Origin of the sequence: Pseudomonas sp. A-RE-19 (assembly GCF_019956555.1) — a bacterium.
GTDB lineage: Bacteria > Pseudomonadota > Gammaproteobacteria > Pseudomonadales > Pseudomonadaceae > Aquipseudomonas.
On record NZ_JAHBDQ010000066.1, the window covers coordinates 115,128 to 224,517 of the forward strand.

Here is a 109,390-nt window from a genome sequence, read left to right on the forward strand (position 1 = left end):
GTGCAACGTCCATGCTTGCTCTCCCGTTGCGGGGATCTGTCGCAGTGTCTGTTCCACCCGGCGGAGCTCGGCGGGTTCGTCATCCAGTATTGCGACACGCATGCCGAGTAGTTCCTTCATCTCGTAAGTGTAACGTTAAGAAAATTCCTACAAGAGTTTAGGCTGATTGATCGAATCTGAACAATTGTGGTGAATTGCTGTGAATTTCTCCGGTATGGCTACGCTGATATCACTTCGCCGGCAGGCGATGAGTTATTGGAAGAATGCTTAAAAAGAACTGTGAGAAAGATGCGCTTGAAGATTCTCTCTAATGGATTCACCAAGTTGACGGCGTTGATGTTGGCGGCTGGCATTGGGCTGGGATGCTCTGCGGTCCAGTCGATTCCAGTTATTCATCATCAGGCTGCGGCGCATTACTTCGATTCGACAGAAACAAACTTGGTAATGGGTGATTCGCCAGGCTTTGCTCCTGTGCACTCACTACAGACAGAAAACGCCCCGCTCGCTTTACGCTCAACGCAACAACGGTGGGTGTTTTAACCCCCGACCAATTCTGAACAAATGTTGAGAATTGCCTCCCAAGGCTCCCATGTCGGTAAATTCGTTCTCGCCGAGCGGCACAGGGGCATTGGGATGTGTCCCGACGCAGGGAGCGTCAATGCCAACCTGGCAGGACCGTCGATTACCGGTTTTCGACAGTCTGCAGTTCAGGTCAGGGGAAAACACACGGAGTGCCTGCTCGGCTCCGACACAAGGATGTGTCATCTCATTTTGCTCCCATGGCTATCTGCCAGAGCGTCCGGTCAGGTATCGTGCGTCCAGCGCGCGCGTTCCCGGCATGATTTCGAAAAGAGCCTAAAAAGCAATCCATGAACCCCATGACCTTATTGCTTCCACGCTGTTCTGGCGTCTGTCTTTTACTGGTTGCCGGCCTGATGGGATTGCTCATCGAGAGTGCATCAGCAGCGGTCGCTTCGGCAAAACGTTTGCCATATATCGATGAAAACCAGCTATGCCGTGCTCAACCGCTGCCGGCGACTGTCGAGCATCTGACTGGAGAGGCCTGGAAGCTGGATGCCAAAGGCAAGGAGACGCCATTGCAGGAAGGCATGTCGATCAACGAGCAGGAAGGCGTCAAGACCTCACCTTCGGCGTTTGTCAGCCTGTCCCTGGGCGATGGCTCACGGGTGGTGCTGCCGTCCAGTTCCCGAATCACCTTGCACCTCAACGAAGAACATTCGATCCCTCAGGTCATCCTTGAGCAGGGGCAGGTCGAGTCGTATGTGATCAAGCGTGCCAGTGACCATGATCGTTTTCAGATCATCACGCCGGTGGGTGTACTGGGCGTACGGGGCACGCACTTTCGGGTGCGCAACGATGAAGGTGGCGAGGCACTGCTGGAAGTGTTGAACGGGCAAGTGGCGGTCAATCGTGACGAGGAACTGTCGGAATCCCGCCCGGCCCGGCCCGCTGCCAAACGGACTCAGCGCCCGGAAGATGAGGTCCAGGTCATGGCCCGGCAGGGTCTGCGTATTCAACAACAAGGCGCGTTGACGCCAATCGACTTGTTACCCGCCCCACGTTTGTTGGGCCAGACCGGCCAGGTGGGTGATGTGCCTGTCTGGCAACTGATCATGAAACCCATCGAAGGGGCCACGCGTTATCGCGCGCAGGTGGCCACTGACGCGGCTTTTTTGGACATCAAGCAAGAACAGTTTTCCAGCACGCCCGAGGTCAAATTCAGCGGGCTGAAAGCGTTTTTCTACCATGTTCGCCTATCGGCATATGACGCTCAGGGGTTAGAGGGAGAGACCGGGGTATATGACATTTTCTATTACCCCAGGACCACACGTGTCCCATAGCTTCCTGGCCTACGACCGATGAGAAGACGACCAGGGAAGGACGACCGCGAGCCGACCCAGGCTCAGCGGCTGTTTCGGCGGATGGTTCGCGAGTGGCTATGGGTCAGTTTGATCCTGTTGCCGCTGACGGCGATGCTGTCCATGAGCCAAGGCCTGACCTTGAGCAATCTGCTGTACGACAACCTGCGCCGGCTAAGCCCGCTGCCGGTGGACCCACGAATACTCATCGTCACGATCGACGACTACAGCTTGCAGCAGCTTGGCCAATGGCCGTGGTCGCGGGCCGTGCACGCGCAACTGCTGGATAGGCTCAGCGCCGCGAAGGTTAAAGGCGTTCTGTTCGACGTAATCTTCAGCGAGCCCGCTAGTCACCCCGGCAGTGATCAGCTATTGGCCCAGGCAGCTTGTCGGGCCGGGAATGTTTTCGTGCCGCTGCTGCGCGAAGGCGTCGCGCGATATGGGCAGCCTCTGGGGGAAATTGAACCGGTGGCCCCGTTGAGCCATTGCGCCAAAGGCATCGGGCACATCAATGCCGAAGCGGATGCCGACGGGATCGTGCGCAGCGTGTATTTAAGCGAAGGATCGGCGCAGAAACCACGCGCACAACTGGCCTGGCTGCTGTATGAAGAAGCCCTCGCCGACAAGGAAAAAGCCCCGATGCCCGGCGTTCCTGCCCTGCCATCGGCGCAAGGCTGGCAACGAGCCCACGAAATACGGATTCCTTTCATCCGTTCCGACGCGGGTTTTCCCAGTGTCCCTTACGTCAGCGTACTGCGTGGCGAAGTCCCGCCCGAGTTGTTGCGCGATCGTTTGATCCTGATCGGCTCAACCGCTCCAGGCCTGGGGGACCGTTATGTGACACCGCAATCGGCGAGCATCGGCACCACACCGGGCATCGAGATTCAGGCGAATATCCTCAACGGGCTGCTGCAACAGCGCAACATTGTGGTTCTCGATCAGCACTTGGCGGCGTTGCTGTCGGTGGTGATTGTCGGTGAATTGCTGGGCCTGCTGTTGGTGCGTCCGCGTCGCGCCCTGTGGCTGACCCTGGGTGCAATGGCGGCCGCTCTGCTGGGTTCGGGTGTACTGATGCGGCTTGGCTGGTGGTGGTCACCGGCTGCCAGTCTGCTGGGTATTTTGCTGGGTTACCTGATCTGGAATTGGCGAAGGCTGAACGCGGTGCTCGCCTATTTCGGTTGGGAACTGGCGCGTCTGGACAGTGAGCCAAAAGTCTTTCCCGAACGCCGCCGCACCCAGGCCCCGGCCGGCGATGTGCTGCAAGGGCAAATCGTCGCGTTGGAGCAGGCCATGAGCCGGACCCGCGACACCCGGCGTTTCATTGCCGATGGGCTGGAATACCTGCCGGTGGCGACGCTGATCAGCGATCCGGGCGGGCGTATTCTGCTGGCCAACCGCAAAGCGCGAGAGGTGTTTTCCTGTGGTCTGGTGGGCGAGGACGTGCTCGAGCAACTGAGCGACCTGGGCTACCCGGCGCTGTCCGACGGAACGCCATCTGCATTGTCGACCCTGGAGACGGTGGAGTTTCGCGATATTCAGGCTCGCAGCCTGCGTCTGGATCGGGCACCGCTGTTGCCGGCCGAAGGTGACTCTGTGATTGGCTGGCTGCTGAGCCTCACTGACTTGAGTGTCGAGCGGGATGCTGAAGAACAGCGAGCCGTATTGTTGCGCTTTTTGTCCCATGACCTCAGGGCTCCCCACTCGGCGATTCTGGCTTTGCTCGACGTTCAGCGGCATCAAGTGGCCGGCGACACCCAGGTGTTCAGCCAAATCGAGTTACAAGTACGCAAGGCGCTGAACCTGACCGAAGCTTTTGTGCAGTTGGCAAAAGCCGAGTCCGAGGCCTATCAGTTTCAGCCGAGCATATTCGCGATGCTGTTGCTCGATACCTTCGACCAAGCCTCGAGCATCGCACATCTGAAGAACATTCAACTGCGGCATGACCTCGATGAAGACGCTGAGCCGTTGGTCCTGGCCGATCAATCGCTACTGACACGGGCACTTTTCAACCTGCTGGAAAACGCCATCAAGTACAGTCCGGCGGGTTCGCAGATCTCGGTGCGGGTGAGTTGTACCGGGGGCTGGTTGAAGTGCGAGATCGCTGATCAGGGCCGAGGGATTGCCGTCGAAGAACTTCCCGAGTTGTTCAGTCAGTATCGGCGTTTTACCTCGGCTCATGGCAGCGACGGCCTGGGGCTGGGTTTGTCCATGGTCAAGGCCGTGGTGGATCGTCATGGCGGGAGGATTTCCTGTCATAGCGTGGTGGGGCAAGGCACGACGTTCACTGTCCAGCTGCCGCTATTGAGCGACTGAAGCCAGACGCTTTCAACGGGCATAAAAAAACCGGCGATATCAGCCGGTTTTTTTACGTCCGAAAAAACTTATGCACGTTTTTCGACTTTTTATTTGCTTAAGAAATATGCATATAAATCATAAGCTTAAAAACAAATTTCGACGTTTTTCAACAAAACGGTACACAGGTTATCCACAGAATCTCAGACAGTCACTTGATCGGTGGCATTGGGTGCCGCCGGCGCTGCTGGCAGCGAACCCATCTCACGCTGCATCTGTTCGTTCCAGGCCTGCACCCGGTCATTCAGGTCGGCAATGGCTCGTGGCCCGTTACCCTCGGCATACATCGGCGCGCCGATGATGACGGTGATCACGCCCTGTTTCTTCGCCCAACCGGTTTTCGGCCAGAACTTGCCGGCATTGTGCGCAATCGGCAGCACGGGGAGTGACGCATTGACGGCCAACGCCGTGCCACCGCGGGAGAACTTGCCGATGGTGCCGTAGGGAACGCGAGTCCCTTCCGGGAAGATCAGTACCCAGACATTGTCCTTAAGCAGCTCATCGCCCTTTTTCGCCACATGCTTGAGCGCCGCTTTCGGGTTGCCACGGTCGATGGCGATCGGCCGCAACATGGCCATGGCCCAACCGAAGAACGGCACGTAGAGCAGTTCACGCTTGAGCACCTGGCTCAGCGGTTCGAAATAGGCCGAGAGAAAGAACGTCTCCCAAGTGCTCTGGTGGTTCGACTGAATCACGCAGGCCTGGTCGGGCACGTTCTCGGCGCCTTTCACTTCGTAGCTGATGCCCAGAAAGACTTTGCTCAGCCACAAGGCACAGCGACACCAGTACACGTTGATAAAGCGATAACGCGCCTTGAACGGCAGAAACGGCGCGATGAAAAAGCTCAGGGTGCACCAGAGCAAAGAGCTGGTGCCCAGCAGCAGGTAAAAGAGGAAAGTTCTGATGGCCTGCAGTATCGACATGGCGATATTTACCGTTGCGGGCATTGCCCGCCTATTCAAGCGCACTCCCGATCAGTCCTTGGTCAGGATGTCAGAAGAGCCTTAGTTGTGGATAAGTTCCGCGGCAATCGCCGCCAGATCGTCAAAAATCAAGGTGCCCGCCGGTAGGGTTTTGCCCTGAGTCTTTTCGCCTTTCCCGGTCTTTACCAAAACTGGCTGAGAGTCGACGGCTCTGGCGGCTTCCAGGTCACCGAGAGTATCGCCGACGAACCATAGATTCGTCAGCGAAACGTTGTAATGCGCGGCGATGGTTTTCAACATCCCGGGTTTTGGCTTGCGGCAATCGCAGCCATCGTCTGGCCCGTGCGGGCAGTAGACGATCAGCCCGACTTCGCCGCCCTGCTCCGCCACCAGCTCGCGCAAACGAACGTGCATGGCCTCCAGGGTGGCGATGTCGTAATAGCCGCGAGCGATACCGGACTGGTTGGTAGCGACCGCCACCGTCCAGCCGGCCTTACTCAACTGCGCGATCGCTTCGATCGAACCGGGGAGCGGAATCCACTCCTCCACCGACTTGATGTACGCATCGGAGTCGTAATTGATCACTCCGTCCCGATCGAGAATCAGCAGTTTCAACAGCAGCCCCTTAGCCCAGCAGCGAAATGTCAGCGACGCCCAGGAACAACCCACGCAGACGCGCCAGCAGCGCATAGCGGTTGGCTCGCACCTTGGCGTCTTCAGCGTTGACCATCACCGCTTCGAAGAACGCATCCACCGGCTCGCGCAAGGCGGCCAGACGCGCCAGCGATTCGCTGTACTGACGCGCAGCGGCCATTGGCTGCACAGCCTGGTCAGCCTGCTGGATCGCCGAATACAGCGAGAACTCGTTGGCGTTGTCGAAGTACTTGGCTTCAACGACCGACGGAACGCTGCCTTCGATCTTGCTCAGCAAGTTCGAAACGCGCTTGTTCACGGCGGCCAGGGCTGCAGCTTCCGGCAGTTTGCGGAAGGCTTCCACCGCTTGTACGCGCTGATCGAAGTCCAGCGCCGAGCCTGGCTTCAGGGCACGGACCGACAGGTAAGTCCCGACGTCAACGCCTTCGTCTTCATAACGGGCACGCAGACGGTCGAAGATGAATTCCAGCACCGAGTCATTCAGGCCGGCGGCCTTGATCTTGGTACCGAACGCATTCACGGCAAACGCCACGGCGTCGTTCAGATCGAGGTCGAGCTTCTTGTCGATCAGGATCCGCAGTACACCCAACGCAGCACGGCGCAGGGCATACGGGTCTTTGCTACCGGTCGGCAGCATGCCGATACCGAAAATGCCCACCAGCGTGTCGAGCTTGTCGGCAATAGCAACTGCCGCACCGGTCAGGGTGGTCGGCAGTTCAGCGCCGGCACCGCGCGGCATGTACTGCTCGTTCAGCGCCAAGGCGACTTCTTCAGGCTCGCCGTCGTTGAGGGCGTAGTAGTAACCGGCGACACCTTGCATCTCCGGGAACTCACCAACCATCTCGGTCGCCAGGTCGCACTTGGACAGCAGGCCTGCACGGGAAGCCCAGACAGCGTTGCCGCCAATGCGTTGAGCGATGAACGCAGCGAGTTTGGAAACGCGTTCGGCCTTGTCGTAGACGCTGCCGAGTTTTTCCTGGAACACCACGTTTTGCAGACGCAGGTTGAAGTCTTCGAGTTTCTGCTTCTTGTCTTGCTTGAAGAAGAACTCGGCGTCGGTCAGGCGTGGGCGAACCACTTTCTCGTTACCGGCGATGATTTGTTGCGGGTCTTTGCTTTCGATGTTGGCCACGGTAATGAAACGAGGCAGCAACTTGCCGTCGGCATCCAGCAGGCAGAAATACTTCTGGTTGTCCTGCATGGTGGTGATCAGCGCTTCTTGCGGTACGTCGAGGAAACGTTCTTCGAACGAGCACACCAGCGGCACCGGCCATTCAACCAGTGCGGTCACTTCGTCGAGCAGGCTCGGCGGCACGATGGCCGTCCCTTCCTGCAGCGTCGCCAGTTCTTCGGTGCGCTTGCTGATCAGTTCACGACGCTCGTTGGCATCGGCCAGAACGTAAGCAGCACGCAGATCGCTCAGGTAGTTGGCCGGCGAGGTGATGCGCACGCTTTCTGGATGGTGGAAGCGGTGGCCACGGGAATCGCGGCCGGCCTTCTGGGCAAGGATGGTGCAGTCGATGACGTGATCACCGAGCAGCATCACCAGCCACTGGGTCGGGCGAACGAATTCTTCCTTGCGAGCACCCCAGCGCATGCGCTTGGGGATCGGCAGATCGTTCAGGGAGTCTTCGACGATGGTCGGCATCAGGCTCGCGGTCGGCTTGCCGGCGATGCTTTGGCTGTAGCGCAGTTTCGGACCGCTCTGATCGATTTCGCTCAGCTCGACGCCGCATTTCTTGGCGAAGCCCAGGGCTGCTTGAGTCGGGTTGCCTTCGGCATCGAATGCGGCCTGACGCGGCGGGCCGTCGAGGTTGATGCTGCGGTCCGGCTGCTGAGTCGCCAGCGCGGTGATCAGCACGGCCAGACGACGAGGCGCGGCGTAGACGGTTTTGGTTTCGTAGTTCAGGCCGGCAGCTTGCAGGCCTTTGTCGATACCGGCCAGAAACGCGTCGGCCAGGGTGTTCAGGGCTTTGGGTGGCAGTTCTTCGGTGCCCAGTTCAACCAGAAAATCTTGAGCACTCATTGTGCAGCCTCCAGCTTGGCCAGTACTTCATCACGCAGGTCCGGGGTCGCCATCGGGAAGCCCAGCTTGGCGCGAGCCAGCAGGTAGGCTTGCGCAACGGAACGCGCCAGGGTGCGTACACGCAGAATGTATTGCTGACGCGCGGTCACCGAGATCGCCCGGCGCGCATCCAGCAGGTTGAAGGTGTGGGACGCCTTCAACACCATTTCATAGCTCGGCAACGGCAATGGCTGATCGAGTTCGATCAGGCGCTTGGCTTCGCTTTCATAGAAGTCGAACAGTTCGAACAGCTTCTCGACGTTGGCGTGTTCGAAGTTGTAGGTCGACTGCTCCACTTCGTTCTGGTGGAACACGTCGCCGTAGGTCACCTTGCCGAACGGACCGTCAGCCCAGACCAGGTCGTAGACCGAGTCCACGCCTTGCAGGTACATGGCCAGACGCTCCAGACCGTAAGTGATCTCACCGGTCACCGGGTAGCATTCGATACCGCCCGCTTGCTGGAAGTAAGTGAACTGCGTCACTTCCATGCCGTTGAGCCAGACTTCCCAGCCCAGACCCCAGGCGCCCAGCGTTGGCGACTCCCAGTTGTCTTCGACAAAACGGATGTCGTGCACCAGCGGGTCGAGGCCCACGTGCTTGAGGGAGCCCAGGTACAGTTCCTGGAAGTTGTCCGGGTTCGGCTTCAGGACTACCTGGAACTGATAGTAGTGCTGCAGACGGTTCGGGTTTTCGCCGTAGCGGCCGTCAGTCGGGCGACGACTGGGCTGCACATAAGCGGCGTTCCAGGTTTCCGGGCCGATGGCGCGCAGGAACGTGGCAGTGTGGAAAGTGCCGGCGCCTACTTCCATATCGTAGGGCTGAAGTACCACACAACCTTGCTCGGCCCAGTATTGCTGGAGGGCGAGGATCAAGTCTTGGAAGGTACGCACGGCTGGCGTAGGCTGGCTCACGAAATTCACCTGTTTCTTGGGCTGCGATTTAAAGAGCGGGAGTATACCCGATTCGGTCCTGCGCACGCCCCCTGGAGCCTTATGCCACGCTGCTTTTGGTGTACCGAAGATCCGCTGTACATGGCTTATCACGATCAGGAGTGGGGCACGCCGCTACGCGATGCGCAGGGTTTGTTCGAGTTGCTTTTGCTCGAAGGGTTCCAGGCCGGGCTTTCCTGGATCACTGTGTTGCGCAAACGAGAGCGTTATCGCGAGGTGCTGTTTGGCTTCGACGTGCAGCGCGTGGCGCAGATGAGCGATGCGGAAATCGATGAATTGATGCTCGATCCGGGAATCATCCGCAATCGCCTCAAGCTCAACGCGGCTCGACGCAATGCCCAGGCCTGGCTGGCGCTGGAGGACCCGGCGGCGTTTCTCTGGTCGTTCGTCGGTGGAACACCTGTGATCAATCATTTCAAGGATCGCAGTGAAGTTCCGGCCGTCACACCGGTCGCCGTCGAGATGAGCAAAGGCCTGAAAAAAGCCGGCTTCACGTTCGTCGGCCCGACCATTTGTTACGCGTTGATGCAGGCTTCGGGCATGGTCATGGACCACACTCGGGATTGCGATCGCTACGCCACTTTGGCGATCGGCGGTTAGAATAGCCGCCTCGCGCACAGCACAAGATCAGGAGTGACCTGTGGATAAGTTTAAAGGCGCCTTGCTGGTAGGCGCTCTGCGGTTGTTTGCCCTGCTCCCGTGGCGGGCAGTGCAGGCGGTAGGTTCGGCGATTGGCTGGGTGATGTGGAAAACCCCCAACCGTTCTCGAGACGTGGTGCGGATCAACCTCGCCAAGTGTTTCCCGCAAATGGACCCTGCCGAGCGCGAGCGTCTGGTGGGCCAGAGCCTGAAAGACATTGGCAAATCCCTGACCGAAAGCGCGTGCGCATGGATCTGGCCGGCTCAGCGTTCAATTGACCTGGTGCGGGAAGTCGAAGGCCTCGACGTTCTGAAAGAGGCGTTGGCATCCGGCAAAGGTGTTGTCGGCATCACCAGCCATCTGGGCAATTGGGAAGTGTTGAACCACTTTTATTGCAGCCAGTGCAAACCGATCATTTTCTATCGTCCGCCCAAGCTCAAGGCTGTGGATGACTTGCTGCGCAAGCAGCGGGTGCAATTGGGTAACCGGGTTGCCGCCTCTACCAAGGAAGGCATCCTCAGCGTGATCAAAGAAGTGCGCAAAGGTGGTGCAGTAGGTATTCCGGCTGACCCGGAACCGGCCGAATCCGCCGGGATCTTCGTGCCATTCTTCGCCACTCAGGCCCTGACCAGCAAATTCGTACCGAACATGCTGGCCGGCGGTAAAGCGGTCGGCGTGTTCCTGCATGCCCTGCGGTTGCCGGACGGTTCGGGTTACAAAGTAATCCTCGAAGCCGCGCCCGAGGCCATGTACAGCACCGATACCGAGACGTCTTGCGCGGCCATGAGCCAGGTGGTCGAGCGTTATGTGCGGGCCTATCCGAGCCAGTACATGTGGAGCATGAAGCGCTTCAAGAAGCGTCCGCCCGGCGAAGCTCGCTGGTATTGAGGCGATTGGCATGATCTGTGGATAACCTTGGTTATCCACAACCGTTCATTCAAGGACGCAGCAGATGTCCGAACAGCGCAAATCGTTTCGCATCAAGATCAGTCACGAAAGCTTTGGCGAATGCCTGGGCCAGACCCGCAACCTGTCGACCACGGGCGTCTACGTCAAGCATCCGGCCTTGGCAGCATTGCCCAAGGGCACGGTGGTCTATGGCCAGGTGCAGGATTTACCCACAGGCGCGCCGCGAGTGCGCATGGAAGTGGTGCTGGTGGACGCCGAAGGGATTGGCCTGCGTTATCTTTGATCAGTGCGCCTGACGTTCAAGCTTTTTCAGAAACACCGTCATCTCCTTCTCCGCCTGCTTGTCGCCATGGTTGCGGGCGGCTTCCAGGCCCTGTTCCCAGGCCTGACGCGCCGCTGCGTAATCCGCCAACGCCAGATGGGCCTTGCCCAATAGCTTCCAGGCCGCCGAATACTTTGGATCGAACTCGACACAGCGCTGGAAATGCTCTGCGGCTTTGGCATTTTCACCAAGATCCAGATAACCCTTGCCCAGTCCGAAGCGCAGCAGCGAGTTATCCACACCCTTGGCGAGCATTTTTTCCAGGGATTCGATCATTGATGGCACCTTTGGTTTTTGGGTGAAGTTCGAAATCGCCTTCGCGGGCAAGCCTCGCTCCTACAGGGTTCCGTCGTCCACATATTATGCGATCGACGGAACCCCGTAGGAGCGAGGCTTGCCCGCGAAGAGGCCCGCTCAGACGCCGCAAAATGCCGGATCAGAAGAAGCTCAACCCCACATGGAACAGCTTTTCCACATCCCGAATATGCTTCTTATCCACAAGGAACAGAATCACATGGTCGCCGGTTTCGATCACGGTGTTGTCGTGGGCGATGATCACTTCTTCGTCGCGGATGATCGCGCCGATGGTGGTGCCCGGCGGCAGGCCGATGTTTTCGATGGCCTTGCCGATCACCTTGCTCGACTTCGCATCACCGTGAGCGATGGCCTCAATGGCTTCGGCCGCCCCTCGACGCAATGAGTGCACGCTGACGATATCGCCGCGCCGCACGTGGGCCAGCAAGGTGCCGATGGTCGCCAGTTGCGGGCTGATGGCGATGTCGATGTCGCCGCCCTGGATCAGGTCGACGTAGGCCGGGTTGTTGATGATCGTCATCACCTTCTTCGCGCCCAGACGCTTGGCGAGCAGCGACGACATGATGTTGGCTTCGTCGTCGTTGGTCAGCGCCAGGAAGATGTCGGCGTCGGCGATGTTCTCTTCCATCAGCAAGTCGCGGTCGGAGGCACTGCCCTGCAACACCACGGTGCTGTCGAGGGTGTCCGAGAGATGGCGGCAACGGGCCGGGTTCATCTCGATGATCTTCACCTGATAGCGGCTTTCGATGGCCTCGGCCAAACGCTCGCCAATCTGCCCGCCGCCGGCGATGACGATGCGTTTGTAGCTCTCATCGAGGCGGCGCATTTCGCTCATCACCGCGCGAATATTCGCTTTGGCGGCGATGAAAAACACTTCGTCATCGGCCTCGATCACCGTATCGCCCTGGGGCAGGATCGGCCGGTCACGACGGAAAATCGCCGCCACGCGGGTTTCGACATTCGGCATGTGTTCGCGCAACTGACGCAGTTGCTGGCCCACCAGCGGCCCGCCGTAATAGGCCTTCACTGCCACCAGTTGCGCCTTGCCTTCGGCGAAGTCGATCACCTGCAACGCGCCGGGATGCTGGATCAGGCGCTTGATGTAGTTGGTAACGACTTGCTCCGGACTGATCAGCACGTCGACCGGAATCGCTTCGTTATCGAACAGTTCGGGGCGGGTCAGGTAAGCCGCTTCGCGGACCCGGGCAATCTTGGTCGGTGTGTGAAACAGCGTGTGAGCGACCTGACAGGCCACCATGTTGGTTTCGTCACTGTTGGTCACTGCAACCAACATGTCAGCATCGTCCGCGCCGGCCTGACGCAGTACCGTTGGCAGCGAGCCACGGCCTTGCACGGTGCGGATGTCCAGCCGATCGCCGAGGTCGCGCAGGCGTTCGCCGTCGGTGTCGACCACCGTGATGTCGTTGGCCTCGCTGGCCAGATGCTCTGCAAGCGAACCGCCGACCTGCCCTGCGCCGAGGATGATGATTTTCATCCAGTCACTCCCTTGAAACCGGTTAACCGCGCGCGGCGGCGATCTTGATCAGCTTGGCGTAGTAGAAGCCGTCGTGGCCACCTTCCTGGGCCAGCAATTGGCGACCATGGGGTTGCTTGATGCCGGCCTGACTGGCGATGTCGAGTTCGCGAGCACCCGGCGTGCGAGCGAGGAAGGCTTCGATGACTTCGGTGTTCTCGGTCGGCAGGGTGGAGCAGGTGGCGTAAAGCAGGATGCCGCCCACTTCCAGCGTTATCCACATGGCATCGAGCAGCTCGCCCTGAAGCACCGCCAGTGCAGCGATGTCGTCGGGCTGACGGGTCAGTTTGATGTCCGGGTGACGACGGATCACGCCGGTGGCCGAACAGGGGGCGTCCAGCAGGATGCGCTGGAACGGCTTGCCGTCCCACCAGGTGGCGGTATCGCGGCCGTCGGCGGCGATCAATTCGGCGCTCAGGCCCAGGCGTGCGAGGTTCTCGCGCACCCGCACCAGGCGCTTGGCTTCCAGATCCACGGCCACCACGCCGGCCAGTTTGGGCTCGGCTTCAAGGATGTGGCAGGTTTTGCCGCCCGGCGCGCAGCAGGCGTCCAGCACCCGTTGGCCTGGTGCCAGGTCCAGCAGATCGGCGGCCAGTTGCGCAGCTTCGTCCTGGACGCTGATCCAGCCTTCGGCGAAACCCGGGAGGCTGCGCACGTCGGCGGCGGCGTCGAGGACGATGCCGTCCCGACTGTAAACGCACGGCGTGGCAGCGATGCCCGCTTCAGTCAGCAAGCCGAGGTAAGCGTCGCGAGTGTGATGGCGGCGGTTGACCCGCAGAATCATCGGCGGGTGGGCATTGTTCGCCGCGCAAATGGCTTCCCATTGTTCAGGCCAGAAGGCTTTCAGGGATTTTTGCAGCCAGCGCGGGTGGGCGGTGCGCACCACCGGGTCGCGCTCCAGCTCGGCCAGCAGCGCTTCGCTTTCCCGTTGGGCGCGGCGCAACACGGCGTTGAGCAAGGCTTTGGCCCACGGCTTTTTCAGTTTGTCGGCACAACCGACGGTTTCGCCGATGGCGGCGTGGGCCGGAACCCGGGTGTAGAGCAGTTGATAGAGGCCAACCAGCAACAGCGCTTCAACATCGGCATCAGCGGCCTTGAACGGCTTTTGCAGCAACTTGGCCGCCAGCGCCGACAACCGCGGCTGCCAGCGAGCAGTGCCGAACGCCAAGTCCTGGGTGAAGCCGCGGTCGCGGTCTTCGACCTTGTCCATTTGCGTCGGCAGAGAACTGTTGAGTGAGGCTTTTCCGTTAAGAACAGCAGCCAATGCCTTGGCGGCGGCCAGACGTGGGTTCATTGAGCGTCCGCCGTTTGGCCAAGGACGGTGCCGACGGCAAATTTCTCACGACGGCTGTTGAACAAGTCGCTGAAGTTCAGCGCCTTGCCGCCGGGCAATTGCAGACGGGTCAGACACAGCGCCTGTTCACCGCAGGCGACGATCAAGCCGTCCTTGCTGGCACTGAGGATTTCCCCCGGTGCGCCCTGCCCTTCGGCGAGGCTTGCGGCCAGCACTTTCAGCGCTTCGCCGTTCAGTGTGCTGTGGCAGATCGGCCAGGGATTGAAGGCGCGAACCAGACGCTCCAGCTCAACGGCCGGGCGACTCCAGTCGATGCGCGCTTCGTCCTTGTTCAATTTATGTGCGTAGGTGGCGAGGCTGTCGTCCTGCACTTCGCCTTCCAGAGTGCCCGCAGCCAAACCGGCAATTGCCTGCACCACGGCCGGTGGGCCCATCTCTGCGAGGCGATCATGGAGGCTGCCACCGGTGTCTTCGGCGCTGATCGGCGTGGTGACCTTGAGCAGCATCGGCCCGGTATCCAGACCCAGCTCCATACGCATTACGGTCACGCCACTTTCACTGTCGCCCGCTTCAACGGCGCGCTGGATCGGCGCCGCACCGCGCCAGCGAGGCAGCAAGGATGCGTGGCTGTTGATGCAGCCCAGACGCGGAATATCCAGCACCACTTGCGGCAGGATCAGGCCGTAGGCGACCACCACCAGCAAATCGGGTTTCAGCGCGGCCAATTCAGCCTGAGCGTCTTCGTTGCGCAGGGTCGGCGGTTGCAACACCGGAATGTTGTGCTCCAGAGCCAATTGCTTGACCGGGCTCGGCATCAGCTTCTGCCCACGGCCCGCCGGACGATCCGGTTGGGTGTAGACCGCAACGATCTCGTAAGGGCTGTCGAGCAGGGCCTTGAGGTGTTCGGCGGCGAATTCCGGGGTGCCGGCAAAGACAATGCGCAGTGGCTCAGTCATGAAAGCTCTCGATTACAAAGCATCTTGAAAAGAAAAAGGCTTGCCGCAGCAAGCCTTTGAAAGAAGGGCATCAAGCGTTCTGGCGATGGAGCTTTTCCAGTTTCTTCTTGATCCGGTCGCGTTTGAGCGTGGACAGGTAATCGACGAACAATTTGCCGTTGAGGTGGTCGCATTCATGCTGGATGCACACGGCGAGCAGGTCTTCGGCGATCAGTTCGTACGGTTGGCCGTCGCGGTCCAGGGCCTTGATCTTGACCTTTTGCGGGCGATCGACGTTTTCGTAGAAGCCCGGCACCGAAAGGCAACCTTCCTGGTACTGGCCCATCTCGTCGGTCAGGATTTCGAACTCGGGGTTGATGAACACCCGCGGCTCGCTGCGGTCTTCGGAGAGGTCCATCACGACGATACGTTTGTGCACGTTGACCTGGGTCGCGGCGAGGCCGATGCCTGGCGCTTCATACATTGTTTCAAACATGTCATCGACCAACTGACGCACTTCGTCGTCCACTACAGCCACTGGTTTGGCGATAGTACGCAGGCGCGAGTCGGGGAATTCGAGGATGTCTAAAATGGCCATAAGCTCAATTGCTGCACGTGTGAGGTAAAGTCGGGTCGATGGCCTGGCGAGTCCGAGGATGCAGGCTACCGTTGTGAACGTAGCTTCCGGCTTTTCAATAATGAGCTGGAAGCGAGCCACGAGGGCTCTGACGTTTCACGCGAACGTACATAATAAAGGGATTCACCGCATGAGGAAATCACTACTCGCCTTGCTCCTTCTGGCCTCGGCCGGTTTTGCGCATGGGCAAGTGCAACTCAGGGAAGGTTTCCCACAGCAATACACCGTGGTGGCAGGGGACACACTTTGGGACATTTCCGCCAAGTACCTGCGAGAACCCTGGGAGTGGCCGCAGCTTTGGCAGGCCAATCCACAAATCGAAAACCCCAATCTCATCTATCCCGGCGATACGCTGTCGCTGGTCTACGTCAACGGCCAGCCGCGGCTGACCCTCAATCGCGGCGCTTCACGGGGCACCATCAAGCTTTCGCCACGAATTCGCAGCTCGCCGGTGGCCGACGCCATTCCGAGCATTCCGCTGAAATCGATCAACAGCTTTCTGCTGAGCAACCGCATCGTCGATAAGGTCGAGGATTTCAACAAAGCGCCCTACATCGTCGCCGGCGATGCCGAACGGGTGCTCAGCGGCACCGGTGATCGAATATTCGCCCGTGGTCATTTCGACCCGGCACAACCGGTGTACGGCATCTTCCGCCAAGGCAAGGTCTACACCGACCCACAGAGCAAGGAGTTCCTGGGGATCAACGCTGACGACATTGGTGGCGGCGAGATCATTGCCACTGAAGGCGATGTCGCTACCCTGGCCCTGCAACGTACCACTCAGGAAGTGCGACTCGGCGACCGGCTGTTCAGCGGCGAAGAACGCTCGATCAATTCGACCTTCATGCCCAGTGCGCCAACAACCGAAATCGACGGCTTGATCATCGATGTGCCACGCGGGGTTACCCAGATTGGTGCGTTGGACGTCGTCACGCTGAACAAAGGACAACGCGACGGCCTGGCCGAAGGCAATGTGCTGGCGGTAATGAAAACCGGTGAAACCGTGCGTGACCGGATTACCGGTCAGCCATTGAAAATCCCCGATGAACGGGCGGGTCTGCTGATGGTTTTCCGCACCTACGACAAGCTCAGCTACGGACTGGTCCTTAACGCATCGCGTTCTTTGGCGGTGATGGACAAGGTGCGAAATCCTTAAGCTTGCTCCACAAGTTACCAACAGAGTTATCCACAGCTTATTCCCGATTCGATGGGACTTTATAACGATCAAGGATGATCCATGTCGCTGTCTGCCTGTATGCCGGTTTCCCCTGCGGAACTGGAAGCCCGTTTACGCCTGCACCGTTTGCCGGAACTCGGTCCGGCACGTTTCAAGAAGTTGCTTGAGGCCTTTGGTTCTGCCTCCAAAGCCATCAGCGCACCGGCCAGCGCGTGGCGTGCACTGGGCCTGCCCCTCGCCTGCGCAGAGGCTCGGCGCTCCAGTGAAATCCGTGATGGCGCCAGTCACGCATTGGCCTGGTTAGAGCGTCCGGGCCAGCATTTACTGATGTTGGACCAACCTGACTACCCTGCGCTGCTGGCGCAAATCAGTGATGCGCCGCCGCTGTTATTCGTTGCAGGCGATCCGGGCATTCTGGAAAAACCGCAATTGGCGATGGTTGGCAGTCGTCGCGCTTCGCGACCGGGCATGGACACCGCTGCCGCGTTTTCCCGCAGTCTGGCCGGTGCCGGTTTTGTCATTAACAGCGGTCTGGCCCTGGGCATCGATGCCGCCGCGCATCAGGCGGCTCTGGACGTCGGCGGACAAACGGTCGGGGTGCTTGGCACGGGGCTTGAAAATTTTTATCCACAGCGCAATCGACGACTGGCGGACGCCATGATCGCTTCCGGAAGCGCGGTACTTTCAGAATTCCCGCTGGACGCTGGCCCTTCCCCCAGCAATTTTCCCCGGCGCAATCGAATCATCAGCGGTTTGTCCCTTGGGGTGCTGGTGGTCGAGGCGAGCGTTGCCAGCGGTTCGTTGATCACTGCGAGGCTGGCGGCGGAGCAGGGGCGTGAGGTGTATGCGATTCCAGGGTCGATCCATCACCCCGGCGCAAAGGGTTGTCATCAGTTGATCCGCGACGGTGCGGTGCTGGTGGAAACCATCGAGCATATCCTCGAAGCCTTGCGCGGCTGGCAACGGCTGCCGTTATCCACAGAAGCGCCGACGGTGACTCATCCGCTGCTCCTGTTGCTCCATGCGGCGCCCCATACCAGCGAAGCCTTGGCGGTCACCAGCGGCTGGGCGTTGTCGAAAGTGCTGGCAGCGCTGACTGAACTGGAAATGGATGGCCGGGCGGTCTGCGAAAGCGGTCGATGGTTTGCGCGGGTAAACTAGGTTTTACAGGGAAGATCGGTAAACTGCGCAGAGCCTTATTCCGGAGAGTCTTTCATGGTTAACAGTTGGCGTGTGCAACAAGCCGCACGAGAAATTCGCGCCGGGGCGGTCATTGCCTACCCAACCGAAGCTGTCTGGGGCCTGGGTTGCGACCCGTGGGATGAAGAGGCGGTGGATCGTCTGCTGCTGATCAAGGGACGGTCTGTGGATAAAGGCCTGATTCTGGTGGCCGACAACATTCGTCAGTTCGATTTTCTCTTCGAAGACTTCCCGGAATTGTGGATGGACCGTATGGCCAGCACCTGGCCGGGTCCCAACACCTGGCTGGTGCCCCATCAGAATCTGTTGCCCCAGTGGATTACCGGTGTGCATGAAACGGTAGCGTTGCGGGTTAGCGATCACCCATTGGTGCGGGATTTGTGTGCGTTGGTCGGGCCATTGGTGTCGACCTCGGCGAACCCTCAGGGGCGGCCGGCGGCGCGGACGCGGATACGCGTGGAGCAGTATTTCCGTGGGCAGGTCGATTGGGTGTTGGGTGGCAATCTGGGTGGACGGAAGAATCCGAGCGTGATTCGCGATCTGGCGACCGGCCACGTGGTGCGCCCGGATTAGACCGCGGCGCTGCCAATCGCGAGCAGGCTCGCTCCCACATTAGGTCTCCACTGGACATGGATCTTGTGTTCAACAAAGATCCACTGTGGGAGCGGGCTTGCCCGCGATGGCGTCCTCAAGGCAACAAAACGGTCGAGCCCGTGGTGCGCCGCGCCGACAATTCGGTCTGCGCTTTCGCCGCTTCTGCCAATGGATAGCGCTGACTGATGTCCACCTTCAACTTGCCGCTGATGATCATCTCGAACAGCTCATCGGCCATGCGTTGCAGGTTTTGCGCGTTGTTGGCGTAGGTCGCCAGGGTCGGCCGGGTCACGTACAGCGAGCCCTTGGCTGCCAGAATCCCCAGATTTACGCCATCTACTGCGCCCGAAGCATTGCCAAAACTCACCACCAGCCCCCGAGGCGCGACGCTGTCGAGCGACGTCAGCCAGGTATCTTTGCCTACACCGTCGTACACCACTGGGACTTTTTTACCGTCAGTCAATTCCAGCACCCGTTGTGCGACGTTTTCATGGCTGTAATCGATGGTCGCCCAGGCACCATTGGCTTTCGCCAGGGCGGCTTTCTCTGGTGAGCTGACGGTGCCGATCAGTTTAACGCCCAAGGCCTTGGCCCATTGGCAGGCCAGGGAACCGACGCCGCCAGCCGCGGCGTGGAACAGGATGGTTTCGCCACCCTTGAGTTCATACGTCTGACGCAGCAGATACTGCACGGTCAGGCCCTTGAGCATCACGCCGGCGGCCTGTTCGAAGCTGATGGCGTCCGGCAAGTGCACCAGGTTGTCTTGCGGCAATACATGGACATCGCTGTAGGCGCCCAACGGGCCGCTGCCGTAAGCCACGCGATCACCAACCTTGAAACGGGTGACTTCGCTACCGACCGCTTCGACTACGCCCGCACCCTCTGCGCCCAGGCCCGATGGCAGGGCTGGCGGCGCATACAGGCCACTTCGGTAATAGGTGTCGATGAAGTTCAGGCCGATGGCCTTGTTGGTCACGCGTACCTGCTGCGGGCCGGGCTCGGCGGGTTGGTAGTCCACGTATTCGAGTACTTCGGGGCCGCCATGGGCGCGGAACTGGATACGCTTTGCCATTTGCACTCTCCTTAGGTCTTGGCTTCTAGAGTTGTAGCGTCAAGCGCCCTATCGAACTCTCAAGCTTGACCTTCGTCAACTGCGGCGGCACAAGGTGCAGTGTTATCCTACGCAGCAATTTGCCGCCGGCTTGTATGAACGCCGCGTAGCTTTGCCCGATTCAAGGTGATGCCATGACTACCCGCACCGAGGCCGTAAAAGCCTACCTGCTCGACCTGCAAGACCGCATTTGCGCTGCCCTGGAAGCCGAAGACGGCGGTGCGCGTTTCGTCGAAGACGCCTGGACCCGGCCCGCCGGCGGTGGCGGCCGTACCCGGGTGATCGAAAACGGCGCGGTCATCGAAAAGGGAGGCGTCAACTTTTCCCACGTCTTCGGCAGCGGTCTCCCACCCTCCGCCAGCGCTCATCGGCCAGAACTGGCCGGCCGAGGCTTTGAAGCCCTGGGCGTGTCTCTGGTGATTCATCCGCACAATCCGCATGTGCCGACTTCCCACGCCAACGTGCGCTTTTTCATCGCTGAAAAAGAAGGTGAAGAGCCGGTCTGGTGGTTCGGTGGCGGCTTCGACCTGACCCCTTATTACGGCAATGAAGAAGACTGCGTGCACTGGCACCGCGTCGCCGAACAGGCCTGCGCGCCGTTCGGCCCGGACGTCTACCCGCGCTACAAGGCCTGGTGCGACAGTTATTTCCACATCAAGCATCGTCATGAACCACGTGGCATCGGCGGTCTGTTTTTCGATGACTTGAACGAGTGGGACTTCGATACCAGCTTCGCCTTCATGCGTGCCATCGGTGACGCGTTCATCGATGCATACCTGCCGATCGTGCAACGTCGCAAGAACGATGCGTTCACTGCCAAACAACGTGAGTTCCAGGAATTCCGTCGTGGCCGTTACGTCGAATTCAATCTGGTCTACGACCGTGGCACGCTGTTTGGCCTGCAATCGGGCGGGCGTACCGAGTCGATTCTGATGTCGCTGCCGCCGCAAGTGCGCTGGGCTTACGACTGGAAAGCCGAGCCAGGCAGTGAAGAAGCACGCCTGACCGAGTACTTCCTGCAAGACCGCGACTGGTTGGCGAAGGGCTGATTCCAGGGTTTGAGTTTTTGCATCGTCAGGGCTGCAGTCAAGATCGCAGCCTTCGGCAGCTCCTACGGTTGAGGAATGTAGATGGACCGTTACGTCGTATTCGGTAACCCGATTGGCCACAGCAAGTCGCCACTGATTCACCGTTTGTTCGCCGAGCAGACGGGGCAAAAACTGGACTACAGCACCTTGCTGGCGCCCCTCGATGATTTTTCCGGCTGTGCCCTGGCATTTTTCCGCGAGGGGCGTGGGGCGAATGTGACGGTGCCGTTCAAGGAAGACGCCTATCGTTTGGCGAGCAGCTTGACCAAGCGAGCGCAACGGGCCGGTGCGGTGAATACCCTGAGCAAACTGGCCGATGGCAGTCTGCTGGGTGACAACACCGATGGTGCCGGGCTGGTGCGGGATTTGACGGTCAATGCCGGTTTCAGCCTTGCGGGCAAACGCATCCTGCTCTTGGGTGCCGGCGGCGCGGTGCGCGGTGCGCTGGAGCCATTGCTGGCGGAGCAACCGGCATCGGTGATCGTCGCCAACCGCACGGTTGAAAAAGCCGAATTGCTGGCGGAGTTGTTCGCTGACCTGGGGCCGGTGTCGGCCAGTGGTTTCGATTGGCTGCAGGAACCGGTGGACCTGATTATCAACGCCACGTCCGCCAGTCTGTCAGGCGATGTACCGCCGATTGCCAGCAGTTTGATCGAACCGGGCAAGACGGTTTGCTACGACATGATGTACGGCAAAGACCCGACTTCGTTCTGTCGCTGGGCCAGCGAGCACGGCGCGGCGGTGGCGATGGATGGCCTGGGAATGTTGGCCGAGCAGGCGGCGGAAGCTTTCTACCTGTGGCGCGGTGTACGCCCGGATACGGCGCCGGTGCTGGCCGAGCTCCGTCGCCAGCTCGCAGCGTAACCCCCTGTAGGAGCGAGGCTTGCCCGCGAAGGGAGCGCCGCGATGATTCAGGCATACCGCGTCATCGTTCTTCGCGGGCAAGCCTCGCTCCTACAGGGGGAGAGTTTCAATCTTCGAAGCGAATCGGGCATTTCTCCGCGCCTTCGAGCTTCCTCAGTTCCTCCACCACCTGCGGCCGTGCCCGCCGCAGGGTCAGGCTGCGATTCTGGCGCAACAATCGTCGCGCCTCCTGGTGCAGCATTTCCACGCCCGAATAGTCGATGAAGTTGATCTGTTGCGCCTCGATCACTACCCGCGCGCCGTGCATCCGTTGCAAACGCACTTGCAGGTAATGGCTGGCGCCGAAAAAGATTGAACCGCCGACCCTTAGAATGTCTTCATCACCCTCACGCCAATGCTGCACCCGTGGCTGCGATGTGCGTTTGAGGTAGAAAAACAGTGACGCCAGCACCCCGGCGTAGATCGCCGTTTGCAACTCCAGCAACAGCGTGGCGACACAGGTCAGCGCCATGACCAGAAATTCGGCATGGCTGACCCGCAACAACGCGCGAATGCCGCGATGGTCCACCAATCCCCAAGCGATCAACAGAATGCTGCCAGCCATGGCCGGGATCGGGATGTGCGCGATCAAGGCCGCCCCGAAGATAGCGAACAGTGCCACCCACAACGCCGAAAAAACCCCCGCCAACGGTGAGCAGGCACCGGCGTCGTAGCTCAGGCCCGAGCGGGTGAAGGAGCCGGCTGACAGCGACCCGGAAAAAAACGCCCCGACCATGTTCGATAAACCCTGGGCGCGGACTTCTTGATTGGCGTCGAGCAACTGCTGCGAGCGAGCCGACAAGGAACGGGCAATCGACAGGCTGGTCACCAGCCCGAGCATGCCGACGGCCACCGCGCTGGGCAGCAGGCGCAACACCAGGTCCAGATCCAGCGGCAGCGGGCTGAAGGGCGGCAGCCGCCCGACAAAGGCGCTGACTAACTGCACATGACCGAACATCGCTGGCCACAGCCATACCAGTAATCCGCTCAGGGCCAGAGCGATCAACAATGTCGGCCAACGGGGCAGCAGCAGTTTCAGCACGATGCCCACCACGACCGTGGCCAGGCCCAACATCAGCGAGGGTTTGTCCACCTCGCCGAGATGATTGAGCAACATCATCAAACTGTTCAGCGCCGTGGCCTGGTTGGGCACATCCAGCCCCAGCAGGTTCGGCAGTTGCCCGATGACAATCACCACCGCGGCGCCGAGGGTGAAGCCCAGTACCACCGAGTGAGAGACGAAATTCACCAAGGCGCCGAAACGCAGCAAACCCAGCAACCACTGGAAAATGCCCGCAAGGAGTGTCAGCAGCAGGATCAGCGTGACGTAGTCCTGCGACGCGGGAACGGCCAGAGGACTGACGCTGGCGTACAGGACGATGGAAATGGCCGCCGTGGGACCACAGATCAAATGCCACGACGAACCCCAGAGGCAAGCGATCAGCACCGGAATGATTGCCGCATAAAGACCGTATTCCGGTGGGAGACCGGCGATCAGGGCGTAAGCAATGGATTGTGGCAACGCGAGAATCGCGCCGCTCAAGCCCACGATCAGGTCACGTCCGACGCTGGCGCGGGTTTGCCGGGGCAACCAGGTCAGGAAGGGAAAGAGTGAATGGCGGCTGGGGAAGGCCATGGGTCCTCTCGGGCAGGGTTTTACGAAAGAGTATCAGGACAGCAACGAGCGTTCCTTCTGTAGGAGCGAGGCTTGCCCGCGAAGAACGATAACGCGGTTCTTCAGAAAAACCGCGTCGAGACCTTCGCGGGCAAGCCTCGCTCCTACAGGGGCGGGTTTAGAGCTTGGCTTTCACGGCCGGCAACGCATCCTTCCCGTCCACCGTCTTCACACCGTCCAACCACTTATCCAGCACCGCCGGATTGGCCTTGAGCCACGCCTTGGCCGCCTCGGCATTACTGACCTTCTTGTTCACCACCTCGGCCATGATGCTGTTCTCCATTTCCTGGGTAAAACTCAGGTTGGTGAGCAACTTGCCGACGTTCGGGCAGGCCTGTGCATAACCTTTGCGGGTCAGTGTATAAACGCTGCCAGTGTCACCAAAGTATTTCTCGCCGCCCTTCAGATAATGCATTTTCAGCTGCACGTTCATCGGGTGCGGTGTCCAGCCGAGGAAGGTCACGAACTTCTGTTTCTTCACCGCGCGGGACACTTCGGCCAGCATCGCCTGCTCGCTGGATTCGACCAGCTTCCACTGACCCATATCGAAGTCGTTCTTCTTGATGATCTCTTGCAGCGAAATGTTCGCCGGGGCGCCGGAGCCGATGCCATAGATCTTCTTGTCAAACTTGTCGGCAAACTTGTTCAAGTCGTTAAAGTTATGCACACCCGCGTCCCAAACGTAATCCGGGACCGCCAGTGTGAACTCGGTGCCGTCGAGATTCTTCGCCAGTTGAGTCACATCGCCGTTGGCCACGAACTTGTCGTAGAAACCTTGCTGCGCCGGCATCCAGTTACCCAGGAACACATCCACCTGGCCATCCTTCAGACCACCAAAGGTGATCGGCACCGCCAGCGTGTCGACCTTGGCCTTGTAGCCCATGCCGTCCAGCACAAACCCGGTGAGGGCGTTGGTAGCGGCGATGTCGCTCCAGCCAGGGTCGGCCATCTTCACCGTCTCGCAGCTTTGCTCGGCATAGGCCGACGCACTGCTCAGAGCCAGAAGCCCGATCGTCACTGCTGTGGATAACTTTTGCATGGACTTCCCCTTAACATTATTGGTTTTGGCAGGGTTGTGGATAACGTGCTTTACGCTCCAGATCGTCGAGGTCGATGTGGTTGCGCATGTACTGCTGACTGGCGTCTACCAGCGGCTGGTGATCCCAACTCTTCAGCTTGCCAATGGTCAGGGCGTCGGCGACGAAGCGTCGGCGCCGCTGGCTCGCGAGCACCTGTTGGTGGATCGCCGGGATATTCCATTTGGCCCGCGCTTCGGCAAGAAAATCCTCGAAAAGCTGCCGATGCTGCAGCGATGGGCTGAGTTCTTCCTGTTCCATCGGGTCGTTGTGTACATCGAAGAGCAGGCAAGGGTCGTCTTCGCTGTAGATGAATTTGTAGGCTCCGCGGCGAATCATCATCAGCGGGCTGATGGTGCCTTCGGCCATGTATTCGCCGAACACCTCATCGTGACCGCCCTGCCCTTGCAGGTGCGAAACCAGCGAGCGGCCGTCCAGCGGCAGACCTGGTTGCAGTGAACCACCGGCCAGTTCGACAAAGGTCGGCAGCAGGTCAGCAGTGGACACCGCCGCACTGACGCGGCCAGCCCCGAATTGCCCCGGAGCACTGATCAGCAGCGGCACACGGGCAGCCATTTCATACCAATGCATTTTGTACCAGAGGCCGCGCTCGCCGAGCATGTCGCCGTGGTCACCGGAGAACACGATGATGGTGTCGTCTATCAGCCCGGTTTCCTCGAGTGTTTGCAGGAGTTTGCCGACGTTGCTGTCGATATAGCTGCATGCACCGAAGTAGGCACGGCGCGCGTCGCGAATTTTATCCACAGGCAGCGGCTTGTCCCACAGGTCATAAACTTTGAGCAGGCGCTGGGAGTGCGGATCGAGTTCATCCTGTGCGGGTGTTTCGGGCAAAGGGATGTCGGCGTCGTCGTACAAATCCCAGAAGGCTTTGGGAATCGTGTACGGGTCGTGTGGGTGAGTCATCGACACGGTCAGGCAGAACGGCTGATCGCCCTCCTCGCGGATATGATCGAACAGGTACTGCTGGGCCTTGAACACCACCTCTTCATCGAAATCCAGTTGATTGGTGCGCACGCAGGGTCCGGCTTGCAGCACCGACGACATGTTGTGGTACCAGGTCGGGCGCACGTCCGGTTCGTCCCAGTTCACTGCCCAACCATAGTCGGCCGGGTAGATGTCGCTGGTCAGGCGTTCTTCATAGCCGTGCAATTGGTCCGGGCCGCAGAAGTGCATTTTGCCCGACAGCGCGGTGCGGTAGCCGAGGCGACGCAGGTAGTGGGCGTAGGTCGGAACGTCGGCGGGGAAATCGGCTGCGTTGTCGTAGGCGCCGATCTTGCTCGGCAACTGACCACTGACCAGAGTAAAACGCGATGGTGCGCAAAGCGGGCTGTTGCAATAAGCGGCGTCGAACACCACGCCTTCGGCGGCGAGGCGGCTGAGATTCGGCAGTTTGATGGGCGAAGGGCCGTAGAACGGCAACATTGGCGCGGCCATCTGATCGGCCATGATGAAAAGAATATTCTTGCGCTTCATGTGATCGCGGCATTCCATAGTAGATATTTATGCGAGAGTGCTGCGATCGAGCATGGAGTCCACGCACTTTGCGGTAAAGCCCATGCCAGGCAATGACTAGGATAAGCACAGCTTATGTATGACGCCCTTGGTGATTTGTCTCTGGACCTGCTGCGTGCCTTTGAAGCCGCGGCCCGGCAACGCAGTTTCACCGCCGCCGCGGTGGAGCTGGGCACCACGCAACCGGCCATCAGCCAGCAGATAAAGCGATTGGAAGAACAACTCGCTACACGGCTGTTCGACCGTATTTATCGCGGCATCGAACTGACCGAGGCCGGGACGATTCTTTTCGAGCAGGTTCAGCTCGGTTTGCAGAATATCGATGCAGGATTGAACGCGATCAGTGCACAGCAACAACACGAAGTGTTGCAGGTGGCCACCGACTTCGCCTTCGCCGCCTACTGGCTGATGCCGCGCCTGCACCGCTTCCATGCAGCCAATCCTCAAGTGGACGTCAGCCTGGTCACCAGCGAACGCAGTCACAACATGCTGCGCACCGATATCGATGTAGCCGTGCTATTCGGCGATGGCCGGTTCAAGCAAGGTGAAAGCCACTGGTTGTTCAGCGAAGAAGTGTTTCCGGTGTGCAGCCCGCTGCTATTGAAGGACCGTCCCCTGCCCTTGCCGGCTCAGTCATTGCTGGAGTTTCCGCTGCTGCACCTGCGAGGCGAACATAGCAGCAACTGGTTCGACTGGAGCGGCGTGTTTCGCGAATTGGGGATCACGTCGGCGCCGGCGCCGGGGCAACTGCGCTTCGACAATTACACCTTGCTGATTCAAGCGGCGATTGGCGGCCAGGGCGTTGCGATCGGTTGGCGCCACCTTGTGGATAACTTATTGGCGCAAGGTCTGTTGTGTCGTCCGATCGCCGAAACGGTGATCTCCAGGCTGGGTTATTACGTGGTCCTGCCCCAGCGCAAACGACGCGGGGCATTGATTCAAAAGTTTGTGGATTGGTTGATGGCGGAACAGGCCAGCAGTGCGCAATCGCTCAATGGTCTTCCTTTGCCTTCGATTGCGGTGTAAAGCGAAAAGATCGCAGCTCCTACGCGCCTGTGGGGGCTGGCGAAGGCTGCGATCTTTTTACGGTTCCGAAGTCCCGACAAAATTCACATGCTCACCGACATGCAGGTTCAGGTGCAGCTCATCGGCAATTCCCACGGCCACCCTGTTCAGCTGTTCCAGCGCTGTGGCCAGGCCAGGTTCCAGGCTGCTGCTGACATGACTGAAATGCTCGAGGGTCAGCCCGGGCACGCGGCGTGGTGCGTTCACCAGGGTCCAATGCAAAGAGCTGCTTTGCAGAGCCTCGCGGATTTCTTCGGCGGCGTGGCGTTGCAACGGGTCTTCTATTTCCGGATCGTCCAGCACCTCGAAATCGCCCACCACAAACAGCCGTGCTATGCCCGCCGCCTGCATGCCGTCGATTAGCGCATCCACCGCCAGCACCTCCTCGACCGGACCGGGCACAAAGGATTTTTCGATGTGCTCACTGTTCATCGGCAACCCTGGCGCATCGAGCAGGCAGATCACCGCTGAACAGCCGGCCACGCTCTGCTTGACCCGCTTGGCATCGAACAGGTCGCCAGCCTTGGTGCGTAAACCCGGGCGCGGCGCGAGCGCGGTCAGGTCGTCGAGAATCGCGATCACTTCATGCTGGCGCCGTAGCATTTCAGCCATCAGCGCACTGCCCAGGCTGCTCATGGCACCATAAAGCACTATCTTCACCACCGGGGTTTCGGCATTTTTCATGGCCGTGCTCCGTACTTGCTGCCTATATAGAGTATGGCCTGTGGGGAGCTATGTGAGTTCGAACAGGTTTCAGAGGGCTTTTAGATGCAACAGATCAAGGGCTACCACGCCCATGTCTATTTCGACGCCAGCACCCTGCCACAGGCACGGGCCTTGTGTGAGCAGGCGGCGCAGTTGTTTCCCATAAAAATGGGTCGCATGCACGAGCGCCCGGTCGGCCCGCACCCGGACTGGAGCTGCCAATTGGCGTTCGAGCCGCAATACATTGGCGAGGTCTTGCCGTGGCTGGCGCTCAACCGCAAAGGTTTGGTGGTGTTCCTGCACCCGGACACCGGCGACGATTTGCTCGACCACACCGAACACGCGATCTGGATGGGGGCGATCCGGCCGCTGAACCTGTCTGTTTTTTGATCAGAGTTGTTCTTGGGTCTCGCCGGGCGGCAAATCGAGCGATGGCAATGTCCATGCAACGGCCCGTTGAATGGATAGCGTATTTGTCCACAAAACCTATGTCTTTTACTCCTGACCCCGTGTTTACGGACTCTCAACCTGGCCGACGACCGGTCGTACATTCGGTCAATGCTTTCACTGGCGAAAGCTGGCTGAAAGCTTCCCCCATTAGGATCGCCCTCACTGCCGGCAACAGACCGGTTGGCCAATGCGAGTGTTTTATCGCTCGCCCGGTCCATTTAACAACAACAATGGTGATTCTGATGTCCTCTGCTACCCGCCTCTTCGCTGCAACTCCGCCCGTACGTTTCGTGCTTCCCGTTCTGCGCTGACCTCATCCGGTTCGCCCATTCCCTAGCCGCGCTACGCCTGGAGTATTCCTATGCTGACTTTCCTTGGCTTTGCCATGGTCATCACGTTCATGTTCCTGATCATGACCAAGCGCCTGTCCGCGCTGATCGCCCTGATCATCATCCCGATCATCTTCGCCCTGTTCGGCGGTTTCTCACCGAAGATCGGCCCGATGATGCTCGAAGGCATCACCAAGCTCGCGCCGACCGGCGTGATGCTGATGTTCGCCATTCTCTACTTCGCCCTGATGATCGATTCCGGCTTGTTCGACCCGGCCGTGCGCAAGATCCTCAAACTGGTCAAGGGCGACCCGCTGAAAGTTTCGGTCGGTACCGCCGTACTGGCGCTGATCGTGTCCATGGACGGTGATGGCGCCACTACTTACATGATCTGCGTGGCCGCCATGCTGCCGCTCTACAGCCGTATTGGCATGAGCCCGCGGATCATGGCCGGCCTGATCATCCTCGCCGGTGGCGTGATGAACATGACCCCTTGGGGCGGTCCGACTGCGCGTGCAGCCAGTGCGCTGCATGTGGACCCGTCCGCGATTTTCGTGCCGATGATTCCTGCGATGCTGGCCGGCGTGGTGGCGATTCTGGCGATTGCCTACTTCTACGGTAAACGCGAGCGTGCGCGTCTGGGTGAACTGCATCTGGTCGGTGATGAAGTCGACCACAGCGAAATCAGCGTTTCGCAGTTCCCGGACGCCCGTCGTCCAAAGCTGATCTGGTTTAACGGCGCGCTGACCCTGACGCTCATGGGCACCCTGATCGCCGGTCTGTTGCCGTTGCCGGTGCTGTTCATGGTGGCCTTCAGTATCGCGATGATCGTCAACTACCCATGCCTGCAACAGCAGAAGGACCGCGTCGCGGCCCACGCCGGTAGCGTGCTGGCGGTGGTCGGCTTGATCTTTGCTGCAGGTATCTTCACCGGTATCCTGTCGGGCACCGGCATGGTTGATGCCATGTCGAAAAGCCTGCTGTCGGTCATCCCGGATTTCCTCGGCCCGTACCTGGCCGTGATCACCGCACTGGTGAGCATGCCGTTCACGTTCTTCATGTCGAACGATGCTTTTTATTACGGCGTGTTACCGGTACTTGCCGAAGCCGCTAGTCATTACGGTATAACCGCGGTGGAAATGGCACGTGCCTCGATCGTTGGTCAGCCCGTCCACTTGCTGAGCCCGCTGGTACCATCGACTTACCTGTTGGTGGCCCTGGCCGGTATCGAATTCGGTGATCACCAGCGGTTCACCCTGAAATGGGCAGTACTGGTTTGCCTGTGCATACTGGTTGCCGCATTGCTGATGGGGATTTTTCCGCTGTTCAGCACTCTATAAGCTCAAGACTCACCATGACGGGTCCAGGCTTTGCTGTTTGAAGTCCGGGCCCTTCGTGGTTTAACACATCCTCAAAGGAATACACATGGAATGGCTGACCAACCCTGAAATCTGGGTTGCCTTCTTCACCCTGACCGCCCTGGAGATCGTCCTGGGCATCGACAACATCATCATGATTTCGATCCTGGTCAGCCGCATGCCCAAGCACATGCAGGCGCGCACCCGGATCTTCGGTCTCGCGCTGGCCATGGTCACGCGGATTCTGTTGCTGCTGTCGATCACCTGGGTCATGCGCCTCACCGCAGACCTGTTCGAAGTGTTCGGCCAAGGTATTTCCGGGCGTGACCTGATCCTGTTCTTCGGTGGTCTGTTCCTGCTGTGGAAAAGCTCGCAAGAGATGTACCACGCGCTGGAAGGTGAAGACGAAACCAGCGACGAGCCGAGTGGCAAGGGCGGCAACTTCCTCTACACCATTATTCAGATCGCGATCATCGACATCGTGTTCTCGCTGGACTCGGTCATCACTGCCGTTGGCATGGTGTCCCACGTGCCGGTCATGGTCGCGGCGATCATCGTCGCTGTGCTCGTGATGATGTGGGCTTCGGGCACCATCAGCGAGTTCATCGACAAGCACCCGTCGCTGAAGATGCTGGCGCTGTCGTTCCTGTTGATCGTCGGTACCGTGCTGATTGCCGAGTCCTTTGATGTGCACGTGCCAAAAGGCTACGTCTACTTCGCCATGGCGTTCTCGCTGGCCGTGGAAGCGATCAACATCAAAATGCGCACCGCGATGGCGAGAAAGCGCAAACAGCAGGAACCGGTGAAACTGCGCAAGGATGTTCCGGGTCAATAACCCGAGTGCACAAAACCTGTGGGAGCTAGCCTGCCTGTAGGAGCGAGGCTTGCCCGCGAAAGCGGTGTGTCAGTTAACAACAATGTCGACTGACACGCCGTCTTCGCGGGCAAGCCTTGCTCCTACAGGCAGGCTTGCTCCCACATTTTTTTGCTCAACGAACAGGCATTTGTGGCTATCTGCACGCCTCCTTTCTTTCCTCCGCATCAAGCTGTTTTCATGACAGTTTTGTTTCAATCGCCTCTTTAGCTATGCGATGCTGGCGCCCAGACCGTTAGCCAACTACAGCTTAAGTACAGAACGTAGAAAAACGCGCGGCACCGTCGACTTGCCCCTTTGGGGCGCTACCACCACAGGGGGCCTGCATGCTCACCCTGCTCAATTTGTTATCGGCCGTGGCCTTGTTGATCTGGGGCACGCACATCGTCCGAACCGGCATCCTGCGGGTTTATGGCTCCAACTTGCGCCACGTGATTGCCCATAACATGTCCAGGCGCTGGCTGGCGTTTGTCGCCGGGATCATGGTGACTGCCATGGTCCAGAGCAGTAATGCCACCGCCATGCTCGTCACCTCGTTTGTCGGTCAGGGCCTGATGGCGCTGACGCCGGCCCTGGCGACCATGCTCGGCGCCGATGTTGGTACCGCGCTGATGGCGCGGGTACTGACCCTCGACCTGTCGTGGCTGTCGCCGCTGCTGATTTTCCTCGGGGTGATTTTCTTTCTGTCGCGCAAGCAGACCCGGGTTGGGCAGATGGGTCGGGTCGGTATCGGTCTGGGCCTGATCATTCTGGCGCTGCAACTGATCGTCGAGGCCGCCGCGCCGATCACTCATGCTCAGGGCGTGAAGGTCATCTTCGCCTCCCTGACCGGCGATATCTTGCTCGATGCTTTGGTCGGCGCGCTGTTCGCGATGATTTCCTACTCCAGCCTGGCCGCCGTTCTGCTGACCGCGACCCTCGCCGGTGCCAGCGTGATCAGCCTGCCAGTGGCCATCGGCCTGGTGATCGGCGCCAACATCGGCAGCGGCATTCTCGCTTTCCTCAGCACCAGCATGCAGAACGCGGCGGGCCGTCAGGTGGCGCTCGGCAGCCTGCTGTACAAACTGATTGGCCTGCTGCTGATCATCCCGGTGCTTGATCCGCTGGTGCACTGGATCGACAGCTTCAACTTCAGCGCTCAGGAAATGGTCATCGGCTTCCACCTGCTCTACAACACCGCGCGCTGCCTGATCCTGTTGCCCAGTGTCGAGTTGATGGCCAGGCTTTGTGCGTGGTTGCTGCCCGAGCGGCCAGATATCAACGGCACGGCCAAACCGCGGCATCTTGACCCGACAGCCTTGGTCACGCCCAGCCTGGCGCTGGCCAATGCCGCCCGGGAAACCCTGCGCATCGGCGATCTGGTCGACAGCATGCTCGAAGCCATGCTCGATGTACTGCGTGGCAAACAGACCGCCGTCACCCAGGAAATGCGTCGTCTGACCGATGATGTCGAAGCGCTCTACAGCGCCATCAAACTCTATCTGGCGCAAATGCCCCGTGAAGACCTCAGCGAACAGGACAGCCGGCGCTGGGCGGAAACCATCGAACTGGCGATCAACCTTAAACTTGCCAGCGACGTGATCGAGCGCATGCTGCGCAAGGTTCAGCAGCAAAAAACCGCGCAACGCCGGTCTTTTTCCGAGGTCGGGCTGGAGGAGTTGGCGGGGCTGCACCATCAGCTGATTGCCAACCTGCGTCTGGGGTTGTCGGTATTCCTTAGTGCAGACCCGGAAAGTGCCCGGCAGTTACTGCGCGAGAAACGTCGCTTTCGCGCACAGGAGCGCCGTCTGGCCCACGCTCACGTCAGCCGTTTACACCGTAAGATTGTGCAAAGTATCGAGACCAGTTCGCTGCACCTGGAGCTGATTGCCGACATGAGACGCTTGAATTCATTGTTTTGCAGCAGTGCCTATGCAGTATTAGGCTCTTCAGATACGGGGGCACTGTTGGTCGACGATATGACTGACATTACTCATTCACCCTGAACGTCCACCGTTACCTGAAGTCTGTTGAACTTACGCTGGTCGTACGGAAACTCGTTATGCGCTGTCTGCTGTTCGCTTGTCTGTTGCTTGGTTCGCTTCCTTCATTTGCCCTGGATCGCTTTCAGGTTGAGGGCTATACGCTGCCCAATGGCCTGCAGTTGGTCCTCAAACCGGGCACCGAGCGCGGGCATGTGGCGATCCGGCTGGTGGTTGGCGTCGGCCTGGATGATTTCAGTTGCGCCGACAAAGAGTTGCCGCATCTGCTCGAGCATTTGCTGTTCAGCGGTATCGACGCCACCGGCGAAGGCGGTCTGGAAGAACGCATGCAGGCTTTGGGCGGTGAGTGGAATGCCTACACCAGCAACGCCGACACAACCTTCGTCATCGAAGCCCCGGCGAAAAACCAGCGCCAGGTCCTCGACCTGCTGTTGGCGCTGTTGACCCAGACCCGTATCGACGACAACGCGATCAACGTCGCCAAGCAAGTGGTCGAGCGTGAAGACGGTGGTCATTATTCACACCTGCAGCGCTGGCTGGATCGCCAGGACCTGGGCCACACCGCCAGTAATCAGTTGGCGGTGGAGCTGGGCCTCAAGTGCCCCGAACGCGCGCAAGTCGATCACCTGACCCGCGAGCAACTGGAAAAGGTGCGCAAGGGCTGGTACGCACCCAACAACATGACCCTGATCGTGGTCGGCGACCTCGACCGCCTGCTGCCGGCCTATCTGGAACGGGCCTATGGCGCACTCGAAGCGGTTGAGCCGAGCGCCCACCTGCCGCTGCCGGAAATTCAGGCCAGCGCGGCCCACGAGCGCATATTGAGTCACGGTTTGGTCGGTGGTGGCGCCAAATTGCACTGGCTGATGCCGGAACCGGTGCTGGAGGACCAGCACGACGTAACCTTCGACTTGCTCAAGGATTATCTGGATTGGGCACTCTATCGCCAATTGCGCCTGGTCCATGGGTTGTCTTATGGGCCTTCGGCCGAGCGCGAGGTGTTTGGCGGGGTGGGTTTCATGAGCCTGAACGCCGACCTTGAACGCGACGACGTGTCCGCAGCCGAGCAGGTACTGGATGAATTGAAAGCCGATCTGCTCAAGAACGGTCTCGACACCACCACCTTCGCCCGCCTCAAGCAAGCCGCCATTGATCGCCAGACCTGGGCCGTGCAAGGCAACAGCGCGCTGGCGGATTACTACTGGAGCGCTCTGGGGGACTACGAGGACGGGCATTTCGCCAATCCGGCCAAGGAACTGCAGGGCGTGACGCTGGACGAGGCAAACAAGGCGATGCGCGAGTTGCTGCTGCAGCCGGGGTATCTGCGGATCGAGAAGCCGCTGATGAGTTATGACCAGGTGATGTGGGCGATCGTCGGGGGAGTTGGACTGATGGTGTTTGGCATATTGGGTTGGCGCGCTCACCGCAGAAAGTAAGCATTCCCTGTGGCAAGCCACAGGATCTTCGTCGCGGCATTGAGGCCGCCCCCTCGCCACACCGCCGCTCGGACGGTACCCTGTCGGGGATTTTTCCCACGACTATTGCGAACCGCCGAATGCCGAATCTGACCCTGTACGTACAGCGCATCCTGGAATTGATGAAGCGCTATCCCGGAGTCATCGCGCTCGGCGGTTTCATTTCAGGGGTCGGCAGTTTCATGCTGGTGGATCGCCAACAAAGTCTGGCGACCTGGATCACCACCATCATGCTGGTCAGCTGGGTCTGGCTGATGCTGGAAAACAGCCTCACCAAACTGTTCGCCAGGGTCTTCAAGCGCGAAATACCCCAGCCCTTGCTGCGTTATGCGACGCAGATGATCCATCAGGAAAGCCTGTTCTTCGTCCTGCCGTTCTTTTTAATCACCACCACCTGGAACAGCGGCCAGTTGTTCTTCACGGGATTACTGAGCATGGCGGCGCTGATTTCGATCATCGACCCGCTCTACTACAAATGGCTGGCACCGCGCCGCTGGGCGTTCCTGGCGCTGCACACCCTGACCCTGTTCGCGGCCCTGCTGACCGCCCTGCCCGTCATCCTGCACCTGACCACCGCCCAGAGCTTCAAGCTGGCGCTGGGCATTGCCATGGTGTTGTCGTTCCCGAGCCTGGCCTCGATCTTCCCGATTCGCACCGTGCGCAATGCGTTGGCGATCCTCAGCATCACCCTCGGCATCGGCGCCGCCGGTTGGGTGCTGCGCTCCTGGGTTCCGCCGGCGACCCTGTGGATGACCGATGTGGCGATCAGCACTCAAATGCAGGACCGAACCCCAGGCAAGAGTCTGGAAGAAGTCAGCGCCGAGCAGATTCGCGGAGGTGGGCTGTACGCGTACACCGCGATCAATGCCCCGCGGGGGCTGGCCGAGCGGATTTATCACGTCTGGATATTCAACGGTAAAGAAGTCGACCGTATCCCGCTGGATATCAACGGGGGGCGCAAGGAAGGCTACCGCGCGTGGACTCACAAGCAGAACTTCCCCGGCAACCCCGCCGGCGATTGGCAGGTTCGGGTGCTGACTGAGGACGGTCAGGTGATTGGCGTGCTGCGCTTCAAGGTCCCGGACAGCACACCCACCAAAGAAAAGTAATGCGGTTCGTGCTATTAGTCAGTTCTGCGTAATAGCCGAACAAGCACGGAGTTTATGAGCAGCACAACGCCCGGCAGTGCCCGACTGGACACCTCGCACACCCCTGCCCTGTTGCGGGTCACGGGTGACTGGACGCTCGCCCATTACACCGATCTCAGCCGCCTGAGCGAAAAGCTCCGTGGCCAATACGACAACAACACCCACATCGATCTCAATGGCCTTGGCGCGCTCGATACGGCGGGCGCGTCATTGCTGGTGGAGTTGCTGGGGGCCGAGCGTCTGGGCAAATCTGCCGAACACCCCGATTGCACCCTTTCCTCCGCTGATCGCGCCTTGTTGCAGACGGTGTACTGCTCGCTGACCGATTTCTGTGTGCCAATCAAAGAGCCGGAAACCGGCGTTGGCATTCAACTGCTGACCCGCATCGGCCGTGCGGTCGACGCGGTCTGGCAGGACACGTTGCAACTGTTGGGTTTCGTCGGCCTGATTCTGCAAACCATCGCTCGCGGGCTGTTTCGGCCCAAGCGCTGGCGCATCACGCCGATGGTCGCCCACATCGAGCAGACCGGCCTCGACGCCGCGCCCATCGTCGCCCTGCTGACGTTTCTGGTGGGGGCTGTGGTGGCGTTTCTCGGGGCGACGGTGCTGGCCAGTTTTGGCGCGAGTATTTTCACCGTGGACCTGGTGGCGTTCTCTTTTCTGCGGGAGTTCGGTGTGTTGCTCACGGCCATCCTGATGGCCGGCCGCACCGCCAGCGCGTTCACCGCGCAGATCGGTTCGATGAAGGCCAACGAAGAAATCGACGCTATCCGCACCCTCGGCCTTGACCCGATAGAGTTGCTGGTAGTACCCCGCGTCCTGGCGTTGCTGGTGGCGTTGCCGATGTTGACCTTTCTGGCGATGTTGTCAGGGATTGTCGGCGGTGGCGTAGTCTGCGCGCTGTCGCTGGACATCTCGCCGGCGATGTTCCTGTCACTGCTTCAATCGGACATCGGCGTTCAGCACTTTGTGGTGGGGATCGTCAAAGCGCCGATTTTTGCGTTCCTGATTGCCGCCATCGGCTGCCTTGAGGGCTTCAAGGTCAGCGGCAGCGCCGAGTCCGTCGGCGCGCACACCACGTCCAGTGTGGTGCAGTCGATTTTCGTGGTGATCGTGCTCGACGCCGTGGCTGCGTTGTTTTTCATGGAGATGAGCTGGTGAGTCGTTTACCCCGAGCGCCTTCAGAGGCGGTGATTGAAGTCCGTGGGCTGTGCAATCGCTTCGGCCGCCAGAGCGTGCACGAGAACCTCGACCTGGACTTGTACAAGGGCGAAATCCTTGCCGTGGTCGGTGGCTCCGGCGCCGGCAAATCGGTGCTGCTGCGCAGCATTGTCGGCCTGCGTCAGCCCAGCGAAGGGCGGGTGAAGGTCTTCGGTAAAAACTTGCCGAGCCTGTCGGAGCACGAGCGCTCGTTGGTCGAACGGCGGTTCGGTGTACTGTTCCAGAAAGGCGCCCTGTTCTCTTCGCTCACCGTGACCGAGAACGTCGCCCTGCCCCTGATCGAACACGCCGGCCTGAGCCGTGCCGATGCCGAGCACCTGGCGGCAGTGAAAATGGCGTTGGCCGGGCTGCCGTTGTCGGCGGCTGACAAGTACCCCGCGTCGCTGTCCGGTGGCATGATCAAGCGCGCGGCGCTGGCCCGGGCGCTGGCGCTGGACCCGGACATCCTGTTTCTGGACGAACCTACCGCCGGCCTCGATCCGATTGGCGCCGCAGGCTTCGATCAACTGATCCTGACCCTGCGCGATGCCTTGGGCCTGAGCGTGTTTCTGGTGACCCACGACCTCGACACGCTCTACACCATCACCGACCGGGTGGCGGTGCTGGCGCAGAAGAAAGTGCTGGTGGCGGACGCCATCGACAAAGTGTCGGAAACCGATGATGCGTGGATTCACGAATACTTCCATGGCCCTCGCGGCCGCGCGGCGCTGACGGCCGCTAACCAGCTCAACGAGGTCTGACATGGAAACCCGAGCCCATCATGTATTGATCGGCCTGTTCACCGTGATGGTGGTGGCAGGTGCCCTGCTCTTCGGTCTGTGGCTGGCCAAGTCCAGCGTCGACACCGAGTTCAAGGATTACGAAATCGTCTTCAACGAGGCGGTCAGCGGCCTGTCCAAGGGCAGCGCCGTGCAGTACAGCGGGATCAAGGTCGGCGACGTGGTGACGCTGCGTCTGGACCCGAACGATCCGCGCCGGGTGTTGGCACGGATTCGTCTGGGCGGTGACACTCCGATCAAGGTCGACACTCAGGCCAAACTGGCGCTGACCGGGATCACCGGGACTTCGATCATCCAGCTCAGCAGCGGTACACCACAAAGTCCGACCCTCAAGGGCAAGGACGGCAATTTGCCGACAATCGTTGCATCGCCCTCGCCCATTGCCCGATTGATGAACGACAGTAACGATCTGATGGCGGGCGTGAACGTGTTGATGCACAACGCCAATCAGTTGTTTTCCTCGGAGAACGTCGCGCTTATCAGCAGCACCCTGGAGCACCTGGAGCAAACCACCGGCACCATCGCCGATCAGCGCGGCGACATCCGTCAGGCGATGCAGCAACTGGCTTCGGTAGGCAAGCAGGCCAGCGCCACCCTGGAACAGACCACCGCGTTGATGCGCAACGCCAACGGCCTGCTCAATGACCAGGGCAAGCAGATGTTCGGCAGTGCCGAGCAAGCCATGAAGTCCCTGGAACAAAGCAGCGCGACCCTCAACACGTTGCTCTCCGCCAATCAGGATTCCCTCAACAACGGCATGCAGGGCCTCAATGGCCTGGCACCGGCGGTGCGTGAGCTGCGCGATACCTTGAGTTCGCTGCGAACCATTTCCCAGCGGCTTGAGGCCAACCCCAGCGGTTACCTGCTGGGCAGTGACAAAAACAAGGAGTTCACCCCATGAAGCTGGCTTATCTCGCCCTTTTCGCCGGTTTTGCGTTGATCACTTCCTGTTCGATTCTCCCCAAGAGCGAGCCGTCGGATGTCTATCGACTGCCATCGGCACAGAGCGACGCATCGACCCAACACGGCACGCCGCAGCGCTGGTCGTTGCGCCTGGCCAAGCCTCAGACCAGCGAGGCCTTGAACAACCCGAAAATCGCCGTAATCCCTCAGGGTGACCTGATCAGCAGCTACAAGGCTTCACGCTGGAGCGATCCGGCACCGGTGCTGTTGCGCAATCGTCTGCTCGATGGTTTCCAGCGTGACGGTCGCGTGCCGTTGCTCAGCACCGATGACAGCAATCTTCAGGCGGACCTCGAACTGGGCGGCAACCTGCAAGCGTTCCAGACCGAGTACCAGGGCACGGCGGCGAGCGTGGTCGTGCGCCTGGATGCGTTGTTGGTGCGTGGGTATGACCAGCGAATCCTCGCCAGCCGGCGCTTTGAAGTGCGTCAACCATTGAGCGATGTGAAAGTGCCTGCGGTTGTCGCCGGGTTTGGCCAGGCGAGCGACCAGTTAACGGCGCAGGTGGTGGCCTGGACGGTGGAGCAAGGTCAGAAGGTTGCGCCACCGCTGAGGCCTTGAAGACCTACACACATCAATGTGGGAGCGAGCCTGCTCGCGATGGCGGTTTAACAGCCAACAGAATTGTTGAATGTGCCGACCTCATCGCGAGCAGGCTCGCTCCCACAGAGTTCTTGATTTAACCGAAGAACCAGTAACAAACCCCGATCGCGCCAAGAACACCCGCCAGTTCCGCCAGCAACGCACAGCCCACCGCATGCCGTGCACGCTGAATGCCCACCGAGCCGAAGTACACCGCCAACACATAGAAGGTCGTTTCGGTACTGCCCTGGACCGTTGCCGCCACCAGCGCTGGAAAGCTGTCTACCCCGGAGGTCTTCATGGTCTCGATCAGCATTGCCCTGGCGGCGCTGCCGGAGAAAGGTTTGACCATGGCCGTCGGCAGCGCGTCGACGAAACGCGTGTCCCAACCGGCCCACGCCACCAGATGACGAATCCCGTCCAGGCCGAAGTCCAGCGCCCCGGATGCCCGCAGCACACCCACGGCGCAGAGCATCGCCACCAGATACGGCAGCAGGTTCTTGGCCACGTCGAAGCCTTCTTTGGCGCCTTCGACGAACGCTTCGTAGACTTTCACTTTGCGTAACGCGCCGATCACCAGAAACAACATGATCAGCCCGAACAGTGTCACGTTGCCGAGAATCGATGACAGGCTCGCCAGAGCGGTCGCCGAGAGCGTCGCCAGTAGGGCCATGAAGCCGCCGAGGGCCAAGGCACCGGGAATCAGATACGCCAGCACTACCGGGTCCCAGACGCGCAGTCGTTGCATGAACGCTACGGACAGAAAGCCGACGATGGTCGAGCAACTGGTGGCGAGCAGAATCGGCAGGAACACCAGCGTCGGATCGGGCGCACCTTGCTGGGCGCGGTACATGAAGATCGTCACTGGCAGCAGGGTCAGGGAGGAGGCGTTGAGCACCAGGAAGAGGATCTGCGCGTTGCTGGCGATCGTCGCACTGGGGTTGAGCTCTTGCAGCGCCTTCATGGCTTTGAGGCCGATCGGCGTGGCGGCGTTGTCCAGGCCCAGGCCATTGGCGGCGAAGTTGAGCGTGATCAGGCCGATGGCCGGGTGCCCGGGCGGCACTTCCGGCATCAGGCGCAGGAACAGCGGGCCCAGCGCCTTGGCCAGCCACTCGACGATCCCGGCCTTTTCGGCGATCCGCAAAAACCCCAGCCAGAGGGTGAGGGTGCCGAACAACAGGACCATGACCTCGACCGACAATTTGGCCATGGCGAAAATGCTTTCCACCATCGCCGCAAAGATCCCGGCGTTACCGCCGATCAGCCACTGCGCCAGCGCCGATACGGCTGCCACGATGAAGAAGCCAAGCCACAGGCCATTAAGCATCAGTCAAATCCCCCGGAAGATGCGGCGAATGATAGCGGGGTAGGCAGAAACGACAAACCCCGGATTTCTCCGGGGTTTGTCTGGAATCGCGATTGCCTCTGTAGGAGCGAGGCTTGCCCGCGAATGGGACGCCGCGGTGTTTCAGTTACACCGCGTTATCGTTCTTCGCTGGCAAGCCATGCTCCTACAGGGTTTTTGCATTAGTTGCTGGAAATTTCGCCAGCCGGCAGCTTTTCCTTGCTGCGCCAGTGCGGCAGGGAGTTCCAGTAGCGCTGGCCCTTGGCGTCGTCGTACATGCCTTCCCAACGGGAGATGACCAGCACGGCCAAGGCGTTGCCGATCACGTTCAGCGCGGTACGGGCCATGTCCATGATGCGGTCGACACCGGCGATGAACGCCAGGCCTTCCAGCGGAATGCCGACGCTGCCCAAAGTCGCCAGCAACACTACGAAGGACACGCCCGGTACGCCGGCGATGCCTTTGGAGGTGACCATCAGCGTCAGTACCAGCAGCAATTGCTGGCTGATGGACAGGTCGATGCCGTAGAGCTGGGCAATGAAGATCGCCGCGATGCTCTGGTACAGGGTCGAACCGTCGAGGTTGAACGAGTAACCGGTCGGCACCACGAAACTGCAAATGGCTTTCGGCGCGCCGTAGGCTTCCATCTTCTCGATCACGCGCGGCAGCACGGTTTCGGAACTGGCGGTGGAGTAGGCCAGGACCAGCTCATCCTTGAAGATGCGCATCAGCTTGATCACCGAGAAGCCGAACAGGCGAGCGATCAGGCCCAGCACCACGAAGGCGAAGAACGCGACGGCGAAGTAAACCAGAACGACCAGTTTGGCCAGCGGCAGCAGGGAGGCGAAGCCAAAGTTGGCCACGGTCACCGCGATCAATGCGAACACGCCGATCGGGGCGTAATTCATGATCATGTGGGTGACTTTGAACATGCTTTCCGACACGCCCTGGAACATCTTCACCAGCGGCTCGCGCAGGTCCGATTGCAGGCTCGACAGACCGAGGCCGAACAATACGGAGAAGAAGATGATCGGCAGCATCTCGCCGCGCGCCATGGCCGCAAAGATGTTCGACGGAATCAGGTTGAGGATGGTTTCGATGAACGCGTGTTCATGCTGAACCTCGGCGGCGGTGGCCTGGTACTTGGAAATATCCACGGTACCCAGGGTGCTCATGTCGATGCCGCTGCCCGGATGGACCACGTTGGCCAGCACCAGACCGACCAGAATGGCGATGGTGGTGACGATCTCGAAGTAAAGAATGGTCTTCAGACCGATACGCCCGAGTTTTTTCGCATCCCCTACGCCAGCGATGCCGACGACCAGCGAGGAAATCACGATCGGGATCACGATCATCTTGATCAGACGGATAAAGATATCGCCTGCCGGTTGCAGAACGTTGCTGATCCACCAGGCTTTTTCGGCACTGAAATGGTTGAGTACTGCACCGATTGCTATCCCCAGAACCAGACCGATGAGGATCTGCCAGGCGAGGCTAAGCTTTGCCTTCTTCATATCGTTACCCTTACTTGCGTTTGACTCAGGCCGATGCATGAACTGAAACACCTAATGGCGAAGAAGTCTGTGCATCGGCCCCCGTATAAGGTCCCCGCGAGCGAGCATTTACAGCTCTCAGGCAGTGAAAAAAGGCGCAACTATTCCGATGCCGCGAAGCGCCGTCTAATGCCGTAAACGCCTACCCTATGCCGAATCGGCATGAGATTTTCCAACTGAAAGCTGCGTCCCAACCGGTTCGACGGCGACATTTCGGCGGGCATAAGTGCCGTGAGCCGGCCATTTCAGCGCAGGTCGATGTTTTTAAAATGGGCGGAAATTTAGGAAAAAGCCTACGTTGGGCTGCGAATTATCTTCCAGGGGAAGTCGGAGCTTTCTCGATATACGGTCACGGAGAAACACCGCGAAACGGTTTTGCGGGGAATATGCAGCAAGAACAGATGAGTTGAATGCTCTAGATCAACGTTTTGCACGTTGAAGCTCTCCGCAAGTTCGTCGAACCCTTGCAGGTCGGGCGAACTTGCGTCGCGCTTTACCTGACCCGGCCCGTGAGCAGGTACTCCCTGTACCCGTAGGTCACTCCGACCCTGAAGCAGTCAGAACGTCCCGACCCCTTGGTCATGCGTCTACCGTCCTCGGGTAGCGCAGTGGAAAGAAGCTATGGCCTCTTTCGTGTTTCGAAACTCAATACCCGTTCGGGTCTTTCTTCAGTTCCAGGCTGGCGCCGCCGCCCAGAAGCAGGGCGGCTGCCACTGTCTTTAACGAAATGCTCATCTTCAGCCTCGACCGCGACGGCCAAAGAAGAAGGAAGCAATGAACATCACCAGGAATACGACAAAGAGAATCTTGGCGATACCCGTGGCGGTGCCCGCGATACCACCGAAGCCCAGTACTGCAGCGATGATGGCAATGATCAAGAATGTGATTGCCCAGCTCAACATGGTGATTCTCCTTACGCTTTCTGTTTAAAGGTGTTGCTTGTGGTGCTTTTCCCGGCGCGTCGGGCGCGCCAAGTTCATTTGCTTAAAACACCCAACGTTCCTGACGAGACGTCTCATCCACAGGCCGGGCCTGGTCGACATCCATCATTCGCATCGAGGCACTGTCAGCCGGATTGCTGCTGGCGGCGCTGAAATGGGTCTGGGTTGCATGTGAAATCGACACGTGGGGTGCCTCTGGCTGCTGGCTCTGTTCCCAACGCAAGTACTGCTGGCCGCCAATCAAGGTGATCAATAGCGCTAGCAAGGCAAACAAGCCTTGCTGGACATGCAATCGCGAGAGACGCAACTGGACGGCACCTTGGCGATTCATCCTGAAGTTCCTCCCACGCTGGGTAGTAATCTTGGCGGGCGCTGGTTCATTAAATGCCCTGGTTACCCAGACTCCTGCAGCCTGCATGCCACCTTTTTGTCAGGATTAATACGATTAAAATCAATTGGTTAGATGGTTTGCGAAAATCGTTTTGGACGCATCCTGCACGATGGCATGTCTGAGGTCGTGCGTAATGCACGATGAACTCACCGAAACTTTGAATATTTTTGGAATTGAGGGAAGGGCGCAGATGTCAGAAAGGGACGCAGGCAATCACCGAAGAGCGGCTAATTAATAAAAAATCAAATAAATCAGTTGGTTATCTTGTTGATAAGTAGATGGCTCCGCTGATTTGACTGAAATCGGCCACAATCAATCATGCAACTTGCCCGATTTTTCTGGGCCTAACCAAAATCAACAATTAAAGGAGCGTAGGAACATGGAATCAGCCACTGAGCATCAAGGCCGAATTCTGCTGGTGGACGACGAGTCCGCCATCCTTCGAACCTTTCGCTATTGCCTCGAAGACGAAGGCTACAGCGTGGCCACCGCGACCAGCGCTGCTCAGGCCGAAGCCTTGTTGCAGCGCCAGGTTTTCGATCTATGCTTCCTCGATCTGCGCCTGGGTGAAGACAATGGCCTTGATGTGCTGGCCCAGATGCGCATTCAGGCGCCCTGGATGCGGGTCGTCATCGTCACTGCACATTCGGCCGTGGACACTGCCGTGGATGCGATTCAGGCTGGCGCCGCCGACTATCTGGTCAAACCTTGCAGCCCCGACCAGTTGCGTCTGGCCACCGCCAAGCAACTGGAAGTGCGCCAGCTCTCGGCGCGCCTGGAAGCCCTTGAAGGTGAGCGCAAACCCAAGGAGGGCCTGGATTCCCACAGTCCGGCCATGAAAGTGGTGCTCGAAACTGCGCGCCAGGTCGCCAGTACTGATGCCAACATTCTGATTCTCGGCGAATCCGGCACGGGTAAAGGTGAGCTGTCACAGGCCATTCACGGCTGGAGCAAACGCCAGAAGAAATCCTGCGTCACCATCAACTGCCCATCCCTGACAGCAGAATTGATGGACAGCGAGCTCTTCGGTCACAGCCGTGGCGCGTTCACCGGTGCCAGCGAAAGCACCTTGGGCCGTGTCAATCAGGCCGACGGTGGAACCTTGTTTCTCGACGAGATCGGCGATTTTCCGCTGACTTTGCAACCCAAGTTGCTACGCTTCATTCAGGACAAGGAATACGAACGAGTAGGTGATCCGGTGACCCGTCGTGCCGATGTGCGAATCCTCGCGGCCACTAACCTCAACCTTGAAGACATGGTTCGCGATGGCCGTTTTCGTGAAGACTTGCTCTATCGCCTGAACGTCATCACCTTGCACCTGCCACCGCTTCGCGAGCGCAGGGAAGACATTCTGAATCTGGCTGACCGTTTCCTGGCGCGTTTCGTCAAGGAGTACTCGCGTCCGGCCCGGTGCTTCAGCGACGAGGCCCGCGAAGCGCTGCTCAGCTACCGTTGGCCGGGCAACATCCGCGAGCTGCGCAACGTGGTGGAGCGCGCGAGCATTATTTGTCCGCAGGAACGGGTCGAGCTCAGCCACCTGGGCATGGCCGAGACCCCGGTCAACAACGCACCGCGCATTGGCGCGGCGTTGAGCCTGGATGAGTTGGAGAAAGCCCACATCGGTGCAGTCCTGGCCACGGCCGACACGCTGGATCAGGCGGCCAAAACCCTGGGTATCGACGCTTCGACCCTGTACCGCAAACGCAAGCAGTACAACCTGTGAGTCGTGCCCGATGAAACTGGCGATGACGTTGCGCACCCGGCTGTTTCTGAGTATCTCCGCGCTGATCACGGTAGCGCTGCTCGGGCTCCTGCTCGGGCTGGTCAGCGTGATGCAGATGGCCGGGACTCAGGAAGCCCTGATCCGTGACAACTTCGTCAGGCTGGATCTGGGATTGAAGCTGCGTCAGACCCTGGGTGATCAACTGATCATCATGCTTGGCGAGAAACCTGATCCTGCGGCGTTTGAGGCATCCAGGCAGCAGTACCTTCAGTTGCTCGATGAAGGCATTGCTCATGAGCCGTCCGACGACGGTGCCCGGTACGGGTTCCAAAAGGCCAAGGATGATTATCAGAGCTTTCTACAGGCCCTCGATCTTTCCCCCGATCCTGCGCAGGTACTCACTGGCAGCGGGGATCTCACCGAAAAATTCAATGCGCTACGCAACGGTTTGATCTCTGAACAGAAGCGTGCGCTCGATAGCATCAACGAAACCGAACGCCTGGCCCGGGAGCGGGCGTTGCTGATTGCTGGCCTGCTTGGATTGGTCGGGGTGGCGGTACTGTTCATCGGGTTCATTACTGCCCATGCGATCGCCCGGCGGTTCGGGGCGCCGATCGAGGCCCTGGCGGCGGCGGCTGACAACATCGGCCAAGGCAATTTCGAAGTCACCCTGCCGATTTCCTCCGCGGTGGAAATGAACCAGCTGACCCGGCGTTTCGGAATCATGGCCGAGGCCCTGCGTGAGCACCAGGCTACCAATATCGACGAGCTGCTCGCCGGCCAGCAACGTTTGCAAGCGGTGCTCGACAGCATTGACGACGGTTTGCTGATCATCGATCGTCAGGGTCATCTCGAACACCTCAATCCGGTGGCTCAGCGTCAGTTAGGCTGGGACACCGAGCGTCTCGGCAAAGGGTTGGGCACGGCGCTTGAACGACCCGAACTCGATCAACAACTGCAACTGGTATTGCGTGGCGGCACCCTGGAACGAGCGCCGGACGACCTGAGCATCGAGGTTGATGGAGAGTCGCGATTGCTAACGTATAGCCTGACGCCGGTCAGCCATACCCAGGGTCATATTCTCGGCGCCGTGATGGTGTTGCATGACGTCACCGAACAGCGTGCATTCGAGCGGGTACGCAGCGAGTTCGTCTTGCGTGCTTCTCATGAGTTGCGCACGCCGGTCACCGGGATGCACATGGCATTCGGGCTGTTCCGCGAGCGGACGCATTTTGCCGAAGACTCCCGCGAAGCCGACCTGCTGGACACCGTCAATGAAGAAATGCAGCGCTTGATGCAGTTGATCAACGACCTGTTGAATTTCTCTCGCTATCAGAACGGCCTGCAAAAACTCACGCTGGCACCGTGCTCCATCGAAGATCTGCTGGATCAGGCCCAGATACGTTTTGCCGGCCCGGCGCAGGAGAAGGGCATTGAGCTGCTAGTGGAAGTGCAGGGGCCATTGCCGCAGCTGCAAGCCGATCAGGCGCAACTGGAGCGGGTGCTCGACAACCTCATCGACAACGCCTTGCGCCATACCGCCCACGACGGATTGATCCGTTTGCAGGCCCGGCGCCATGGGGAGCGGATGATTATCAGCGTCGAGGACAACGGCGAAGGTATTGCCTACGGCCAGCAGGGACGGATCTTCGAGCCCTTTGTCCAGGTCGGCCGCAAGAAGGGCGGTGCCGGGCTTGGTCTGGCGCTGTGCAAGGAAATCGTGCAGCTGCATGGCGGGCGAATGGGGGTTTACTCGCGGCCAGGGCAGGGTACGCAGTTCTATATGGCGCTGGCGATATGAGCCTGAGTCATCTCAGGCTTCGTCATCCACGCGTCGTGTGGCCATCCGGCGGCCGCGGGTAATCAGCTCAATGAACTGAACGGCGCTCAAGGCATGGGCGAACAGCCAGCCCTGACCGAACTTCACGCCCTCGCTGCTCAGAAATGCTGCCTGGGATTCATACTCGATGCCTTCTGCAATGACCTTGAGTTCCAAAGCCTGGGCCATGCGAATGATGTGCGGCGCCACACCACTGCTGGCCGCGTCATGGCCCAGCGCATCGATAAACGCCTTGTCTATTTTCAGGCAGTCCACCGGTAGGGTTTGCAGATAGGCAAGGCTGCAATAACCGGTGCCAAAATCATCGATCAGCACCTGATGCCCGACATCACGCAAGGCTTGCAGGTTTTCTCTGGCCACCATCACATCCACCAATCCGCGCTCGGTCACTTCAAAAGCAATTTGCCTGGCTGCCACCCGGTGCACACTCAGCAGGCGCGCAATCACCTCGCCGATACGCGGCACCATGACGTCGCAGGCCGCCAGGTTCACCGAGATGTACAGCTGCGGGTTGGATCGCAACAGTTGCCCGAGCTGTTCCAGCAGGCGCTGCAATACAAAGTCGGTCATTTGGCGGATCTGGCCGGTGTTCTCCGCCATTGGAATGAACAGGTCGGGGCTGGTCAAACTGCCGTCCGGCCTTCGCCAGCGCAACAAGGCTTCGGCACCGACGCAGTTGCGGCTGTCGAGGTCGAAGATCGGTTGATACAACACCTGCAACTCGCCTCGTCGTATGGCGCCTTGCAGTTCGGCATCCATCGACTGCCGCTGGCGCACCAGCAGAAACACCAGAATGCCGACACAAGCACTCAGCGCCAGGCTGGCCGGCAATAACCACCACCACACGGCGGGCACCCGTACCCCGGAGCGAGGGGTAATCAGTACCAATTGGTATTCGGGGGTATGGGTGGGCATTCGGTAAATCAGGCGGGTATGGGTGATTTGCAGGGCTTCTCGGCTTTTCGGGGGCCAGGGTTCCTCCGGGGGCCAGGTCTGCGCGACACCGAGTACCGGAATCGCCCGGGTGCCGTTGTCGAGTACCACCAGCAGGCTGCTTCCCGGAGAGAGATCAACCATATCGGTCAAATGCCCACGGGATGTCGCGACCCGAAAATTCCCGCGTCCGAGCATCAGCGCCGCGCGGTTTTCATCAGGTTCGGTGGTGGTGTTCAGCCAATAGCTGTAGGTGGGCCCCTTGATGTCTGGCGGCCGGATCAGCGACAGCCCTTCCTGGCGGGGGCGATTGGAGCAGATTCGCGAAGCGTCCATGTAAGCGGCTTCATAAACGAAGCGGTAATTGAAGCTGACCTGCTGCAGGGTGGCGATCATTTCATCATCGCAACCTCGCAGCGGCTGGGCTTCCAGATCATCGAGACTTTCGCGCAGCTGCCCGAACAGTTGCTCCAGACGGGCCAGAAATCGCTCACCCTGGGCATTCATTTCCTGACTTTCGTTATGCTCGACCTGGCGCATCGCCATGAACAGACTGCCGGCCGTCAGTAGCGTCGCGCTCAAGGCAGTAGCCAGCATCGCCAAAAACCAAGGGCGATAGAACCAGCAATGCAGTCTCTCCCGAGCAGCAGCCATCATGGAATATCCGAAGGATTACCAATGAGTTATAGCTGCTGATTTGGAAAAAGCGCTGACCGTCGGGCGGGCGTCATTATTTTGTCTGGTTCAACACCTGGAGGAGCGCTGCGGTTTGTGCGTCTGGCGTGCCGTCGAAACGGGACGGACGAAAATGCATCTGAAAAGCCGCCAGCACATTACGTGTCTCTACATCCAGCTCGCCGGTCTGTGGCGTAGCGTAGCCCAGGCGGGCCAGCTGTCCCTGAAACCAAGTGATGCTCGGCAGTTGCACGGCGAACTGCGCTTGTTGCCGCGCCACGGCCTGCTCGTTCGGCCAGATTCCCAGGCCTTCGGCAGCCAGGCGCTTCCAGGGGAACAGCGGGCCGGGGTCGAGCTTGCGCATCGGTGCGATGTCGCTGTGGCCGATGATGTGGCGGGGGGTGATGCCTTGGCGCTTGCTGATGTCCTTGAGCAGGAAGATCAACGATTGAACCTGGGCTTCGCTGTAGGGGTACCAGAGGCGTCCGGTTGGGGTGTCCTTGAAGCCCGGATTGACGATCTCGATGCCGATGGAGCTGGAGTTCAGCCAGGTCCGGCCTTGCCATTCGCTTTCCCCTGCATGCCACGCCCGGACATTCTCATCCATCAGCTTGTAGATGGTGGCGCGCTTGTCATCGCCAATCAGGTAGTGGCTGCTGACCTCGCCATGGGTCAGCAATTGCAGCGAGGTCTCCAGGGATGCGGAGGTGTAATGCATCACCACGAACTGAATACGACTGTCGTAATTGGCTGATGGATGGCTGGTATCGATTCGTGGGCCGCTGGCACAACCGGCTAATAGAAGCAGCGACGCTATAAGAGCAAGACATTTCATGGCAGGAGGCAATACACGCAAGACGATAATGCAACAGTGTAACGGTATTGCTTTGCGCGCAGACGGCAAAAGTGCTGTTTTAAACAAAATGGAACAATTGACCGTCAGCCTGTTTCTACTCGATTGCGGCCGCCATTTTTCGCACGATATAGCGCCTGATCGGCTCTTTTAAGCACCAGATCACCATGTTCACCTGGCCTGAATGCCGTCAGTCCCATGGAAATGGTGATGGTGACTCGCTCACCTTTGAAGTGGAACGGGCAGGCTTCGATCGATGCGCGCAAGGTTTCCAGCAATTTCATGCCGACGGCCGGCACCGTGGCAGGCATCAACAGCACAAACTCTTCACCGCCGAATCTGGCGATGAAATCCGTCCCGCGCAAGCGCTTACGCAACACGCTGGCGATGATTTTCAGCACCTTGTCACCCGCCAGATGGCCGTAGTTATCGTTGATGCGTTTGAAATGATCGAGATCGAGCATCGCCAGCAACAGGGTGTTGCCGTGCTGTTGCCATTGACCGATTTCCTGGTCCAGCCGTTCGCTCCAGGCCGCTCGATTCGGCAGACCGGTCAACGGATCGATCAAGGCCTTTTGGCGCTGTTCTTCGAGATGCTCGCGATAGCCCAGGGCTTCCTGCTCCATGTGGGCAACCCTTTCGGCCAGGCTTTGCAGGCGGGCCGCTACCTCTTGCTCGCGCTCATCGCGCTGCTTCTGGTGCTGGTCCATGGTGCCGAGCAGGCCTTCGAGGTGGTTTTCCAGTACGTGCTTGAGATCATCAAGATCCGCCGCTTCCTGCATGCTGCTTTGCAAACCGTCGACTTGCTCGCGAATTTGCGTGTCCATCTCCCGCGCGGCTGAGCGGTTGTCGGCGTGGCCTTCGCTCGCGGCTTGCAGGTTGCTCTGGAATGACTCGAGACGTTCGTTGAGTTGCTGCAGGTACGCTTCGAATTCGTGCTGGCCACTGTCGGTGATCGCCAACATCAACGTTGCCAGATCGTCGAGAATGGGCAGTAACTCGTACCAGTTCAAACCGTTTTGAAGACGATCACGCATCGCTTCGGCTTGTGGTCGATGGCGCTCGGGCAGCGCCAGGTCGTCGAGAAGGCCCAGCAACGTGTCTTCGATGTGCTTGGCGACAGAGCTGTAGGACGGTTCCGGTGAATCCGGCAGGGCATACAGAATGTCGTGCTCGGGCTGTTCCGCGACGACAGCCACCGGGGTCAGTTCATCCGGATTGACTGCCGATGGGGCCTGAATGGCTTCCAGGTCGATGGATGGAGCCGGCCCTTGCGGCGCTTGCGGTTGTTCGATGATCGGCGGGGTTTGCGCCTCTGGAGCTTGGCTCTTCACAGCTTTAATGACGGGCGGGACAAATGTCACGACGTCCGGCGCAAGTGCCATTGCGGGTGATGCCTGAATTTCCAGTGGTTCGCAGTGCTCAGCGGGGGGCAGGGCGGCCTCTACGATTGGCACCGCCTTTTGCGGCTGATCGGCGACGGGCGCGACATTGAGTGTCGCTTGTGGAGGCGCAGTTACAGCCGGTTCGGCGGGTGGCTGGGCAGGCATTTGTGATAGGGGAGTGGTGATCGGTGTCGCGACCTCATCCGCTTCCCGGCTACCAAACAGCCGCTGCAGAAAACCCGGACGATCAGGTTCAGCAGGGTTGTCCAGCAGGCTCAAGGCTTTGCCTTGCAGACCACTCAGTTCGCTGAGCAGCAATGGAATTTCGCGAGCCTGGCCGACACGTCCGTCCAGTTGCTTGGCGAAATTCTTCAGTGGCCGGCTCACCTCCCGAGGCAGCGGCAACGCTTGCAGCTGAGAGACCAGCGACGTCAGGGCGGCGCTGACTTGATCGACCCGGGTTTCCCGACGCTGCTCGGAATCGAGCACGGCTTTTTCCAGGCGCGGCAACAAGGCGGCCAGACCGGCATCCATGTCATCGGTGCGCACGACTTCGCGCATTTCCTTCATGCATTGGTCAACGGCGCGGTCGGTACCTTCTGCGGCCAGGGTGCTGCGCACCAGCCCACGACGCAGCAGGTCGAGCCGGGCGTCCCATCGACGTTCGAGTTTTTCCTGTTGTTCGATGCTTTTGAGGTATTTCTCTTTCCAGCGCTGTGCTTCGTCGCTCATTCAGGCAGGACTCAACGCGGGCAACGCATCGGCCGTGAGCGAACCCGGCAGACGAATCTCTACCGCGACCGGCAGGTGATCGGAAATGGGTTGTGCCAGCACTTCTACCTTTTCAAGGGTCAGAGTGGGGCTGAGCAGAATATGGTCCAGGCAACGCTGAGGGCGCCAGCTGGGGAAAGTCGCTTCCAGTTGCGGCGCGAGCAGGCCTAAATCACGCAATGGAGAGTTTTGCAGCAAGTCACTGGCATGGGTGTTCATGTCGCCCATCAGCACCTGGTGTTTATAACCGCCGATCAACTCGCGGATATAGGCCAGTTGCAGGCTACGGGCGCGAGCGCCCAGCGCCAGGTGCATCATCACCACCACGAGCGCCTCCGGGCCTTCGCCGAAGCGCACCAGAATGGCGCCGCGACCCTTGGGCCCCGGTAGCGGATGATCTTCAATCGCCCACGGGCGCAAGCGGCTGAGCACGCCATTGCTGTGTTGGCCGAGACGACCCAGGTTGCGATTGAGTTGTTGATACCAGTAGGGGAAGGCACCGAGCTGTGCCAGGTGTTCGACCTGGTTGACGTAGCCTGATCGCAGGCTGCCGCCATCGGCTTCCTGCAAGGCGACCAGATCGAAGTCGCCCAGCAAGTTGCCAATTTTTTGCAGATTGTCGGCGCGCCCGGTGTGCGGCAACAGATGCTGCCAGCCACGGGTCAGATAGTGCCGATAACGCTCGGTACTGATGCCGACCTGGATATTGAAACTGAGCAAACGCAGACGACTGTCCACGGGCAACCCCGTTGATTCCAGGTGATGCTCGTTGACCTGCGGAGCATGCAGGCCAACGATGCGTTCAGTTCCCCAGCGGCGCATGGCAGGGGCCGCGCTTAGTTGGCGGCGGCCTTGGTTGCCGCTCGCTCTTTGGCGACCAGTTGGTCGGCCAGTTTCAGCGCTTGTTCGGCACCGCCGGCAGAGCCGATGTCAAAGCGATACTTGCCGTTGACGATCATGGTAGGCACGCCGGAGATTTCATATTTCTTGGCCAGTTCTTTGGCCTGGACGATTTTGCCTTTGATGGCGAAGGAGTCGAAGGTGGCCAGGAACTTGTCCTTGTCTACGCCTTGGGTCGCCAGGAAGTCCGCCATGTCTTCTTTGTCGGTCAGTTTTTTGTGTTCTTTCTGAATCGCTTCGAACACGGCCGAGTGCACCTTGCTCTCGACACCCATGGCTTCAAGCGTCAGGAACATCTGGCCGTGTGCATCCCAAGGGCCGCCAAACATGGCTGGAATGCGCACGAAGTTCACGTCGGAAGGCAGTTTCTCGATCCAAGGGTTAATCACTGGTTCGAAGGCATAGCAATGCGGGCAGCCGTACCAGAACAGCTCCACCACTTCGATCTTGCCAGGTACGGCCACTGGAACGGGATTGCTCAGTTCAACATATGGCGCGGCGGGTGCTTCGGCAGCTTGGGCAGTCATGCCGAACAGGCTGGCAGCGACGAGTGCGGCGCTGATGATCAGATTACGCATGCTTTACTCCTGGACAATTGGGTCGCCTCGCGCGACCTGTTTTCAGACAGATTCCGGCGGGCTTGAGTTTGTAGTGTAACGGCAGCGGCCACAAAAAAGGGCAGCCAAAGCCACCCTTTTTATGTTTGCATCGATAGATTAATCGAGTGTTAACGTTGCAAGGGATGTGCACCCCTCGCAACCCTCGATCGCAGGCCTTAGTGCAAGCCTTGGATATAGCTGGAGACGGCGGCGATATCTTCGTCGCTCAGCTTTTTAGCGATGCTTTGCATCGGTTTGGTATCGCCGTCGTTGGTGCGGCCACCTTCTTCTTTTCTGAACTCGGTCAGTTGCTTGCCGACGTACTGAGCATGCTGGCCGCCCAGGTGCGGGAAGCCGGCAGCTGCGTTGCCTGCGCCATTCGGCGAGTGGCAGCCAGTGCAGGCTGGCAGGCCTTTGGCCAGGTCGCCACCACGGAACAGTGCTTCACCGCGAGCCACGACTTTCGGGTCGGCGGCGCCAACGCTGCCTTTCTGGCTGGCGAAGTAGGCGGCGATATCAGCCAGGTCCTGATCGCTCAGGTTGGTCAGCAGGCCGGTCATTTCCAGTACCGTGCGTTTGCCGGACTTGATGTCGTGCAGCTGTTTGTTCAGATAACGCTCGCCCTGGCCTGCCAGTTTCGGAAAGTTAGGCGCCATGCTATTGCCATCCGGGCCATGACAGGCGCCACATACTGCGGCTTTCGCCTGACCAGCAGTCGCATCACCTGCAGCATGGGCAATGCCGGAGATCCCCACGGTCAACAGCAGACTCACGATCAATTTGTTCATCAGCTAATCCAACTACGGCTAAGGGTTAAAGAGTTATGGGCCGGGTTTACTCGCTCATCCACTGGATGATGGCTCGGTAATCCTCGGCACTGCAGTCCATGCACAAACCACGCGGCGGCATCGCCTTGAAACCCTGGGTCACGTGTTGCACCAGCGTCTCCATACCTTTCGCCAACCTCGGCGTCCAAGCTTCCTGATCGCCCTTGCGGGGCGCCATGGGTAGTTGGCCGGAATGACAGGCACCACAAACACGGTTGTACACAGCTTCCGGATCCTGTGTAGCCTGAGCGCTGTAAAGCGGCATCAAGACACCGGCAGCTAGCAGCCATTTCGTCATAAAACGACCTTTTCAGGGTTGAGAGCGTGCTGCGTTCTAGTGCGCAATCAAGGTCAATCGCTCTCGTGAACTTCATCCTACGCTGGGACAAAGCGCACACAAAATCTGCGGCATTATATACTGGCGTCACTGAAACGGAAACGACACAGCTTGCCGCGTCCATTCCCGGCGCCGCCCACATCGGAAATCCCATGCAACTCAAGAATCCCATCCTCGGCCTGTGCCAACAGTCCACCTTCATGCTCAGCGCCGCCAAAGTCGACCAATGCCCCGACGACGAAGGCTTTGAAGTGGCCTTCGCCGGGCGTTCCAACGCCGGCAAGTCCAGTGCGTTGAACACTTTGACGCACGCCAGCCTGGCGCGAACCTCGAAAACACCGGGTCGCACGCAGCTGTTGAACTTCTTCAAGCTAGACGATGAACGCCGTCTGGTCGACCTGCCGGGTTACGGTTACGCGAAAGTGCCGATCCCGTTGAAGATGCACTGGCAGCGTCACCTCGAAGCCTACCTGGGCGGTCGCGAGAGTTTGAAAGGTTTGATTTTGATGATGGACATCCGTCATCCAATGACCGATTTCGACTTGCTGATGCTCGATTGGGCCGTCGCCAGCGGCATGCCGATGCATATTCTGCTGACCAAGGCAGACAAGCTGACCTACGGCGCGGCGAAAAACACGCTGCTCAAGGTTCAGTCGGAAATCCGCAAGGGCTGGGGCGATACGATCACTATCCAGCTGTTTTCGGCACCCAAACGCATGGGCCTGGAAGATGCCTACACCGTGTTGGCGGGCTGGATGGAGCTGGCGGACAAGGGCAGCGAGACTGCCGAATAAGGCTTTACAGGTAAAAGCCAGGCAAAAAAAACCCCGGACTTCGTATGGGGAGGGAGAAGACCGGGGTTCAAGTTCCGGACCGCTAGGGCGGGGTCCAGATATCTGCCAACACTTAACACAACATAGGAGCATCGAAGGGCTTCACCAGCCATTCAGTTACTCTGAGTGGCCGTTCACGGATTTAGTTCAGAACATTTTCAAAAACCATTTGAAATAATCTTCATCGTTTTCTGCGCTAAGCCTTGGTCCTTTCTGGCGCGGCATTCGCCGCGCAGAAAATGCCTTTCAAATGGCTCAGTGAGCCTCATCCCAGTTATTGCCGACCCCCACTTCCACCAGCAGCGGCACATCCAGCTTCGCCGCGTTGCTCATGTGCATACGAATGTCTTCACTGACCTGATCAACCAGATCCTCACGCACTTCGAGCACCAATTCATCGTGTACCTGCAGAATGACTTTGGCGTCCAGGCCTGACGTGGTCAGCCAGTTATCCACCGCCACCATGGCTTTCTTGATGATATCCGCCGCAGTGCCTTGCATCGGGGCGTTGATCGCCGTGCGTTCGGCCGCTTTGCGCAGGGCCTGGTTTTTGGCGTTGATTTCCGGCAGGTACAGGCGACGACCAAAGATGGTTTCGACGAAACCTTGCTCGGCAGCCTGGGCGCGCGTGCGCTCCATGTATTCCAGCACCCCGGGATAACGGGCGAAGTAGCGATCGATGTAGGCCTGGGACTGTTTGCGGTCAACGCCGATCTGCTTGGCCAGGCCGAACGCGCTCATGCCGTAGATCAGGCCGAAGTTGATGGCTTTGGCGCTACGACGCTGATCGTTGGTGACTGCGCCCAGCTCGACGCCAAAGACTTCCGCGGCCGTGGCTTTGTGTACATCGAGGTTGTTGCGAAAGGCGTGCAACAAGCCTGCGTCCTTGGCCAGATGCGCCATGATCCGCAACTCGATTTGCGAATAGTCCGCGGCCAGTAGCTTGTAGCCGTTGGGCGCGACGAACGCCTGACGAATCCGCCGGCCTTCGGCGGTGCGAATCGGAATGTTCTGCAGGTTCGGGTCGATCGACGACAAACGTCCGGTGGCCGCGACCGCTTGCTGATAAGACGTATGGATGCGCCCGGTGCGAGCGTTGATCTGCTCGGGCAAACGGTCGGTGTAGGTGCTTTTGAGTTTGCTCAGTGAGCGGTACTGCATCAGCACCTTGGGCAGCGGGTAGTCCTGTTCGGCCAACTCGGCCAATACCGCCTCGGCAGTCGAGGCCTGGCCCTTGGCGGTTTTGCTGAGTACGGGCAAACCGAGCTTTTCGTAGAGGATCACGCCCAGCTGCTTCGGCGAACCCAGGTTGAATTCTTCACCGGCAATGGCGAACGCCTCACGCTCAAGGGCGACCAGTTTCTCGCCCAGCTCCACGCTCTGGATGCCCAGCAGGTTGGCGTCAACGAGCGCGCCCTGGCGCTCGATCCGGGCCAGCACCGGCATCAGCGGCATTTCAATGTCGTTGAGCACTTTGCCCAGGCTTGGCGTTGCTGCCAGTTTTTCCTGCAATGCCAGATGCAGGCGAAAGGTGACATCGGCGTCTTCGGCGGCATAGGGGCCGGCCAGTTCAAGAGAGATCTGATCGAAGGTCAGCTGTTTGACGCCTTTGCCCGCGATCCCTTGAATGTCGGTCTTGCTTTGGCCCAGGTATTTGAGCGCCAGGCTGTCCATGTCGTGACGGGTGGCTGTCGAGTCGAGTACGTAGGACTCGAGCATGGTGTCGTAGGCAATGCCCTGAACATTAATCCCGTTGCGCTGATCACCGCCGATGGCGCAGTTGGCGAGGATATTGGTTTCGAACTTGGCGTGCTGGCCGACTTTCAGCTTATTCGGGTTTTCCAGCAGCGGTTTCAGCGCCAGCAGCACGGTGTCGCGATCCAGTTGCTCGGGCACGCCCATGTAGGAATGGGTCAGCGGAATGTAGGCTGCTTCGTTGGCCGCGACGGAAAACGCCAGGCCCACCAGTTGTGCGTGTTGCGCATCGCTGCCATTGGTTTCGGTGACGAAGGCGATCAACGGCGCCTTGTCGAGCTTGTCCAGCCAGGCCTCGAAACGCGGCTGGTCGAGGATGGTTTCGTACTTCGCTTCAGTGGCGCCCGGCTGCTCCTGGGCGACTTCAACAATGTCCTGACCCGAGCGCTTGGCATCGCGCTGGTTTTCTTCGAACCAGCTCTTGAATTCCAGCAGGGAATACAGCTCGGCGAGTTTTTCGTGATCCGGTGGGCCCATGTGCAGGTCGTCGAGGCCGAAGTCCAGCGGTACGTCGATCTTGATGGTTGCCAACCGATAAGAAAGAAAAGCCATTTCCTTGTGTTCTTCGAGCTTGGCTGGCAGGGTCTTGGCGCCGCGAATAGGCAGGGTCGGGACAATGTCGAGCTGCGCATAGAGCTCGGTCAGGCCGCCGTTCACGCCGACCAGCAGGCCGGAAGCGGTCTTGGGGCCGATACCCGGAACGCCCGGGATGTTGTCGGACGAATCGCCCATCAGCGCCAGGTAATCGATGATCTGCTCGGGAGCGACGCCGAATTTCTCCTTCACGCCCTCCACGTCCAGCGCGCTACCGGTCATCGTGTTGACCAAGGTAATGTGCCCGTCGACCAGTTGCGCCATGTCCTTATCGCCGGTGGAGATAACCACCGGGCGGTTGGCGGCCGCGCTGCTGCGGGCCAGGGTGCCGATCACATCGTCCGCTTCAACGTTGTCCACGCACAGCAATGGAAAGCCCAGGGCCTTGACGCTGGCGTGCAGCGGCTCGATCTGGACCCGCATGTCGTCGGGCATGCTTGGGCGATTGGCCTTGTATTCGGCGAACATCGCGTCGCGGAACGTCCCGCCCTTGGCGTCGAACACCACGGCGAACGGGCTGTCCGGGTACTGCTTGCGCAGACTCTTGAGCATATTCAAGACGCCCTTGACCGCACCGGTAGGCAGGCCTTTGGACGTGGTCAGCGGTGGCAGCGCATGAAAGGCGCGGTACAGATAAGAAGAACCGTCCACCAGGACGAGGGGGGCTTGGCTCATGAGCAGGATCAACCTTTTCGGCGGGTCCGGCGCTAGAATAGCGGGACCGTTGACGACAAAGGGACAAGGTTATCATGCGCACACTAAATCGCTTGTTGCTGGCTGGCTTGTTTGCAATCACACCATTGGCTGTCATGGCGGCGGATGACAAGCCCTCGGCAGACCCGGAAGTCACGATCCGCACGGAAGGCGATAAAACCATTCAGGAGTACCGCCAGAACGGCTTTGTGTACGCGATCAAGGTCACCCCGAAGGTCGGAAAACCGTACTTTCTGATACGCGCTGATGGCTCGGACGGAAACTACATTCGCTCGGATCAGCCGGATATGCTGATTCCTGCGTGGGAAATCTTTAAGTGGTAAGCCGTTCTTAACTTTAATCGGCGCTGGCTCAACCGCGGCGCCCGTACTGGCAGTTTTAACCATGTCTGTGTTCACTCCCCTGGCTCGGCCCGAGCTGGAAACCTTTCTCGCCCCTTACGGGCTTGGCCGCCTGCTTGATTTCCAGGGGATTGCCGCCGGTAGCGAAAACACCAATTTCTTTATCAGCCTGGAACAGGGCGAGTTTGTCCTGACGCTTGTTGAGCGCGGTCCGGTGCAGGAGATGCCGTTCTTCATCGAGCTGCTCGACGTGCTGCACGACGCCGACCTGCCGGTGCCTTATGCCCTGCGCACCACCGACGGCGTCGCCTTGCGTGAACTGGCCGGTAAACCTGCGCTGTTGCAGCCACGTCTGGCCGGCAAGCACGTCAAGGAAGCCAATGCGCAGCATTGCGTCCAGGTTGGCGAGCTGCTGGCTCATCTGCACCTGGCGACCCAGGCCAACATGATCAAACGCAAAACCGATCGCGGCCTGGACTGGATGCTGGAGGAGGGCACGCAGCTGCTGTCGCATCTGAATGCCGAGCAAAGTGATTTGCTGCAGCGGGCGCTGGATGAAATCACGCAGCAGAAGACGAAAATTCTGGCGCTGCCGCGAGCGAACATCCACGCAGACCTGTTCCGCGATAACGCGATGTTCGAAGGCACGCACCTGACCGGGTTGATCGACTTCTACAACGCCTGTTCGGGGCCGATGCTCTATGACGTTGCGATTGCCTTGAACGACTGGTGTTCGGACGAGCAAGGGCAGATCGATGGCGTTCGGGCGCGGGCATTGCTGGGCGCTTATGCCGCGCTGCGACCGTTTACCGCTGCCGAAGCCGAGCTATGGCCGACCATGCTGCGTGTGGCGTGCGTACGGTTCTGGTTGTCGCGCTTGATCGCTGCGGAGTCTTTCGCTGGGCAGGATGTGTTGATTCACGATCCGGTGGAGTTTCAGCAGCGCCTGGCGCAGCGGCAGAAGGTCAGCACGCCGTTGCCGTTCGCCCTTTAAAAGCTTCGCGGGCAAGCCTCGCTCCTACGGGATTTGTGTCGTTCACCCAAACGGCACAAATCCTGTAGGAGCGAGGCTTGCCCGCGAATGGGGGCGCCGAAAATCAGCGGTTACAACGACTCAAGGCACCCCGCCAAATCATTCCCCAACTTTTCCAGCACCTGCTCATATCCCTGAGCGGTCGCTGGCGTGTACCCGCCCAGAGCATCCAGTTCCGCCAGTTTCACCGGGAGCCCGGCCACCAGGGTTTCTGCCAGGCGCGGGCGCAGTGGTGGCTCGCTGAACACGCAGGTCTTGCCGACTTCCTGCAACCGCGTGCGCATCGCCGCGACGTGCTGGGCACCGGGTTGCACTTCGGCTGCGACACTGAACACGCCGGTGTGCTTGAGGCCGTAGGCGTCTTCGAAGTAGTCGAAGGCTTCGTGGAACACGAAGTAAGGCTTGCCAGCGATGCCTGCCAGGCGAGCCTTCAGGCGCAGGTCCAGGGCATCCAGACGCTCATCGAATGCCTTGAGGTTACTTTGGTAGCGCGCCGCGTTGGCCGGATCGACAGCACTCAGATCGGCGGCCATTTTGGCGGCGATCACGCGGGCGTTGATCGGTGACAACCACAAGTGCGCGTCCAGGCTGCCGGGCCGGTGATCGTGATCATGCTCGTCGGCTTCTTCGGCATGGGAGTGGCTATCTTCGGCGAAACGTCGAAGTTTCAGGTCAGGTAAATCTTGTACCGCGACACTGGGCAGCGTACGACCTTTCAGAACGCGAGGCAGGAAACCTTCCATGTCCGGGCCGATCCAGTACACCAGGTCCACCGATTGCACTTTCCGTACGTCGGATGGGCGCAAGGCATAGTTATGGGGCGAGGTGCCGGGCGGCAGCAAGACTTCCGGAACCGCTACACCGTCCTGTACCGCAGCGGCGATCAGCTGCAGGGGCTTGATGCTGGTGAGGACTTTGACTTCGGCCTGGGCCGGGCTGATCAGCAGAAAACTGACGAAAAATGCGACAAAGATAGAAAAAAGTCGGGACACGATGACCACTCGAGGAGGCGAGAACGGGTAACATAATAACGTCTCTCACAATACTCGTCGCCGCTCATGCCTAAAACACCGATTGCCAGCCGTCCCCACGACCACTCTCATTGCGTTCATAGCGCATTGTCTGAGGCCGATGCCCTGTGCGCACGTCAGGGGCTGCGTCTGACCGCTTTGCGTCGGCGGGTGCTGGAACTGGTATGGCAAAGCCATAAACCGCTGGGTGCTTACGACATTCTGGCGGTGCTCAGCGAGCAGGACGGCCGCCGCGCCGCGCCTCCGACCGTGTACCGCGCGCTGGATTTCCTGCTGGAAAACGGCTTGGTACACCGTATTTCCTCGTTGAACGCTTTCGTCGGCTGCAATTACCCGGAACACGCCCACCAGGGCCAGTTCCTGATTTGCCGCGAATGCCACGCCGCTATCGAACTCGAACAGAAATCCATCAGCAACGCGATCATCGATAGCGCCAAAGATGTCGGATTTGTCGTCGAGGCCCAGACCGTTGAAGTCATCGGTCTCTGCTCGGGTTGCCAGGGGGCTTGATGAGCAACGCGCTGATTCGCCTCGAGCAGGTGGCCGTCACCTTTGCCGGGCAAAACGTGCTGGACAACATCGAGCTTAGCGTCGAGCCGGGGCAGATCGTCACCCTGATCGGCCCCAACGGTGCCGGCAAAACCACGCTGGTGCGCGCGGTGCTCGGTCTGTTGAAACCGGACAGCGGCAGCGTCTGGCGCAAGCCGAAGTTGCGCGTCGGTTACATGCCGCAAAAACTTCATGTCGATCCGACCCTGCCGCTTTCGGTATTGCGCTTCTTGCGTCTGGTCCCGGGCGTAGACCGCGTTCGGGCCTTGGCGGCCCTCAAGGAAGTCGGTGCCGAGCAGGTGATCGACAGCCCGGTGCAAAGTATTTCCGGTGGTGAAATGCAGCGGGTGCTGCTGGCGCGGGCGTTGTTGCGCGAGCCGGAGTTGCTGGTACTCGACGAGCCGGTGCAAGGCGTCGATGTGGCCGGTCAAGCCGAGCTCTACAGCCTGATTACCCGCCTGCGTGACCGTCATGGTTGCGGCGTATTAATGGTCTCTCACGATCTGCATCTGGTGATGAGTACCACCGACCAGGTGGTGTGCCTGAATCGCCACGTCTGCTGTTCCGGACATCCCGAGCAGGTCAGCGGCGATCCGGCGTTTGTCGAGTTGTTCGGAAAGAACGCACAAAGCCTGGCGATTTATCACCACCATCATGACCACGCCCACGACCTGCACGGTTCGGTGGTCAGTGCGGCGCCTTCGGCCCATACCCACGTCCATGGAGATAGCTGCAAGCATGGCTGATTTTCTGCTCTTCGCCCTGCTTGCAGGTCTGGCCCTGGCGCTGGTCGCGGGCCCGTTGGGTTCGTTTGTGGTCTGGCGGCGCATGGCCTATTTCGGCGACACCCTGTCCCACGCGGCACTGTTGGGTGTGGCATTGGGTTTTCTGCTGGATATCAGCCCGACCGTGGCCGTCACCGTAGGCTGCCTGCTGCTGGCGGTGTTGCTGGTGACGTTGCAACAGCGCCAGCCACTGGCCTCCGACACGCTGTTGGGGATTCTCGCACCGAGCACGCTCTCGCTTGGCCTGGTGGTACTAAGCTTCATGCATGAAGTGCGGATCGACCTGATGGCCTATCTGTTCGGTGACCTGTTGGCGATCAGCCCGACCGATCTGGCCTGGATCCTCGGCGGTAGCGCGGCGGTGCTGGCCTTGCTGGTCACGCTTTGGCGACCTTTGCTGGCGATCACGGTGCACGAAGAACTGGCCAAGGTGGAAGGTTTGCCAGTGGCCGCCTTGCGCCTGATCCTGATGTTGCTGATCGCGGTAGTGATCGCGGTGGCGATGAAAATTGTCGGTGTTTTGCTGATTACTTCGTTACTGATTATTCCAGCGGCTGCGGCACAACGTCACGCCCGCTCACCGGAGCAGATGGCACTGGGCGCGAGCCTGCTGGGCATGCTCGCCGTGTGTGGCGGGCTGGCGTTGTCCTGGTTCAAGGACACCCCGGCCGGCCCGTCAATTGTGGTAGCGGCCGCCGCGCTGTTTCTGCTGAGTTTTGTCCTGCCCCGTCGAGGGGTGTAGACTTGCTCGTTTTTTGCGCAAATAGAGAGTCGCAGGAATGAAGCCGTTCGCCTCCCGTTATCTGCTCCTTGCCGCATTTTCGCTGTTACTGGGTGCTTGTCAAAGCACCCAGCCGGTGGCCACCGAGGCCCCTGATGCGCGGGCTGCAGCCATTGCACAATTGGAACAAAGCCTGGCCAGTAGTGAGCTGGCCACCGCCGAGGACCAATTGGCTGCCTTGCAGGCCGAGTCGCCCAACGATCAATCCCTCGAGCAATATCAGCGGCAATTGGCCGAAGCTTATTTGCTGCGTAGCCAGATCGTTTTGCAAAAAGGGGATGTGAATGCTGCAGCCACTGCCCTCAGCCGTGCCCGGGTATTGATGCCCAAGGCCCCGGCGCTGACCGGTGGCGTTAATAACGCCATCGTTCATGCGCGCAAGGCTGAGCTGGATAAAGCCGAAGCGGCTCTGAAGGCCGCCGAAGCCAAGCCGCCAGCGAAAGTGATCGATCCGACGGCTGAAAGCACCACGGTTGCGTTGAACCTCACCGATATGAGCAAGCTTCGGCGTCAACTGGATGCCATCGCCGCCGATGTGGTGAATTATCAGTGCGACGTGAGCATTCAGGCGCCACGCACCCAGGATTATCCGTGGCTGGCCACGTTACTGGCCAAACGGGTGAAGAAACTGGATTCAGAGTTTGATCTGAAGCTGGAGAAACAGATTCTGCGCAACGTGCCGGCGCAGATGGTTTTGAGTCCGCGCAAGCCTTAAAAAGCTTCGCGGGCAAGCCTCGCTCCTACAGGTTTGGGTGTCGTTCACGTAATCAACGAACGACGCTGAACCTGTAGGAGCGAGGCTTGCCCGCGAAGGCGACCTTCCTGACGATAAATATCTTAAGCCGGAACCGCCTTGGCCTTAGGCTCCCTCTCCCACACTCGATGCTGACCGATCGCGGCAAAAAACGCGTTGAACAGCTTGGCATCGTTACCCACGATCAACCCCTCATCCACTTCCAGTTTCAATACATCCAACAGCTGCCTGGCCTCGCTATGCAGCGCAATCGCTTTCAAGTGCTTATAGGCTTCCAGCAGGTAATGCAGCGCCACGCCGTCAGTGCTCAGCGCCTTGATCGACGCCGCGCCACCCGGCACGAACACGGCGTCGAACGCCACGGACGGTAAACCCTCCATCGACGCATCCACCGCCAGCATCTTGCCCTCTGTGGTTGTCACGGGGGCTGAGGTCGGGCCGAGCAGTTTGGCGTGCGCGCCTTCGGCCATCAGTGCTCTCTGCATGGCATCAATCGTGGCGCCATCCACCCCGTTGGCCGCCAAAATGGCCACTTTTCGGGTTTTGATGTCCCCCGACAGCAGGTTGGCCTGGCTCAGGGCGAGGGAGTGGTCCAGTGACGTTTTACGCACCTCGACCGTTCCGGATGTCGGCACCGGCAAGCCCAGGTTCTGCGCCACGCGTTTGGCCAGTTCCAGATCGATATTGGCCAGAATCTCATTGACCTGACGTGCACGAATAAACTCGCGCTCGACCTTGCCCAGCTCGAAGCTGTAGGCCGCGATGATGTGTTCCTGCTCGTGCTTGCTCATGCTGTGGAAGAACAGCCGCGCCTGAGAGAAGTGGTCGCTGAACGACTCGCTGCGTTGGCGAATCTTCGCGGCGTCGATGCGCTCCGGATAAGTCTCGAAACCACCGTCCTGTGCTGTTGGTGGGGTTTCTTTCGGCCAGCCGCTGTCAATGGAGTTCGGCTCGTAGGAGGCGCGTCCCTTATCGAGGGTGGTGCGGTGCTGCGCATCCCGTTGACCGTTGTGGAACGGTGCCACCGGGCGGTTGATCGGAATCTCGTGAAAGTTCGGCCCACCCAGTCGGCTGATCTGCGTATCGGTGTAGGAAAACAGTCGACCTTGCAGCAAAGGGTCATTGGAGAAGTCGATCCCCGGCACGATATGTCCAGGGCAGAAGGCAACCTGCTCGGTTTCAGCGAAGAAGTTGTCCGGGTTGCGGTTGAGTACCATTTTGCCCAGCGGGGTGACCGGTACGATTTCCTCGGGAATCATCTTGGTCGGATCGAGGAGATCGAAATCGAAGGCATGTTCGTTTTCTTCTTCGATGATCTGTACGCCCAATTCCCATTCCGGGTAGTCCCCCGTCTCGATGGACTCCCAGAGATCACGACGGTGGAAGTCGGAGTCTTTACCGGCGAGTTTCTGCGCCTCATCCCACACCAGCGAACACGTGCCGGCGGCGGGGCTCCAGTGGAATTTGACGAAGCGCGATTTACCTTCGGCATTGATCATGCGAAACGTGTGCACGCCAAAGCCCTGCATGGTGCGCAGGCTTTTGGGAATCGCTCGGTCGGACATGGTCCACATCACCATGTGCGCGGATTCCGGCACCAAAGAGACGAAATCCCAGAAGGTATCGTGGGCCGAACCGCCGGTAGGAATCTCGTTGTGGGGCTCGGGTTTGACCGCGTGCACGAAGTCAGGAAACTTGATCGCATCCTGAATGAAGAACACCGGCATATTGTTGCCCACCAGGTCGAAGTTGCCTTCGTCGGTAAAAAACTTCACCGCGAAACCTCGTACGTCCCGCACGGTATCGCCTGATCCGCGCGGGCCTTGCACCGTGGAGAAGCGCACAAAAACAGGAGTCTTTTGACTGGGGTCTTGCAGGAATCCGGCCTTGGTCAGCACGGCATGGTTTTCGTAGGCCTGGAAGTAACCGTGGGCGCCAGTGCCTCGAGCATGGACGATGCGCTCGGGAATGCGTTCATGGTCAAAATGCGTGATTTTTTCACGCATGATGAAGTCTTCCAGCAACGACGGCCCGCGGGCGCCGGCCTTCAACGTGTTCTGATTGTCCGCGACTTTCACGCCCTGGTTAGTGCGCAGGGCCTGTTCGGTGGCATCGGAGCGAAATTTCTCCAGGCTGTCGAGCTTGGCGTTGGTGTTACCACGATCCAGGGTATCGGTCCCCGCCAGTTGGCTCTTGGATGCGGCAGGCTTTTTAGTACTCATCAGACGTACTCCTCGTTGCGATTCCCGTCGTAGCCAGGACTCATGAGCAATCACCCAGGCACGGCCCCGGGCATTTGCGAGTTGCCTAATGAGTGACTGACGGAGTTTTGCGCCGTTCCTTTTTTTTGACCTTTGATCGCGTTATTGCCAAATGACAGGTTGAATACGAAATAAATGCTAAGAACCTCTATACGGACAGGCTAAAATGCGCGCCCGGCTAACCGCTGATCCTTTTCTAACGCGCCCCACAAGGTTCGCTACGTGATCGAGTTTCAAAACGTCCACAAAACTTACCGCGTCGCCGGTAAGGATATTCCCGCCCTGCATCCGACCAGTCTGACGATTGAGAACGGTCAGGTCTTTGGCCTGATCGGCCATTCCGGTGCGGGAAAAAGTACTCTGCTGCGTCTGATCAATCGCCTGGAAAACGCCAGTGGCGGCAAGATCATCGTCGATGGCGAAGAAGTCACGGCGCTGGATACCAATAGCCTGCGGCGTTTCCGTCAGCAGGTCGGGATGATTTTCCAGCACTTCAACCTGCTGGCGTCCAAGACCGTGGCCGACAATGTCGCGCTGCCGCTGACCCTCGCCGGTGAATTGTCGCGCAGCGAGATCGACCGGCGTGTGGCGGAGTTGCTGGCGCGGGTCGGCTTGTCTGACCATGCGAAAAAGTACCCGGCGCAACTGTCCGGCGGTCAGAAGCAGCGCGTCGGCATCGCCCGCGCCCTGGCGACCAAGCCGAAAATCCTGCTGTGCGATGAAGCGACCAGCGCCCTGGACCCGCAAACCACGGCGTCGGTCCTGCAATTGCTGGCCGAGATTAACCGAGAGCTGAAGCTGACCATCGTCCTGATTACCCACGAGATGGACGTGATCCGTCGGGTCTGCGATCAGGTGGCGGTGATGGATGCCGGCAAAATCGTCGAGCAAGGTTCGGTGGCCGAGGTGTTCCTGCATCCCAAGCACCCGACCACCAAGCGCTTCGTGCAGGAAGACGAGCAAATCGACGAAAGCGAACAGCGCGACGACTTCGCTCATGTACCGGGGCGCATCGTGCGTCTGACCTTCCAGGGCGAAGCGACCTACGCGCCGTTGCTGGGGACCGTCGCTCGGGAAACGGGGGTGGACTACAGCATTCTGGCCGGTCGTATCGATCGCATCAAAGACGTCCCTTACGGGCAATTGACCCTGGCCGTCACCGGTGGCGACATGGAAGCGGCGTTTGCTCACTTCACCGCAGCTGACGTCCACATGGAGGTGCTGCGCTGATGGAAGTCCTGATGAGTTTCTTTTCCAATATCGACTGGTACGAAATCTGGCTGGCCACCGGCGATACCCTGCTGATGCTCGGCGGTTCGCTGTTGTTCACCGTGCTGCTGGGCCTGCCGCTGGGTGTGTTGTTGTTCCTGTGCAGCCCGCGTCAGTTGCTGGAAGCCAAAGGCGTCTACGCAATGCTGTCGCTGGTGGTGAACATTCTGCGTTCGCTGCCATTCATCATTTTGCTGATCGTGATGATTCCGTTCACCGTGTTGATCACTGGCACCTCCCTGGGTGTCGCCGGTGCAATTCCCCCGTTGGTAGTGGGCGCGACGCCGTTCTTCGCACGACTGGTGGAAACCGCCCTGCGTGAAGTGGATCGCGGCATCATCGAGGCGACTCAGGCCATGGGCGCGACGACACGTCAGATCATCATCAACGCCTTGCTGCCGGAAGCCCGCCCGGGCATCTTCGCGGCGATTACGGTGACAGCGATTACACTGGTGTCCTACACGGCGATGGCCGGTGTGGTCGGCGCCGGCGGCTTGGGTGACCTGGCGATCCGTTTTGGTTACCAGCGTTTCCAGACCGACGTGATGGTGGTCACCGTGGTGTTGCTGCTGGTGCTGGTTCAAGTGTTGCAAACCGTTGGCGACAAGCTGGTCGTACACTTCTCACGCAAATAAACAGTTCACGTAACCAAGACATGAGCCGGCCATTCGCTGGCAGGCGCCAAACGGGCGCCTCACAAGGAGTTAGCTGAATGAAAAAACTACTCGTCGCGTTCGCTGCCGTTGCAGCGTTTTCCGCACACGCTGCCGACACCCTGACGGTTGCGGCCACCCCGGTGCCGCACGCGGAAATCCTCGAGTTCGTTAAACCGGCCCTGGCCAAAGAAGGCGTGGATCTGAAGGTCAAGGTCTTCACCGACTACATCCAGCCGAACGTGCAGGTAGCGGAGAAGCGTCTGGACGCCAACTTCTTCCAGCACCAGCCGTACCTGGATGAGTTCAACAAGGCCAAGGGCACTAACCTTGTCAGCGTTGCCGGTGTGCACCTTGAGCCGCTGGGCGCTTACTCCAGCAAGTACAAAGCGCTGACCGAGCTGCCGGGCGGCGCCAACGTGGTGATCCCGAATGACGCCACCAACGGCGGTCGTGCGCTGTTGCTGCTGGCGAAGGCTGGCCTGATCAAGTTGAAGGATTCGAACAACATCCTGTCGACCGTGAAGGACATCACCGAGAACCCCAAGGACCTGAAATTCCGTGAACTGGAAGCCGCGACCATCCCGCGCGTGCTGACTCAGGTCGACCTGGCGCTGATCAACACCAACTACGCGCTGGAAGCCAAGCTTGATCCGTCCAAGGACGCGCTGGTCATTGAAGGCAACGACTCGCCGTACGTGAACATCCTCGTGGCCCGTCCGGACGACAAGGACAGCGCGGCGATGCAGAAACTGGTTGCTGCCCTGCACAGCCCGGAAGTGAAAGCCTTCATCCTCGAGAAGTACAAAGGCGCGGTATTGCCGGCGTTCTGATCTGACGCAAAAAAAAACGGGGACGCATTGATTGCGTCCCCGTTTTTTTATGCCTGAAATACCTACCCTGTAGGAGCCAGGCTTGCCGGCGAAGGCGCCCGCAAGATCGCCTTCGCCGGCAAGCCTGGCTCCTACAGTTCTGTGTCGGTTATTCGCGCTTGAGCATCACCGGCAACTGCGCCACCAGTTTCTGGTTGTTCAACGGTGCGCGAATAAACCCACGCTGCGCCCCGTCCGGCCCGATCACCGCCAGATTACCGCTGTGATCGACGGTGTAATTTGGCTTGCTGGTGTCCGCCGGAATGAACGGAATACTCACCGCATTCGCCAGTTTCTGAATGTCTTCCACCGATGACGCGGTCAGCCCGATGAACTGCGGATCGAAGTAGCCCAGGTACTGCTTGAGTTGCTTGGGCGTGTCGCGATTCGGGTCGACGCTGACCAGCACGATCTGCAACTTGTCCACCGCGTCTGCCGGCAGTTCGCTCTTGATCTGCCGCAGCTGGGCGAGGGTGGTCGGGCAAATATCCGGGCAGAAGGTGTAGCCGAAGAACAGCAGACTCCACTTGCCTTTCAGCTCGTTGATCACTACCGGCTTGCCGTCCTGATCGGTCATCGTCACGTCCGGCAGGTTACGGCTTTGGGGCAACAGAATGATCCCCGCATCGATCAGCGCCGTCGGGTCGCCCTGGTTTTTTCCGCTCAGTACTTTATTGATGGTCAGGCCCAGAATCAGCGCGATCAGGGCGACGAGAATGAAGACGGTTTTCTGAGTTCGAGTCATAGGTTCAACAGTAAGTAGTGGTCTACGAGCAGCGCGATAAACAGCAGGAACAAGTAGTAAATAGAGTACTTGAACGTGTTGATCGCCGCGTGCGGCCGAGTGCCACGGTACAGCACCACGGCCCATTGCAGAAACCTCGCGCCCAGAGCGAGGGCGCAAATAAGGTAGAGCACGCCGCTCATGTGGATCACATAAGGCATCAGGCTGACGGCCAGCAGCGCAAAGGTATAAAGCAGGATGTGGACTTTGGTGTAGTGCTCGCCATGGGTCACCGGCAGCATCGGAATGTCAGCCTTGGCGTATTCCTCCTTGCGATGAATTGCCAGCGCCCAGAAGTGCGGCGGGGTCCAGGCGAAGATGATCAGCACCAGCAGCAACGGTTCGGCGCTGACATGACCGGTGGCGGCGGTCCAGCCGAGCAGCGGTGGGGCCGCACCGGCGAGGCCGCCGATGACGATGTTCTGCGGCGTCGCGCGTTTCAGAAAACCGGTGTAGACCACGGCATAACCGAGCAAGGAGGCGAGGGTCAGCCACGCTGTCAGCGGATTGGTGAAGATCAGCAGCAAGACCTGGCCGAGCATCGCCAGTACCAGGGCGAAGGTCAGTGCAGCGGTCGGTGACACCCGACCTTCGGCCAGAGGTCGTTTGTGAGTTCGGGCCATGACCGCGTCGATGCGCCGGTCCACCACATGGTTGACCGCCGCCGCACCGCCAGCGCACAAGGCGATCCCCAGATTGCCGAACACCAGCACCGTCCACGGCACCCCGGCGCGGGTCGCGAGGAACATGCCGACCAGCGAGGTGATGAGCATCAGCACCACCACTTTCGGCTTGGTCAGCTCCAGGTAATCGCGCCAGATTGCCTGACTGTGACGTTCGCCGATCAGGGTCGCCATGGCATTTCTCCTTTTATTGTTATGGGGCCGGCCGAGTGTTTACGCAGGCTGAGACGCCAGCGCACCGGGGGCTGATGCTTGACCCGAACCAGGCTGGTTCGCGCGTGATAATTGACCAGCACCATCGTCAGCAACAGCGCTGCACCGCCGGCGGTGTGGGCGACCGCCACTGGCAGCGGCAAGTGAAACACCACGTTGCTGATGCCCAGGGTGATTTGTGCGGCCAGGGCGATCAGCACCATGGCGGCCAGGCGCGTCATGCCGACGACTTTCAGTTGCCAGGCCAGACCGAGCAGCACGAGGGTGACCAGCAACGCGCCGATGCGGTGAGTCAGGTGAATCGCGGTGCGGGCATCGCTGTCCAGCTGCCCGCCCAGGTAGTTGGGGCCGATGTGCTGGGTCAGGTGAAAACCGTTGGCGAAATCAGCCGGTGGCAGCCATTGCCCGTGGCAGGTCGGAAAGTCGATGCAGGCCACCGCCGCGTAATTGGAGCTGACCCAGCCACCCAGGGCAATTTGCAGGATCACCAGCAGCAACCCGGCGGTTGCCCAGTGCTGCAAACGCCGTGGCACGGTCAGCGCCGGCAACACGCCGGACAGGCGCAAGGTCAGCAGAAACAACAGACTCAACGTCGCAAAGCCGCCGAGCAAATGCCCGGTGACCACCTGCGGCCAAAGCTTGAGTGTCACCGTCCACATGCCGAACGCCGCTTGGGCGAACACCACCGCCAGCAAAAACAACGGTAATTTCACGGGCTGCCCCGGGTGATGACGGTGGGTCCAGGCACGGCCCGCCAGCACCGCGATCAACAGCCCCAGGGTGCCGGCGAAGTAGCGGTGGACCATCTCGTTCCAGCCCTTGTGGGCTTGCACCGGAGTGTCGGGAAAATGCAACTCGGCATGGGCCAGCTGGGCTTCGCTTTTCGGCACGCTGATAAAACCGTAGCAGCCGGGCCAGTCCGGACAGCCGAGGCCAGCGTGGGTCAAGCGCGTGTAGGCGCCGAGCAACACCACAATCAGTGCCAGCAAGGTGGCAAACAGCGCGAGGCGAAATCCTGGTTTGGCCATGACGATGCCCTTATCCGATGTTCGACAGTTTCAGCAGGTGGCGCAGGTCGTTGAGCAGGTCCTTGCCCTTCACGGTCGGGTCATAGCGCAGCACCAGATTGCCGTGCGGGTCGATGATCCACAGGTGCGGCGTGTCGTTGCTCTGGGCGCCTTTGATATAGCTCGGCAAGTCCAGTGAATAACGTTGCAGCTGCGGGTACTCACGCTGAAGTTTAGTCTCGTAATCGCTGTTCAGCGGCTGCGCGATGGCCAGCGCATGGCTGGCGCGGGAAGCATCGCGACCGAGGCCGATCTGGATCTGCCGCGCCAGATACACCAGCTGCTGGCAGTCCACCGAACAGTCCTTGGGCGCTGTCACCAGTATTTGCCAGCGGTCTTCCTGCGCCTGTACGCCTATGTCGTCGCGGGTCTGGCCGTTGCCGATCAGTTCGCCGTGATAACTGCGGCCCTCCGGCACCCAGAACTGCAATTTGTACATGCCCGTGGCGAGGATCATCGGACCGATCACCCCCAATAGGATCAGCAACAACTGCAAGCGCCCGCGCCGCCGATTGACCGGCGCTTTCGCCTCAGACATGCCGGGTGGATTCATGGCCGCTCCCATTATTTTTCTCCTTTGCGTTGTGCCAGCCGAGATAGAAGTAAAGGCCGAGCAGGGCAATCGACAGGGCGAACCACTGCACGGCATAAGCCAAATGTTTTTCCGGCCCCATGGCCACCACCGGCCAATCGGCCCGGTAAGTCGCGGGACCGCTTTGTGCGCGTAATTCGTAGGCGAAACCGTCACGCTCAAGCGCCGTCCACAGCCTGGCCGGCTCAACGGCGGTGATCAGTTGTGGCCAGGTCGTGGCGTTTGGGTCGGCATGCAATTGGAACGTTGCGCCGGGGGATACGTAGACCCAGGCGTCGAGGCTCAATGTCTGGGTGGGCGTCGTAAATTGCGGCGGTGCGCGCCGATCCGGCCACGGCAGCCAGCCACGATTGACCAGCAGCCACAGCCCGGTTGCCTGATCCTGAAACGGTTGCAGCAACTCGACCCCGACCTTGCCGTCGCGCTGACGGTTATCCAACAGCAGGCTGTGCTCGGCGTCGAACTGGCCGTGCAGGCGAACCCGGCGAAAGGCCGGATCTTCGGTGTGTTGCAGTTCGGTGCTGGCCATCGGTTCGGCCGCCCGGCGCTCGGCGTAGTTTTGCAGCAGCGCGCTTTTCTCCGCGCCCCGGCTCAACTGCCAGAACCCGAGCGACACCAGCAAGGGCAGCAGCACCGCCACCACGAGGGTCGGCACGAGGCCCGGCCGGAAGCGTTTCATGGCGTCGCCAGAAAGTCGGTAGTCGCGATAGCTATACTCAAGTGCATCGCCTGTCCCCCGGAGTGTCACCATGCTCAAAGCAGCCATCGTCCTGATGCTGATTGCCACGGTTGTCAGCCTGTTCAGCGGCCTGTTTTTTCTGGTCAAGGACGACAGCCACTCCAATCGCCTGGTCATCGCCTTGAGTATTCGTGTTGCGCTGGCCGCCACCACTGTTGGCTTGATCGCCTGGGGCTTTTTCAGCGGCCAGTTGGTGTCTCACGTGCCTTGGTAGTCATGAGCGCCAAGGCTCAAAGCACGTAGACGAAAACGAACAGACCGATCCACACCACGTCCACGAAGTGCCAGTACCAGCTCGCCGCCTCGAAGCCGAATTGATGGTCGGCATCGAAGTGCCCGCGCATGATCCGCATCAGCATCACGAACAGAATGATGGTGCCGATGGTCACGTGGGCGCCGTGGAAACCGGTGAGCATGAAGAAGGTCGCGCCGTAGATGCCGGAACCCAGGGTCAGGCCCAGCTCGTGGTAGGCGTGCATGTATTCTTCGGCCTGAAAGCTAAGGAACCCGCAACCGAGCAACACGGTCAGCGCCAGCCAGATTTTCAGCGCGCCGCGATGGCCTTTTTTCAAGGCGTGGTGAGCGATGGTCACGGTGACACTGGAACTCACCAGCAGCACGGTATTGAGCAGCGGCAGGCCCCAGGGGCTGATGACTTCCTTGGGTGGAGGGAAGAGTTTCGAGTCCGGGTTGTTCAGCAGCGGCCAGCTGAACTCGAAGGTTGGCCACAGCATGTGGGCGATGCCTTTGGTGCCTTCACCTCCCAGTGCCGGGCCCGCGATGTTGCGCACATAAAACAGCGCACCGAAAAAGGCGATGAAGAACATCACCTCCGAGAAAATGAACCAGCTCATGCCCCAGCGGAACGAGCGATCGAGTTGTGCGCTGTACAACCCCGCGCGACTTTCCTTGATCACCGTTCCGAACCAGCCGAACAGCATGTAGGCCAGCAGCAGTCCGCCGACGAAAAAGATCAGCGGGCCGTGGGATTCCGGCCGCGCTGCCTTCAGGTCATTGAACCAGGTGCCCAGGCCGAACACCGTGACCAGCATGCCGACCGTGGCGATGATCGGCCATTTGCTCTGGGCTGGAACGTAATAATGTTCATGAGTTGCCATTTATTGTTCTCCTTATCGGGCACGCTTTAACGCCTAGCCGCCGGTGCTGGCTGCAACGGCCACGGGCGGATGACGTGCGGTGATATCGAACAGCGTGTAAGACAGCGTCAGGTGCTTCACATCCTTGGGCATGTCGCGGTCAACGATGAACCGTACTGGCATTTCGATTCGCTGACCGGGCTGCAGCACTTGCTGGGTAAAGCAGAAACATTCGGTCTTGTGGAAGTACGCCGCGGCGGCGCTGGGCGCGATGCTCGGCACCGCCTGAGCGCTCATCGGGCGATCGGTGGGGTTGTGGGCGATAAAAATCATCTCGTTCACCGCCCCCGGGTGCGCGACCAGTTCATCACCCTTGGGATAGAAATCCCAGGCCATGTCGGCGGCATTGGTCGACAGAAACTGCACGCGAACCTGCCGCGAGACGTCGACCGTTTGCTCGCCTTCATACTGCCCGGCGGTTTTGCCGTTGATGCCGAACGCCTTGCACATCACATCGTAGATCGGCACCAGGGCAAAGCCGAAGACAAACATCGCCACCACCACCAGCAACAGGCGGGTGACCAGTTTCTTCATCGAAATGGAATCAGCCACGATGCAAGCCCTCCACATCGAACCCTGTGGGAGCGAGCCTGCTCGCGAAGCAGGCGCCGCGATTTGGCAGACGGACCGCGTCATCGTTCTTCGCGAGCAAGCCCGCTCCCACAGAGGCTAGAGCGTTCATTTCACTTCCGGCGGTGTGGTGAAGGTGTGATACGGCGCGGGCGATGGAACGCTCCACTCAAGTCCTTCGGCGCCATCCCACGGCTTGGCCGGTGCCGGCTCGCCGCCGCGAATGGTCTTGATCACGATGAACAGGAAGAAGATCTGCGTGGCCCCGAACATGAACGCGCCGATCGACGACACCATGTTGAAGTCGGCGAATTGCAGGTTGTAGTCCGGAATCCGCCGTGGCATGCCCGCCAGACCCACGAAGTGCATCGGGAAGAACGCCATGTTCATGCCGATGAACGAGAGCCAGAAGTGCAATTTGCCGAGGGTTTCGTCGTACATGTGGCCGGTCCATTTCGGCAGCCAGAAGTAGGCCGAGGCGAAGATCCCGAAGATCGCCCCCGGCACCAGCACGTAGTGGAAGTGCGCGACCACGAAGTAGGTGTCCTGGTACTGGAAGTCCGCCGGGGCGATGGCCAGCATCAACCCGGAGAACCCGCCAATGGAGAACAGGATGACGAACGCCACGGCGAACAGCATCGGTGTCTCGAAGGTCAGCGAGCCTTGCCACATGGTGCTGGCCCAGTTGAACACCTTGACCCCGGTGGGCACCGCGATCAGCAGCGTGGCGTACATGAAGAACAACTCGCCCACCAGCGGAATGCCAACCACGAACATGTGGTGAGCCCAGACGATGAATGACAGGAAGGCAATACTGGCCGTGGCATAGACCATCGAGGTGTAGCCAAACAGCGGCTTGCGCGAAAAGGCCGGGATGATCGAGCTGACGGCACCGAAGGCCGGCAGGATCATGATGTACACCTCAGGGTGACCGAAGAACCAGAACACATGCTGGAACAGCACCGGATCACCACCACCGGCGGCACTGAAGAAGCTGGTGCCGAAGTGGATGTCCATCAGCATCATGGTCACGCAACCGGCCAGCACCGGCATCACCGCGATCAACAGGAACGCGGTGATCAGCCAGGTCCAGACGAACAGCGGCATTTTCATCAGCGTCATGCCGGGGGCGCGCAGGTTGAGGATGGTCGCGATCACGTTGATCGCCCCCATGATCGAACTGATGCCCATCAAGTGGATGGCGAAGATGAAGAACGTCACGCTTTCCGGCGCGTAGGTCGTCGACAGCGGTGCATAAAAGGTCCAGCCGAAGTTCGGCCCGCCGCCGGGGGTGAACAGGGTCGATACCAGCAGTAGAAACGCTGCCGGCAACAGCCAGAAACTGAAGTTGTTCATTCGCGGCAGAGCCATGTCCGGCGCGCCGATCATCAATGGGATCATCCAGTTGGCGAGGCCGACGAAGGCCGGCATCACCGCACCGAAGACCATCACCAGACCGTGCATGGTGGTCATCTGGTTGAAGAACGCCGGCTCGACGATTTGCAGCCCTGGCTGGAACAGCTCGGCACGAATCACCATCGCGAACGAGCCACCCAGCAGGAACATGGAAAACGCAAACCACAGGTACAGCGTGCCGATATCCTTGTGGTTGGTGGTCAGCACCCAGCGCATCAGGCCTTTGGCGGGGCCGTGGGCGTGGGCGGTGCCGGTATGAACATGGTCATCGACTACAACTGTCATGTCCTGTCTCCTGCAAACGGATGGGCTGGGCGGGCCGGGGCGTCATGCCCCGAGCGGTTCCTTACGTACGCAATAGACCGGGTCATTTGCTTTGCGCCTGTTTCAGCTCCAGCACTTCTTTAGGGGTGACCATGTCGCCTTTGTTGTTGCCCCAGGCGTTACGTTCGTAGGTCACGACCGCTGCGATATCGACTTCCGAGAGCTGCTTGCCGAACGCCGCCATGGCGGTGCCGGGTTTGCCGAAGTAAACGCGGTGCAGGTGGTCGGCTTTGGGCCCGGTAGCAATCGGCGAGCCTTTGAGCGCCGGGAACATTGGCGGCAGGCCCTGGCCTTCGGCCTGGTGACAGGCCACGCAGGTGGTGTGATAGATCTTGTCGCCGCGCTCTTTGAGCTCGTCCAGGGTCCATTCCTTGCTGGTCAGCTCTTTAAGTTGCGCGGCTTCTGCCTTGCGTTCGGCCAGCCAGGTTTCGTAGTCGGCCTTTTCCTTGACCTCGACCACAATCGGCATGAAGCCGTGGTCCTTGCCGCACAATTCGGCGCACTGACCACGGTAGATGCCGGGCTTGTCGATACGGGTCCAGGATTCATTGACGAAGCCCGGAATCGCATCGCGCTTGACCGCGAAGGCCGGCACCCACCAGGAGTGGATGACGTCGGCGGAGGTCACCAGAAAGCGCACCTTGGCGCCGATCGGCAATACCAGCGGCTTGTCGACCTCCAACAGGTAATGCTCGCCCTTGGCTTCCTTGTTGTGGATCTGATCGGCGGGTGTGGTCAGGTTGCTGAAGAATTCGACGTCCTGACCCAGGTATTTGTAGTGCCATTTCCACTGATAACCGGTGACCTGGATATCGATATCCGGCTCCGTGTTGTCGTACATCTTGATCAGGGTCGCGGTAGCGGGAACCGCCATGGCCACCAGAATCAGCAGGGGCACGATGGTCCAGAGGATTTCGACGGTGGTGCTTTCATGAAATTTTGCGGCCACCTGCCCGGTAGAGCGGCGGTGAAGGATCATCGACCAGAACATGGCGCCGAAGACGATGATGCCGATCACTACACAGATCCAGAAAATGGTCATGTGCAGATCGAATACTGCGTGACTGATCTCAGTCGCTCCAGGCGCCATATTCACAGTCCAGGCCGCTTGCGCCTGACTGAAAATCGACCACAACAGGAGGCCCATCCAGACATGTGGATGTCGCATCATTGCGGGTTCCCCTTATAGTTCTTTTTATCCCGCCGGCTTTCACCTGCGGCAAGGGAGCGGCATTTTCAGACTACGAACTTGAATCGCCGAGCCTTGCTGCATATGCAGTCGGGCGTCATCAGCTAACTCCATTCAGAACCGAGTATAGACAGCGACTGCCACCTCGCAACGCGATGGGGTAAATCAGCTGAAACAGGTTGAACTTGCGTTCCAGGTCACGAATGGAGAAGGATGCAGACGAGTGGTGGCAAATCGATATAACTTTGATGTCTCAAGGATGAAATAATTATGACAAATGCGTCTTAGCATTTTTCACAAGCCAGCTAAGTTATGTCTTCCCTATTTCATTGCCTTTGTTTCCTGGAGCTTTCATGAACACCGCCGCATTGCGCGAGCAGATCCAAAAAGCCAAACAACATGAGGCCGAGACCAGCCAGCTGACCCGTCAGCTGGAAACCCAACTGCCGCACCTTCACTCCGCCATCCAATTGCCGGATGTCGACGCGAACGGCGTGATGACGCGTTTTGTGGCCGCGTATATAGAACAAGTACCGGACCTGCTGGATGCAGCCAATGAAGTCGCCAAGGAAGCGGGCATTGAATCGCAGATCAGACCGGTGCTGACAATCGCCGAGCAGTTCTTCCTCCAGCCGCCGGTCATCATGGCGGGTCACATCGGCCTGGACAGCCTGCTGGATGAAGCTTATCTGGCGCATCGCCTGGTTGAAGAGGTCAATGACCTTTACATCAAGCATTTTGGCCAGCCATTGATCCCGTTGGACATGACGGTTGCCAATCTGATCGCCCACCAACTGATCGGCGAAGCATTTGCCAATCAACTGGATGAGGCGGTGCATCACGCCGTGGACGAGATGCTGAACGATGAAAGTTTCGCGCTGGAATCGGTAGAGGCCTACCGCGACAAACTCAGCAGCCCGGACACCGGCGCTGCGTGGAAGCGCTGGCCGTGCCTGTCGCGCCAATTGGGCGTGGGCCTTGAGCTGGATCAGCCAGCGGCGTAAGTCTATGCAATACCTGTAGGAGCGAGGCTTGCCCGCGAAGGCGGCATGACATTCAACATTGATGTCGACTGACACGCCGCCTTCGCGGGCAAGCCTCGCTCCTACAGGTGGTTTAACCGGCTGAACCTACTCCGGTCGTAGTACGCAACCGTCCTTCAAGCCTGCGCTTCAACCCCCGCGCTTCAATCAACAGCTTCGAACCCTTGGCCGCATTGGCCCGGCCCCACTCCTCCAGCAACTCCAGACACGAGTGATCGATGTAGCTCAGGTTATTGAGCGGCACATGCACTGTCGCGCCTGCCGGAATGCTCCCCAGTACTTGGGTCAACGCCGGCACTTTGAGAAAGGTCGCGGCTCCCACCAGTCGTAGCTCCATCTCGCCGTCCGCCGGCAGATCGATCAGGCTGATTTTCAGGCGCGAAGCCTTCCAGGCCAGTTTGGCCAGTGTCAGGCCAAAGCCGATCAGCACACCGGTCAGCAGATCGGTGAAGATGATTGCCAGTGCGGTCGCCGCATACGTAAACATCGGCATTCGGCCATAACGGCCCAGGCCGCGAAAGGCCTTGAGGTCTACCAGTTTGAAACCGGTGTAAACCAGGACCCCCGCCAGACTCGCCACCGGAATGCTTTGCAGCACGCTCGAAAGCAGTAGCACGAAAGCCAGCAACCACAGGCCATGAAACACCGTCGACAATCGGGTAGTGGCGCCGGCCTGAACGTTGGCCGAGCTGCGCACGATCACCCCGGTCATCGGCAGCGCGCCGAGCAGACCGCACAGCATGTTGCCCACACCTTGCGCCGACAGTTCACGATCGAAGTCCGAGCGCTGGCCGTTGTGCATACGGTCCACCGCGGCGGCGGACAGCAAGGTTTCGGCGCTGGCGATAAAGGCCACGGCGAAGGCGGCGATCAGCAGGGTCGGGTCGGCGAGGTTGAGCAAGTCTGCCGGGCGCAGCCAATCGATGGCTTCTGCCAGGTTGGCCGGGACTTCCACGCGTTTGACCTGCAATGCGAGCATCAGACTGGCGACCGTTGCCAGACCGACCCCAAGCAATGCACCGGGAACGAAACGCAGGGAATGCGGGCGGAATTTTTCCCACAGCCACATCACGGCAATGGTCGACAAGCCGAGCAAACCCGCTTGCCAGCCAAAGGAAGGCAAAGCCTGAATCACTGCTGCGGGGAAGGCCGCCAGATTATCCAGCCCCGACGGCTTGGGCACGGCGTCGAGCATCACATGCACCTGCGACAGCACGATCAACACCCCAATCCCGGCAAGCATGCCGTACACCACAGCCGGCGCCGTGACCCGAAACCAGCAACCCAGTTTCAGGCGCCCGGCCACCAATTGCAGAAAACCCGCCAGCAGCAGAATCGGCCCAAGCATGGCAATACCATGCTGGCGCACCAGTTCGAACACCAATACCGCCAGACCCGCCGCCGGGCCGCTGACTTGCAGCGGCGAGCCGGCAAGCCAACCGACCACCAGGCCACCGATGATACCGGTGATCAGTCCTTTGGACGGTGGCAGTCCCGAGGCGATGGCGATGCCCATGCACAAGGGCAGGGCGACCAGAAACACAACCACCGAAGCCAGTAGCTCCCGTGGCAGAACAGCTTTTAGTTGAGCAGCACGCATGGTGACTCTCCCGAAGTTTTCTTCAGGCATGGCAAAGCAGGCTGCCAGATCAGCAGCCTCGGCTAAACCACACGGAGGATTTAGAAGCGCGCTTTAGGCGTCGCCACCGGAATCGGATGACTGCCATCGAGCGGCAGGAACCCCCCCTGATCCGCGTCGTAAGCTTTGATTTCGCTGGTTTCGATGTTGTAGACCCAACCATGGATAAACAGCTGACCATTGGCCATGCGCGAGGCCACCGACGGGTGCGTGCGCAAATGCTGCAACTGAGCGATCACATTCTCCTCGGTGAGGATGTGCATGCTCTCGTTTTCGTCAGTGCAATGGCAGTTGTCCTGAACCATGGTTTTCGCCACTTCGGCGTGACGCAGCCAGGCTTTGACCGTTGGCATTTTTTCCAGGCTCTGCGGATTGAGTACCGCGCGCATGGCGCCGCAGTCGGAGTGCCCGCAGATAATGATGTGCTGCACGCCGAGGGCCAGCACCGCGTATTCGATGGCCGTGGAAACACCGCCGTTCATTTGCCCATAAGGCGGCACGACGTTGCCGACGTTACGGGTCACGAACAGGTCGCCGGGGGCGCTTTGGGTGATCAGTTCGGGAACGATGCGCGAATCAGCGCATGCGATGAACATCGCCCGGGGCCGCTGGGCCGTGGCGAGTTTTTTGAAGAGTTCTTCCTGCTGCGGAAAGATCTCGTGATGAAAGTGCAAAAAACCGTCAACGATATGCTGCAGCGCTGCATCGGCGGTTTCCGCCTCGGGTTGGGCTGAAGCCGACGCAGCCAACGGCTGTTTATCCTTGTCACTCATGATTCATCCTCTTTGGCGGAGTCAGGGAATTTTCCCGTTTTGTCCGATGTGAAGCCAGTGGCTGTTTAAAAAACATCCAGGTCAAAAAGCCAGACCCATCAGTCACTCGATGAACAAGGTAGCCGTCGAAACTTAATTCAAACTGAATAAAACGCTCTAGAACGAGTGTTCCAGGTCACAAGAAGCGTGACCAGCCTAAACGCGGTGCATCTTTTTCTCTACTCAACCATAGGGCCAATTGTCCTTAAATCAACGACATCTGGCGACCCGGCGGACAGAAGGCTGCGCAATCCAGATTGAAACCTTCCCGATGATTGAGTCCCAACCGTTTGATGGTTTTGGCAAATCGTTGCGCCAGCAGGTCGGCAAATGGCCCCTCACCGCGCATTCGGGCCCCGAACCGGCTGTCGTAGAGCTCGCCACCACGGCTTTGACGGATCAGGCTCAACACGTGAGCTGCACGCTGAGGATAATGCGCGGCCAGCCACTCTTCGAACAGCGGCGCCACTTCCAGCGGCAGGCGCAACATCATGTAGGCCGCGCTTTGCGCACCAGCCGCATGGGCTTCGGTGAGCAGGCTTTCGAGTTCGCTGTCGTTGATCATTGGAATCATCGGCGAGCACAAAACCCCCACGGGAATCCCGGCTTCGCGCATCACCCGGATCGCCCGCAGTCGTGCCTTGGGCGCCGCGGCGCGAGGTTCGAGGATGCGTTTGAGTTCGTCATCCAGCGTGGTCAGGCTGATCATCACCGCCACCAGCCTTTGCTCGGCGAGCTCGGCCAGCAGGTCCAGGTCGCGAAGAATCAGCGAGCCCTTGGTGATGATGGTCACCGGGTGGCGGTAACGCAGCAGCACTTCCAGGGTTTTACGGGTGATTCTGTGTTCGCGCTCGATCGGCTGGTAAGGGTCGGTGTTGGAACCCAGGTTGATCGGCGCGCATTGATAGCCGCGCTTGGACAGTTGTTCTTCCAGTACGTCGGCGGCGTTGGTCTTGGCGATCAGTTTGGTTTCGAAATCCAGTCCCGGCGACAGGTCCCAATAGGCGTGACTGGGCCGCGCATAACAGTAGATGCACCCATGCTCGCAGCCGCGATAGGGATTGATCGAACGATCGAAGGGCAAATCCGGCGAGTTATTGCGGGTAATGATGGTTTTCGCCGTCTCGATGCGCACCTCCGTGCCCTGGGTAATCGGCACTTCCTGATACCAGCCATCGTCCTCGGCCACCGAGCGATTGGGCGCGAAGCGGTTGTGCGGATTGGTGGCGGTGCCGCGACCGCGGGGTGGCAGAGGCGTATTCATCGATAAAAGCCCTATAGCTGTATGTGCATACAGTATCCGAACATCAAACGACAGACCAGTGCCGTTCGGCAGCTTCCTGCTCGATATAAATTAAACAAACTAAAAAATGAACTAATGATCAAAAAAGTCCCCCGACAGTCATCGCGAGAAACATATACCACGTGGCGCACTTACAAAAACTGCCGGTACTATCCGCTCCACACGAAGTTGTCGTGGATCAATAATTAGAAGGATCTAATCATGTCGTTTTTTAATCAGCGCGGTATTTTTTTACAATTGCTGGCGCCAAGCATTACCAACCCTAATGAAGCTCAGGTATCGATGCAACTTGCCCGTAAAGAGTTGGAGTGGGACCCGGTAAATGAGGTGCAGACCGCAGCACTGGTCGACTCCGTCCATGTGACAGCGGTTTCCAGCGATGCTGGCCGGTCCTTCACTATCAAGACTGTCAACAGCGATGTGGACGGGGACGGCGATATCGATAATGACGACAAGGCAAAACTGCTGGCTCTGGCCAAGGCTTATTGCAGCATTGTAAATCCCTGAAGTTGATTGTTGTTGCCAGGCCTGCATGAGTGTATCTGCAGGCCTGGTCTTATCGCCCGTTGCTGATGTCGAAACTAATGCATCACTGAACGTTAGAGTTTCCGCTTTTATATCATGTCAATCAGCGAGGTCGGACATGTCGACTGCAACACCCGGGATGTCCCTCTGCGTCGGACATCCGCCATTTGATTCACGATTCTTTGACAGTGGCCTCACAGGCTTTTGACTGTCCCGGGTTCAGGCTGTCGGTTACTTTTCCACACTCACGGTCAACCTGAGCATGCCCCTACTGCGCCTTCTACCCGCGATGCTCCTTTTGTCGCTGGCCGCACTTTTCAACCTGACGCTGGCCCACGCTGACGACGCGGCATTACCCCGGCCTGCGGACTGGGCTCAATCGGTGGAGGTTCAGTACAACCTCTATCAGATGTCCCCGACCCTCTATCGCAGCGCATTACCGGACCGCGGGGCGCTGCCTTTGCTGGAAAAACTAAAGGTCGCAACCGTGATCAACTTTCTGCCTGAGTCGGACTCGGCCTGGTTATCCACGCCCGGAATCACCCAGATACAGCTGCCTTACCGCACCAATCACGTGGACGACAGTGATGTGCTAAAAGCCATTCGCGCTATTCAGACCGCCGAGACCAAGGGCCCGGTGTTGATGCATTGCAAGCACGGCTCGGACCGCACTGGCCTGATGGCGGCAATGTACCGGGTGGTGGTGCAGGGCTGGAGCAAGGAAGATGCGCTGAGTGAAATGACTCAGGGCGGTTTTGGCGATAGCACCCACTTCAAGGACGGTATTCGCTACATGATGCAGGCTGATGTCGACAAACTTCGTACGGCGTTGGCCAATGGTGATTGCAGCACCAGTCCGTTTGCCAGTTGCTCGATGAAGAACTGGTTCAAATCGGCCCATGTCGAGTAAGTAACGCCTTCCACTGCATTGCACAGTGGAAGGTGGTTTTGGCCTTCGGTGCTGTCAGTCAGACTTTTTCTTCAGCTTCGGATTCGGGAAAAACTGCACGGCCTGAACCTTGGCACCTGGCGCTTTCAGTGCCGAAGTATTGACCCGGGTGCCCAATTCCTTGGGCACTGACAAACCCTGTTCATTCAGCGTGTCGGAATAACCGCAGGCCACGCACTCGCGATGCGGGACCAGGTCTTCGTTCCACATCATCAACTTGTCCGGCTCGCTGCAGGCCGGGCAGACCGCCCCGGCGATAAAGCGTTTTTTGGTAATCACAGGTCCCTCACTCATGCTGCCGCGTCCTCACTCAGGCCGCTGTGGCGCAAGAGTGCGTCAATCGATGGCGCACGGCCACGGAAGTCGACGAACAGCACCATTGGCTCCTGAGAACCACCGCGAGCAAGGATCGCTTCACGGAATGCACGACCGGTCTCGGCATTGAGCACGCCGTCCTCTTCGAATTTCGAGAAGGCATCGGCCGACAATACTTCAGCCCACTTATAGCTGTAGTAACCCGCCGCGTAACCACCGGCAAAGATGTGGGCGAAGCTGTTGGGGAAGCGGTTGTAGGCCGGTGGACGCATGACCGAAACCTCGTCGCGCACGCCTTCGAGCACTTGCAGCACGCTGCGACCGTCGCCATGGGTGGCGTGCAGTTCGAAGTCGAACAGCGAGAATTCCAACTGGCGGACCATCATCAGGCCGGACTGGAAGTTCTTCGCCGCGAGCATCTTCTCCAGCAAATCTTGAGGCAACGGCTCGCCGGTTTCGTAGTGACCGGAAATCAGCGCCAGGCCTTCCGGCTCCCAGCACCAGTTTTCCATGAACTGGCTTGGCAGCTCGACCGCATCCCAAGCCACGCCATTGATGCCGGACACGCCAGCGTGTTCGACGCGGGTCAGCAGGTGATGCAGGCCATGGCCGAATTCGTGGAACAGGGTAGTCACTTCATCGTGAGTCAGCAGGGCCGGTTTACCGCTATCGGCCGGGGTGAAGTTGCACACCAGATTCGCCACCGGGCTTTGCAGCACGCCATTGATCGTGCGGCGATGATCGCGGGCGCCGTCCATCCAGGCACCGCCACGCTTGTTGGCGCGGGCATACAGGTCGAAGAAGAAACGACCGACGTGCTGGCCGTTCTCCTTGATTTCGAACAGGCGGACGTCCGGATGCCAGGTGTCGAAGCCTTTCAGCTCGGCAATCTCGATGCCGTACAGGCGTTGGACGATGGCGAACAGCCCACCCAAAACCTTGTCGATCGGGAAGTACGCGCGAAGGGTTTCCTGGGCGACGCTATAACGCTGTTCGCGAAGTTTTTCACCGTAGAAACCGCTGTCCCAGCTTTGCAGGTCCGGGCAACCCTGTTCGGCGGCGTAGGCCTTGAGCTGTTCCAGATCCTGGGCGGCGAACGGCTTGCTGCGTTTGGCCAGGTCGCGCAGAAAACTCAGTACCTGATCGCTGGACTCGGCCATTTTGGTGGCCAGGCTCAGCTCCGAGAAGCTGGTGAAGCCCAACAGTTTTGCCAGCTCCTGACGCAGGTCGAGGATTTCTTCCATGACCGGGCCGTTGTCGTTCTGACCGGCATTCGGGCCTTGGTCCGACGCACGGGTGCAGTAGGCGGCGTAGACTTCTTCGCGCAGGGCGCGGTCGTGGGCGTAGGTCATCACCGCGTAGTAACTCGGGAATTCCAGGGTGATCAGCCAGCCGTCGAGCTCTTTGGCTTGTGCGGCGGCGGCCATTTGCGCCTTGGCCGACTCGGTCAGGCCGGCGAGGGCGGCTTCGTCGGTGACGTGCTTGGTCCAGGCCTGAGTGGCGTCGAGTAACTGATTGGAGAAGCGACTGCCCAGCTCCGACAGTTTGCTCTGCACGTCGGCGTAACGCTTTTGTTCTGCTTCCGGCAGGTCGATACCCGACAGACGGAAGTCACGCAGGGCGTGTTCCAGGATCGTTTTTTGCGCCACGTCGAAACCGCTAGCCTCAGGGCTGTTGGCCAGCGCTTCATAGGCCTGAAACAGTTCACGGTTCTGACCCAGCTCGGTGGCGTAGGCGCTCAGGGCCGGCAGGCAGGACTCGTAGGCTTCGCGCAACTCGGCGCTGTTGCACACGGCGTTAAGATGGCTGACCGGGCTCCACGCGGCGCCCAGACGATCATTGAGTTCATCCATCGCCAGCACCAGGCCGGCCCAGGTCGGTTGTTTACCCTGGGTTTTGAGGATGTCGGCGATGGCGGCGCGGTTGTCAGCCAGGATCTGTTCAATGGCCGGATGCACGTGTTCGGCACGGATCGCCGAGAACGGCGGCAGGTCGTAGGACTGCAGAAGAGGGTTGTTCACGCTCACGGTTGGCACCTTGGCTGGAAGAAACATTGCGCCATCTTAATTACAATCGACGCTCACCGCAGCTATCAGCAAAAGAGAGAGAGCCTATCGTGACCCTTCGCAAGTATCAGAACCACACGCCGCTGCTGGGCAAAGGCGCCTTTGTCGACGGCTCGGCAGTGGTGATCGGCGACGTTGAAATCGGCGAAGACAGCTCCGTGTGGCCCCTGACGGTGATCCGCGGCGACATGCACCGCATCCGAATCGGCGCACGCACCAGCGTGCAGGACGGCTGTGTCTTGCACATTACCCACGCCGGGCCGTTCAATCCCGATGGCTTCCCGTTGCTGATCGGTGACGATGTGACCATCGCGCATAAAGTCATGCTCCATGGTTGTGCCGTGGGCAACCGGATTCTGATCGGCATGGGCAGCATCGTCATGGACGGTGCGGTGGTCGAGGACGATGTGATCATCGGCGCCGGCAGTCTGGTGCCGCCGGGCAAGCGCCTGGAAAGCGGCTTCCTCTATGTCGGTAGTCCGGTGAAACAGATCCGGCCGCTGACGGACAAGGAGAAAGCCTTTTTCACCTACAGCGCGGCGAACTACGTGAAGCTCAAGGACCTGCATCTGGCCGAAGGCTTCGATTAGCTCTAAGCCTTTTAATAGCTCAGGAATTTTCATGCATTACCAAACCGTACTGTTCGACCTCGATGGCACGCTGACCGACCCGCGCGAAGGCATCACCCGCTCCATCCAGTTCGCCCTGAGCAAACTGGGCATCGATGAGCCGGACCTGACCAGGCTTGAGCACTTCATCGGCCCGCCGTTGTTGCAGGCGTTCATGCAGTTTTACGACTTCGATGAGCCCAAGGCCTGGGAAGCGGTGAACTTCTATCGTGAACGCTTCAAGGTCACCGGCCTGTATGAAAACCGCGTATTCGACGGGGTTATGCCACTGCTGGAAACCCTCGGTGGGCAAGGACGACAGCTGTACATCGCGACCTCCAAGCCATGGGTTTTCGCCCGAGAAATCGCCCGGCACTTCGACTTCGCCAAGCATTTCAAGGTGATTTACGGTAGTGAGCTGGATGGCACGCGAACCAACAAAGTCGAGCTGATTGCGCACTTGATGAGCGAAGAAGGCCTGGACCCGGCCAGTACCCTGATGATCGGTGACCGTAAACATGACCTGATCGGTGCTCGCAGCAATGGGCTGGACGCGGCGGCGGTGGGTTATGGTTTTGGTAGTCGAGAGGAGTTGAGCGCCGAAGCACCGGCGTATCACTTTGAAACGCTGGAGGAGATGCATCAGGCGTTTTTGCAGCGTTAATTGAACTGCCTTCGCGGGCAAGCCTCGCGCCTACAGATGATCGAAGACCCCTGTAGGCACGAGGCTTGCCCGCGAAGGCGTCCCCCCAGACACATCCAGAGCAACTGTTCTCACTCCGATCCCTTCTTATCGTCCTAGCCTTAGCATTCAGGCCACGATCAAGGAGGATCATCATTGGCAGAGCTCAAACATGCTCATCGATTGCGCACCGGGCGATATTCAGAGTGTGGGCAGATTTACCTGTTGACGGCGGTGGTTCTGAATCGAGAGCCGTTGTTCCGCGACTTCAGATACGGGCGTTTGGTGGTAGACGCCTTTAGAACGGCTGAGCGAGAAGAGTTTGCAACATCGTTAGCCTGGGTCGTTATGCCCGATCATTTTCATTGGTTGATTGAGCTACAGAACACTCAACTATCCACACTGATGGCTCGTACCAAATCCCGGATTGCGGTGACGGTCAATCGCTCGACTCGGCGTCAAGGTCCAGTTTGGCAACATGGTTATCATGATCGCGCCATTCGCAAGGAAGAAGACTTGCAGGCAGTTGCTCGATACATCGTCGCCAATCCGTTGCGAGCGGGATTGGTGAAGAAGATCGGGGACTACCCGCTGTGGGATGCAATTTGGTTGTAGCCGACTTGGGAACATTGGCCGGCCTCTTCGCGGGCAAGCCTCGCTCCTACAAGAGCCTTCGATCATCCGTAGGAGCGAGGCTTGCCCGCGAAGAGGCCCGTTCAGTCATCAAGGTTTTATGATCCGGCCAACGCCTTCAATGCCGCCTTACGCTCCGCTACCGGCAATGTGCCCAGCCTCTCCACCGCCGCATAAAACCTCGTCCAATCCCCATCGACCTGCCTGAACAACGCGGCAAACGCCGGCACCCACTGGTCGTACAAACCAAACGGGAGCAATCGAGCGTTGTTCATCGGGGCGTTGATCCAGGCGTCGTAGCGTTTGTTCCCGGCCCATTGGCTGTCGCGTAGCGTGCGGTATTCACGGCGCAATTGTTCGAACTCTGCTGCTTTTCGCTCGCGCATTTGCTCGGTAGCCAGCGGCAGGGCGTAAAGCCGTTCCAGCCGGGTGCGGGTGTCCAGAATCAACTGAGTGAACTGGTCGCGTTGCCGCACCAAAGCTCCGTCGTCCGGTGGCATGCCGCGGAATGCTCGCCATTGGCGAGTGCCTTCCTGCTCGACGAAGGTGGCGAAGGACTCGTTGAATTCAGTGTCGTCTTTCACATAAAAACGTTGATGGGCGAGCTCATGGAAAATTAGCGTGGCCAACCGTTCGTCGCCCCAACCCATCATTGAGCTGATGATCGGGTCGTTGAACCAACCGAGCGTCGAATAGGCCTCGACGCCGCCAATCGACACGTCCATACCTTGCAGTCGTTGCAATGCCGCCTCCCCGCGTGCAGCGCTTTGACTGTAATACCCGCGATAGGCGACGCAGCCGGCGATGGGGAAGCAATGGTTCTGCGGCTTCAGCGAAAACTCCGGCGTGGCAAACACGTTCCAGACTACAAACGGTCGGCCGATGTCGGCGTACAAGCGGTAACTCTGGTTGTCCGGCAGGTGCAGGTATTGGCTGGCGAATGTCCGGGCCTTTTGTGATTGGGCCAGATGCGCGCGCAATTGCTGATCGCGGCCGGTGTCGGCAATCACACTGGAAACCGGCTCCCGTGCCCGCAGCAAATGCAGCTGACCACTGGCCAACTGGCCGTAATAGCTGACGCTTGCGCAACCGTTGAGCAACAAAAAAATCACACCCGGAAACAAAATGCGTAAAACGCGATCAAGTAACCCAAGGCTTGGACGCGGCCTGATCAAAATAAAAAAATCCCTGGAAAGTCTGCCCGCAAGACTATCCCGCCTATTGGAGCTCCGCTATGCGCAAGTTGATGCTGACGGGAGGCCTGCTGATGCTGGCCGGTTGTGCTGGATTGCCTGACCCTGATCCGGCGCAAGCGTGGATCGATCTGGGTTCGCGGCAAGAAGACACCGCGCTGCAAGCGATGGAAGTCGATAACAAGGCTTCCATCGACAAGCGTTACTTCGAGGTACAGCCCGGCAGCCATGAGCTGAAGGTTCGCTACTTGTTCGCAGTCCAGCCGACCAATATTGGCCCCGGCGCCGAGCCACTGTGGCGCGACTGCCAGTTGAATGTGAAATTCAAGGATTTCAATGCCGGGCAGCGATATCAGCTGCAAGCGGGGAATATCGGTTTTCGGCCGTGGGCGAAGCTCTATGATCAGCAGCGAAAAGTGATTGGGCAGGGCTCCCCGGCCGGCTGCCAACGTACCTGATCGGCGCTATGCTGAATGAACGGTCCTTGGGATATTCATCATGCGCAGGCTGTTGCTGTTACTCGCTGCAGGCACCTTCGTGGGTTGCACAAGCCCGTTACCGGCGGTCGATCCGCAGATGGCCTGGATCGACTTCGCTGTGTCGAGCCCCGGCGGGAAACTGCTGATGGCCGATCGGCTGGACAACCAGCGGCTGAGCGACGGGCGTTACTTTCAGGTCACCCCGGGTAGCCATGAACTGAGAGTGCGTTACGATTTTGAAGTGTATGGCGGTGGCTCGGGCTTGATGAATGCTCCGTTGGAGCGGTTGTGCTACCTGACCATCAACTACGACCATTTCGAGGCCGGCCAGCGTTACCTGCTGGAGGCGCGTTCCATGGCGTTCACCCCCAGCGCCCGGCTGTACAACGCCAAGCGGGAGATCGTCGCTGAAGATCGAGATACCTACTGCCTCATGTGAGACGAATCAGCGATCATTTTTTTGGTAGATGATTTTTTTGGTGCCGTATTCGCATGAGCCAACGACCATGTTCTGATCGTGAACTTCGTCGTTGGTGACGATTTCCAGGGTGTAGGACGAGACGTTGTTGGCCTGGATCTTGGCTTCGATCTCGGCCTTGAGTTCCTCACAGGATTTCGGTGCCGCGAGGGCCGAAGTGGCCAGCGAGCAACAGATAACCGCCAAGGCAAAACGTTTCATGGTTGAAGCTCCCTTGAGGCAGCGCGCACGGTGATGCGCTAAAGCTGCTGTCATTTATTCGACCACAGTTTTGCCAGTCAGGTTTTGTTTCAGGGCAAAAAAGACCGCAACCTGCGATAGGGCGCCCGCGAAGGCTGCGATCTTTTACCCGCTAGCGTATCAACCCACTATCAGCTGACCAACGTCGCCTCCAGGCTGATTTTCGCATTCAGCACTTTGGATACCGGGCAGCCTTCTTTGGCCTTGTTGCTCAGCTCCTCGAATTGCGCCTGGGTCGCCCCGGGGATTTTCGCCTTGAGAATCAGTTTGACCGCTGTGATTGCAAAGCCACCGTCTACCTGGTCCAGAGTGACTTCGGCAGTGGTGTCGATGCTGTCGGCCTTAAGGTTGGCCTCGCCGAGAATCATTGAAAATGCCATGGAGAAACAGCCCGCGTGGGCCGCGCCGATCAGCTCTTCCGGATTGGTGCCTTTGCCGCCTTCGAAACGGGCCTTGAAGCCGTAGGGCGCTTCTTTGAGGACACCGGTTTGCGTGGAAATCGAGCCGATACCGGTTTTCAGATCACCTTCCCAATGAGCCGATGCCTTCTTTGTGATAGCCATGTCTGCCTCCTCAAGATCCGGCGCGAAGCGTCGCGCCTTCGTGGTTTCGGTTACCAGGGTTCTGAGGATAGACCGTCAGGCAAAGTTCACCTCATCTGATCAGTCCTCTAATCGCGTAGGAATTTTGTCTCTTCTATTGAAACTCGGGTATATGCCCTCATTGCATAGAGCACGCTTATAGACTCGGCAGGTTTTCGTTCGTGAAAAACCTGCTTACCCATTGGAGAAGCAGGTTTATGAAACGACTGTCCGATATCAAATTCTCGACCCTCGATCTGGTGCCCGTGCGGGAGAACGGCAGTGCGGCCCAGTCCCTGCACAATTCCCTGGACCTGGCGCAGCACGTCGAAAAATTTGGCTACAACCGCTTTTGGGTCGCCGAGCACCACAACATGGACGGGATCGCCAGTTCGGCGACCTCGGTCCTGCTGGGCTACCTGGCCGGCGGTACCTCGACCATTCGTGTCGGTTCGGGTGGCGTGATGTTGCCCAATCATGCGCCGCTGGTGATCGCCGAACAGTTCGGCACCCTTGAAAGTCTGTATCCGGGACGGATCGACCTGGGCCTGGGTCGCGCCCCTGGCTCCGATCAGATGACCGCCCGCGCTTTGCGTCGCGAGCGCTCCGGCAGTGCCGACGACTTTCCGCAAGATGTGGCCGAACTGATGCGCTACCTCGGCCCACGCACGCCGGATCAGCGGATCATTGCCATGCCGGGAACAGGCACCAATGTCCCGGTCTGGTTGCTGGGTTCGAGCCTGTTCAGTGCGCAGCTGGCCGGTGAGCTCGGTCTGCCCTACGCCTTCGCGTCACATTTCGCACCTCGCTTCATGCATGAGGCGATTCGTGTTTATCGCAACCACTTCAAGCCTTCAGCGGTTTTGGATAAGCCTTACGTGATGCTCGGCGTACCGCTGGTGGCTGCGGACACTGACGAGCAGGCGGATTACCTGGCCACTTCGGTCTACCAGCGGATTCTCGCGTTGATGCGTGGCCAGAGCCTGGTGCAGCGTCCACCCGTGAAGACCATGGACGGCCTGTGGCTGCCCCATGAGAAAGAAGCGGTCGGTGATTTCCTTGGCCTGGCGATGGTCGGCAGCCCGCAGAAAATTCGCGCCAAGCTGGACGTACTGATCGAACAGACTCAGGCAGATGAGCTGATTTTTACCTGTGATCTATACGAACATGCTGATCGCGTGCACTCCTATGAGCTGCTGGCGCAGGTCATGAAGGGCTGACGCTCAAGTTGCACCCACAAAAAAGCCGACGCCATTGCGTCGGCTTTTTCATTTTTGAAGGCAGTCAGCCCTGCTTGTAGACGATTTTCATGGAGCCTTTTTCACAGGAGCCAACGACTTTTCCGTCGACGGCAGCGCCTTTCTCGGCGATCTCCAGTGTGTAATTGGAAATGCCCTTGGCATCCAGTTTCGCTGCGATTTCGGCTTTCAGCTCTTCGCACGACTTGCCCTGGGCAAAGGCTGTTCCCGCAAGGCTCAACAAACCTACCGCCAAAATAAACTTCTTCATGCGTTGCACTCCCTGGTCGGATCAATAGGCGGAGGACATCCTGCCATCGGCCGGATGCACTTACCATGTAGCGCTTTGCCATTCCACATGGCATTCGGCCAGCGCGCAAGTTCAGAAGACTAGCTCAAGCTCAGCTACTGGCAATCCGGAACCCGACTTTCAGCGTCACCTGGAAGTGTGCCGCTTTGCCGTCCTTGATGTGCCCGCGTGTTTCGGTCACTTCAAACCATTCCATGTACTTGAGGCTTTTGCTGGCTTCGGCCAAGGCATTGTTGATGGCGTCTTCAATGCTGCTGGTGGACGAGCCGACCAGCTCGACTTTTTTGTAGGTGTGATGGTCAGTCATGGCGTTCTCCTAAGGGTGTGAAATACAGCCTAGCAGTGATTTTTCTTATTTCTTCTGTCGACCAATCCGGGAGGAAGTTCATATTTACTGCACTTTCTCGAACCCCTGAAGTCCCAACCAACACACACGCAACTCAAATAATGCAGGAGAGCCACCATGGCCAATACCTCGTTACGCAAAGCCTCATTGCAAAGCATGGAAGCCGAGATCGAGAGTCTGCTGAAATCGTTGGAAAGCCTGAAGGACGACGCCTCGGACGAGTCGCGTAAAACCCTTAAAACGCTGAAAATCAACGCCGAGAACGCGCTGAAACATTCGCGCCATCTGCTCGCCGATGCCTATGAAGAGGTCAAGGTCAAAACCCGTGAAACCGGGATCGCGACGCGTGACTACGCCCAGGAACACCCTTGGACTACAGCCGGTGTCGCTGTTGGTGCGTTGGGCCTGCTCGCGGCCTACCTGCTGTGCAAGCGCGGTCATTAAGAGGCCTGGCGCAGCTCGTTTTTAAGCCACTGCGCCAATTGCCGAGCGCGGCCGTCCGCGGCGCGCTTGGGTAGCCACAACGCCAGTTGCGCCGGGGTTTCACAGAAACCCCATGGCGCAACCAGGCGACCGGCCTTCAAGTCCTCGGCCACCAGCGGCTCAGGAGCGATGGCCACACCCAGCCCGGCCACTGCCGCCTCCAGCAAATAATACAAATGCTCGAAACCCTGACCGTACTTCAGCGCCTTGGCGTCGAGGCCGCTTTGCTGTGCCCAACTTGGCCAGGCTTGCGGGCGTGAGGTGGTGTGCAGCAATGGCTCGGTCAGCAGTGCGTTTGCCGGTGCGTTCTGCAGCCTTTCGTAGCCGACGAATCGTGGGCTCATGACCGGGCCGATGCGCTCGCTGGCCAATTCGTAGACCTGCATGTCTGCCGGCCATGGCGGTTCGGCAAATACCAGCAAGGCATCCAGGCCAGGCCGCCGAGGGTCGAGATCGCCTTCGCCAGCCGACAGGTGCAGGCGCAAATCCGGCAGATCCGCATTGAGCCGCCCCAAACGCGGGATGAACCAGCGCGCCAGCAGGCTGCCCGAGCAGCCGAGCACGAACGGCGCATCGGCGGTGCTTTGGGTCAATTCGGCGCAAACGCTGCGCAAGCGATCAAAGGCTTCGCCGCTGGCATCGCGCAAACGGATGCCGGCATCTGTGAGTTTCAGGCCGCGTCCATCTTTGATGAACAGACTCACCCCGAGGTGATCTTCCAGCACCTTGAGTTGCCGGCTGACCGCCCCATGAGTGACATGCAGCTGTTCGGCGGCCTGACTGACGCTGTTCAGGCGGGCAGTGGCTTCGAAGGCGCGAAGAGCGTTCAGCGGAGGAAGGTCATGGCTCATGTGATGTGTGAGTTTTCCTGACAGGTTGTGGCGATCTTATCGGTTTTCAGTGCGGGATGTCAGGGGTAGAGTGAACCCCATCGTCACCTCTCGAATACAACTGGAGCGACCCATGACCCAGACTAATCTGCGCAACGGCCCCGACGCCAACGGCCTGTTTGGCGCGTTCGGCGGCCGTTACGTCGCCGAAACCCTGATGCCGTTGATCCTCGATCTGGCCCGCGAATACGAAGCGGCCAAGGAAGATCCGGCGTTCAAAGAAGAATTGGCCTACTTCCAGCGTGATTACGTCGGACGTCCAAGCCCACTGTATTTCGCCGAGCGTCTGACAGAGTTTTGTGGCGGCGCGAAGATTTACCTCAAGCGCGAAGAGCTGAACCACACCGGCGCGCACAAGATCAACAACTGCATCGGCCAGATCCTGCTGGCGCGGCGCATGGGCAAGAAGCGCATCATCGCTGAGACCGGCGCCGGCATGCATGGCGTAGCGACGGCTACCGTGGCCGCGCGTTTCGGCCTCGATTGCGTGATCTACATGGGCACCACCGACATCGAACGTCAGCAGGCCAACGTGTTTCGCATGAAGCTGCTGGGCGCCGAAGTGATCCCGGTGGTTGCTGGCACCGGCACTCTCAAGGACGCAATGAACGAAGCCCTGCGTGACTGGGTGACCAACGTCGACAGCACCTTCTACCTGATCGGTACGGTGGCCGGCCCGCACCCATACCCTGCCATGGTTCGCGACTTCCAGGCGGTCATCGGCAAGGAAACCCGCCAGCAGTTGCAAGCCCAGGAAGGTCGACTGCCCGACAGCCTGGTGGCTTGCATCGGCGGTGGTTCCAACGCCATGGGCCTGTTCCACCCGTTCCTCGATGACAAGAGCGTCGAGATCATTGGCGTCGAAGCCGCCGGTTACGGCATCGAAACCGGCAAGCACGCAGCCAGCCTGAACGGTGGCGTACCGGGTGTGCTGCACGGTAACCGTACTTTCCTGTTGCAGGATGACGACGGCCAGATCATCGACGCTCATTCGATTTCCGCCGGCCTCGACTATCCAGGCATCGGCCCGGAGCACGCCTGGTTGCATGACATCGGCCGCGTCCAGTACACCTCGGTGACTGACGATGAAGCCCTCGATGCGTTCCACAAATGCTGTCGTCTGGAAGGGATTATTCCTGCACTGGAAAGCGCCCATGCCTTGGCCGAAGTGTTCAAGCGCGCACCCACATTGCCGAAAGATCACCTGATGGTGGTCAACCTGTCCGGCCGTGGCGACAAAGACATGCAAACCGTGATGCACCACATGGAACAGTCTCAACAAGAGCAATCCAAGCAGGAGAAACACTGATGAGCCGCCTGCAAAAGCGTTTTGCCGAACTCAAGGAACAAAACCGCGCCGCCCTGGTGACCTTCGTAACCGCCGGTGACCCGAGCTACGACACATCCCTGGCGATCCTCAAAGGCTTGCCGGGAGCCGGTGCCGACGTGATCGAGCTGGGCATGCCCTTCACCGATCCGATGGCCGATGGCCCGGCGATTCAACTGGCCAACATTCGCGCCTTGGGCGCCAAACAGAACCTGGCGAAAACCCTGCAAATGGTTCGCGAGTTCCGCGAAGGCAATAGCGAGACTCCGCTGGTACTGATGGGGTACTTCAACCCGATTCACATGTATGGCGTGCCGCGTTTCATCGCGGAGGCCAAAGAAGCCGGTGTCGATGGCCTGATCGTGGTCGACATGCCGCCGGAGCACAACGAAGAGCTGTGCGACCCGGCCCAGGCTGCCGGTCTGGACTTCATCCGTCTGACCACGCCGACCACCGACGATGTGCGTCTGCCGAAGGTGCTCAACGGCAGTTCCGGTTTTGTTTACTACGTGTCGGTTGCCGGTGTGACCGGTGCCGGTGCGGCAACGCTGGAGCATGTCGAGGAAGCGGTTACTCGTCTGCGCCGTCACACCGATCTGCCGATCAGCATCGGTTTCGGTATCCGAACTCCGGAGCAAGCGGCGTCCATCGCGCGTCTGGCTGACGGTGTGGTGGTGGGGTCGGCGCTGATCGATCACATCGCCAATGCCTCGACGCCGGATCAGGCTGTGGAGGGCGTACTCAGCCTGTGCGCAGCCTTGTCTGACGGCGTACGTAAAGCGCGGGTCAGCTGAAGGTAAAGTTCCTGATACAGAGGAATTAGAGCCTCGCGGCACAGACTAAACAGCAAGACCGAGGGCTTCAGGACTACGTTCTGAAGCCCTTTTTGCTGTATGGCTGTGAGGAAAGATCTGATGAAAATGCCGAAACGTCTGATTGCCAGCCTGGGTGTGCTGATGCTCAGCGCGACCCCGTTGCTGCACGTGAGCGCCGATCAGCGCGACGATCACGACCGCGGCGGCCCGCAGCAGGGCCATTACGAAAATCGCGGTGACAATCGTGGCGACGATCAGCGTGGCCCACAGGACGATCGTCGCGGCGGTCCACCACGGGATTTCGGCCCGGTGCGCCAGACCATCCACGATAACCATGGTTATTTCGTACGCGGTGCGCCACCACCTCCAGGCATTCATCTGGTCCGTGGTCGACCGTTACCTCATGGTTATTACGGCGAGCGTCTGGATAACCGTGCTCTGGGCCGGCTGCCGCATTACCCGGGTTACGAGTGGCGTCGCGCGGGCGGCGACATTGTGCTGATCGCCGTAGGAACGGGGATCGTTTATGAAATTCTGGATGGGGTGCTCTACTGACCGATCTTTTGCTTTCAGGGCAACTCCAATCCACCCGCAGCCTTGTGCAGCTTGCGCAGATGTTCACCAACCTGCTTCATATTGGCTTCGTTGGCGGCCATTTCGGCGGCGCGGCTCGGTTCGAGCAGGGCTCTGACTTCCGTGTCGAGGTCCCCGGTCAGCGCTTTAAGATGCTTCTGGCGCAGGCTGCTTTCCGATTCAAGGCGCGTCCACTCGCTCGGTTGTGGCAAGCCATAACCGCCGGTGCCGAGCAGTTCGGCCGGACGGCTGAGGAAGCCGCTGTTGGCGAGAATCTGTTGCAAGGTCGCGTTGGCCTTGTCCATGCCGCCGTTGTTCAATTCCCGAGCGCCCAGATAGCGTTGCTTCACTTCGTCCTGGGCCAACACCAACTGCTGCCGGAAACTGGCCTGCTCCAGCAGCAGCAAGGCCGCACTGGTACGCAAGTCAGCCTGGTCGATCCATTTACGGCGCTCATCAGCTTTCAATGACAGCCAGTCCTCGACCTTGTCCTGCTTGATCGGTAAATGCTTTTTCAGCACTTCGAACATCGCTTGATAACGCTCGCGGAAGGAATCGAAGCGATAGCCCAGACGCAATGCTTCGCGGGGATCATCCAGTACGCTGGTGTCTGCCAGCCCGCGGCCCTTGAGCACTTCCAGCAAACCGTTGGGCATGATGCTGTCGAGGCCAACCAGTTGCGCATTGTTGGTGCTGCTGCGCAGTAATTTCAGGCCTTCTACCGCGCAGTTGTTGGACAGGAAAAAATAGTTGCCGTCGTAGCTCCAGTGCATCTCCGCGGCGTGTTCCACCACGTCTTCGATCTCGCTGCGCGACAGGTTCAGTGGCACCGAGGCCAGGCTGCGCAGTTCGGTCTTGGTGTATTCGTCGATCACTTGGGCCAACGGCAAGACAAACAGGCGCGACGGGTATTTACCCACCAGCCCATCCCAGCTCGATAGCTGCAGGTCATCGACGAAGGCGCGGTAGGACAACACCAGATGCTGATCCAGATCCAGTCGACAATCCGGCCCACGAGGCCGACCCGGTGCGCAGATCACCAGTCGCAGCATGCTGTGGCCCCAGCGGCTGACCCAGTTCTGGTTGGCTTCAGCCAGCAGATAATCAACGGCGTAAACCCGTTCTGGATCAACCCGACCCAAGGGCTGCTTGGCGAAGTCGCTACCCGCGTTAAGGAAGGCGAATGATTGGTCGCATTTGTCTTTGGCGGCGGGCGCCCAGCCGAAGTGTTCCTTGTAGTAGCGATACAGTGCAGGGCGGCGGCAGGCATAGCTTGGGTCGAGGAGGAAGTACTCCATGTTGACCGCGACGAATTCCTTCGGGCTGCTCGTTTCGTAGATGTCCGGGCTGCGGGCGATCTGTCGGTTGTGCTGTTCGCGCTCGCCGCGCCGACCGACGTATTGCGGCCAGCCGGCCAAATCCAGCAGGCGAGGGTCGTCGCTGAGGGTCCAGCGTCGTGCGGTCTGACCGCGGCATTGATCCGGGATGCCGATTAGCCCGGAGCTGTTATTGCGTTGCGTGCAGCGCTGGATCAGCGTGCGCTCGGCATCTGGCCACAGGCGCGCGCGGTCATAAATATGGGTGAGTTCGTGCAACACCGTGGCGAGCATTTCCCGGCGCACGGTGCCATGGGGGCGATAAGTTTTCTGGGTGGCAGCGCTGCCATCGGTGAGGCTGGCGAGCAGCTTGCGATTCAGGTCCAGCTCGGACACCAGTGACGCCTGGCCATAGGCATCGCTTGGCATGTCGTCGGTCCAGCCGACGTCGATGCGTCGGTCCAGTTGCTCGATGAAGCGCGGCGGTAACGCCTGCATGGCTTCATCGAGCAGTGCCTGACTGGCCTGCTGTTGCGCGGGGCTCAGACCGTCGGTCTTGAGCCGTAATTGCAGGCCGGCCTGAGCCGTGTTGCCAAACAGCAACACGACCCCGGCCAGCAGACAGGCGCCTAGAGACTTCACAGGGCGAGGATGGCTTCGGCGAGAACCTGATCACTGGCGTCGCGGGCTTCCGGTACGCGAGTGCGCAAGGTGTCGAAAGCTGCTTCCAGGTGTGCACCACGGATTTCACCGTCGCTGGCGACGAAGCTGGCCGCATCGTCATGGGCTTCACGGACGATCTTCGAATCGCGGATGGACGTCGTGGTATCAGATGTGAAATCAAGCGTGCGCTGAGAGGCACGAATGATGATGTTACTGGTGGCTACCAGGGTGCGCGCCTGGGCCACGTCGGCCAACAACAGCAGGCAAAGGGTGGTAGCAATCAGCGGGCTACGCATGGAACGACTCCGGAGGAACAAGGGATAACTATTGGACGAGAATTGCCTGTGCCAGTTCAAGGTCGCTGGCATGAAGTTTTGGCTGGGTCCGGCGCAGGTAGATCAAGGCGGACTCCAGTTGTGCTCCTCGTAGTTGGCCGTCACTGGCAATGAACGCGGCAGCGTCATCCCGGGCGGCGATCAGCAGTTTATGGTCGAAGGGCGCGGAGGTCACCATGCTGGTGGCATAACCACTGGCCACAGTGCCTTGTGTGGACAGGTTAAAGGCGTCGAAGGCATGGGCTGAGCCCGACCAGCAGATCGCAAGACAAACCGGAGTAATCAACAGACTTGAAGGAAAACGCATGAGACTCGATAGCTGAAAGCGAGCCCCAAGGCTAGCGCAATGCCTGGACTAGAGCCAGCGCCGAAACATTGGGACACGACGGGCGTGTCCCGTTTCAGAGCTATCGCTTAGATCGTCAGGATAGCTTGAGCCAGCTGAGCGTCGGTCGCATTCAATTGCGGAGCCTGTTGGCGAATATGGTCGAGTGCGCTTTCCAGCTTCACGCCACGGATAGTGCCTTCACTGGCGACGAAGCTGGCGGCGTCGTCATGGGCAGCACGGACAATTTTGTCGTCGCGAAAGGAAGACGAGACGACATCCGACGTCGCATTGGAGGAAGCCTTAAGCCCATCCACAACGGTATCGGTGGTCACGATAAAGCTGGAGGCGTGGGAATTGGCAGCCACGGCAAGCAGGGCTGCGGCACTGAGCAGACGAAGACGGGACATGGAAGAAACTCCTTTGGGTAGATCGATTGAGAGGTGGCGCAGGATCAGACGCCTGTTGTAAAGCGTTCGCCACGTTCTGTCTGGATATTAGGCCTGTGCACATCAGTTAGAACAGGCCCGCCTCTTAATGGACAAGCTAGCGCCAGAATGGTTTGCCCACGTCGTTGAGTTGGTCTGCATGGCTGATGCCCAGGTCCGAGAGCTGTCGATCGTTGAGCTGGCCCAGCAAGCGCCGGGTGCGAGCCCTTTCCAGGCTATTGATGAGCGCAGCAATCGCCGAAGCGTGCCGAATCGAGGCTTCGTTTGAAGCGTGACGATGGAAACATTTAGTAAGTTATTCATGAGGCGTCGTCCTTTTGCCAATGAGGTGGGGACTCAATAGTGATCGTCACTCATGCAGGCACAGACACACTCCGATAGAAGTGTACTGGTTAAGTTTTAAGTAACTATAAACTGTACCTGTCGGCGGCTATCTCTTCTGCATGACCCAATATGACGCTCCAGAACGACAAAACCCGTCGCGGTTTCCCGCGACGGGTTTTGTTTGTTCAATTCGGGTTGCTGGCGGTGGACCCGGTGGGTCAGAGCCAGCGACGCTAACTTAGCGCCAGAACGGCTTGCTCAGCTCTTCGTAGCGTTGTGCTTCGCTAATCCCGGCGTCAGCCAGCAGACGCGAATCCAGACGAGCCAGTTGATGGCGGCTGGAGATGCGGCGCTGCCACAGCATCAGGTTGGCGAGAACGCGCAAAGGCAGGGAAGCCTGGGTGTTTACAGCTTTGTCTTCGAAGAACAGTTCGGAACTGAGTGTACGTTCCATGGTTGACATCCTTCCGCTTGTGGCGGGATTAGGTAGTGGTTTAACTGATGCCAATGATCCTCTCGTTTGGCCAGTCTCTGTAGATACAGTTCACCTGTATTGTGAGAGACCAGTTAACTGTTAAACGACGGTGTACTGGTCGAAATTGAGGCAACTGTACCTATCGGCACTAATATGGTGCGTTTTTGAGTGAATCATCGGAAAAGGTAGGCAATTACGGTAGGAAAAGACCGGTACAGCAGTACAGTTTTTGACTGATAAGGGGCTGCAATAGCGAGCTGACGAAACTGTGTTTGCGTCAGCTGCTATTTGTATCAATTACACCGCCAGCATGCGCCCGGTTTCTTCCAGGTTTATGTGCCAACTCAGGGCATCACGCAGGATATGCGGGGTGTGACCACCGACAGTGCAAGCGGCACTGAAGTAATCATTCAAGGCTTGGCGATAGTCGGGGTGAACACAGTTGTCGATGATGACCCGGGCACGCTCACGCGGCGCCAGGCCACGCAGATCGGCCAGGCCTATCTCGGTCACGAGAATGTCGACATCATGTTCTGTATGGTCGACATGGCTGACCATGGGGACCACGCTGGAAATTGCACCGCCCTTGGCGATCGACTTGGTGACAAAGATCGCCAGGTGCGCATTGCGCGCGAAGTCACCCGAGCCGCCAATGCCGTTCATCATCCGTGTGCCGCAGACGTGGGTGGAGTTGACGTTGCCGTACAGATCGAATTCCAGTGCAGTGTTGATGCCGATGATGCCCAGGCGCCGTACCACTTCGGGGTGGTTCGAGATTTCCTGGGGGCGTAGCACCAGCTTGTCCTTATAGTGCTCCAGATTCCCGAATACATCGGCATTGCGCCGGCTCGACAGGGTGATCGAACTGCCCGAAGCAAAGCTCAGTTTACCGGCGTCGATCAGGTCAAACGTCGAATCCTGCAGCACTTCGGAGTACATGGTCAGGTCTTCAAACGGCGAGTCGATCAAGCCACACATCACCGAATTGGCGATAGTGCCGATCCCGGCTTGCAGCGGGCCGAGCTTGTTGGTCATGCGCCCGGCAGCCACTTCTTGCTTGAAGAAGTCGATCAGGTGGTCAGCGATGGCCTGGGTGTCGCTGTCCGGCGGCAAGACAGTGGACGGCGAGTCGGACTGATTAGTGATCACGATCGCGACGATCTTTTCCGGCGGTATCGGGATGGCGGTGCTGCCGATGCGATCGTCGACCTTCACCAGCGGAATAGGTGTGCGAGTCGGCCGGTAGGTCGGGATATAGATGTCGTGCAAGCCTTCGAGATTCGGGTTGTGCGCCAGGTTGATCTCGACGATCACGTGCTTGGCAAAAATCGCGAAGCTGGCGGAATTGCCCACCGAGGTGGTCGGTACGATATGGCCCTGCTCGGTGATTGCCACCGCTTCGATGACCGCGATATCCGGCAGCTTGAGTTGCTGGTTGCGCAGTTGCTCTACGGTTTCCGAGAGGTGCTGGTCGATGAACATGACTTCGCCAGCGTTGATCGCCTTGCGCAGTGTGCTGTCCACCTGGAACGGCATGCGCCGCGACAGTACGCCGGCTTCGGTGAGTTGTTTATCGAGGTCGTTGCCCAGGCTGGCGCCGGTCATCAAGCTTATTTTCAGCGGCGTGACCTTGGCGCGCTCGGCCAGTGCATGCGGCACGGCCTTGGCTTCGCCGGCGCGAGTAAAGCCACTCATACCGACGGTCATGCCGTCCTGAATCAGAGCGGCAGCGTCGGCGGCGCTCATCACCTTGTCCAACAACGAAGGCAAGCGAATACGGTCACGGTACATAATTGTTTTCTCGGGGCAACGGAAGCAAGGTACGCAGTCTAGTGAATTTGATGAGCCTGCGTCCCGCTACCAAGGTCGCATTCCAGGTGTCTATTCTGGGTCTTTCAGACAAAACACCGTTACAGGATCTGTAACAGATACAAACAAAAACGCCCCGACGAGTCGGGGCGTTCAGGTGACCGAAAAGTTTTACTCGACCGCTTTAACCATATCTTCGATGACTTTCTTGGCGTCGCCGAAGACCATCATGGTTTTGTCGAGGTAGAACAGTTCGTTGTCCAGGCCGGCGTAACCGCTGGCCATCGAGCGCTTGTTGACGATGATGGTCTTGGCTTTGAACGCTTCGAGAATCGGCATGCCGGCAATCGGCGATTTCGGATCGTTCTTGGCCGCCGGGTTGACCACGTCGTTGGCACCGAGCACCAGCACCACGTCGGCCTGGCCGAACTCGGAGTTGATGTCTTCCATCTCGAACACCTGGTCGTAAGGCACTTCGGCCTCGGCCAGCAGCACGTTCATGTGGCCAGGCATCCGACCGGCAACCGGGTGGATCGCATACTTCACGGTCACACCGCGGTGGGTCAGTTTCTCGGTCAGCTCTTTCAGCGCATGTTGCGCCCGTGCTACCGCCAGGCCGTAGCCCGGAACGATGATCACGGTGTCGGCGTTGGTCAGCAGGAACGTGGCGTCGTCAGCCGAGCCGGATTTCACCGGACGAGCCTCTTTCGAACCCGCCGGGCCGGCCGCGTCTGCCGAGTTGCCGAACCCGCCGAGCAGTACATTAAAGAAGGAGCGGTTCATCGCCTTGCACATGATGTACGAGAGGATCGCACCGCTTGAGCCCACCAGCGAACCGGCAATGATCAGCATCGAGTTGTTCAGCGAGAAACCGATGCCCGCTGCTGCCCAGCCGGAGTAGCTGTTGAGCATCGACACCACGACGGGCATGTCGGCACCGCCGATCGGGATGATGATCAGCACGCCCATCACGAAGGCCAGGGCCAGCATCAGAGCAAACGCGCTGAGATTGCCGGTCAGCATGAAGGTGATGCCCAGTGCCAGCGTCGCCATACCCAGCAGCAGGTTCAGCTTGTGCTGGCCAGCGAACTGTACCGGTGCGCCCTGGAACAGGCGGAACTTGTACTTGCCCGACAGCTTGCCGAACGCGATCACCGAACCGGAGAAGGTGATTGCACCGATGGCAGCGCCGAGGAACAGCTCCAGACGGTTGCCCGCCGGAATCGAATCCCCCAGGTGTTTAACGATGCCCAGTGACTGTGGCTCGACCACTGCCGCGATGGCGATGAACACTGCGGCCATACCGATCATGCTGTGCATGAAGGCGACCAGCTCCGGCATCTTGGTCATTTCAACGCGCTTGGCCATGATCGAGCCGGCGGTGCCGCCGACCAGCAGACCGACGATGACGTAGCCAATGCCGGCAGTAGCAAGCTCGGCACCCAGCTTATAAATGAGGCCCACGGTAGTGAGGATCGCCAGGGCCATGCCGAGCATGCCGTAGACATTGCCGCGCCGCGACGTGGTGGGGTGCGACAGGCCTTTGAGGGCCTGGATGAAGCAGATCGACGCGATCAAGTAGAGCGTCGTGACAAGGTTCATGCTCATTACTTGGGCGCCTCTTCTTTTACGGCTTTCGGGGCTTTTTTCTTGAACATCTCAAGCATGCGACGCGTTACGAGGAAACCACCGAACACGTTCACCGCCGCCAGAGCCACCGCCAGGGTGCCCATGGTCTTGCCCAGTGGTGTCACGGTCAAAGCGGCCGCCAGCATGGCGCCGACGATCACAATCGCCGAAATGGCGTTGGTCACCGCCATCAACGGCGTGTGCAGTGCAGGTGTAACGTTCCAGACCACGTGATAACCGACATAAATCGCCAGCACGAAGATGATCAGGTTGTAGATACCGGGGGAGATAAGCTCTTCCATCGTCTGAATCCCTGCTTAGGCGTTTTTGCGGATGACTTGGCCGTCGCGGCACATCAGGCACGCGGCGACGATGTCGTCTTCGAGGTTCACTTCAAACTGGCCTTCTTTGTTGAAGACCAGCTTCAGGAAGTCCAGCAGGTTGCGCGCGTACAGTGCCGACGCGTCTGCCGCGACCGCGCCGGCCAGGTTGGTCGGGCCGCAAATGGTCACGCCATTCTCGACGACCACCTGATCGGCCACGGTCAGCGGGCAGTTGCCGCCTTGGGCTGCCGCGAGGTCGATGACCACCGAGCCAGGTTTCATTTGTGCCACGGTTTCGGCGCTCAATAGCGTCGGCGCCTTGCGGCCCGGGATCAGTGCAGTGGTGATGACGATGTCAGCCTGCTTGGCGCGTTCGTGCACGGCCAGGGCCTGACGCTGCATCCAGCTGGCCGGCATGGGGCGTGCGTAACCGCCGACACCGACGGCGCATTCGCGCTCTTCATCGGTTTCGTACGGCACATCGACGAATTTCGCACCCAGGGATTCGATTTGTTCCTTCACCGCCGGACGTACGTCGGACGCTTCGATCACCGCACCCAGACGTTTCGCCGTGGCGATCGCCTGCAAACCGGCTACGCCAGCGCCAAGAATCAGCACGCGCGCCGCTTTCACGGTGCCCGCCGCCGTCATCAGCATCGGCATGAAGCGTGGATAGTAGTGAGCGGCCAGCAACACGGCCTTATAGCCGGCGATGTTCGCCTGGGAGGACAACACATCCAGGCTCTGGGCGCGGGAGGTGCGCGGCGCGGCCTCCAGTGCGAACGCGGTAATGCCGCACTCAGCAAGCTTGGCAATGGTTTCATTGCTGAACGGGTTGAGCATGCCCACCACTACGGTGCCGCTCTTGATCAGCGTCAGCTCGCTGTCGCTGGGGGCGACCACCTTGAGAATCAGCTCGGCACCAAACGCATCGTTGGCACTGCCAATGGTTGCGCCTGCCGCTTCATAAGCACTGTCGACCACACTGGCATTAATGCCGGCGCCGCTTTGCACAGTGACCTTATGACCCTGGCCGATCAGCTTCTTGATGGTTTCCGGGGTTGCAGCAACCCGTGTTTCACCCGTCTGGGTTTCGAGAGGAACACCAATGTGCACGTCAAATCTCCTGCGTGATCTTATTGAGTAAACCCAGGCACTTCGGATGGTGCGTCTGGGGCGGCCGATCAGCACGATCCCGCCTAATCAGGGCGGGGCGCGGCATTTTGCAGGCGAACTTTGTGCCCTTCAAGGGATTATGACGGGTGACGGAAAATTAACTACAAGTCACCCCGTGACCGAATGTCGCAACCAACCGGTTCAATCCCTTGCAGGCCGTGCCTTGTAAGGATTTCATTAAAATTTTAAGAATTTGCACATCGGCACCGTGAATGAGGGGTCATTGCTTGCCAATAGAGGCTCAAGGCCACGTATTCAGGCCGTTGTGGGACGTTTGTACTGCTCCTCGGTACAGTTTGCCGATATGCGACAAATACTTATGTCTGTAGTGCTTTTGTTTTGCTGACTACGTGGTCAGCTAATTGGTGTAGGCCTTTATCCTTCTAGGTTGTAGCTTTGTGCCTGATTCACCAGCCAATCGCGAAATGCCTTTAAAGAGGCTGACTCGACCTTTCGTTCGGGAATCATCAGGTAATAAGCCTTGATGCTCGATAAAGCTTGGGTATTAGCAATCACCAGGCGCTTCTCCGCCAATTCGTGCTGAATCAGGAACGGCGGAATCAGCGCAATCCCCATGTCGTGCATCGCGGCTTGAGCAAGCATGGAGAATAGCTCGTAACGCGGTCCTGTCATGTCTCGTGGGATATTCAGGTTTTGGGAGTTGAACCACTGGCGCCAGGCATAAGGACGTGTGGTCTGTTGAAGCAGGGGCAGTTCGGCGATTTCACCGGGGCTCAGGCTCGCTTTTTTGCCCAGTAATGTGGGGCTGCACACTGGCATCGGATTTTCGCCCATCAGCCTGTGGGATTCGGTACCCGACCAGTCGGCGTCGCCGAAATAGATCGCGGCGTCGAAGTCGGTGTCGGCAAACAGGAAGGGACGTGTACGGTTGGTGAGATTGACCGTCACTTCTGGGTGCTTATGCTGGAAATCCTTGAGGCGCGGCAGTAGCCATTGAGTACCGAAGGTTGGCACCACTGCCAGTTCGATCACGTTGGCGCCTTGCTGGCCCATCACTGACAAGGTGTCCCGTTCCACCGCGTCGAGTTGGGTGGCCACTCGGCGGCTGTAGGAAAGCCCGGCTTCGGTGAGCTTCACTCCGCGCCGCGAGCGTCGGAACAGTTCGACGCCAAGGAACTCCTCAAGGCTGGCGATCTGTCGGCAAATCGCTCCCTGCGTGAGGGAAAGTTCCTGGGCGGCCTTGGTAAAGCTCTCGTGTCGCGCTGCCGCTTCAAAGCTGATCAGGGCAGTTGTGCTGGGAATCTTCCTGCGCATGTACGTCAATCTCACTAATACATCGCATTTTGGCTATTTTGCGACGCTACGGAGTGAGAAATTAGCACAACAGTATGCAAAATCCTCGTTTGTCGTGACGCCGAAGCCGGCCTAGGATCGGTCCACGTTATTTGACCCGATTCGAGAGGACTCACTCATGGGCGGTAAAGCTAGCTTCAACTGGATCGATCCCCTGCTGCTGGATCAACAGCTCACTGAAGAAGAACGCATGATTCGCGACACGGCCCAGCAATTCGCTCAGCAAAAGCTCGCGCCGCGTGTTCTCGAAGCTTTCCGTCATGAGAAGACAGACCCTGCGATCTTCCGCGAGATGGGCGAAGTCGGTCTGTTGGGTGCGACCATTCCTGAGCAATACGGTGGCAGCGGTCTGAACTACGTCAGCTACGGCCTGATTGCTCGTGAGGTTGAGCGTGTCGACTCCGGCTATCGCTCGATGATGAGCGTGCAGTCCTCGCTGGTCATGGTGCCTATCAACGAATTCGGTACCGAAGCACAGAAGCAGAAGTACCTGCCGAAACTGGCCTCGGGTGAGTGGATCGGTTGCTTCGGTCTGACCGAGCCTGACCACGGTTCCGACCCGGGCGCGATGATTACTCGTGCACGCAAAGTGGAAGGTGGCTACAGCCTCACCGGCAGCAAGATGTGGATTACCAACAGCCCGATCGCCGATGTATTTGTGGTTTGGGGTAAGGACGATGCGGGCGATATCCGTGGCTTTGTTCTGGAGAAGGGCTGGAAAGGCCTGAGCGCTCCGGCGATTCACGGAAAGGTTGGCCTGCGCGCATCCATCACCGGCGAGATCGTCATGGACAACGTGTTTGTCCCTGAAGAGAACATCTTCCCGGATGTCCGTGGCTTGAAAGGCCCTTTTACCTGCCTTAACTCGGCACGTTACGGCATTTCCTGGGGGGCTCTGGGTGCTGCCGAGTTCTGCTGGCACACCGCCCGTCAGTACACCCTGGATCGTAAGCAGTTTGGTCGTCCATTGGCGGCTACACAGTTGATCCAGAAGAAGCTGGCCGACATGCAGACTGAAATCACTTTGGCGCTGCAAGGCTGCCTGCGTCTGGGTCGCATGAAAGATGAAGGTACGGCTGCGGTCGAGATCACTTCGATGATGAAGCGCAACTCCTGTGGCAAGTCCCTCGACATCGCCCGCATGGCGCGCGACATGCTGGGTGGCAACGGTATCTCCGATGAGTTCGGTGTCGCCCGCCACCTGGTCAACCTGGAAGTGGTGAATACCTACGAAGGTACGCATGACGTCCATGCACTGATCCTCGGTCGCGCGCAGACCGGCATCCAGGCGTTCTATTAATAGGAGAACGGCCATGGGCGCGCTTTCGCATCTACGAGTACTGGATTTATCGCGGGTGCTTGCCGGGCCCTGGTCTGGGCAGATCCTGGCGGACCTTGGCGCTGAAGTCATCAAGGTCGAGCGCCCGGGCAATGGCGATGACACGCGCGCCTGGGGGCCTCCGTTCCTTAAGGACGCCTATGGCGAGAACACTAGCGAAGCGGCGTATTACTTGTCCGCCAACCGCAACAAGCAATCGGTGACCATCGATTTCACGCGGCCCGAGGGGCAGCAGCTGGTACGTGAGTTGGCGGCGAAGTCGGACATCCTCATCGAGAACTTCAAGGTCGGTGGCCTGGCGGCTTATGGGCTGGACTATGAGTCGATCAAGGCGATTAATCCGAAGCTGATCTATTGCTCGATCACCGGATTCGGTCAGACCGGCCCATACGCCAAGCGGGCAGGTTATGACTTCATGATCCAGGGGCTGGGCGGCCTGATGAGTTTGACTGGTCGCCCCGAAGGAGATGAAGGTGCGGGCCCGGTGAAAGTCGGTGTGGCGCTGACAGATATTTTGACTGGCCTCTATTCAACGGTAGCGATTTTGGCGGCTCTGGCTCATCGGGATCAGGGCGACGGCGGTCAGCATATAGATATGGCTTTGCTGGATGTTCAGGTGGCCTGTCTGGCCAACCAGGCGATGAACTATCTGACTACAGGTATTGCGCCTAAGCGCCTCGGCAACGCCCACCCGAACATCGTGCCTTATCAGGACTTTCCTACGGCAGATGGTGACTTCATCCTCACGGTGGGTAACGACGGGCAGTTCCGCAAGTTTGCGGAAGTGGCCGGACAGCCGCAGTGGGCGGATGATCCGCGTTTTGCGACCAACAAGCTGCGGGTGGCTAACCGAGCGGTATTGATTCCACTTATCCGCCAGGCGACCGTGTTCAAGACCACCAATGAATGGGTGACCCAGCTGGAGCAGGCAGGTGTGCCGTGCGGGCCGATCAATGATCTTGCTCAGGTATTTGCCGATCCTCAGGTTCAGGCGCGTGGGTTGGCCATTGAACTGCCCCATGCCTTGGCCGGAATGGTGCCGCAGGTTGCGAGCCCAATACGCATGTCCGAGACGCCGGTGGAGTACCGGAGTGCGCCTCCTCTATTGGGTGAGCACACGCTGGAGATACTGCAGCGGGTGTTGGGGCTGGATGCTGACGTCGTTGCTGGGTTCAAGGCATCTGGAGTGCTCTGAGGATTCCTTCTATATAGCAGGGCTGGTTTTGCTCTCCTATATAGAAGGGAATGCGCAGTTTTCCGGCTTTCTGCAAGTTATTGATAGAAAAGCGTAATCAGGGGTTGACGGCAGATTCTGGACGTCTATAATTCGCCCCACTTCCGGCGCAGTCGAAACGGAAAACTCCTTGGTAAACAAAGAGTTACGCAGTTTTCGACAGCGGTTACGCTTCAGTTCATCGAAGCCAGAAGGAGTTGAAAGAGCGGTGTTGTTTGGCTCTTTTAACGGTTCGATCTTCTCGGTCGAAAGCGGAGAAAAAGAGGTGTTGACAGCAGCGAGTAACGCTGTAGAATTCGCCTCCCGCTAACGAGAGATCGGAAGCGCAAGTGGTTGAAGTTGTTAAAGATTTCCAAGCGAAACTTTGAAAACTTCTGAAAATAACCGCTTGACAGCAACAGAGGCTGCTGTAGAATGCGCG

At 59.2% G+C, this 109,390-nt stretch carries 109 protein-coding genes (1 of these 109 running past the window's edge); 49 read left to right on the top strand and 60 right to left on the bottom strand.

The window, feature by feature from the left end; all coding sequences use genetic code 11:
- Positions 1 to 102 carry the beginning of a response regulator transcription factor gene (locus KGB14_RS24885; protein WP_223489440.1) on the bottom strand. 618 nt of this gene lie to the left of the window's left edge, so the window shows 102 of its 720 coding nt (coding positions 1-102); its start codon is at positions 100 to 102; its stop codon lies beyond the left edge, outside the window.
- A 767-nt stretch (positions 103 to 869) separates the two neighbouring features.
- Between KGB14_RS24885 and KGB14_RS24890 the strand changes: the two genes are divergently transcribed.
- A complete protein-coding gene (locus tag KGB14_RS24890; RefSeq protein WP_223489442.1) occupies positions 870 to 1,862 on the top strand; it encodes a FecR domain-containing protein in 993 nt (330 codons plus the stop codon).
- 18 nt (positions 1,863 to 1,880) lie between these two features.
- Entirely contained in the window at positions 1,881 to 4,193 is a 2,313-nt protein-coding gene (locus tag KGB14_RS24895; protein ID WP_223489444.1) for a CHASE2 domain-containing protein, read from the top strand.
- A gap of 182 nt (positions 4,194 to 4,375) precedes the next feature.
- Here the strand turns inward: KGB14_RS24895 and KGB14_RS24900 are convergent, their stop codons facing one another.
- The 4 genes from KGB14_RS24900 to glyQ form a co-directional block, all read right to left on the bottom strand.
- Positions 4,376 to 5,155: a lysophospholipid acyltransferase family protein gene (locus KGB14_RS24900; RefSeq protein WP_223489446.1), complete on the bottom strand. Its 780-nt coding sequence runs from the start codon at positions 5,153 to 5,155 to the stop codon at positions 4,376 to 4,378.
- An 81-nt stretch (positions 5,156 to 5,236) separates the two neighbouring features.
- Positions 5,237 to 5,776 carry a D-glycero-beta-D-manno-heptose 1,7-bisphosphate 7-phosphatase gene (gene gmhB / locus KGB14_RS24905; protein WP_223489744.1) on the bottom strand — a complete coding sequence of 180 codons (540 nt, stop codon included), beginning with the start codon at positions 5,774 to 5,776 and terminating at the stop codon, positions 5,237 to 5,239.
- A 4-nt stretch (positions 5,777 to 5,780) separates the two neighbouring features.
- Positions 5,781 to 7,835, bottom strand: coding sequence for a glycine--tRNA ligase subunit beta (gene glyS, locus KGB14_RS24910; protein WP_223489448.1), 2,055 nt, complete (start codon positions 7,833 to 7,835; stop codon positions 5,781 to 5,783).
- Complete coding sequence (gene glyQ, locus KGB14_RS24915; RefSeq protein ID WP_003213601.1) at positions 7,832 to 8,785, bottom strand: glycine--tRNA ligase subunit alpha; 954 nt, start codon at positions 8,783 to 8,785, stop codon at positions 7,832 to 7,834. The genes glyS and glyQ overlap by 4 nt, the downstream gene beginning before the upstream one ends.
- An 81-nt stretch (positions 8,786 to 8,866) precedes the next feature.
- Here glyQ and KGB14_RS24920 point away from each other — a divergent pair, with 81 nt between their 5' ends.
- The 3 genes from KGB14_RS24920 (at position 8,867) to KGB14_RS24930 (ending at position 10,656) form a co-directional block, all read left to right on the top strand.
- Positions 8,867 to 9,424 (top strand): DNA-3-methyladenine glycosylase I, encoded by a 558-nt coding sequence (locus KGB14_RS24920; RefSeq protein WP_223489450.1) that lies wholly within the window; start codon positions 8,867 to 8,869, stop codon positions 9,422 to 9,424.
- Between the two features lie 40 nt (positions 9,425 to 9,464).
- On the top strand, positions 9,465 to 10,352 hold the full coding sequence (locus KGB14_RS24925; protein ID WP_223489452.1) for a lysophospholipid acyltransferase: 888 nt from the start codon (positions 9,465 to 9,467) through the stop codon (positions 10,350 to 10,352).
- A 64-nt stretch (positions 10,353 to 10,416) separates the two neighbouring features.
- The gene (locus KGB14_RS24930) at positions 10,417 to 10,656 is read left to right on the top strand and encodes a PilZ domain-containing protein (RefSeq protein WP_223489454.1); all 240 of its coding nucleotides are present in this window, start codon (positions 10,417 to 10,419) and stop codon (positions 10,654 to 10,656) included.
- On the opposite strand, the gene KGB14_RS24935 is transcribed toward KGB14_RS24930, so the two are convergent.
- The 5 genes from KGB14_RS24935 to def all read right to left on the bottom strand — a co-directional run bounded on the left by KGB14_RS24935 (position 10,657) and on the right by def (position 15,371).
- Entirely contained in the window at positions 10,657 to 10,971 is a 315-nt protein-coding gene (locus tag KGB14_RS24935) for a tetratricopeptide repeat protein (protein ID WP_008007911.1), read from the bottom strand.
- A gap of 160 nt (positions 10,972 to 11,131) precedes the next feature.
- A complete protein-coding gene (trkA, locus tag KGB14_RS24940; protein ID WP_223489456.1) occupies positions 11,132 to 12,505 on the bottom strand; it encodes a Trk system potassium transporter TrkA in 1,374 nt (457 codons plus the stop codon).
- Between the two features lie 22 nt (positions 12,506 to 12,527).
- Complete coding sequence (gene rsmB, locus KGB14_RS24945) at positions 12,528 to 13,838, bottom strand: 16S rRNA (cytosine(967)-C(5))-methyltransferase RsmB (RefSeq protein ID WP_223489458.1); 1,311 nt, start codon at positions 13,836 to 13,838, stop codon at positions 12,528 to 12,530.
- Positions 13,835 to 14,794, bottom strand: coding sequence for a methionyl-tRNA formyltransferase (fmt, locus tag KGB14_RS24950; protein ID WP_223489460.1), 960 nt, complete (start codon positions 14,792 to 14,794; stop codon positions 13,835 to 13,837). The genes rsmB and fmt overlap by 4 nt, the downstream gene beginning before the upstream one ends.
- A 70-nt stretch (positions 14,795 to 14,864) precedes the next feature.
- Positions 14,865 to 15,371: a peptide deformylase gene (gene def / locus KGB14_RS24955; RefSeq protein ID WP_223489462.1), complete on the bottom strand. Its 507-nt coding sequence runs from the start codon at positions 15,369 to 15,371 to the stop codon at positions 14,865 to 14,867.
- Between the two features lie 169 nt (positions 15,372 to 15,540).
- Here def and KGB14_RS24960 point away from each other — a divergent pair, with 169 nt between their 5' ends.
- From KGB14_RS24960 to KGB14_RS24970, 3 genes are all read left to right on the top strand, one after another.
- On the top strand, positions 15,541 to 16,566 hold the full coding sequence (locus tag KGB14_RS24960; RefSeq protein WP_223489465.1) for a LysM peptidoglycan-binding domain-containing protein: 1,026 nt from the start codon (positions 15,541 to 15,543) through the stop codon (positions 16,564 to 16,566).
- A gap of 81 nt (positions 16,567 to 16,647) precedes the next feature.
- Positions 16,648 to 17,748: a DNA-processing protein DprA gene (gene dprA / locus KGB14_RS24965; protein ID WP_223489473.1), complete on the top strand. Its 1,101-nt coding sequence runs from the start codon at positions 16,648 to 16,650 to the stop codon at positions 17,746 to 17,748.
- Positions 17,749 to 17,802: 54 nt separating this feature from the next.
- Positions 17,803 to 18,360: an L-threonylcarbamoyladenylate synthase gene (locus KGB14_RS24970; protein WP_223489481.1), complete on the top strand. Its 558-nt coding sequence runs from the start codon at positions 17,803 to 17,805 to the stop codon at positions 18,358 to 18,360.
- 115 nt (positions 18,361 to 18,475) lie between these two features.
- Here KGB14_RS24970 and KGB14_RS24975 read toward each other — a convergent pair whose 3' ends face one another.
- Positions 18,476 to 19,453 (bottom strand): NADPH:quinone reductase, encoded by a 978-nt coding sequence (locus KGB14_RS24975; protein ID WP_223489483.1) that lies wholly within the window; start codon positions 19,451 to 19,453, stop codon positions 18,476 to 18,478.
- 173 nt (positions 19,454 to 19,626) lie between these two features.
- On the opposite strand from KGB14_RS24975, the gene hemF reads away from it, so the two are divergent.
- Together hemF and aroE are read left to right on the top strand one after the other, a co-directional pair.
- Positions 19,627 to 20,541: an oxygen-dependent coproporphyrinogen oxidase gene (hemF, locus tag KGB14_RS24980; RefSeq protein ID WP_223489485.1), complete on the top strand. Its 915-nt coding sequence runs from the start codon at positions 19,627 to 19,629 to the stop codon at positions 20,539 to 20,541.
- A gap of 81 nt (positions 20,542 to 20,622) precedes the next feature.
- Positions 20,623 to 21,444, top strand: coding sequence for a shikimate dehydrogenase (aroE, locus tag KGB14_RS24985; RefSeq protein WP_223489487.1), 822 nt, complete (start codon positions 20,623 to 20,625; stop codon positions 21,442 to 21,444).
- Between the two features lie 106 nt (positions 21,445 to 21,550).
- On the opposite strand, the gene KGB14_RS24990 is transcribed toward aroE, so the two are convergent.
- The 3 genes from KGB14_RS24990 to betC form a co-directional block, all read right to left on the bottom strand.
- Complete coding sequence (locus KGB14_RS24990; protein WP_223489489.1) at positions 21,551 to 23,119, bottom strand: SulP family inorganic anion transporter; 1,569 nt, start codon at positions 23,117 to 23,119, stop codon at positions 21,551 to 21,553.
- Positions 23,120 to 23,276: 157 nt separating this feature from the next.
- A complete protein-coding gene (gene choX, locus KGB14_RS24995) occupies positions 23,277 to 24,197 on the bottom strand; it encodes a choline ABC transporter substrate-binding protein (RefSeq protein WP_223489497.1) in 921 nt (306 codons plus the stop codon).
- A gap of 16 nt (positions 24,198 to 24,213) precedes the next feature.
- Positions 24,214 to 25,728 (bottom strand): choline-sulfatase, encoded by a 1,515-nt coding sequence (gene betC / locus KGB14_RS25000; protein WP_223489499.1) that lies wholly within the window; start codon positions 25,726 to 25,728, stop codon positions 24,214 to 24,216.
- A gap of 114 nt (positions 25,729 to 25,842) precedes the next feature.
- On the opposite strand from betC, the gene KGB14_RS25005 reads away from it, so the two are divergent.
- Positions 25,843 to 26,793, top strand: a complete 951-nt coding sequence (locus KGB14_RS25005) for a choline sulfate utilization transcriptional regulator (RefSeq protein ID WP_223489501.1) — start codon at positions 25,843 to 25,845, stop codon at positions 26,791 to 26,793.
- 57 nt (positions 26,794 to 26,850) lie between these two features.
- On the opposite strand, the gene KGB14_RS25010 is transcribed toward KGB14_RS25005, so the two are convergent.
- Positions 26,851 to 27,516, bottom strand: a complete 666-nt coding sequence (locus tag KGB14_RS25010; protein WP_223489503.1) for an NAD(P)-dependent oxidoreductase — start codon at positions 27,514 to 27,516, stop codon at positions 26,851 to 26,853.
- An 84-nt stretch (positions 27,517 to 27,600) separates the two neighbouring features.
- Between KGB14_RS25010 and KGB14_RS25015 the strand changes: the two genes are divergently transcribed.
- The 10 genes from KGB14_RS25015 to KGB14_RS25060 all read left to right on the top strand — a co-directional run bounded on the left by KGB14_RS25015 (position 27,601) and on the right by KGB14_RS25060 (position 38,677).
- Positions 27,601 to 27,927: a DOPA 4,5-dioxygenase family protein gene (locus KGB14_RS25015; RefSeq protein WP_223489505.1), complete on the top strand. Its 327-nt coding sequence runs from the start codon at positions 27,601 to 27,603 to the stop codon at positions 27,925 to 27,927.
- A 421-nt stretch (positions 27,928 to 28,348) separates the two neighbouring features.
- Positions 28,349 to 29,656, top strand: coding sequence for a CitMHS family transporter (locus KGB14_RS25020; RefSeq protein ID WP_223489507.1), 1,308 nt, complete (start codon positions 28,349 to 28,351; stop codon positions 29,654 to 29,656).
- Between the two features lie 85 nt (positions 29,657 to 29,741).
- On the top strand, positions 29,742 to 30,509 hold the full coding sequence (locus KGB14_RS25025; protein WP_223489509.1) for a TerC family protein: 768 nt from the start codon (positions 29,742 to 29,744) through the stop codon (positions 30,507 to 30,509).
- Positions 30,510 to 30,874: 365 nt separating this feature from the next.
- Positions 30,875 to 32,533: a Na/Pi cotransporter family protein gene (locus tag KGB14_RS25030; RefSeq protein ID WP_223489511.1), complete on the top strand. Its 1,659-nt coding sequence runs from the start codon at positions 30,875 to 30,877 to the stop codon at positions 32,531 to 32,533.
- Between the two features lie 56 nt (positions 32,534 to 32,589).
- On the top strand, positions 32,590 to 33,966 hold the full coding sequence (locus tag KGB14_RS25035) for a M16 family metallopeptidase (RefSeq protein WP_223489519.1): 1,377 nt from the start codon (positions 32,590 to 32,592) through the stop codon (positions 33,964 to 33,966).
- 119 nt (positions 33,967 to 34,085) lie between these two features.
- Complete coding sequence (locus KGB14_RS25040) at positions 34,086 to 35,114, top strand: DUF5924 family protein (RefSeq protein WP_223489521.1); 1,029 nt, start codon at positions 34,086 to 34,088, stop codon at positions 35,112 to 35,114.
- Between the two features lie 54 nt (positions 35,115 to 35,168).
- On the top strand, positions 35,169 to 36,314 hold the full coding sequence (locus KGB14_RS25045; protein ID WP_223489523.1) for an ABC transporter permease: 1,146 nt from the start codon (positions 35,169 to 35,171) through the stop codon (positions 36,312 to 36,314).
- Positions 36,311 to 37,114, top strand: a complete 804-nt coding sequence (locus tag KGB14_RS25050; protein ID WP_223489531.1) for an ABC transporter ATP-binding protein — start codon at positions 36,311 to 36,313, stop codon at positions 37,112 to 37,114. The genes KGB14_RS25045 and KGB14_RS25050 overlap by 4 nt, the downstream gene beginning before the upstream one ends.
- A gap of 1 nt (position 37,115) precedes the next feature.
- The gene (locus tag KGB14_RS25055) at positions 37,116 to 38,054 is read left to right on the top strand and encodes an MlaD family protein (RefSeq protein ID WP_223489534.1); all 939 of its coding nucleotides are present in this window, start codon (positions 37,116 to 37,118) and stop codon (positions 38,052 to 38,054) included.
- Positions 38,051 to 38,677, top strand: a complete 627-nt coding sequence (locus KGB14_RS25060) for an ABC-type transport auxiliary lipoprotein family protein (protein ID WP_223489536.1) — start codon at positions 38,051 to 38,053, stop codon at positions 38,675 to 38,677. Before KGB14_RS25055 ends, KGB14_RS25060 begins: the two co-directional genes overlap by 4 nt.
- Positions 38,678 to 38,795: 118 nt before the next feature.
- Here KGB14_RS25060 and KGB14_RS25065 read toward each other — a convergent pair whose 3' ends face one another.
- The 4 genes from KGB14_RS25065 to KGB14_RS25080 all read right to left on the bottom strand — a co-directional run bounded on the left by KGB14_RS25065 (position 38,796) and on the right by KGB14_RS25080 (position 42,868).
- Positions 38,796 to 40,025, bottom strand: coding sequence for a nucleoside recognition domain-containing protein (locus KGB14_RS25065; RefSeq protein ID WP_223489538.1), 1,230 nt, complete (start codon positions 40,023 to 40,025; stop codon positions 38,796 to 38,798).
- A gap of 200 nt (positions 40,026 to 40,225) precedes the next feature.
- Entirely contained in the window at positions 40,226 to 41,557 is a 1,332-nt protein-coding gene (gene gltP, locus KGB14_RS25070; RefSeq protein WP_223489540.1) for a glutamate/aspartate:proton symporter GltP, read from the bottom strand.
- 776 nt (positions 41,558 to 42,333) lie between these two features.
- Positions 42,334 to 42,498 carry a DUF1328 domain-containing protein gene (locus tag KGB14_RS25075; protein WP_003177151.1) on the bottom strand — a complete coding sequence of 55 codons (165 nt, stop codon included), beginning with the start codon at positions 42,496 to 42,498 and terminating at the stop codon, positions 42,334 to 42,336.
- 82 nt (positions 42,499 to 42,580) lie between these two features.
- The gene (locus KGB14_RS25080) at positions 42,581 to 42,868 is read right to left on the bottom strand and encodes a hypothetical protein (RefSeq protein ID WP_223489542.1); all 288 of its coding nucleotides are present in this window, start codon (positions 42,866 to 42,868) and stop codon (positions 42,581 to 42,583) included.
- A 439-nt stretch (positions 42,869 to 43,307) separates the two neighbouring features.
- Here KGB14_RS25080 and algB point away from each other — a divergent pair, with 439 nt between their 5' ends.
- On the top strand, positions 43,308 to 44,651 hold the full coding sequence (algB, locus tag KGB14_RS25085) for a sigma-54-dependent response regulator transcription factor AlgB (protein WP_223489543.1): 1,344 nt from the start codon (positions 43,308 to 43,310) through the stop codon (positions 44,649 to 44,651).
- Positions 44,652 to 44,661: 10 nt separating this feature from the next.
- Positions 44,662 to 46,452 (top strand): KinB sensor domain-containing domain, encoded by a 1,791-nt coding sequence (locus tag KGB14_RS25090; protein ID WP_223489551.1) that lies wholly within the window; start codon positions 44,662 to 44,664, stop codon positions 46,450 to 46,452.
- A gap of 12 nt (positions 46,453 to 46,464) precedes the next feature.
- Here the strand turns inward: KGB14_RS25090 and KGB14_RS25095 are convergent, their stop codons facing one another.
- The 7 genes from KGB14_RS25095 to KGB14_RS25125 all read right to left on the bottom strand — a co-directional run bounded on the left by KGB14_RS25095 (position 46,465) and on the right by KGB14_RS25125 (position 53,732).
- The gene (locus tag KGB14_RS25095) at positions 46,465 to 48,081 is read right to left on the bottom strand and encodes an EAL domain-containing protein (RefSeq protein ID WP_223489553.1); all 1,617 of its coding nucleotides are present in this window, start codon (positions 48,079 to 48,081) and stop codon (positions 46,465 to 46,467) included.
- Positions 48,082 to 48,154: 73 nt separating this feature from the next.
- Positions 48,155 to 48,934, bottom strand: a complete 780-nt coding sequence (locus tag KGB14_RS25100; RefSeq protein WP_223489555.1) for an N-acetylmuramoyl-L-alanine amidase — start codon at positions 48,932 to 48,934, stop codon at positions 48,155 to 48,157.
- 104 nt (positions 48,935 to 49,038) lie between these two features.
- Positions 49,039 to 51,069 carry a GGDEF domain-containing protein gene (locus KGB14_RS25105; RefSeq protein WP_223489564.1) on the bottom strand — a complete coding sequence of 677 codons (2,031 nt, stop codon included), beginning with the start codon at positions 51,067 to 51,069 and terminating at the stop codon, positions 49,039 to 49,041.
- Positions 51,070 to 51,930 carry an endonuclease/exonuclease/phosphatase family protein gene (locus KGB14_RS25110; RefSeq protein WP_223489572.1) on the bottom strand — a complete coding sequence of 287 codons (861 nt, stop codon included), beginning with the start codon at positions 51,928 to 51,930 and terminating at the stop codon, positions 51,070 to 51,072.
- 14 nt (positions 51,931 to 51,944) lie between these two features.
- On the bottom strand, positions 51,945 to 52,586 hold the full coding sequence (locus KGB14_RS25115) for a thiol:disulfide interchange protein DsbA/DsbL (RefSeq protein WP_223489574.1): 642 nt from the start codon (positions 52,584 to 52,586) through the stop codon (positions 51,945 to 51,947).
- 197 nt (positions 52,587 to 52,783) lie between these two features.
- The gene (locus KGB14_RS25120; RefSeq protein ID WP_223489576.1) at positions 52,784 to 53,395 is read right to left on the bottom strand and encodes a c-type cytochrome; all 612 of its coding nucleotides are present in this window, start codon (positions 53,393 to 53,395) and stop codon (positions 52,784 to 52,786) included.
- A 46-nt stretch (positions 53,396 to 53,441) separates the two neighbouring features.
- Complete coding sequence (locus KGB14_RS25125) at positions 53,442 to 53,732, bottom strand: c-type cytochrome (protein ID WP_003196231.1); 291 nt, start codon at positions 53,730 to 53,732, stop codon at positions 53,442 to 53,444.
- 191 nt (positions 53,733 to 53,923) lie between these two features.
- Here KGB14_RS25125 and yihA point away from each other — a divergent pair, with 191 nt between their 5' ends.
- Positions 53,924 to 54,565: a ribosome biogenesis GTP-binding protein YihA/YsxC gene (gene yihA / locus KGB14_RS25130; RefSeq protein ID WP_223489586.1), complete on the top strand. Its 642-nt coding sequence runs from the start codon at positions 53,924 to 53,926 to the stop codon at positions 54,563 to 54,565.
- A gap of 294 nt (positions 54,566 to 54,859) precedes the next feature.
- Here yihA and polA read toward each other — a convergent pair whose 3' ends face one another.
- Positions 54,860 to 57,628 carry a DNA polymerase I gene (polA, locus tag KGB14_RS25135; protein WP_223489588.1) on the bottom strand — a complete coding sequence of 923 codons (2,769 nt, stop codon included), beginning with the start codon at positions 57,626 to 57,628 and terminating at the stop codon, positions 54,860 to 54,862.
- Between the two features lie 74 nt (positions 57,629 to 57,702).
- On the opposite strand from polA, the gene KGB14_RS25140 reads away from it, so the two are divergent.
- Together KGB14_RS25140 and KGB14_RS25145 are read left to right on the top strand one after the other, a co-directional pair.
- The gene (locus KGB14_RS25140; RefSeq protein ID WP_105342669.1) at positions 57,703 to 57,990 is read left to right on the top strand and encodes a DUF2782 domain-containing protein; all 288 of its coding nucleotides are present in this window, start codon (positions 57,703 to 57,705) and stop codon (positions 57,988 to 57,990) included.
- A 61-nt stretch (positions 57,991 to 58,051) separates the two neighbouring features.
- A complete protein-coding gene (locus KGB14_RS25145) occupies positions 58,052 to 59,002 on the top strand; it encodes a homoserine kinase (protein ID WP_223489590.1) in 951 nt (316 codons plus the stop codon).
- Between the two features lie 110 nt (positions 59,003 to 59,112).
- Here KGB14_RS25145 and KGB14_RS25150 read toward each other — a convergent pair whose 3' ends face one another.
- Positions 59,113 to 60,033 (bottom strand): zinc ABC transporter substrate-binding protein, encoded by a 921-nt coding sequence (locus tag KGB14_RS25150; RefSeq protein WP_223489598.1) that lies wholly within the window; start codon positions 60,031 to 60,033, stop codon positions 59,113 to 59,115.
- A gap of 66 nt (positions 60,034 to 60,099) precedes the next feature.
- On the opposite strand from KGB14_RS25150, the gene zur reads away from it, so the two are divergent.
- From zur to KGB14_RS25170, 4 genes are read left to right on the top strand one after another with little or no spacing between them, the layout of a single operon-like run.
- Positions 60,100 to 60,582, top strand: a complete 483-nt coding sequence (gene zur / locus KGB14_RS25155; RefSeq protein WP_223489600.1) for a zinc uptake transcriptional repressor Zur — start codon at positions 60,100 to 60,102, stop codon at positions 60,580 to 60,582.
- Positions 60,582 to 61,367 (top strand): zinc ABC transporter ATP-binding protein ZnuC, encoded by a 786-nt coding sequence (gene znuC / locus KGB14_RS25160; protein WP_223489602.1) that lies wholly within the window; start codon positions 60,582 to 60,584, stop codon positions 61,365 to 61,367. Before zur ends, znuC begins: the two co-directional genes overlap by 1 nt.
- Positions 61,360 to 62,148, top strand: a complete 789-nt coding sequence (znuB, locus tag KGB14_RS25165) for a zinc ABC transporter permease subunit ZnuB (protein WP_223489604.1) — start codon at positions 61,360 to 61,362, stop codon at positions 62,146 to 62,148. Before znuC ends, znuB begins: the two co-directional genes overlap by 8 nt.
- Before the next feature lie 37 nt (positions 62,149 to 62,185).
- The gene (locus tag KGB14_RS25170; protein WP_223489606.1) at positions 62,186 to 62,902 is read left to right on the top strand and encodes a PA5502 family lipoprotein; all 717 of its coding nucleotides are present in this window, start codon (positions 62,186 to 62,188) and stop codon (positions 62,900 to 62,902) included.
- Positions 62,903 to 63,024: 122 nt separating this feature from the next.
- Here KGB14_RS25170 and katE read toward each other — a convergent pair whose 3' ends face one another.
- Positions 63,025 to 65,163 carry a catalase HPII gene (gene katE, locus KGB14_RS25175; RefSeq protein ID WP_223489608.1) on the bottom strand — a complete coding sequence of 713 codons (2,139 nt, stop codon included), beginning with the start codon at positions 65,161 to 65,163 and terminating at the stop codon, positions 63,025 to 63,027.
- A 261-nt stretch (positions 65,164 to 65,424) separates the two neighbouring features.
- Here katE and KGB14_RS25180 point away from each other — a divergent pair, with 261 nt between their 5' ends.
- The 3 genes from KGB14_RS25180 to KGB14_RS25190 all read left to right on the top strand — a co-directional run bounded on the left by KGB14_RS25180 (position 65,425) and on the right by KGB14_RS25190 (position 67,957).
- Positions 65,425 to 66,432, top strand: coding sequence for a methionine ABC transporter ATP-binding protein (locus KGB14_RS25180; protein WP_223489610.1), 1,008 nt, complete (start codon positions 65,425 to 65,427; stop codon positions 66,430 to 66,432).
- Positions 66,432 to 67,106: a methionine ABC transporter permease gene (locus KGB14_RS25185; protein ID WP_223489613.1), complete on the top strand. Its 675-nt coding sequence runs from the start codon at positions 66,432 to 66,434 to the stop codon at positions 67,104 to 67,106. The genes KGB14_RS25180 and KGB14_RS25185 overlap by 1 nt, the downstream gene beginning before the upstream one ends.
- Positions 67,107 to 67,183: 77 nt before the next feature.
- Entirely contained in the window at positions 67,184 to 67,957 is a 774-nt protein-coding gene (locus KGB14_RS25190) for a MetQ/NlpA family ABC transporter substrate-binding protein (protein WP_223489615.1), read from the top strand.
- A 148-nt stretch (positions 67,958 to 68,105) separates the two neighbouring features.
- Here the strand turns inward: KGB14_RS25190 and KGB14_RS25195 are convergent, their stop codons facing one another.
- The 5 genes from KGB14_RS25195 to KGB14_RS25215 are packed head-to-tail and all read right to left on the bottom strand — an operon-like array spanning position 68,106 to position 72,014.
- The gene (locus KGB14_RS25195) at positions 68,106 to 68,741 is read right to left on the bottom strand and encodes an SCO family protein (protein WP_223489617.1); all 636 of its coding nucleotides are present in this window, start codon (positions 68,739 to 68,741) and stop codon (positions 68,106 to 68,108) included.
- A complete protein-coding gene (gene cyoE, locus KGB14_RS25200) occupies positions 68,738 to 69,637 on the bottom strand; it encodes a heme o synthase (RefSeq protein ID WP_223489626.1) in 900 nt (299 codons plus the stop codon). The genes KGB14_RS25195 and cyoE overlap by 4 nt, the downstream gene beginning before the upstream one ends.
- On the bottom strand, positions 69,625 to 70,704 hold the full coding sequence (locus KGB14_RS25205) for a COX15/CtaA family protein (RefSeq protein WP_223489628.1): 1,080 nt from the start codon (positions 70,702 to 70,704) through the stop codon (positions 69,625 to 69,627). The genes cyoE and KGB14_RS25205 overlap by 13 nt, the downstream gene beginning before the upstream one ends.
- Before the next feature lie 10 nt (positions 70,705 to 70,714).
- Positions 70,715 to 71,308, bottom strand: a complete 594-nt coding sequence (locus KGB14_RS25210) for a hypothetical protein (protein ID WP_223489630.1) — start codon at positions 71,306 to 71,308, stop codon at positions 70,715 to 70,717.
- On the bottom strand, positions 71,274 to 72,014 hold the full coding sequence (locus KGB14_RS25215; protein ID WP_223489632.1) for an SURF1 family protein: 741 nt from the start codon (positions 72,012 to 72,014) through the stop codon (positions 71,274 to 71,276). The genes KGB14_RS25210 and KGB14_RS25215 overlap by 35 nt, the downstream gene beginning before the upstream one ends.
- 70 nt (positions 72,015 to 72,084) lie before the next feature.
- On the opposite strand from KGB14_RS25215, the gene KGB14_RS25220 reads away from it, so the two are divergent.
- Positions 72,085 to 72,288: a twin transmembrane helix small protein gene (locus tag KGB14_RS25220; protein ID WP_008076224.1), complete on the top strand. Its 204-nt coding sequence runs from the start codon at positions 72,085 to 72,087 to the stop codon at positions 72,286 to 72,288.
- A gap of 16 nt (positions 72,289 to 72,304) precedes the next feature.
- Here KGB14_RS25220 and KGB14_RS25225 read toward each other — a convergent pair whose 3' ends face one another.
- The 4 genes from KGB14_RS25225 to coxB all read right to left on the bottom strand — a co-directional run bounded on the left by KGB14_RS25225 (position 72,305) and on the right by coxB (position 76,712).
- On the bottom strand, positions 72,305 to 73,192 hold the full coding sequence (locus tag KGB14_RS25225; protein WP_223489634.1) for a cytochrome c oxidase subunit 3: 888 nt from the start codon (positions 73,190 to 73,192) through the stop codon (positions 72,305 to 72,307).
- 33 nt (positions 73,193 to 73,225) lie between these two features.
- On the bottom strand, positions 73,226 to 73,783 hold the full coding sequence (locus KGB14_RS25230) for a cytochrome c oxidase assembly protein (RefSeq protein ID WP_223489636.1): 558 nt from the start codon (positions 73,781 to 73,783) through the stop codon (positions 73,226 to 73,228).
- A gap of 126 nt (positions 73,784 to 73,909) precedes the next feature.
- Complete coding sequence (gene ctaD, locus KGB14_RS25235) at positions 73,910 to 75,502, bottom strand: cytochrome c oxidase subunit I (protein WP_223489638.1); 1,593 nt, start codon at positions 75,500 to 75,502, stop codon at positions 73,910 to 73,912.
- Between the two features lie 82 nt (positions 75,503 to 75,584).
- Complete coding sequence (gene coxB / locus KGB14_RS25240) at positions 75,585 to 76,712, bottom strand: cytochrome c oxidase subunit II (protein WP_223489640.1); 1,128 nt, start codon at positions 76,710 to 76,712, stop codon at positions 75,585 to 75,587.
- 371 nt (positions 76,713 to 77,083) lie between these two features.
- Between coxB and KGB14_RS25245 the strand changes: the two genes are divergently transcribed.
- On the top strand, positions 77,084 to 77,734 hold the full coding sequence (locus tag KGB14_RS25245) for a hypothetical protein (protein ID WP_223489642.1): 651 nt from the start codon (positions 77,084 to 77,086) through the stop codon (positions 77,732 to 77,734).
- Positions 77,735 to 77,846: 112 nt separating this feature from the next.
- On the opposite strand, the gene KGB14_RS25250 is transcribed toward KGB14_RS25245, so the two are convergent.
- The 3 genes from KGB14_RS25250 to KGB14_RS25260 all read right to left on the bottom strand — a co-directional run bounded on the left by KGB14_RS25250 (position 77,847) and on the right by KGB14_RS25260 (position 81,488).
- Positions 77,847 to 79,373 carry a SulP family inorganic anion transporter gene (locus tag KGB14_RS25250; protein WP_223489644.1) on the bottom strand — a complete coding sequence of 509 codons (1,527 nt, stop codon included), beginning with the start codon at positions 79,371 to 79,373 and terminating at the stop codon, positions 77,847 to 77,849.
- Positions 79,374 to 79,453: 80 nt separating this feature from the next.
- Complete coding sequence (locus KGB14_RS25255) at positions 79,454 to 80,185, bottom strand: carbonic anhydrase (RefSeq protein ID WP_223489646.1); 732 nt, start codon at positions 80,183 to 80,185, stop codon at positions 79,454 to 79,456.
- 244 nt (positions 80,186 to 80,429) lie between these two features.
- The gene (locus KGB14_RS25260; protein WP_223489648.1) at positions 80,430 to 81,488 is read right to left on the bottom strand and encodes a PA0069 family radical SAM protein; all 1,059 of its coding nucleotides are present in this window, start codon (positions 81,486 to 81,488) and stop codon (positions 80,430 to 80,432) included.
- A 240-nt stretch (positions 81,489 to 81,728) separates the two neighbouring features.
- Between KGB14_RS25260 and KGB14_RS25265 the strand changes: the two genes are divergently transcribed.
- A complete protein-coding gene (locus KGB14_RS25265) occupies positions 81,729 to 82,034 on the top strand; it encodes a hypothetical protein (RefSeq protein WP_223489650.1) in 306 nt (101 codons plus the stop codon).
- A 280-nt stretch (positions 82,035 to 82,314) separates the two neighbouring features.
- On the top strand, positions 82,315 to 82,962 hold the full coding sequence (locus KGB14_RS25270; RefSeq protein ID WP_223489652.1) for a dual specificity protein phosphatase family protein: 648 nt from the start codon (positions 82,315 to 82,317) through the stop codon (positions 82,960 to 82,962).
- 54 nt (positions 82,963 to 83,016) lie between these two features.
- Here KGB14_RS25270 and KGB14_RS25275 read toward each other — a convergent pair whose 3' ends face one another.
- Together KGB14_RS25275 and prlC are read right to left on the bottom strand one after the other, a co-directional pair.
- Positions 83,017 to 83,295: a YheV family putative zinc ribbon protein gene (locus KGB14_RS25275; RefSeq protein ID WP_223489655.1), complete on the bottom strand. Its 279-nt coding sequence runs from the start codon at positions 83,293 to 83,295 to the stop codon at positions 83,017 to 83,019.
- Positions 83,292 to 85,370 carry an oligopeptidase A gene (prlC, locus tag KGB14_RS25280; protein ID WP_223489657.1) on the bottom strand — a complete coding sequence of 693 codons (2,079 nt, stop codon included), beginning with the start codon at positions 85,368 to 85,370 and terminating at the stop codon, positions 83,292 to 83,294. The genes KGB14_RS25275 and prlC overlap by 4 nt, the downstream gene beginning before the upstream one ends.
- A gap of 62 nt (positions 85,371 to 85,432) precedes the next feature.
- On the opposite strand from prlC, the gene KGB14_RS25285 reads away from it, so the two are divergent.
- The 3 genes from KGB14_RS25285 to KGB14_RS25295 all read left to right on the top strand — a co-directional run bounded on the left by KGB14_RS25285 (position 85,433) and on the right by KGB14_RS25295 (position 87,287).
- Entirely contained in the window at positions 85,433 to 85,972 is a 540-nt protein-coding gene (locus KGB14_RS25285) for a gamma carbonic anhydrase family protein (protein ID WP_223489659.1), read from the top strand.
- Positions 85,973 to 86,003: 31 nt separating this feature from the next.
- Positions 86,004 to 86,654 (top strand): HAD family hydrolase, encoded by a 651-nt coding sequence (locus KGB14_RS25290; RefSeq protein WP_223489662.1) that lies wholly within the window; start codon positions 86,004 to 86,006, stop codon positions 86,652 to 86,654.
- 174 nt (positions 86,655 to 86,828) lie between these two features.
- Positions 86,829 to 87,287 carry an REP-associated tyrosine transposase gene (locus KGB14_RS25295; RefSeq protein ID WP_223489665.1) on the top strand — a complete coding sequence of 153 codons (459 nt, stop codon included), beginning with the start codon at positions 86,829 to 86,831 and terminating at the stop codon, positions 87,285 to 87,287.
- A gap of 116 nt (positions 87,288 to 87,403) precedes the next feature.
- Here KGB14_RS25295 and KGB14_RS25300 read toward each other — a convergent pair whose 3' ends face one another.
- Complete coding sequence (locus KGB14_RS25300) at positions 87,404 to 88,480, bottom strand: aminopeptidase (RefSeq protein WP_223489667.1); 1,077 nt, start codon at positions 88,478 to 88,480, stop codon at positions 87,404 to 87,406.
- Positions 88,481 to 88,539: 59 nt separating this feature from the next.
- On the opposite strand from KGB14_RS25300, the gene KGB14_RS25305 reads away from it, so the two are divergent.
- Together KGB14_RS25305 and KGB14_RS25310 are read left to right on the top strand one after the other, a co-directional pair.
- Complete coding sequence (locus KGB14_RS25305; protein WP_223489669.1) at positions 88,540 to 88,956, top strand: hypothetical protein; 417 nt, start codon at positions 88,540 to 88,542, stop codon at positions 88,954 to 88,956.
- Positions 88,957 to 88,996: 40 nt separating this feature from the next.
- A complete protein-coding gene (locus KGB14_RS25310; protein ID WP_223489671.1) occupies positions 88,997 to 89,416 on the top strand; it encodes a hypothetical protein in 420 nt (139 codons plus the stop codon).
- 6 nt (positions 89,417 to 89,422) lie between these two features.
- Here the strand turns inward: KGB14_RS25310 and KGB14_RS25315 are convergent, their stop codons facing one another.
- Both KGB14_RS25315 and KGB14_RS25320 read right to left on the bottom strand, forming a co-directional pair.
- Entirely contained in the window at positions 89,423 to 89,656 is a 234-nt protein-coding gene (locus tag KGB14_RS25315) for a DUF1161 domain-containing protein (RefSeq protein ID WP_223489673.1), read from the bottom strand.
- A 170-nt stretch (positions 89,657 to 89,826) separates the two neighbouring features.
- Positions 89,827 to 90,258: an OsmC family protein gene (locus tag KGB14_RS25320; RefSeq protein WP_223489675.1), complete on the bottom strand. Its 432-nt coding sequence runs from the start codon at positions 90,256 to 90,258 to the stop codon at positions 89,827 to 89,829.
- 236 nt (positions 90,259 to 90,494) lie between these two features.
- Here KGB14_RS25320 and KGB14_RS25325 point away from each other — a divergent pair, with 236 nt between their 5' ends.
- Positions 90,495 to 91,496, top strand: a complete 1,002-nt coding sequence (locus tag KGB14_RS25325) for an LLM class flavin-dependent oxidoreductase (protein ID WP_223489678.1) — start codon at positions 90,495 to 90,497, stop codon at positions 91,494 to 91,496.
- A 64-nt stretch (positions 91,497 to 91,560) separates the two neighbouring features.
- On the opposite strand, the gene KGB14_RS25330 is transcribed toward KGB14_RS25325, so the two are convergent.
- Together KGB14_RS25330 and KGB14_RS25335 are read right to left on the bottom strand one after the other, a co-directional pair.
- Complete coding sequence (locus KGB14_RS25330; RefSeq protein ID WP_223489680.1) at positions 91,561 to 91,785, bottom strand: DUF1161 domain-containing protein; 225 nt, start codon at positions 91,783 to 91,785, stop codon at positions 91,561 to 91,563.
- Positions 91,786 to 91,915: 130 nt separating this feature from the next.
- Positions 91,916 to 92,131, bottom strand: coding sequence for a dodecin (locus KGB14_RS25335; protein WP_008027736.1), 216 nt, complete (start codon positions 92,129 to 92,131; stop codon positions 91,916 to 91,918).
- 156 nt (positions 92,132 to 92,287) lie between these two features.
- On the opposite strand from KGB14_RS25335, the gene KGB14_RS25340 reads away from it, so the two are divergent.
- A complete protein-coding gene (locus KGB14_RS25340) occupies positions 92,288 to 92,614 on the top strand; it encodes a YqjD family protein (RefSeq protein ID WP_223489682.1) in 327 nt (108 codons plus the stop codon).
- On the opposite strand, the gene KGB14_RS25345 is transcribed toward KGB14_RS25340, so the two are convergent.
- Positions 92,611 to 93,504 carry a LysR family transcriptional regulator gene (locus KGB14_RS25345; protein ID WP_223489684.1) on the bottom strand — a complete coding sequence of 298 codons (894 nt, stop codon included), beginning with the start codon at positions 93,502 to 93,504 and terminating at the stop codon, positions 92,611 to 92,613. The genes KGB14_RS25340 and KGB14_RS25345 overlap by 4 nt on opposite strands.
- 112 nt (positions 93,505 to 93,616) lie before the next feature.
- On the opposite strand from KGB14_RS25345, the gene trpB reads away from it, so the two are divergent.
- The 3 genes from trpB to KGB14_RS25360 all read left to right on the top strand — a co-directional run bounded on the left by trpB (position 93,617) and on the right by KGB14_RS25360 (position 96,240).
- Positions 93,617 to 94,852 (top strand): tryptophan synthase subunit beta, encoded by a 1,236-nt coding sequence (trpB, locus tag KGB14_RS25350; RefSeq protein ID WP_223489686.1) that lies wholly within the window; start codon positions 93,617 to 93,619, stop codon positions 94,850 to 94,852.
- On the top strand, positions 94,852 to 95,664 hold the full coding sequence (gene trpA / locus KGB14_RS25355) for a tryptophan synthase subunit alpha (protein WP_223489697.1): 813 nt from the start codon (positions 94,852 to 94,854) through the stop codon (positions 95,662 to 95,664). The genes trpB and trpA overlap by 1 nt, the downstream gene beginning before the upstream one ends.
- 120 nt (positions 95,665 to 95,784) lie before the next feature.
- A complete protein-coding gene (locus KGB14_RS25360; RefSeq protein WP_223489699.1) occupies positions 95,785 to 96,240 on the top strand; it encodes an anti-virulence regulator CigR family protein in 456 nt (151 codons plus the stop codon).
- A 14-nt stretch (positions 96,241 to 96,254) separates the two neighbouring features.
- Here the strand turns inward: KGB14_RS25360 and KGB14_RS25365 are convergent, their stop codons facing one another.
- The 11 genes from KGB14_RS25365 to KGB14_RS25415 form a co-directional block, all read right to left on the bottom strand.
- Positions 96,255 to 98,216, bottom strand: a complete 1,962-nt coding sequence (locus KGB14_RS25365) for a DUF4105 domain-containing protein (RefSeq protein ID WP_223489701.1) — start codon at positions 98,214 to 98,216, stop codon at positions 96,255 to 96,257.
- Entirely contained in the window at positions 98,213 to 98,533 is a 321-nt protein-coding gene (locus KGB14_RS25370) for a DUF2388 domain-containing protein (protein WP_223489704.1), read from the bottom strand. Before KGB14_RS25370 ends, KGB14_RS25365 begins: the two co-directional genes overlap by 4 nt.
- A 28-nt stretch (positions 98,534 to 98,561) precedes the next feature.
- A complete protein-coding gene (locus tag KGB14_RS25375; RefSeq protein WP_223489706.1) occupies positions 98,562 to 98,879 on the bottom strand; it encodes a DUF2388 domain-containing protein in 318 nt (105 codons plus the stop codon).
- 107 nt (positions 98,880 to 98,986) lie between these two features.
- Positions 98,987 to 99,307, bottom strand: a complete 321-nt coding sequence (locus KGB14_RS25380) for a DUF2388 domain-containing protein (RefSeq protein WP_223489708.1) — start codon at positions 99,305 to 99,307, stop codon at positions 98,987 to 98,989.
- Between the two features lie 136 nt (positions 99,308 to 99,443).
- Positions 99,444 to 99,536 carry a DUF1127 domain-containing protein gene (locus KGB14_RS28800; protein ID WP_411740809.1) on the bottom strand — a complete coding sequence of 31 codons (93 nt, stop codon included), beginning with the start codon at positions 99,534 to 99,536 and terminating at the stop codon, positions 99,444 to 99,446.
- Between the two features lie 372 nt (positions 99,537 to 99,908).
- Complete coding sequence (locus tag KGB14_RS25390; RefSeq protein ID WP_008081135.1) at positions 99,909 to 100,124, bottom strand: DUF1127 domain-containing protein; 216 nt, start codon at positions 100,122 to 100,124, stop codon at positions 99,909 to 99,911.
- A 318-nt stretch (positions 100,125 to 100,442) separates the two neighbouring features.
- A complete protein-coding gene (locus KGB14_RS25395; protein WP_223489711.1) occupies positions 100,443 to 101,936 on the bottom strand; it encodes an acetyl-CoA hydrolase/transferase family protein in 1,494 nt (497 codons plus the stop codon).
- Between the two features lie 189 nt (positions 101,937 to 102,125).
- Complete coding sequence (locus KGB14_RS25400; protein WP_223489713.1) at positions 102,126 to 103,562, bottom strand: NAD(P)(+) transhydrogenase (Re/Si-specific) subunit beta; 1,437 nt, start codon at positions 103,560 to 103,562, stop codon at positions 102,126 to 102,128.
- Positions 103,562 to 103,885, bottom strand: coding sequence for an NAD(P) transhydrogenase subunit alpha (locus tag KGB14_RS25405; protein WP_003187010.1), 324 nt, complete (start codon positions 103,883 to 103,885; stop codon positions 103,562 to 103,564). The genes KGB14_RS25400 and KGB14_RS25405 overlap by 1 nt, the downstream gene beginning before the upstream one ends.
- A 15-nt stretch (positions 103,886 to 103,900) precedes the next feature.
- Positions 103,901 to 105,022 (bottom strand): Re/Si-specific NAD(P)(+) transhydrogenase subunit alpha, encoded by a 1,122-nt coding sequence (locus KGB14_RS25410; protein ID WP_123358427.1) that lies wholly within the window; start codon positions 105,020 to 105,022, stop codon positions 103,901 to 103,903.
- 435 nt (positions 105,023 to 105,457) lie between these two features.
- The gene (locus KGB14_RS25415; RefSeq protein WP_223489715.1) at positions 105,458 to 106,357 is read right to left on the bottom strand and encodes a LysR family transcriptional regulator; all 900 of its coding nucleotides are present in this window, start codon (positions 106,355 to 106,357) and stop codon (positions 105,458 to 105,460) included.
- A 157-nt stretch (positions 106,358 to 106,514) separates the two neighbouring features.
- Here KGB14_RS25415 and KGB14_RS25420 point away from each other — a divergent pair, with 157 nt between their 5' ends.
- Both KGB14_RS25420 and KGB14_RS25425 read left to right on the top strand, forming a co-directional pair.
- Positions 106,515 to 107,696, top strand: coding sequence for an acyl-CoA dehydrogenase (locus KGB14_RS25420; protein ID WP_030129615.1), 1,182 nt, complete (start codon positions 106,515 to 106,517; stop codon positions 107,694 to 107,696).
- A 13-nt stretch (positions 107,697 to 107,709) separates the two neighbouring features.
- On the top strand, positions 107,710 to 108,930 hold the full coding sequence (locus KGB14_RS25425; protein ID WP_223489716.1) for a CaiB/BaiF CoA transferase family protein: 1,221 nt from the start codon (positions 107,710 to 107,712) through the stop codon (positions 108,928 to 108,930).
- Positions 108,931 to 109,390 lie beyond the last annotated feature (460 nt).

What these genes read in the sequence shown, in the direction of transcription:
- KGB14_RS25045 (WP_223489523.1), top strand. Translation starts at nt 35,169, where the DNA reads ATGAGCAGCACAACGCCCGGCAGTGCCCGACTGGACACCTCGCACACC.
- gltP (WP_223489540.1), bottom strand. Translation starts at nt 41,557, where the DNA reads ATGAAGAAGGCAAAGCTTAGCCTCGCCTGGCAGATCCTCATCGGTCTG.
- KGB14_RS25370 (WP_223489704.1), bottom strand. Translation starts at nt 98,533, where the DNA reads ATGCGTAGCCCGCTGATTGCTACCACCCTTTGCCTGCTGTTGTTGGCC.
- rsmB (WP_223489458.1), bottom strand. Translation starts at nt 13,838, where the DNA reads ATGAACCCACGTCTGGCCGCCGCCAAGGCATTGGCTGCTGTTCTTAAC.
- KGB14_RS25345 (WP_223489684.1), bottom strand. Translation starts at nt 93,504, where the DNA reads ATGAGCCATGACCTTCCTCCGCTGAACGCTCTTCGCGCCTTCGAAGCC.
- KGB14_RS25400 (WP_223489713.1), bottom strand. Translation starts at nt 103,562, where the DNA reads ATGAGCATGAACCTTGTCACGACGCTCTACTTGATCGCGTCGATCTGC.
- KGB14_RS25405 (WP_003187010.1), bottom strand. Translation starts at nt 103,885, where the DNA reads ATGGAAGAGCTTATCTCCCCCGGTATCTACAACCTGATCATCTTCGTG.
- KGB14_RS25100 (WP_223489555.1), bottom strand. Translation starts at nt 48,934, where the DNA reads ATGAAATGTCTTGCTCTTATAGCGTCGCTGCTTCTATTAGCCGGTTGT.
- KGB14_RS25145 (WP_223489590.1), top strand. Translation starts at nt 58,052, where the DNA reads ATGTCTGTGTTCACTCCCCTGGCTCGGCCCGAGCTGGAAACCTTTCTC.
- KGB14_RS25290 (WP_223489662.1), top strand. Translation starts at nt 86,004, where the DNA reads ATGCATTACCAAACCGTACTGTTCGACCTCGATGGCACGCTGACCGAC.
- KGB14_RS25190 (WP_223489615.1), top strand. Translation starts at nt 67,184, where the DNA reads ATGAAAAAACTACTCGTCGCGTTCGCTGCCGTTGCAGCGTTTTCCGCA.
- KGB14_RS25255 (WP_223489646.1), bottom strand. Translation starts at nt 80,185, where the DNA reads ATGAGTGACAAGGATAAACAGCCGTTGGCTGCGTCGGCTTCAGCCCAA.
- KGB14_RS25205 (WP_223489628.1), bottom strand. Translation starts at nt 70,704, where the DNA reads ATGGCCAAACCAGGATTTCGCCTCGCGCTGTTTGCCACCTTGCTGGCA.
- KGB14_RS25090 (WP_223489551.1), top strand. Translation starts at nt 44,662, where the DNA reads ATGAAACTGGCGATGACGTTGCGCACCCGGCTGTTTCTGAGTATCTCC.
- KGB14_RS25275 (WP_223489655.1), bottom strand. Translation starts at nt 83,295, where the DNA reads ATGAGTGAGGGACCTGTGATTACCAAAAAACGCTTTATCGCCGGGGCG.
- znuC (WP_223489602.1), top strand. Translation starts at nt 60,582, where the DNA reads ATGAGCAACGCGCTGATTCGCCTCGAGCAGGTGGCCGTCACCTTTGCC.
- KGB14_RS25115 (WP_223489574.1), bottom strand. Translation starts at nt 52,586, where the DNA reads ATGCGTAATCTGATCATCAGCGCCGCACTCGTCGCTGCCAGCCTGTTC.
- aroE (WP_223489487.1), top strand. Translation starts at nt 20,623, where the DNA reads ATGGACCGTTACGTCGTATTCGGTAACCCGATTGGCCACAGCAAGTCG.
- KGB14_RS25140 (WP_105342669.1), top strand. Translation starts at nt 57,703, where the DNA reads ATGCGCACACTAAATCGCTTGTTGCTGGCTGGCTTGTTTGCAATCACA.
- KGB14_RS25005 (WP_223489501.1), top strand. Translation starts at nt 25,843, where the DNA reads ATGTATGACGCCCTTGGTGATTTGTCTCTGGACCTGCTGCGTGCCTTT.
- KGB14_RS24975 (WP_223489483.1), bottom strand. Translation starts at nt 19,453, where the DNA reads ATGGCAAAGCGTATCCAGTTCCGCGCCCATGGCGGCCCCGAAGTACTC.
- KGB14_RS25060 (WP_223489536.1), top strand. Translation starts at nt 38,051, where the DNA reads ATGAAGCTGGCTTATCTCGCCCTTTTCGCCGGTTTTGCGTTGATCACT.
- KGB14_RS25265 (WP_223489650.1), top strand. Translation starts at nt 81,729, where the DNA reads ATGTCGTTTTTTAATCAGCGCGGTATTTTTTTACAATTGCTGGCGCCA.
- betC (WP_223489499.1), bottom strand. Translation starts at nt 25,728, where the DNA reads ATGAAGCGCAAGAATATTCTTTTCATCATGGCCGATCAGATGGCCGCG.
- KGB14_RS24970 (WP_223489481.1), top strand. Translation starts at nt 17,803, where the DNA reads ATGGTTAACAGTTGGCGTGTGCAACAAGCCGCACGAGAAATTCGCGCC.
- KGB14_RS25065 (WP_223489538.1), bottom strand. Translation starts at nt 40,025, where the DNA reads ATGCTTAATGGCCTGTGGCTTGGCTTCTTCATCGTGGCAGCCGTATCG.
- KGB14_RS25310 (WP_223489671.1), top strand. Translation starts at nt 88,997, where the DNA reads ATGCGCAGGCTGTTGCTGTTACTCGCTGCAGGCACCTTCGTGGGTTGC.
- KGB14_RS25220 (WP_008076224.1), top strand. Translation starts at nt 72,085, where the DNA reads ATGCTCAAAGCAGCCATCGTCCTGATGCTGATTGCCACGGTTGTCAGC.
- KGB14_RS25075 (WP_003177151.1), bottom strand. Translation starts at nt 42,498, where the DNA reads ATGTTGAGCTGGGCAATCACATTCTTGATCATTGCCATCATCGCTGCA.
- fmt (WP_223489460.1), bottom strand. Translation starts at nt 14,794, where the DNA reads ATGACTGAGCCACTGCGCATTGTCTTTGCCGGCACCCCGGAATTCGCC.
- def (WP_223489462.1), bottom strand. Translation starts at nt 15,371, where the DNA reads ATGGCCATTTTAGACATCCTCGAATTCCCCGACTCGCGCCTGCGTACT.
- KGB14_RS25185 (WP_223489613.1), top strand. Translation starts at nt 66,432, where the DNA reads ATGGAAGTCCTGATGAGTTTCTTTTCCAATATCGACTGGTACGAAATC.
- trkA (WP_223489456.1), bottom strand. Translation starts at nt 12,505, where the DNA reads ATGAAAATCATCATCCTCGGCGCAGGGCAGGTCGGCGGTTCGCTTGCA.
- coxB (WP_223489640.1), bottom strand. Translation starts at nt 76,712, where the DNA reads ATGATGCGACATCCACATGTCTGGATGGGCCTCCTGTTGTGGTCGATT.
- KGB14_RS25110 (WP_223489572.1), bottom strand. Translation starts at nt 51,930, where the DNA reads ATGCGCCGCTGGGGAACTGAACGCATCGTTGGCCTGCATGCTCCGCAG.
- KGB14_RS24920 (WP_223489450.1), top strand. Translation starts at nt 8,867, where the DNA reads ATGCCACGCTGCTTTTGGTGTACCGAAGATCCGCTGTACATGGCTTAT.
- KGB14_RS25335 (WP_008027736.1), bottom strand. Translation starts at nt 92,131, where the DNA reads ATGACTGACCATCACACCTACAAAAAAGTCGAGCTGGTCGGCTCGTCC.
- KGB14_RS25375 (WP_223489706.1), bottom strand. Translation starts at nt 98,879, where the DNA reads ATGCGTTTTCCTTCAAGTCTGTTGATTACTCCGGTTTGTCTTGCGATC.
- KGB14_RS25270 (WP_223489652.1), top strand. Translation starts at nt 82,315, where the DNA reads ATGCCCCTACTGCGCCTTCTACCCGCGATGCTCCTTTTGTCGCTGGCC.
- znuB (WP_223489604.1), top strand. Translation starts at nt 61,360, where the DNA reads ATGGCTGATTTTCTGCTCTTCGCCCTGCTTGCAGGTCTGGCCCTGGCG.
- KGB14_RS25010 (WP_223489503.1), bottom strand. Translation starts at nt 27,516, where the DNA reads ATGAAAAATGCCGAAACCCCGGTGGTGAAGATAGTGCTTTATGGTGCC.
- KGB14_RS25250 (WP_223489644.1), bottom strand. Translation starts at nt 79,373, where the DNA reads ATGCGTGCTGCTCAACTAAAAGCTGTTCTGCCACGGGAGCTACTGGCT.
- prlC (WP_223489657.1), bottom strand. Translation starts at nt 85,370, where the DNA reads ATGTTTCTTCCAGCCAAGGTGCCAACCGTGAGCGTGAACAACCCTCTT.
- KGB14_RS25120 (WP_223489576.1), bottom strand. Translation starts at nt 53,395, where the DNA reads ATGAACAAATTGATCGTGAGTCTGCTGTTGACCGTGGGGATCTCCGGC.
- KGB14_RS25305 (WP_223489669.1), top strand. Translation starts at nt 88,540, where the DNA reads ATGCGCAAGTTGATGCTGACGGGAGGCCTGCTGATGCTGGCCGGTTGT.
- KGB14_RS25315 (WP_223489673.1), bottom strand. Translation starts at nt 89,656, where the DNA reads ATGAAACGTTTTGCCTTGGCGGTTATCTGTTGCTCGCTGGCCACTTCG.
- KGB14_RS25380 (WP_223489708.1), bottom strand. Translation starts at nt 99,307, where the DNA reads ATGTCCCGTCTTCGTCTGCTCAGTGCCGCAGCCCTGCTTGCCGTGGCT.
- KGB14_RS25210 (WP_223489630.1), bottom strand. Translation starts at nt 71,308, where the DNA reads ATGGGAGCGGCCATGAATCCACCCGGCATGTCTGAGGCGAAAGCGCCG.
- KGB14_RS25035 (WP_223489519.1), top strand. Translation starts at nt 32,590, where the DNA reads ATGCGCTGTCTGCTGTTCGCTTGTCTGTTGCTTGGTTCGCTTCCTTCA.
- KGB14_RS25360 (WP_223489699.1), top strand. Translation starts at nt 95,785, where the DNA reads ATGAAAATGCCGAAACGTCTGATTGCCAGCCTGGGTGTGCTGATGCTC.
- KGB14_RS25325 (WP_223489678.1), top strand. Translation starts at nt 90,495, where the DNA reads ATGAAACGACTGTCCGATATCAAATTCTCGACCCTCGATCTGGTGCCC.
- KGB14_RS24960 (WP_223489465.1), top strand. Translation starts at nt 15,541, where the DNA reads ATGAGGAAATCACTACTCGCCTTGCTCCTTCTGGCCTCGGCCGGTTTT.
- KGB14_RS25030 (WP_223489511.1), top strand. Translation starts at nt 30,875, where the DNA reads ATGCTCACCCTGCTCAATTTGTTATCGGCCGTGGCCTTGTTGATCTGG.
- trpA (WP_223489697.1), top strand. Translation starts at nt 94,852, where the DNA reads ATGAGCCGCCTGCAAAAGCGTTTTGCCGAACTCAAGGAACAAAACCGC.
- KGB14_RS25040 (WP_223489521.1), top strand. Translation starts at nt 34,086, where the DNA reads ATGCCGAATCTGACCCTGTACGTACAGCGCATCCTGGAATTGATGAAG.
- choX (WP_223489497.1), bottom strand. Translation starts at nt 24,197, where the DNA reads ATGCAAAAGTTATCCACAGCAGTGACGATCGGGCTTCTGGCTCTGAGC.
- KGB14_RS25125 (WP_003196231.1), bottom strand. Translation starts at nt 53,732, where the DNA reads ATGACGAAATGGCTGCTAGCTGCCGGTGTCTTGATGCCGCTTTACAGC.
- KGB14_RS24990 (WP_223489489.1), bottom strand. Translation starts at nt 23,119, where the DNA reads ATGGCCTTCCCCAGCCGCCATTCACTCTTTCCCTTCCTGACCTGGTTG.
- dprA (WP_223489473.1), top strand. Translation starts at nt 16,648, where the DNA reads ATGTCGCTGTCTGCCTGTATGCCGGTTTCCCCTGCGGAACTGGAAGCC.
- KGB14_RS25395 (WP_223489711.1), bottom strand. Translation starts at nt 101,936, where the DNA reads ATGTACCGTGACCGTATTCGCTTGCCTTCGTTGTTGGACAAGGTGATG.
- KGB14_RS25225 (WP_223489634.1), bottom strand. Translation starts at nt 73,192, where the DNA reads ATGGCAACTCATGAACATTATTACGTTCCAGCCCAGAGCAAATGGCCG.
- KGB14_RS24935 (WP_008007911.1), bottom strand. Translation starts at nt 10,971, where the DNA reads ATGATCGAATCCCTGGAAAAAATGCTCGCCAAGGGTGTGGATAACTCG.
- KGB14_RS25015 (WP_223489505.1), top strand. Translation starts at nt 27,601, where the DNA reads ATGCAACAGATCAAGGGCTACCACGCCCATGTCTATTTCGACGCCAGC.
- glyS (WP_223489448.1), bottom strand. Translation starts at nt 7,835, where the DNA reads ATGAGTGCTCAAGATTTTCTGGTTGAACTGGGCACCGAAGAACTGCCA.
- KGB14_RS25195 (WP_223489617.1), bottom strand. Translation starts at nt 68,741, where the DNA reads ATGACTCGAACTCAGAAAACCGTCTTCATTCTCGTCGCCCTGATCGCG.
- KGB14_RS25245 (WP_223489642.1), top strand. Translation starts at nt 77,084, where the DNA reads ATGAACACCGCCGCATTGCGCGAGCAGATCCAAAAAGCCAAACAACAT.
- KGB14_RS25320 (WP_223489675.1), bottom strand. Translation starts at nt 90,258, where the DNA reads ATGGCTATCACAAAGAAGGCATCGGCTCATTGGGAAGGTGATCTGAAA.
- KGB14_RS24900 (WP_223489446.1), bottom strand. Translation starts at nt 5,155, where the DNA reads ATGTCGATACTGCAGGCCATCAGAACTTTCCTCTTTTACCTGCTGCTG.
- zur (WP_223489600.1), top strand. Translation starts at nt 60,100, where the DNA reads ATGCCTAAAACACCGATTGCCAGCCGTCCCCACGACCACTCTCATTGC.
- KGB14_RS25095 (WP_223489553.1), bottom strand. Translation starts at nt 48,081, where the DNA reads ATGATGGCTGCTGCTCGGGAGAGACTGCATTGCTGGTTCTATCGCCCT.
- ctaD (WP_223489638.1), bottom strand. Translation starts at nt 75,502, where the DNA reads ATGACAGTTGTAGTCGATGACCATGTTCATACCGGCACCGCCCACGCC.
- hemF (WP_223489485.1), top strand. Translation starts at nt 19,627, where the DNA reads ATGACTACCCGCACCGAGGCCGTAAAAGCCTACCTGCTCGACCTGCAA.
- KGB14_RS25020 (WP_223489507.1), top strand. Translation starts at nt 28,349, where the DNA reads ATGCTGACTTTCCTTGGCTTTGCCATGGTCATCACGTTCATGTTCCTG.
- trpB (WP_223489686.1), top strand. Translation starts at nt 93,617, where the DNA reads ATGACCCAGACTAATCTGCGCAACGGCCCCGACGCCAACGGCCTGTTT.
- KGB14_RS25080 (WP_223489542.1), bottom strand. Translation starts at nt 42,868, where the DNA reads ATGAATCGCCAAGGTGCCGTCCAGTTGCGTCTCTCGCGATTGCATGTC.
- KGB14_RS25025 (WP_223489509.1), top strand. Translation starts at nt 29,742, where the DNA reads ATGGAATGGCTGACCAACCCTGAAATCTGGGTTGCCTTCTTCACCCTG.
- KGB14_RS24890 (WP_223489442.1), top strand. Translation starts at nt 870, where the DNA reads ATGAACCCCATGACCTTATTGCTTCCACGCTGTTCTGGCGTCTGTCTT.
- KGB14_RS25215 (WP_223489632.1), bottom strand. Translation starts at nt 72,014, where the DNA reads ATGAAACGCTTCCGGCCGGGCCTCGTGCCGACCCTCGTGGTGGCGGTG.
- katE (WP_223489608.1), bottom strand. Translation starts at nt 65,163, where the DNA reads ATGAGTACTAAAAAGCCTGCCGCATCCAAGAGCCAACTGGCGGGGACC.
- KGB14_RS25260 (WP_223489648.1), bottom strand. Translation starts at nt 81,488, where the DNA reads ATGAATACGCCTCTGCCACCCCGCGGTCGCGGCACCGCCACCAATCCG.
- KGB14_RS25170 (WP_223489606.1), top strand. Translation starts at nt 62,186, where the DNA reads ATGAAGCCGTTCGCCTCCCGTTATCTGCTCCTTGCCGCATTTTCGCTG.
- KGB14_RS25105 (WP_223489564.1), bottom strand. Translation starts at nt 51,069, where the DNA reads ATGAGCGACGAAGCACAGCGCTGGAAAGAGAAATACCTCAAAAGCATC.
- KGB14_RS25415 (WP_223489715.1), bottom strand. Translation starts at nt 106,357, where the DNA reads ATGCGCAGGAAGATTCCCAGCACAACTGCCCTGATCAGCTTTGAAGCG.
- algB (WP_223489543.1), top strand. Translation starts at nt 43,308, where the DNA reads ATGGAATCAGCCACTGAGCATCAAGGCCGAATTCTGCTGGTGGACGAC.
- cyoE (WP_223489626.1), bottom strand. Translation starts at nt 69,637, where the DNA reads ATGGCGACCCTGATCGGCGAACGTCACAGTCAGGCAATCTGGCGCGAT.
- KGB14_RS24895 (WP_223489444.1), top strand. Translation starts at nt 1,881, where the DNA reads ATGAGAAGACGACCAGGGAAGGACGACCGCGAGCCGACCCAGGCTCAG.
- KGB14_RS25330 (WP_223489680.1), bottom strand. Translation starts at nt 91,785, where the DNA reads ATGAAGAAGTTTATTTTGGCGGTAGGTTTGTTGAGCCTTGCGGGAACA.
- KGB14_RS24930 (WP_223489454.1), top strand. Translation starts at nt 10,417, where the DNA reads ATGTCCGAACAGCGCAAATCGTTTCGCATCAAGATCAGTCACGAAAGC.
- KGB14_RS25055 (WP_223489534.1), top strand. Translation starts at nt 37,116, where the DNA reads ATGGAAACCCGAGCCCATCATGTATTGATCGGCCTGTTCACCGTGATG.
- KGB14_RS25340 (WP_223489682.1), top strand. Translation starts at nt 92,288, where the DNA reads ATGGCCAATACCTCGTTACGCAAAGCCTCATTGCAAAGCATGGAAGCC.
- yihA (WP_223489586.1), top strand. Translation starts at nt 53,924, where the DNA reads ATGCAACTCAAGAATCCCATCCTCGGCCTGTGCCAACAGTCCACCTTC.
- KGB14_RS25425 (WP_223489716.1), top strand. Translation starts at nt 107,710, where the DNA reads ATGGGCGCGCTTTCGCATCTACGAGTACTGGATTTATCGCGGGTGCTT.
- KGB14_RS25390 (WP_008081135.1), bottom strand. Translation starts at nt 100,124, where the DNA reads ATGGAACGTACACTCAGTTCCGAACTGTTCTTCGAAGACAAAGCTGTA.
- KGB14_RS25420 (WP_030129615.1), top strand. Translation starts at nt 106,515, where the DNA reads ATGGGCGGTAAAGCTAGCTTCAACTGGATCGATCCCCTGCTGCTGGAT.
- polA (WP_223489588.1), bottom strand. Translation starts at nt 57,628, where the DNA reads ATGAGCCAAGCCCCCCTCGTCCTGGTGGACGGTTCTTCTTATCTGTAC.